General features: G+C 67.3%; 107 protein-coding genes, 3 tRNA genes and 1 riboswitch (2 of these 111 only partly in view). Of the genes, 63 read left to right on the top strand and 47 right to left on the bottom strand.

The genetic code is table 11. The features are described 5' to 3' along the window. Positions 1–552: the 3' end of a polysaccharide biosynthesis/export family protein gene (locus tag A3OK_RS0109105; RefSeq protein ID WP_019904557.1), read on the top strand. It extends 618 nt beyond the left edge of the window; the window shows 552 of its 1,170 coding nt (coding positions 619–1,170); its start codon lies beyond the left edge, outside the window; its stop codon occupies positions 550–552. 50 nt (positions 553–602) lie between these two features. Here A3OK_RS0109105 and A3OK_RS0109100 read toward each other — a convergent pair whose 3' ends face one another. Next, on the bottom strand, positions 603–1,067 hold the full coding sequence (locus A3OK_RS0109100) for an Lrp/AsnC family transcriptional regulator (protein ID WP_019904556.1): 465 nt from the start codon (positions 1,065–1,067) through the stop codon (positions 603–605). Positions 1,068–1,224: 157 nt separating this feature from the next. On the opposite strand from A3OK_RS0109100, the gene A3OK_RS0109095 reads away from it, so the two are divergent. Both A3OK_RS0109095 and A3OK_RS0109090 read left to right on the top strand, forming a co-directional pair. Next, on the top strand, positions 1,225–1,965 hold the full coding sequence (locus tag A3OK_RS0109095) for an AzlC family ABC transporter permease (RefSeq protein ID WP_019904555.1): 741 nt from the start codon (positions 1,225–1,227) through the stop codon (positions 1,963–1,965). Then, on the top strand, positions 1,962–2,261 hold the full coding sequence (locus A3OK_RS0109090) for an AzlD family protein (protein WP_026597068.1): 300 nt from the start codon (positions 1,962–1,964) through the stop codon (positions 2,259–2,261). Before A3OK_RS0109095 ends, A3OK_RS0109090 begins: the two co-directional genes overlap by 4 nt. A 93-nt stretch (positions 2,262–2,354) precedes the next feature. Here the strand turns inward: A3OK_RS0109090 and A3OK_RS0109085 are convergent, their stop codons facing one another. After that, positions 2,355–3,728 carry an aminotransferase class I/II-fold pyridoxal phosphate-dependent enzyme gene (locus A3OK_RS0109085; RefSeq protein WP_019904553.1) on the bottom strand — a complete coding sequence of 458 codons (1,374 nt, stop codon included), beginning with the start codon at positions 3,726–3,728 and terminating at the stop codon, positions 2,355–2,357. Between the two features lie 66 nt (positions 3,729–3,794). Then, positions 3,795–11,222, bottom strand: coding sequence for a type I polyketide synthase (locus A3OK_RS0109080; RefSeq protein WP_155911986.1), 7,428 nt, complete (start codon positions 11,220–11,222; stop codon positions 3,795–3,797). An 819-nt stretch (positions 11,223–12,041) separates the two neighbouring features. Between A3OK_RS0109080 and A3OK_RS0109075 the strand changes: the two genes are divergently transcribed. From A3OK_RS0109075 to A3OK_RS0109065, 3 genes are all read left to right on the top strand, one after another. Next, positions 12,042–12,116: transfer RNA gene (locus A3OK_RS0109075), tRNA-Val, on the top strand. Between the two features lie 254 nt (positions 12,117–12,370). Next, positions 12,371–13,855: a DUF1800 domain-containing protein gene (locus A3OK_RS0109070; protein ID WP_019904551.1), complete on the top strand. Its 1,485-nt coding sequence runs from the start codon at positions 12,371–12,373 to the stop codon at positions 13,853–13,855. Positions 13,856–13,877: 22 nt separating this feature from the next. Beyond that, positions 13,878–15,113 (top strand): DUF1501 domain-containing protein, encoded by a 1,236-nt coding sequence (locus A3OK_RS0109065; RefSeq protein ID WP_019904550.1) that lies wholly within the window; start codon positions 13,878–13,880, stop codon positions 15,111–15,113. Between the two features lie 69 nt (positions 15,114–15,182). Here A3OK_RS0109065 and A3OK_RS23290 read toward each other — a convergent pair whose 3' ends face one another. Beyond that, positions 15,183–15,608, bottom strand: a complete 426-nt coding sequence (locus A3OK_RS23290) for a PilZ domain-containing protein (RefSeq protein ID WP_019904549.1) — start codon at positions 15,606–15,608, stop codon at positions 15,183–15,185. 400 nt (positions 15,609–16,008) lie between these two features. On the opposite strand from A3OK_RS23290, the gene A3OK_RS0109055 reads away from it, so the two are divergent. From A3OK_RS0109055 to A3OK_RS0109035, 5 genes are all read left to right on the top strand, one after another. Beyond that, entirely contained in the window at positions 16,009–17,787 is a 1,779-nt protein-coding gene (locus tag A3OK_RS0109055; protein WP_280791122.1) for a type I secretion system permease/ATPase, read from the top strand. Further along, entirely contained in the window at positions 17,787–19,130 is a 1,344-nt protein-coding gene (locus A3OK_RS0109050) for an HlyD family type I secretion periplasmic adaptor subunit (RefSeq protein WP_019904547.1), read from the top strand. Before A3OK_RS0109055 ends, A3OK_RS0109050 begins: the two co-directional genes overlap by 1 nt. A 232-nt stretch (positions 19,131–19,362) precedes the next feature. Further along, the gene (gene ykgO, locus A3OK_RS0109045) at positions 19,363–19,488 is read left to right on the top strand and encodes a type B 50S ribosomal protein L36 (protein ID WP_003601867.1); all 126 of its coding nucleotides are present in this window, start codon (positions 19,363–19,365) and stop codon (positions 19,486–19,488) included. 81 nt (positions 19,489–19,569) lie between these two features. Further along, positions 19,570–20,226 (top strand): tetratricopeptide repeat protein, encoded by a 657-nt coding sequence (locus A3OK_RS0109040; RefSeq protein ID WP_019904546.1) that lies wholly within the window; start codon positions 19,570–19,572, stop codon positions 20,224–20,226. A 6-nt stretch (positions 20,227–20,232) separates the two neighbouring features. Further along, positions 20,233–21,246 carry an alpha/beta hydrolase gene (locus tag A3OK_RS0109035; protein ID WP_019904545.1) on the top strand — a complete coding sequence of 338 codons (1,014 nt, stop codon included), beginning with the start codon at positions 20,233–20,235 and terminating at the stop codon, positions 21,244–21,246. A 34-nt stretch (positions 21,247–21,280) separates the two neighbouring features. On the opposite strand, the gene pyk is transcribed toward A3OK_RS0109035, so the two are convergent. The 3 genes from pyk to A3OK_RS0109020 all read right to left on the bottom strand — a co-directional run bounded on the left by pyk (position 21,281) and on the right by A3OK_RS0109020 (position 25,324). Next, the gene (gene pyk / locus A3OK_RS0109030) at positions 21,281–22,717 is read right to left on the bottom strand and encodes a pyruvate kinase (protein WP_019904544.1); all 1,437 of its coding nucleotides are present in this window, start codon (positions 22,715–22,717) and stop codon (positions 21,281–21,283) included. A gap of 815 nt (positions 22,718–23,532) precedes the next feature. Continuing rightward, a complete protein-coding gene (locus A3OK_RS0109025) occupies positions 23,533–23,991 on the bottom strand; it encodes a DUF1036 domain-containing protein (RefSeq protein ID WP_280791121.1) in 459 nt (152 codons plus the stop codon). A 4-nt stretch (positions 23,992–23,995) separates the two neighbouring features. Then, positions 23,996–25,324 carry a glycerate kinase gene (locus A3OK_RS0109020; protein WP_019904542.1) on the bottom strand — a complete coding sequence of 443 codons (1,329 nt, stop codon included), beginning with the start codon at positions 25,322–25,324 and terminating at the stop codon, positions 23,996–23,998. Positions 25,325–25,531: 207 nt separating this feature from the next. Between A3OK_RS0109020 and A3OK_RS0109015 the strand changes: the two genes are divergently transcribed. Continuing rightward, on the top strand, positions 25,532–26,278 hold the full coding sequence (locus A3OK_RS0109015; RefSeq protein WP_026597066.1) for an N-formylglutamate amidohydrolase: 747 nt from the start codon (positions 25,532–25,534) through the stop codon (positions 26,276–26,278). A gap of 102 nt (positions 26,279–26,380) precedes the next feature. Here the strand turns inward: A3OK_RS0109015 and A3OK_RS0109010 are convergent, their stop codons facing one another. Next, on the bottom strand, positions 26,381–26,653 hold the full coding sequence (locus tag A3OK_RS0109010) for a hypothetical protein (protein ID WP_019904540.1): 273 nt from the start codon (positions 26,651–26,653) through the stop codon (positions 26,381–26,383). 312 nt (positions 26,654–26,965) lie between these two features. On the opposite strand from A3OK_RS0109010, the gene A3OK_RS0109005 reads away from it, so the two are divergent. The 6 genes from A3OK_RS0109005 (at position 26,966) to A3OK_RS0108980 (ending at position 31,409) form a co-directional block, all read left to right on the top strand. Further along, entirely contained in the window at positions 26,966–28,171 is a 1,206-nt protein-coding gene (locus A3OK_RS0109005) for a glycosyltransferase 61 family protein (RefSeq protein ID WP_019904539.1), read from the top strand. 86 nt (positions 28,172–28,257) lie between these two features. Further along, entirely contained in the window at positions 28,258–28,566 is a 309-nt protein-coding gene (locus tag A3OK_RS0109000) for a DUF1244 domain-containing protein (protein ID WP_026597065.1), read from the top strand. Positions 28,567–28,647: 81 nt separating this feature from the next. After that, complete coding sequence (locus A3OK_RS0108995) at positions 28,648–28,914, top strand: DUF2312 domain-containing protein (RefSeq protein ID WP_018044356.1); 267 nt, start codon at positions 28,648–28,650, stop codon at positions 28,912–28,914. 59 nt (positions 28,915–28,973) lie between these two features. Further along, positions 28,974–29,720 (top strand): response regulator transcription factor, encoded by a 747-nt coding sequence (locus A3OK_RS0108990; protein WP_019904537.1) that lies wholly within the window; start codon positions 28,974–28,976, stop codon positions 29,718–29,720. After that, on the top strand, positions 29,717–31,039 hold the full coding sequence (locus tag A3OK_RS0108985) for an ATP-binding protein (protein ID WP_019904536.1): 1,323 nt from the start codon (positions 29,717–29,719) through the stop codon (positions 31,037–31,039). The genes A3OK_RS0108990 and A3OK_RS0108985 overlap by 4 nt, the downstream gene beginning before the upstream one ends. Positions 31,040–31,154: 115 nt before the next feature. After that, entirely contained in the window at positions 31,155–31,409 is a 255-nt protein-coding gene (locus A3OK_RS0108980; protein ID WP_019904535.1) for a hypothetical protein, read from the top strand. Between the two features lie 37 nt (positions 31,410–31,446). Here the strand turns inward: A3OK_RS0108980 and A3OK_RS0108975 are convergent, their stop codons facing one another. The 4 genes from A3OK_RS0108975 to A3OK_RS0108960 all read right to left on the bottom strand — a co-directional run bounded on the left by A3OK_RS0108975 (position 31,447) and on the right by A3OK_RS0108960 (position 38,538). After that, a complete protein-coding gene (locus A3OK_RS0108975) occupies positions 31,447–32,739 on the bottom strand; it encodes a voltage-gated chloride channel family protein (protein WP_019904534.1) in 1,293 nt (430 codons plus the stop codon). A gap of 72 nt (positions 32,740–32,811) precedes the next feature. Beyond that, positions 32,812–32,883, bottom strand: a riboswitch (Fluoride riboswitch). 131 nt (positions 32,884–33,014) lie between these two features. Continuing rightward, a complete protein-coding gene (locus tag A3OK_RS0108970) occupies positions 33,015–34,418 on the bottom strand; it encodes a DUF882 domain-containing protein (protein WP_245259333.1) in 1,404 nt (467 codons plus the stop codon). A gap of 346 nt (positions 34,419–34,764) precedes the next feature. Next, a complete protein-coding gene (locus A3OK_RS22595) occupies positions 34,765–36,855 on the bottom strand; it encodes a L,D-transpeptidase family protein (protein WP_036302211.1) in 2,091 nt (696 codons plus the stop codon). A 189-nt stretch (positions 36,856–37,044) separates the two neighbouring features. Next, complete coding sequence (locus A3OK_RS0108960) at positions 37,045–38,538, bottom strand: sigma-54 dependent transcriptional regulator (RefSeq protein ID WP_026597063.1); 1,494 nt, start codon at positions 38,536–38,538, stop codon at positions 37,045–37,047. A gap of 295 nt (positions 38,539–38,833) precedes the next feature. Here A3OK_RS0108960 and A3OK_RS0108955 point away from each other — a divergent pair, with 295 nt between their 5' ends. The 11 genes from A3OK_RS0108955 (at position 38,834) to A3OK_RS23950 (ending at position 49,553) form a co-directional block, all read left to right on the top strand. Next, a complete protein-coding gene (locus A3OK_RS0108955) occupies positions 38,834–40,723 on the top strand; it encodes a M3 family oligoendopeptidase (RefSeq protein WP_019904530.1) in 1,890 nt (629 codons plus the stop codon). A 237-nt stretch (positions 40,724–40,960) separates the two neighbouring features. Next, the gene (locus A3OK_RS0108950) at positions 40,961–42,325 is read left to right on the top strand and encodes an AarF/ABC1/UbiB kinase family protein (RefSeq protein ID WP_026597062.1); all 1,365 of its coding nucleotides are present in this window, start codon (positions 40,961–40,963) and stop codon (positions 42,323–42,325) included. Between the two features lie 170 nt (positions 42,326–42,495). Then, positions 42,496–42,789, top strand: coding sequence for an aa3-type cytochrome c oxidase subunit IV (locus tag A3OK_RS0108945; RefSeq protein ID WP_019904528.1), 294 nt, complete (start codon positions 42,496–42,498; stop codon positions 42,787–42,789). Positions 42,790–42,882: 93 nt separating this feature from the next. Further along, the gene (locus tag A3OK_RS0108940; protein WP_019904527.1) at positions 42,883–44,025 is read left to right on the top strand and encodes a Re/Si-specific NAD(P)(+) transhydrogenase subunit alpha; all 1,143 of its coding nucleotides are present in this window, start codon (positions 42,883–42,885) and stop codon (positions 44,023–44,025) included. A gap of 17 nt (positions 44,026–44,042) precedes the next feature. Then, entirely contained in the window at positions 44,043–44,483 is a 441-nt protein-coding gene (locus tag A3OK_RS0108935) for a proton-translocating transhydrogenase family protein (RefSeq protein WP_019904526.1), read from the top strand. Between the two features lie 4 nt (positions 44,484–44,487). Continuing rightward, positions 44,488–45,888: an NAD(P)(+) transhydrogenase (Re/Si-specific) subunit beta gene (locus A3OK_RS0108930; protein WP_019904525.1), complete on the top strand. Its 1,401-nt coding sequence runs from the start codon at positions 44,488–44,490 to the stop codon at positions 45,886–45,888. A 268-nt stretch (positions 45,889–46,156) separates the two neighbouring features. After that, complete coding sequence (locus tag A3OK_RS0108925; RefSeq protein ID WP_036302208.1) at positions 46,157–46,948, top strand: VOC family protein; 792 nt, start codon at positions 46,157–46,159, stop codon at positions 46,946–46,948. Positions 46,949–46,990: 42 nt separating this feature from the next. Continuing rightward, positions 46,991–48,790: a single-stranded-DNA-specific exonuclease RecJ gene (gene recJ, locus A3OK_RS0108920; protein WP_026597060.1), complete on the top strand. Its 1,800-nt coding sequence runs from the start codon at positions 46,991–46,993 to the stop codon at positions 48,788–48,790. 100 nt (positions 48,791–48,890) lie between these two features. After that, positions 48,891–48,974: transfer RNA gene (locus A3OK_RS0108915), tRNA-Tyr, on the top strand. Between the two features lie 83 nt (positions 48,975–49,057). After that, positions 49,058–49,131 (top strand) — tRNA-Gly (locus tag A3OK_RS0108910). A 182-nt stretch (positions 49,132–49,313) separates the two neighbouring features. Further along, positions 49,314–49,553: a hypothetical protein gene (locus A3OK_RS23950; protein ID WP_018044339.1), complete on the top strand. Its 240-nt coding sequence runs from the start codon at positions 49,314–49,316 to the stop codon at positions 49,551–49,553. Positions 49,554–49,652: 99 nt separating this feature from the next. Here A3OK_RS23950 and A3OK_RS0108900 read toward each other — a convergent pair whose 3' ends face one another. The 5 genes from A3OK_RS0108900 to A3OK_RS0108875 form a co-directional block, all read right to left on the bottom strand. Continuing rightward, complete coding sequence (locus A3OK_RS0108900) at positions 49,653–49,847, bottom strand: hypothetical protein (protein ID WP_018044338.1); 195 nt, start codon at positions 49,845–49,847, stop codon at positions 49,653–49,655. Further along, entirely contained in the window at positions 49,844–50,134 is a 291-nt protein-coding gene (locus A3OK_RS0108895) for a hypothetical protein (RefSeq protein WP_018044337.1), read from the bottom strand. Before A3OK_RS0108895 ends, A3OK_RS0108900 begins: the two co-directional genes overlap by 4 nt. Then, a complete protein-coding gene (locus A3OK_RS0108890) occupies positions 50,131–50,649 on the bottom strand; it encodes a hypothetical protein (RefSeq protein WP_238206015.1) in 519 nt (172 codons plus the stop codon). The genes A3OK_RS0108895 and A3OK_RS0108890 overlap by 4 nt, the downstream gene beginning before the upstream one ends. Further along, complete coding sequence (locus A3OK_RS0108885) at positions 50,646–50,900, bottom strand: hypothetical protein (RefSeq protein ID WP_019904522.1); 255 nt, start codon at positions 50,898–50,900, stop codon at positions 50,646–50,648. Before A3OK_RS0108885 ends, A3OK_RS0108890 begins: the two co-directional genes overlap by 4 nt. Before the next feature lie 187 nt (positions 50,901–51,087). Continuing rightward, a complete protein-coding gene (locus A3OK_RS0108875; protein ID WP_018044333.1) occupies positions 51,088–51,555 on the bottom strand; it encodes a hypothetical protein in 468 nt (155 codons plus the stop codon). A gap of 269 nt (positions 51,556–51,824) precedes the next feature. On the opposite strand from A3OK_RS0108875, the gene A3OK_RS0108870 reads away from it, so the two are divergent. From A3OK_RS0108870 to A3OK_RS23545, 7 genes are all read left to right on the top strand, one after another. Further along, positions 51,825–52,364, top strand: a complete 540-nt coding sequence (locus tag A3OK_RS0108870; protein ID WP_018044332.1) for a hypothetical protein — start codon at positions 51,825–51,827, stop codon at positions 52,362–52,364. Then, positions 52,361–52,885: a hypothetical protein gene (locus tag A3OK_RS0108865; protein WP_018044331.1), complete on the top strand. Its 525-nt coding sequence runs from the start codon at positions 52,361–52,363 to the stop codon at positions 52,883–52,885. The genes A3OK_RS0108870 and A3OK_RS0108865 overlap by 4 nt, the downstream gene beginning before the upstream one ends. Positions 52,886–52,983: 98 nt before the next feature. Continuing rightward, positions 52,984–53,382, top strand: coding sequence for a hypothetical protein (locus A3OK_RS0108860; protein ID WP_018044330.1), 399 nt, complete (start codon positions 52,984–52,986; stop codon positions 53,380–53,382). A gap of 250 nt (positions 53,383–53,632) precedes the next feature. Next, complete coding sequence (locus tag A3OK_RS0108850; protein WP_238206017.1) at positions 53,633–54,112, top strand: hypothetical protein; 480 nt, start codon at positions 53,633–53,635, stop codon at positions 54,110–54,112. A 66-nt stretch (positions 54,113–54,178) separates the two neighbouring features. After that, positions 54,179–55,741, top strand: a complete 1,563-nt coding sequence (locus tag A3OK_RS0108845; RefSeq protein ID WP_019904521.1) for an AAA family ATPase — start codon at positions 54,179–54,181, stop codon at positions 55,739–55,741. Between the two features lie 11 nt (positions 55,742–55,752). Next, entirely contained in the window at positions 55,753–55,989 is a 237-nt protein-coding gene (locus A3OK_RS0108840) for a hypothetical protein (protein WP_238206018.1), read from the top strand. After that, the gene (locus A3OK_RS23545; protein WP_051439878.1) at positions 55,986–56,345 is read left to right on the top strand and encodes a hypothetical protein; all 360 of its coding nucleotides are present in this window, start codon (positions 55,986–55,988) and stop codon (positions 56,343–56,345) included. Before A3OK_RS0108840 ends, A3OK_RS23545 begins: the two co-directional genes overlap by 4 nt. 563 nt (positions 56,346–56,908) lie before the next feature. Here the strand turns inward: A3OK_RS23545 and A3OK_RS0108825 are convergent. From A3OK_RS0108825 to arsH, 8 genes are all read right to left on the bottom strand, one after another. Beyond that, a complete protein-coding gene (locus A3OK_RS0108825) occupies positions 56,909–57,727 on the bottom strand; it encodes a metallophosphoesterase (protein WP_018044324.1) in 819 nt (272 codons plus the stop codon). Then, complete coding sequence (locus A3OK_RS0108820) at positions 57,724–58,266, bottom strand: metallophosphoesterase (RefSeq protein ID WP_018044323.1); 543 nt, start codon at positions 58,264–58,266, stop codon at positions 57,724–57,726. The genes A3OK_RS0108825 and A3OK_RS0108820 overlap by 4 nt, the downstream gene beginning before the upstream one ends. Before the next feature lie 154 nt (positions 58,267–58,420). Continuing rightward, the gene (locus tag A3OK_RS0108815) at positions 58,421–59,710 is read right to left on the bottom strand and encodes a Y-family DNA polymerase (RefSeq protein ID WP_018044322.1); all 1,290 of its coding nucleotides are present in this window, start codon (positions 59,708–59,710) and stop codon (positions 58,421–58,423) included. After that, positions 59,707–60,135, bottom strand: a complete 429-nt coding sequence (locus tag A3OK_RS0108810) for a S24 family peptidase (protein WP_018044321.1) — start codon at positions 60,133–60,135, stop codon at positions 59,707–59,709. Before A3OK_RS0108810 ends, A3OK_RS0108815 begins: the two co-directional genes overlap by 4 nt. Positions 60,136–60,328: 193 nt before the next feature. Continuing rightward, positions 60,329–62,332, bottom strand: a complete 2,004-nt coding sequence (locus tag A3OK_RS0108805) for an AAA family ATPase (RefSeq protein WP_018044320.1) — start codon at positions 62,330–62,332, stop codon at positions 60,329–60,331. A gap of 57 nt (positions 62,333–62,389) precedes the next feature. After that, positions 62,390–63,994: a DUF2235 domain-containing protein gene (locus A3OK_RS0108800; protein ID WP_026176012.1), complete on the bottom strand. Its 1,605-nt coding sequence runs from the start codon at positions 63,992–63,994 to the stop codon at positions 62,390–62,392. A 41-nt stretch (positions 63,995–64,035) separates the two neighbouring features. Next, positions 64,036–64,614 (bottom strand): toll/interleukin-1 receptor domain-containing protein, encoded by a 579-nt coding sequence (locus A3OK_RS0108795; RefSeq protein ID WP_018044318.1) that lies wholly within the window; start codon positions 64,612–64,614, stop codon positions 64,036–64,038. 848 nt (positions 64,615–65,462) lie between these two features. After that, entirely contained in the window at positions 65,463–66,209 is a 747-nt protein-coding gene (arsH, locus tag A3OK_RS0108785) for an arsenical resistance protein ArsH (RefSeq protein WP_018044316.1), read from the bottom strand. 50 nt (positions 66,210–66,259) lie between these two features. On the opposite strand from arsH, the gene A3OK_RS0108780 reads away from it, so the two are divergent. The 9 genes from A3OK_RS0108780 (at position 66,260) to A3OK_RS0108740 (ending at position 75,648) form a co-directional block, all read left to right on the top strand. Next, entirely contained in the window at positions 66,260–66,619 is a 360-nt protein-coding gene (locus A3OK_RS0108780) for a metalloregulator ArsR/SmtB family transcription factor (RefSeq protein ID WP_026176011.1), read from the top strand. Next, on the top strand, positions 66,612–67,139 hold the full coding sequence (locus tag A3OK_RS0108775) for an arsenate reductase ArsC (protein ID WP_018044314.1): 528 nt from the start codon (positions 66,612–66,614) through the stop codon (positions 67,137–67,139). Before A3OK_RS0108780 ends, A3OK_RS0108775 begins: the two co-directional genes overlap by 8 nt. Continuing rightward, entirely contained in the window at positions 67,139–67,564 is a 426-nt protein-coding gene (arsC, locus tag A3OK_RS0108770) for an arsenate reductase (glutaredoxin) (RefSeq protein WP_018044313.1), read from the top strand. The genes A3OK_RS0108775 and arsC overlap by 1 nt, the downstream gene beginning before the upstream one ends. Before the next feature lie 36 nt (positions 67,565–67,600). Further along, positions 67,601–68,896 carry an arsenic transporter gene (locus tag A3OK_RS0108765; RefSeq protein WP_018044312.1) on the top strand — a complete coding sequence of 432 codons (1,296 nt, stop codon included), beginning with the start codon at positions 67,601–67,603 and terminating at the stop codon, positions 68,894–68,896. Positions 68,897–68,903: 7 nt separating this feature from the next. Next, a complete protein-coding gene (locus A3OK_RS0108760; RefSeq protein WP_018044311.1) occupies positions 68,904–70,067 on the top strand; it encodes an MFS transporter in 1,164 nt (387 codons plus the stop codon). 44 nt (positions 70,068–70,111) lie between these two features. Then, on the top strand, positions 70,112–70,507 hold the full coding sequence (locus A3OK_RS0108755) for a hypothetical protein (protein WP_018044310.1): 396 nt from the start codon (positions 70,112–70,114) through the stop codon (positions 70,505–70,507). Between the two features lie 82 nt (positions 70,508–70,589). Beyond that, a complete protein-coding gene (locus tag A3OK_RS0108750; RefSeq protein ID WP_018044309.1) occupies positions 70,590–70,985 on the top strand; it encodes a FixH family protein in 396 nt (131 codons plus the stop codon). Then, complete coding sequence (locus tag A3OK_RS0108745; RefSeq protein WP_018044308.1) at positions 70,982–72,484, top strand: efflux RND transporter periplasmic adaptor subunit; 1,503 nt, start codon at positions 70,982–70,984, stop codon at positions 72,482–72,484. Before A3OK_RS0108750 ends, A3OK_RS0108745 begins: the two co-directional genes overlap by 4 nt. Continuing rightward, positions 72,481–75,648: a CusA/CzcA family heavy metal efflux RND transporter gene (locus tag A3OK_RS0108740; protein WP_018044307.1), complete on the top strand. Its 3,168-nt coding sequence runs from the start codon at positions 72,481–72,483 to the stop codon at positions 75,646–75,648. Before A3OK_RS0108745 ends, A3OK_RS0108740 begins: the two co-directional genes overlap by 4 nt. A 171-nt stretch (positions 75,649–75,819) precedes the next feature. Here the strand turns inward: A3OK_RS0108740 and A3OK_RS0108735 are convergent, their stop codons facing one another. Further along, positions 75,820–76,230 (bottom strand): response regulator, encoded by a 411-nt coding sequence (locus A3OK_RS0108735; RefSeq protein ID WP_051074325.1) that lies wholly within the window; start codon positions 76,228–76,230, stop codon positions 75,820–75,822. A 339-nt stretch (positions 76,231–76,569) separates the two neighbouring features. On the opposite strand from A3OK_RS0108735, the gene A3OK_RS0108730 reads away from it, so the two are divergent. Both A3OK_RS0108730 and A3OK_RS0108725 read left to right on the top strand, forming a co-directional pair. After that, the gene (locus tag A3OK_RS0108730; protein WP_018044305.1) at positions 76,570–77,208 is read left to right on the top strand and encodes a 2,3-bisphosphoglycerate-dependent phosphoglycerate mutase; all 639 of its coding nucleotides are present in this window, start codon (positions 76,570–76,572) and stop codon (positions 77,206–77,208) included. Positions 77,209–77,391: 183 nt separating this feature from the next. Continuing rightward, positions 77,392–78,453, top strand: coding sequence for a putative sulfate exporter family transporter (locus A3OK_RS0108725; protein ID WP_018044304.1), 1,062 nt, complete (start codon positions 77,392–77,394; stop codon positions 78,451–78,453). 26 nt (positions 78,454–78,479) lie between these two features. Here the strand turns inward: A3OK_RS0108725 and A3OK_RS0108720 are convergent, their stop codons facing one another. Continuing rightward, positions 78,480–79,631, bottom strand: a complete 1,152-nt coding sequence (locus A3OK_RS0108720) for a TDT family transporter (protein ID WP_018044303.1) — start codon at positions 79,629–79,631, stop codon at positions 78,480–78,482. Between the two features lie 214 nt (positions 79,632–79,845). Between A3OK_RS0108720 and A3OK_RS0108715 the strand changes: the two genes are divergently transcribed. From A3OK_RS0108715 to A3OK_RS0108690, 6 genes are all read left to right on the top strand, one after another. Further along, a complete protein-coding gene (locus A3OK_RS0108715; RefSeq protein ID WP_018044302.1) occupies positions 79,846–80,079 on the top strand; it encodes a hypothetical protein in 234 nt (77 codons plus the stop codon). Between the two features lie 78 nt (positions 80,080–80,157). Then, entirely contained in the window at positions 80,158–80,292 is a 135-nt protein-coding gene (locus tag A3OK_RS24720; protein ID WP_018044301.1) for a hypothetical protein, read from the top strand. 278 nt (positions 80,293–80,570) lie between these two features. After that, positions 80,571–81,794 carry a molybdopterin-dependent oxidoreductase gene (locus tag A3OK_RS0108705; RefSeq protein WP_018044300.1) on the top strand — a complete coding sequence of 408 codons (1,224 nt, stop codon included), beginning with the start codon at positions 80,571–80,573 and terminating at the stop codon, positions 81,792–81,794. Between the two features lie 11 nt (positions 81,795–81,805). Then, positions 81,806–82,144: a cytochrome c gene (locus A3OK_RS0108700; RefSeq protein WP_018044299.1), complete on the top strand. Its 339-nt coding sequence runs from the start codon at positions 81,806–81,808 to the stop codon at positions 82,142–82,144. Between the two features lie 185 nt (positions 82,145–82,329). Further along, positions 82,330–83,313: a beta-propeller fold lactonase family protein gene (locus tag A3OK_RS0108695; RefSeq protein WP_018044298.1), complete on the top strand. Its 984-nt coding sequence runs from the start codon at positions 82,330–82,332 to the stop codon at positions 83,311–83,313. A gap of 79 nt (positions 83,314–83,392) precedes the next feature. Next, positions 83,393–84,478, top strand: coding sequence for a sulfite oxidase (locus tag A3OK_RS0108690; RefSeq protein WP_018044297.1), 1,086 nt, complete (start codon positions 83,393–83,395; stop codon positions 84,476–84,478). Positions 84,479–84,481: 3 nt separating this feature from the next. Here A3OK_RS0108690 and A3OK_RS0108685 read toward each other — a convergent pair whose 3' ends face one another. The 5 genes from A3OK_RS0108685 to A3OK_RS0108665 are packed head-to-tail and all read right to left on the bottom strand — an operon-like array spanning position 84,482 to position 87,449. Next, positions 84,482–84,853, bottom strand: coding sequence for a DUF202 domain-containing protein (locus tag A3OK_RS0108685; protein ID WP_018044296.1), 372 nt, complete (start codon positions 84,851–84,853; stop codon positions 84,482–84,484). After that, positions 84,850–85,740, bottom strand: coding sequence for a LysR family transcriptional regulator (locus A3OK_RS0108680; protein ID WP_018044295.1), 891 nt, complete (start codon positions 85,738–85,740; stop codon positions 84,850–84,852). Before A3OK_RS0108680 ends, A3OK_RS0108685 begins: the two co-directional genes overlap by 4 nt. Further along, positions 85,737–86,546, bottom strand: coding sequence for an anti-sigma factor (locus A3OK_RS0108675; protein WP_018044294.1), 810 nt, complete (start codon positions 86,544–86,546; stop codon positions 85,737–85,739). Before A3OK_RS0108675 ends, A3OK_RS0108680 begins: the two co-directional genes overlap by 4 nt. Beyond that, a complete protein-coding gene (locus A3OK_RS0108670; RefSeq protein ID WP_018044293.1) occupies positions 86,543–87,052 on the bottom strand; it encodes an RNA polymerase sigma factor in 510 nt (169 codons plus the stop codon). Before A3OK_RS0108670 ends, A3OK_RS0108675 begins: the two co-directional genes overlap by 4 nt. A 13-nt stretch (positions 87,053–87,065) precedes the next feature. Next, positions 87,066–87,449 carry a hypothetical protein gene (locus tag A3OK_RS0108665; RefSeq protein ID WP_018044292.1) on the bottom strand — a complete coding sequence of 128 codons (384 nt, stop codon included), beginning with the start codon at positions 87,447–87,449 and terminating at the stop codon, positions 87,066–87,068. 538 nt (positions 87,450–87,987) lie between these two features. Here A3OK_RS0108665 and A3OK_RS0108660 point away from each other — a divergent pair. Further along, entirely contained in the window at positions 87,988–88,734 is a 747-nt protein-coding gene (locus A3OK_RS0108660; protein WP_018044291.1) for a phosphatase PAP2 family protein, read from the top strand. A gap of 147 nt (positions 88,735–88,881) precedes the next feature. On the opposite strand, the gene lspA is transcribed toward A3OK_RS0108660, so the two are convergent. After that, on the bottom strand, positions 88,882–89,409 hold the full coding sequence (gene lspA, locus A3OK_RS0108655; protein ID WP_018044290.1) for a signal peptidase II: 528 nt from the start codon (positions 89,407–89,409) through the stop codon (positions 88,882–88,884). A 4-nt stretch (positions 89,410–89,413) separates the two neighbouring features. Continuing rightward, the gene (locus tag A3OK_RS0108650; RefSeq protein WP_018044289.1) at positions 89,414–91,579 is read right to left on the bottom strand and encodes a heavy metal translocating P-type ATPase; all 2,166 of its coding nucleotides are present in this window, start codon (positions 91,577–91,579) and stop codon (positions 89,414–89,416) included. A gap of 117 nt (positions 91,580–91,696) precedes the next feature. Here A3OK_RS0108650 and A3OK_RS0108645 point away from each other — a divergent pair, with 117 nt between their 5' ends. Continuing rightward, complete coding sequence (locus tag A3OK_RS0108645; protein ID WP_026176009.1) at positions 91,697–92,098, top strand: helix-turn-helix domain-containing protein; 402 nt, start codon at positions 91,697–91,699, stop codon at positions 92,096–92,098. A gap of 221 nt (positions 92,099–92,319) precedes the next feature. Here the strand turns inward: A3OK_RS0108645 and A3OK_RS0108640 are convergent, their stop codons facing one another. The 10 genes from A3OK_RS0108640 to A3OK_RS24285 form a co-directional block, all read right to left on the bottom strand. Continuing rightward, positions 92,320–95,562 carry a CusA/CzcA family heavy metal efflux RND transporter gene (locus A3OK_RS0108640; protein ID WP_018044287.1) on the bottom strand — a complete coding sequence of 1,081 codons (3,243 nt, stop codon included), beginning with the start codon at positions 95,560–95,562 and terminating at the stop codon, positions 92,320–92,322. An 11-nt stretch (positions 95,563–95,573) separates the two neighbouring features. Next, on the bottom strand, positions 95,574–96,977 hold the full coding sequence (locus A3OK_RS0108635) for an efflux RND transporter periplasmic adaptor subunit (protein WP_018044286.1): 1,404 nt from the start codon (positions 96,975–96,977) through the stop codon (positions 95,574–95,576). 144 nt (positions 96,978–97,121) lie between these two features. Then, complete coding sequence (locus tag A3OK_RS0108630) at positions 97,122–97,484, bottom strand: hypothetical protein (RefSeq protein WP_238254234.1); 363 nt, start codon at positions 97,482–97,484, stop codon at positions 97,122–97,124. 65 nt (positions 97,485–97,549) lie between these two features. Beyond that, the gene (locus tag A3OK_RS24290; protein WP_192216543.1) at positions 97,550–97,801 is read right to left on the bottom strand and encodes a hypothetical protein; all 252 of its coding nucleotides are present in this window, start codon (positions 97,799–97,801) and stop codon (positions 97,550–97,552) included. 138 nt (positions 97,802–97,939) lie between these two features. Next, positions 97,940–98,197 (bottom strand): hypothetical protein, encoded by a 258-nt coding sequence (locus A3OK_RS0108620; protein ID WP_018044283.1) that lies wholly within the window; start codon positions 98,195–98,197, stop codon positions 97,940–97,942. 429 nt (positions 98,198–98,626) lie between these two features. After that, entirely contained in the window at positions 98,627–98,884 is a 258-nt protein-coding gene (locus A3OK_RS0108615) for a hypothetical protein (protein WP_018044282.1), read from the bottom strand. 99 nt (positions 98,885–98,983) lie between these two features. Next, positions 98,984–100,312, bottom strand: a complete 1,329-nt coding sequence (locus A3OK_RS0108610; protein ID WP_026176008.1) for an ATP-binding protein — start codon at positions 100,310–100,312, stop codon at positions 98,984–98,986. Further along, on the bottom strand, positions 100,309–101,058 hold the full coding sequence (locus tag A3OK_RS0108605; RefSeq protein ID WP_018044280.1) for a response regulator transcription factor: 750 nt from the start codon (positions 101,056–101,058) through the stop codon (positions 100,309–100,311). The genes A3OK_RS0108610 and A3OK_RS0108605 overlap by 4 nt, the downstream gene beginning before the upstream one ends. Before the next feature lie 67 nt (positions 101,059–101,125). Beyond that, positions 101,126–102,094 (bottom strand): cation diffusion facilitator family transporter, encoded by a 969-nt coding sequence (locus tag A3OK_RS0108600; protein ID WP_018044279.1) that lies wholly within the window; start codon positions 102,092–102,094, stop codon positions 101,126–101,128. A gap of 46 nt (positions 102,095–102,140) precedes the next feature. Continuing rightward, positions 102,141–102,314 carry a hypothetical protein gene (locus A3OK_RS24285; protein WP_018044278.1) on the bottom strand — a complete coding sequence of 58 codons (174 nt, stop codon included), beginning with the start codon at positions 102,312–102,314 and terminating at the stop codon, positions 102,141–102,143. Positions 102,315–103,456: 1,142 nt separating this feature from the next. Between A3OK_RS24285 and A3OK_RS0108590 the strand changes: the two genes are divergently transcribed. The 3 genes from A3OK_RS0108590 to A3OK_RS0108575 all read left to right on the top strand — a co-directional run bounded on the left by A3OK_RS0108590 (position 103,457) and on the right by A3OK_RS0108575 (position 107,440). Continuing rightward, positions 103,457–103,678: a hypothetical protein gene (locus tag A3OK_RS0108590; protein WP_018044277.1), complete on the top strand. Its 222-nt coding sequence runs from the start codon at positions 103,457–103,459 to the stop codon at positions 103,676–103,678. A 591-nt stretch (positions 103,679–104,269) separates the two neighbouring features. Then, a complete protein-coding gene (locus A3OK_RS0108585) occupies positions 104,270–105,940 on the top strand; it encodes a hypothetical protein (RefSeq protein ID WP_238254266.1) in 1,671 nt (556 codons plus the stop codon). A 1,098-nt stretch (positions 105,941–107,038) separates the two neighbouring features. Further along, a complete protein-coding gene (locus tag A3OK_RS0108575; RefSeq protein ID WP_155911983.1) occupies positions 107,039–107,440 on the top strand; it encodes a hypothetical protein in 402 nt (133 codons plus the stop codon). Here the strand turns inward: A3OK_RS0108575 and A3OK_RS0108570 are convergent. Next, positions 107,437–108,033: a hypothetical protein gene (locus tag A3OK_RS0108570; RefSeq protein WP_155911982.1), complete on the bottom strand. Its 597-nt coding sequence runs from the start codon at positions 108,031–108,033 to the stop codon at positions 107,437–107,439. The two genes, A3OK_RS0108575 and A3OK_RS0108570, sit on opposite strands and share 4 nt — an antisense overlap. 247 nt (positions 108,034–108,280) lie before the next feature. On the opposite strand from A3OK_RS0108570, the gene A3OK_RS0108565 reads away from it, so the two are divergent. Continuing rightward, a complete protein-coding gene (locus tag A3OK_RS0108565) occupies positions 108,281–108,535 on the top strand; it encodes a hypothetical protein (RefSeq protein ID WP_238254267.1) in 255 nt (84 codons plus the stop codon). 132 nt (positions 108,536–108,667) lie between these two features. On the opposite strand, the gene A3OK_RS0108560 is transcribed toward A3OK_RS0108565, so the two are convergent. Next, positions 108,668–109,267, bottom strand: coding sequence for a hypothetical protein (locus A3OK_RS0108560; RefSeq protein WP_019904513.1), 600 nt, complete (start codon positions 109,265–109,267; stop codon positions 108,668–108,670). 64 nt (positions 109,268–109,331) lie between these two features. Next, positions 109,332–109,991, bottom strand: coding sequence for a hypothetical protein (locus A3OK_RS0108555; RefSeq protein WP_238254269.1), 660 nt, complete (start codon positions 109,989–109,991; stop codon positions 109,332–109,334). A gap of 938 nt (positions 109,992–110,929) precedes the next feature. Between A3OK_RS0108555 and A3OK_RS24280 the strand changes: the two genes are divergently transcribed. The 4 genes from A3OK_RS24280 to A3OK_RS0108530 all read left to right on the top strand — a co-directional run. After that, positions 110,930–111,085 (top strand): hypothetical protein, encoded by a 156-nt coding sequence (locus A3OK_RS24280; RefSeq protein ID WP_192216327.1) that lies wholly within the window; start codon positions 110,930–110,932, stop codon positions 111,083–111,085. Next, positions 111,085–111,498 (top strand): hypothetical protein, encoded by a 414-nt coding sequence (locus A3OK_RS0108540; protein WP_018044274.1) that lies wholly within the window; start codon positions 111,085–111,087, stop codon positions 111,496–111,498. Before A3OK_RS24280 ends, A3OK_RS0108540 begins: the two co-directional genes overlap by 1 nt. A 76-nt stretch (positions 111,499–111,574) precedes the next feature. Beyond that, positions 111,575–112,204, top strand: coding sequence for a hypothetical protein (locus A3OK_RS0108535; RefSeq protein WP_018044273.1), 630 nt, complete (start codon positions 111,575–111,577; stop codon positions 112,202–112,204). A gap of 562 nt (positions 112,205–112,766) precedes the next feature. After that, on the top strand, positions 112,767–113,111 hold the 5' portion of the coding sequence (locus A3OK_RS0108530; protein ID WP_018044272.1) for a hypothetical protein. Its footprint extends 120 nt past the window's final position; the window shows 345 of its 465 coding nt (coding positions 1–345); it begins with the start codon at positions 112,767–112,769; its stop codon lies off the right edge, out of view.

The raw sequence follows: 113,111 nt of genomic DNA, 5'->3' as shown, positions 1-113,111 counted from the left end.
GCCGGGGGTGTGAAGACGCCGGTCAACGAGACCTTCGTGCGCCTGTCGCGCGGCGGAACGACGGCCACGGTGCCGCTGACCACCGTCGTCTCGAACCCGAAAGAGAACATCTACCTGCGGCCCAACGACAACCTCACCCTGGTCCGCGATCCCCAGACCTTCCTCGCCATCGGCGCGCTCGGCCAGTCCAACGAAATCCCGTTCCAGGCCGAGGGCATCACCCTGGCGCAGGCGCTCGCCAAGGCGCGCGGCCAGAGCGATGCCGATGCCGATCCGACCGGCACCTTCCTGTTCCGCTTCGAGCCGGCCCCGGTGGTGCGCCGCCTCAAGCCGGGAAGCCCGATGCTCGGCACGCCGCTGGTGCCGGTGGTCTATCGGTTCGACATGCGCGATCCCAACAGCCTGTTCCTCACCCAGGCCTTCCGCATGCGCAACCGCGACATGATCTACGTCTCGAATGCGCCGTTCACCGAGATCAAGAAGGTGCTCGCCGTCTTCGCCGCCGCCGCCTCGCCGATCACGACGGGCGTCCGCGTCGGCAGCGTGTTGTGACGCGCCGCGGTTGTCCCGCCCGGCGGGCGAGACCAGGCAGCCTCGGCCCGCTATAGCGGCAGCACGAAGGACTTCTTGATGGTCTCGCTCGGAACGTCCGTCTTGACGTTCTGCACGCCCTTGATCCGACTGAGAAGCTCCGACTGGAAGCGGCGGTAGGCAGGGATATCGGCCGCCACCACCCGCAGCATCGCGTCGCAATCGCCCATCATCAGGTAGCACTCGACCACCTGCGGCAGTTTCCTCACCTCGGTCGCGAAATGGTTGATCGTGACCTCGTCCTGCGCTTTCAGCCAGATCCTGGCGAAGAAGGTCAGCGCCATGCCCACCTTGGCCTGATCGAGAACCGCGACGTACTGGGCGATGATGCCTGCCTCTTCGAGCAACCGCACCCGCCGCAGGCAGGGGGAGGGGGACAGACCCACCGCCTTCGCGAGCTCGGTGTTCTGCATCCGCCCGTCCTGCTGGAGTGCGCGCAGGATGCGACGGTCGATCTCGTCGATGATCAGTGGCATTGGATTCCATGCATCGCGGACGGATTGGCGATCCATGCCAATTCAGAGCCCAGAATCATCATCTTCGCAACCTCGTTGCGCCCCTGTTGGAATAGGATGCCGCGCATTCCGAAACACAGACGAGACGCCGCCTTTGACCGGCCGGCGAGAGTGACCGATGCGGGCCTTGCAGATCGACGGGTGCGTGAACCCGCAACGGAGCGACGCCTCCGAGTTCCGGCGCGGGGTCGTGGCCTGTGCCCCGGTCCTGGTCGGCATCCTGCCCTTTGCCCTCGTCCTGGGGGCGCAGGCCGCCCAGAAGGGCCTCAGCCCGATCGAGATGGCGCTGATGGCCGGGCTGAACTACGCCGGAGGCTCGGAATTCGCCGCGATCCGGCTGTGGAGCGCGGTGCCCGACATCCTCCTGATCGTGTCCGTCACCGCGATGGTGAACAGCCGCCACATTCTCATGAGCGCGGCGCTGGCGCCGTTCCTGAAGCGCCTGCCGCGATGGAAGGCGCTCGCCGCCCTCTTCCTCATGTGCGACGAGACCTGGGCGATGTCGCTGGCCGACACCAGAAACCGCGCCGCGCGCGGGGTGCCAGCCGCGTTCAGCCTGCTCTATTACGCCGGCGCGAGCCTGCCGATCTTCTTCGTCTGGGTGGCCTTCACAACCCTCGGCGCCGGAATCGGCCCGGTCCTCGGCCCGGTCGAGTCCTATGGGTTCGACATGGCGTTTCCGGCGGTCTTCCTCGTGCTCCTGCGCGGCATGTGGCGCGGTGTCCGGGCGGCGCAGCCCTGGCTGGTCAGCCTGGTCGTCGCCGGGGCGATCGGCCTCGTCGCACCCGGAGCCTGGTGCATCCCGGCAGGGGCGCTGTCGGGCCTCCTCTGCGCCTACCTGATGTCGGCGAAGTCATGATGCCCTCAGCCACGGTTCTCACCATCCTGCTGATGGCCGGCGCCACCTACCTGACCCGGATCGCCGGCTACGTGCTCCTGCGCAACAGGGATCTCGGTCCCCGCGCCGCCGCGGTGATGGAGGCCGCCCCCGGCTGCGTCTTCATCGCCATGATCGCGCCGAGCTTCATCTCGAGCCATCCGGCCGATCTCATCGGCCTCGCGATCACCCTCGTCGTCGCGACGCGCTGGCCGATGCTGCCGACCATTCTCACCGCCATCGTGGCGACGGGCCTGCTGCGGCACGTGCTGGGCTGAGACCGGCCATCGCGCGGCGGCCTTCGTCCGCCGGATCACACCGACCCCGCCATCATGGGTCGGTGCGGTGTGGCATCAGCCGGTGGGACAAGCTCAGGGCTTGCCGCGCTTGGCCATCAGCTGCTCGATCAGCGAGCCGCCCTTCTCGATCTCGGCGAGTTCCTCGGCCACCGCCGCCACGGTCTCGCGGATCTGTTCGGGCGTGTGCTCGGAGGTGATGAAGAAGCGCAGGCGCGACGAGCGCTCGGGCACGGCCGGGTGGATGATCGGCTGCACGTTGATGCCGCGCTTGAACAGGCGGTCCGACAGGGTGACCGATTTCAGCGAATCCCCGACGATGACGGGAATGACGGCGAGGCCGAGGCTGGTTCCGGTATCGAGCCCGTGCTTCTTGGCGCAGGACAGGAACAGGTGGCCGTTCTGGCGCAGGCGCTCCACCCGGTGCGGCTCGGCCTGCATCAGGGCGAGGGACGCCTCGGCGGCAGCGGCCAGCGGCGGGGACAGGCCGACGCTGTAGATGAAGCCGCCGGCCGTGCATTTCAGATATTCGATCAGCGCCGCCGGGCCGGCGATGTAGCCGCCGCAGGAGGACAGCGTCTTCGACAGCGTGCCCATCCAGATGTCGACGAGGCGCGGGTCGATGTCGCAATGCTCGGCGAGGCCGACGCCGGTCCGGCCGAGGACGCCGAGCCCGTGGGCGTCGTCGACCATCAGCCAGGCATCGTAGCGCTGCTTCAGCGCGACGAGTCCGGCAAGGTCCGGCGCGTCGCCGTCCATGCTGTAGAGACCCTCGACCACGATCAGCGCGCGACGGTGCTCGTGGCGGGTGGCGCCGAGCAGGGTTTCCAGGGCGTCGAGATCGTTATGGGCGAAGGAGCGGCGCTGGGCGCCCGAGAGCTGGGCTCCGGTGACGATGCTGTTGTGGCTCAGCGCGTCGTGGAAGATCACGTCGCCGGGTTCCAGCAGGGCGCCGATGGTGGTGACGTTGGTGGCGTGGCCGCTCACCATCACCACGCAGGCCTCGGTCTCGTAATGGTCGGCGAGCGCCTGTTCGAGGCGGATATGGCCAGGGCGCTCACCGGCGACGATCCGGCTCGCGGAGGCCGAGGTGCCGAACTCGTCGATGGCCCGACGCGCCGCCTCGCTCACGTCCGGATGCCCGTTGAGCCCGAGGTAATCGTAGGACGAGAAATTGATGAAGCCCTTGCCGGCGATGCGGGTGGTGGCTCCGGCCCTGGTCTCGTGGACCCGGAAGAACGGATTGCCGAGGCCGATCAGGTCGGCGGCCGAGCGCTGCAGCCGCAATTCGCGGTAGCCGGGCAGGGATTCGAATTTCTGCACCGACGCGTCCGTCGCCTTCGCCTCGGGACGTGGGGCGGCCTGCCGGTTGGCGTTGCGGCCGAGCCGGTTCGTGACGAAGCCCGCGAGCGCCGCGCGGCCGCCGTCGGGGCGGGCTGGATTACTCATGCCTGTTGAATCTTCCGATTGACCGATGCCGCCGAGCGCGGCCGGCCTTTCGGCCGGCCGGACGGATCATGGCAGAATTTCTTTGATCTGGAGACTGTTCTGCTCAACGAGCTCGTGGAACGGCTCGAGGGTGCGCACGTCGACGCCCTCGCTGGCATGGCGCTGGGCCAGGCTCATCACCGCCGCCGAGGCGTCGTCCACCGGGGCCGCCACGGATTGGATCAGAGTCTCCGCCAGTTCGACGACGGTGAGGCCCGAGGAAATGCCCGAGGGCGGCGCGTCGAGGGCGAAGCGCTCCTGCAGGCTGGCGCCGAGTTCCACGCCCATCAGCGAGTCGAGGCCGATCTCGGAGAGATGGCGCACGCGGCTGATGTCGTCCTTGGGCAGGCGCAGGATGCGGGCGATGTCCTCGACGATGGCGTCGGAGACGGTCTTGCGCACCGCGTCGAGGTCCAGATTCTTGAGCAGTCCGCCGATATCGATGGCGGTCACCGTGCCGGATTCCGCCTGCTGGTCGGAGCCGAGATCGCCATAGCTCGGCGAGCGCATGGTCGCGAGGCGCTCGCGAGCCTTGCCCCAATGCATCGAGGCGATGGCGATGACGGCGTCGTCGGGGGTCGAGCCCTGTCCTTCCAGCGCCTCGGCCATCAGGTCGAGGGAGCGGCGGGCATCCATCGGCGTCACGCCGACGCGGCCGGCCAGGGTCTCCATCACGGCGCGGTTGCGGGCGAGCACACCGACATCGCCGATCGCGCCCCAGGCCACGGCGAGGGCCGGCAGGCCCAGCGCCCGGCGACGGCGGGCAAGGCCCTCCATGAACCCGTTGGCGGCGACGTAGGCGCCCTGTCCCGGATTGCCGATGAAGGTCGTGGCCGAGGAGAACAGCACGAAGTAATCGAGCTGCCGCTCGCGGGTGGCGGCATCGAGATGCTCGGCACCGACCACCTTCGGACGGATCACGGCGTCGAGGGCGGCCGCGTCGAGATTGGCGATGAGGCCGTCCTGCAGGACCATCGCCCCGTGGATCACGCCGGCGAGCCTGCGGCCGCCGCTCTCGACCTCGTCGAGGAGATCGGCCACCGCCTTGCGGCTGGTGATGTCACAGGCCATCGCGGCGACGCTGACGCCGCGGGCCGCGAGGTCGGCCACGACCTGCTTGGCCTCCGGGCTCGACGCGCCCTTGCGTCCGACGAGAACGAGGTGACGGGCACCCCGGTCGGCGAGCCAGCGCGCAGCCTCGATGCCGAAGCCGCCGAGCCCTCCGGTGATGAGGTGGACGCCCTCGGTGGAGACCGTGAAGTCCGACCTGCGCCCGATTGTGATGCGGCCGGGCTTGGGCGGGGCGATGACGATCTTCCCCACATGCCCGGATTGCTGCATCAGCCGGAACGCGTCGGAGACCTCGTCGGAGGTGAAGGGCTGGAACGGCAGGGGCTTGAGGCCGCCTTCCGAGAACAGGGCCATCACCTCGCGGAACAGGCGCGCCCCGTCCTCGCCCTGGTGCTGGAGCACCTGATCGAGATCGACGCCGAAATACGACAGGTTCCGCCGGAACGGGCGCAGGCCGATATGGGTGTTGGCGACGTAGTCGCGCTTGCCCAATTCGATGAAGCGGCCGAACGGCTTCAGGCAGTTGAGGCTGCGCTCCATCGCCTCGCCGAACAGGCTGTTCAGCACCACGCCGACGCCGTCGCCGGTGATGCGGCGCACGTCGTCGACGAAGGCCAGCGAGCGCGAATCGAGGACGTGCTCGGCGCCCAGGGCCTTCACCAGGGCGCGCTTCTCGCGCGAGCCGGCGGTGGCGATGACGCGCGCACCCTTCAGCTTGGCGATCTGGAGCGCGGCGAGGCCGACGCCGCCGGCGCCGCCATGGACCAGCACCCACTCGCCGCGCCGCAGCTTGGCGCAGCTGACGAGGCTGTAATAGGCGGTGAGGAAGGCCACCGGCACGGTGGCCGCCGCCTGCGGATCGAGGCCGGGCGGGCTCGGCGCCACCACGAGCTCGGGCACCACGATATGGGTCGAGAAGCCCGACTGGGCGAAGGCGACGACGGGATCGCCGACCTTGAAGGCGGCGACGCCCTTGCCCACCGAGACCACGCGGCCGGCCACTTCGAGGCCGAGGCGCGGACCGGCGAAGCCGTCCTCCAGGATCTCCTCCGGGAGCATCGACAGCGCCCAGAGCACGTCGCGGAAGTTGAGGCCGGTGGCCTCCACGGCGATCTCGACCTCTCCGCGTCCGGGAGCGCGCCGCTCGGCCGGCCCCCATTGCATGTCGTTGAGACCGCCGGTGACGCTGCGCTCGAGCTGTGCGGCCGGAGCGGCCACGGCATCGGCGGCGGGCCGGCGCGAGAGCTGCCCCGGCGAGAACCGGATCACGCGGGTGGCGTCGATGTCGAGGACGATCTCGGTCTCGCTCGTGCCGGAGAGGATCACGTCGCGCAGGCGCTCGGAGGCCAGCTTCGTCGGCATCGCCTCGGTGAGGTCGATGCGGCGGATGTCGAGGGTGGCGACCTCGTTGGCGAGGGTACGGGTGAAGGCCCAGAGCCCGGCTTCCACCGCTCCGTCGGCGCTGCCGTCGTGGCGCGTCGCGCCGGGACAGACGACCCAGAGGCGGGTCTGGCGCGTCCCGAGATGCTCGACGCAGCGCTTGAGACCGAGGCAGCGCTCGCGCAGCCGGTCGGCGGCCTCACCGCCCGCGCCGAAGGCCCCGGCGAGGAACACCACCGTATCGGGGCTCTCGCGTTCGAGTTCGAGCAGCGATTGCTCGGAATCGAGGATGATCGAGACATGGACGCCGGCCGCCACCAGCAGGGTCGCCAGCGACGAGGCGGTCTCGGCCGCGAAGGAATCCTGCGAGCCGATGATGAAGGTGAAGGTTTGGCCCGTCGAGGGCTTGGCCCGTACCGGGGCTTCGGCCAGGAACAGGAGGTCGTCGCCATTGGCCGAGGCGGCCCGGTCGACGGCGACGCGGACGAGGCCGGTCTCGCTCAGCGAGCGCTGCCAGCCGGTGATGTCGTCGAGGCGCCCGAGAGGCATCTCGTCGGAACCCTCGAACCAATCCGGCATCAGGCCGAAGACGAGATCGCGGAACAGCGAGGCGCCGGGCTCCACCGCCAGCAGGAAACCGCCGGTGGCGAGGGCATCGGCGATCTTGCCGAGGAGGCCGCGCCCGGTCCGGTGCAGCACGTTGCTCGCCAGGATCGCGTCGAAGCCGCCTTCCGCCAGCTCGGCCTCGTCCTCGATCACGGCGACGCCGCGCGGCAAGGCGAGGCGGGCGCGCTCGGCGAGGCGCCGGTCGGTCTCGAACACGGTGAGCTGCGCGGCGATGCCGTCGGCGAAAGCGGCGGCCTGGGCCGAGAGCGGCCCGAACCCGAGCTGGAGCAGGCGCAGGGAGCGGTCGGTCGGCAGGTCGGCGCGGGCGCCGTCGAGGATTCCGGCGATCACGTCGGACGAGGCGCGGGCGCTGGCGCTGCGCAGGACGAAGGCGTCGAGCGCGTTCTGCGACAGGGTGGGCGGGCTCGCGAGGTCGCCGGAGAGAAGACGGGCGACCACGGCGCCGAGATCGGCCGTGAGCACCAGTTCGGCGGACAATTCCGGATGGTCGGCCGCGATCCAGCGCATGATCTCTTCGGGCGCCGGCAGGGTGACGTCCTTGCGCAGGGTCCAGCGCGTCCCGTCGAGGGTGGCGAGGCCGCTGCTCTCGAGGGCGTAGAGCGCGTTGAGGAGCCAGGGCCGCATCGGTTCCGGCACGCGCTCGTCGATGGCGACGGCGCCCGATCGCTGCAGCCCCTCGGCCATGCGGTAGGCCAGCGAGGTGGCCCAGCCTTCGAGAAGCAGGTGGCCCGGCGAGAGCGCCGCATCGGCAGGCGCGAGGGCCGCCTTGATGCCCGGACGGACGGCATCGGCGATGCGGGCCCGGCGGTCGAGGGGGATCGCGGTGGGTTCGGTGGCGAGCTCGGACCTTTGCGCGATGGCGTAGGCGGCGAGATCCTGGCCGGATTTGGCGCGCAGGGCCTGGAAGCGGCCCTCGCGCAGGGTGGCGATCACCTCGCCGGCCTCGTCGACCAGGGTGAAGTCCGCCAGGATGCTGCGCTCGTTGCAGCGCCGCGTGCGGATCATCGCCTTGGCGATGACGGCGCCGGGCCGGATCAGCCGGATTTCGCCGAAGCGCACCGGCACGTAGGCCTTGGTCGAGCCCTCGCCTAGCAGGTCGGCGAAGAGCAGGATCAGGCCGTGGAAACACGAATCGAGCCGGGCCGGCACGAGGCCGAAACGCGGGTCCGATTCCGCCGGCTTCAGCTCGGAGACGATCACCGTCTCGTCCACGCGGGCGCTGAGGGCGACCTGGCGGAAGCTCGGCCCGAAATCGAGGCCGGAGGCGGCGGCGAGCCGATAGAGCCCGGCCCCCTCGACGGCGTTCTCGGCCGGGATGTCGATGTCCTGCCGCGGACGCGCCGCGAAGGTGCCGTCCACGATCTTGGCGGAGGCGTGCAGCTGCCAGCCGGCCTGGGTCAAACGCGGACGGCTGAGGATCTGGATCTGGTTGCCGCTGCCCGAGAGCCGCACCGCGACTTCGCGCAGGGCGTCCTCGCCGAAGACCATCGGCGACTGGATCTCGAATTCGGCGAGGACCACGTCGTCGCTGCGCATGGCCTCGCGGGCGACGCCGAGCGCCATCTCGATGAAGGCGGCGCCGGGCAGGATCGCCTGGCCGTCGATGCGGTGGTCGTCGAGCTCGGGCACCGTGGCGATGTCGAGATGGCCGGTCCATTCGAGCCCGTCGGGCGAGACCCGCGATCCGTAGAGCGGGTGATAGGCGCGGGCGGTCGCCGCGCCGACGCCTTCGGAGGTCTCGGCCAGCCGGAACGGCCGGCGCTGCCAGGGATAGGTCGGAAGCGCGACATCGCCCTTCGGGTTCTCGCCGAACACCGCCGCCTCATCGACCGCGGCGCCGTTGACGAGGGCCGAGGCGAGAGCGCGGGCGAACGGGTCGCTGCCGACGGGCTTGTTGGTGAGCACGCCCACCGTGGCGTTCTCGATGCCGAGCGGCTCGATGCAATCGCCGATATGCGGCAGCAGGGTCGCCCTCGGGCCGACCTCGACGAAGATGCGGGCGCCCTTGCGGGTCGCTTCCTGAACCGCATCGCAGAAGCGCACCGGCTCGCGGATGTTGCGCCACCAGTAGCCGGCATCGAACCGCGCGCCGGGCAGCACGGCGCCGGTCACGGTGGAGACCATGGCGATCGTGCCGGGATGGGGCTTGAGCCCCGCGAGATCGCGCAGCAACGGCTTCTCGGTCGGGTTCATCAGCCGGCCGTGGAAGGGATAGGCGAGGTCGAGCTTGCGACCACGACGGCGCTTGCGCGCCAGCGCCTTCATCGCCGCGTCGATATCGGCGACGGGCCCCGCCACGGTGACGGCTTTCGGGCTGTTATAGGCGGCGATGTCGAGGCTCGGATAATCCTTGAGGAAGATCTCGATCTCCTCCACCGGCGCCAGCAGCACCGCCATGGTGCCGAGGCCCCGCGTCGTCTCCTGATGCTGGCTGCGGTGGAAGATGACCTTCACCGCCTGTTCGAGGCTCAGGATGCCGGCACCTTCCGCCGCCGCGATCTCGCCGACGCTGTGGCCGAGCACGTAGGACGGGACGAGGCCGGCGGCCTTCAGGGCCGTGGTCGAGGCGCTGGAGATCGCGAAGATCAGCGGCTGCGAGACCCGCGTGAGGACCATGCGCTCGGCGAGGTCCTCGGCGAACAGGGCCTCCTTCAGCGACCAGCCCGAAATCTCGGCGAACAGGACGTCGATCCGGTCGAAGGCCGCGCGGTAGACGGCGTTGCGGTCATAGGCCTCACGGCCCATTCCCGCCCATTGGCTGCCATTGCCGGAATAGACGAAGGCGACCTCGGCATTGCGGTCGACGGCGGTGCCGACCCGCGCGATGTCGGTCTCCTCGGCATCGGCCACGGCGCGCAGGGTGGCGGGCAGGTCCGCGTCGAGGGGCAAGGCGAGGCGGGTGGACAGGCGCTCGCGCCGATGAGCGGCGGCGGCGGCGATGCGCACGGTCTCGGCGGCACCGGCCGCTTCGAACCTGTCGGCATAATCGAGGGCGAGTTCGTTGAGCGCCGCGCGGCTCTGGGCCGAGAGCAGCAGCAGTTCCGGAGCGCGCGGAGCGTCGCTCGGTAGCGATGCTGGCTTGGCGTCGGCGGGGGTGCCGTCCGTGAGGATGATATGGGCGTTGGTGCCGCCGAAGCCGAACGAGTTGACGCCGGCGAAGCGCTCGCCCCTGCCGCGCGGGAGCGCCAGCGGCGCGGTGACCACTGCCAAGTTGAGCGTGGTGAAGGGGATGTCGGGATTGAGCTCGGCCGCATGCAGCGAGGGCGGCAGCAGGTCGTGCTCCAGGGCGAGGCTCGCCTTGAGCAGGCCGGCGAGGCCGGAGACAGGCTCGGTATGGCCGATATTGCTCTTGATCGAGCCGATCGGCAGGGGCTCCCGACGGGGCTTGCCGATCTTGCCGCCGATGGCGCCGGCCTCGATCGGGTCACCCACGGCGGTCCCGGTGCCGTGGGCCTCGACGAACGCCACCGCATCGAGATCGATCTCGGCCTCGCGATAGATCTGCTCGAGCAGCGCGCCCTGCGCGTAGCCGGACGGAAGCGAGATGCCGGTGGTGCGGCCGTCGGAATTCACGCCGCTCGCCGCGATGACGCCGCGCACGGTATCGCCGTCTCGCGCCGCGGCGCGCGCCGATTTCAGCACCAGGACGACACCGCCCTCGGAGCGGACATAGCCGTCGGCATTGGCCGAGAAGGCCTGGCAGAGCCCGGTGCGCGACAGCATCTGCGCGTTGGAGAAGCAGATGAAGTTGAACGGGCTCGCGAGCAGGTTCACACCCGCGACCACGGCGGTGTCGATCCGGCCGCTGGCGATCGCGGCCACGGCGGCATCGAGCGCCACAAGCGACGAGGAACAGGCCGTGTCGACGGTGAAGCTCGGCCCCTTGAGATCGTAGATGTAGGAGATCCGGTTGGACAGGATCGAGAGCGTGTTGCCGGTCGCGGCGTAGGCGTCGCCGGAGGACGTATCGAGGACGCGCAGGTTGCCGTAATCGAGGGACGAGGCGCCCACGAACACGCCGATCTCGGTCCCGGCCACGGCGGAGGGGCGCAAGCCCGCATCCTCCAGGGCTTCCCAGGTCAGCTCGAGCAGGAGCCGCTGCTGCGGGTCCATCTGCTCGGCCTCGCGCGGCGAGATGCCGAAGACGCCGGGGTCGAACGACCAGATGTCGTCGAGAACACCGGCCGACCAGGTGTAGCTCTTGCCGCGCTCTTGCGCGCGCGGATGGCCGAACCGCTCCAGCGACCAGCGATCGTCAGGAATGCGACCGACGGCGCAACGTCCTTCGCTCAGAAGCTGCCAGAGGCCATCGATGCTGGGCGCGCCGGGCAAACGGCACGAACGGCCGACGATCGCTATGTCTGTACGCTTGATCACGTTCGATTCGCACACGCTCTTGAACGAGGAAACCGCCATCTCGCGACGGATCGGCTGTCTTCACGATCCTTAGTATGCGCCCGAAACCGTGTCCAACCCATGGCAGCGTTGCTGCAGCACGAAGACTTTATGCGCGGCAGGCAATAGGCAGTCTCGACGACCGACATAAATCTCACAACAAATGTTAGCGCTCGCACAGCGACGCGTGCGCCGGGGCATTCAAACGCACAGAAGTCACGATTCAGGATTTTCAACTGAATTTTACTTCCGAATAATGCAAAATATCTGCATTAATCACGTTAAGTCAATTTAGTTTCATTCGAGTGCAAAATAATATCTTAATTAATCCTAATCATGGTCAAATAAAATTTGAAATGGCAATCATTTCCATGAAAGTGGCACAGCATCGCCTGATTATCGCAATTATATTTGTCGTTATTTCGATGGCATGAAAGAAAAAACTCCACCCGCCGAACAGCGACTGAGACGTCGCTTACTAAAGCTCTCCCGGCGGGGCGCCGGAAGCACGCTATCAGGGCCACTCCCGGCATCTTTTCTTCGATGCGTCGCCGCGCTGCAACATGAGTCCCCCCGATGGTTTTGGCGCTACGAGGTTCGTGCCGGTCGCGGAGGATGGCGCGGGTGACCGAACCGTCGGTTCCGGCAGGGCGCCCCTTCCTTCCCCGGTTCCAGCCGGAAGCACCTTGCCGGGCATGGCTTCATCGCAGCGACGAGCCGCTTTCCAGCGACAAGCCCCTTGACGCCCGTTCCAGCCAGAAGCTATAGGCCGCTCCTCGCTGCAGCGGAGACGCTTCAGCCGGGCGCGTAGCTCAGCGGGAGAGCACTACCTTGACATGGTAGGGGTCACAGGTTCGATCCCTGTCGCGCCCACCATTCCATCGTCCTGCGATGTCACGGCACCTGGCCGGCACGGACGATACCCTCACGATACTTCACGGACAGACGGGCGCACTCGCGTCGCGCTTCCGAGCCGTGACGGCAATCGTCACGCTTGCGTGAGACGAGAGGTGCCGCGGCGTGAGACGCGCGGCACGGCCACAGAACCGCCTCAGACCGAACCTGTATTGCCCGCGCTTACATCCGGTGCCAGGCCTCTCGGCCGGCGGCGCCGGATGCCGGAGATGACAATGAGCCGAAACCTGGCATTCGCGAATGCAGTCGGACGTTTCGGCCTCGGCTACGGTGCGAATGACGGCGCGGCCGTCGACGATCCGCACGGATATGTCCGCGCGCAGCTCGACATGCCGACGCCGGTCCCCGAGGCGAAGCTGAATTCCAGCAGCGGCCAGTTGCAGGCGATGATCGCCCGCCGTCAGGTGGCGCGTCAGCGCCGCGAGGCGATGGCCGATGCCGGGATGGACGCGGCGAAGCCCAAACAGACCGGCGGCATGAAGACCGGCGGCATGCAGGCGGGCGACATGAAGTCCGGCGGGATGGCGATGGGGTCACCCGCCGAACCGTCGATGGCCGGCGGCATGATGGAGGATGACGGCGAGGCGAAGCTCGCCGAGAACCCTCTCACCAAGAACCCGGCCGAGCTGCTCGCGTGGCTGAAACTCGCGGTGACGACGAGGGCGCCCCTGCAGGAGCGGCTGTTCCTGCATTGGAGCAACCACTTCACCGTGGCCGCAGGCAAGGGAAAGACCAGCCTCACGGCGGGCGCGTTCCAGCGCGAGGCCATACGGCCGTTCGTCCTCGGCCGGTTCCACGACATGGCCAAGGCCGCGATCCTGCACGCCTCGATGATCTACTACCTCGACAACGCCTCCTCGACGGGGCCGGATTCGAAGGTGGGCCGCATCAAGAAATCCGGGCTCAACGAGAATCTCGGGCGCGAGGTGCTGGAGCTTCACACCCTCGGCGTCGATGGCGGCTACAGCCAGGCCGACGTCACCGCGCTCGCCGCCGTCCTCACCGGCTGGACCGTGGATCTCAAGCCGAATTCCGAGACCTTCGGCGAGGTGGTATTCCGCGAGCGCCAGCATCAGCCGGGACCGAAGACGATCCTCGGCAAGCGCTATGCGGAGGCGGGCGCCGAGGAATTCCACGCCGTCCTGGCCGACCTGACCCGCCACCCCTCCACGGCGCGCTACGTGACCCGGCGGATGGCGCGCGCCTTCGTCTCGGAGAAGGTGTCCGACTCCCTGCAGAAGGGTCTCGCCAAGGTCTTCCGGGACAGCGACGGCGACCTGAAGGCGGTGACGGCGGCGCTGGTCCAGAGCGACGAGGCCTGGACGGCCCCTCCCATCAAGCTGCGTCCGCCGATGGAATTCCTCGCCGCGACCGGCCGCCTGATCGGACGGGCACCGGTCAAGCCGTCCCCGAAAGCCTCGCTCCTGGCGATGGGCCAGCCGTTCCTGGCGGCCCCGTCCCCGAAGGGCTGGGCCGAGGAGGACGATGCCTGGGTGACCTCCGACGGCATCAAGAGCCGGATCGACTGGGCGCAGCAATGCGCGATGCTCAACGCCGACCATGTCGATATCCGCAAACTCATCGACGACCGGATCGGCGGCTATTTCTCGGACGAGACGCGGCGCGTGATCAGACAGGGCGAGAGCCCGGAACAGGCATTGGCCCTGCTGATGCTCAGCCCCGAATTCCAGCGGCGATAGCCGGTCGAGAGGCGACGAGTCCATGAATCCCGACGAACACGCCCATCTTCCATCGCGCCGCAACCTGCTGCTCGGCGCCGGCGCCCTCTTCGCGTGGCCCTACGTGCCGAAGGTCTGGGCCGCATCCGGCCGCGACCCGCGCTTCCTCGTGGTGGTGCTGCGCGGCGGCCTCGACGGCCTCTCGGCGGTGATGCCTGTGGGCGACCCGCAATTCGCGGCGATCCGCTCCGACTTCAAGCTCTCGCCCTCGCATACGCCGTTCCGGCTCGATCCGCTGTTCTCGCTCAACCCCTCGATGCCGAATTTGGCCGACCTCTACGCCAAGCGCGAGGCCACGCTCTTCCACGCCGTCGCGACGCCCTACCGCGCCCGCTCGCATTTCGACGCGCAACAGGTGCTCGAGAACGGTATGACGCGCGCCGGCTCCGATCTCGATACCGGCTGGCTCAACCGGGCGCTGACCCTGATTCCGAAGGCGAAGGGCATCGAGTTGCGGCCGACCAAGGCCCTCTCCGTGAGCGCGACGACGCCGCTCATCCTGCGCGGCGCCGCCCAGGTGGAGACGTGGCAGCCGCAGACCATGCCCTACGCCGCCGCCGATACGCTGATGCGCCTCCAGGCGCTCTACGACGACAAGGACCAGGCCCTGGCCAACGCCCTGCGCGAAGGCGTGCAGGTCGACGACTTCATCGCAGCCGACCCGAGCATGGCGGCGATGGGCAAGCAGCCGCTGAAGGGGCCGAACAGCTTCGCATCGGCGGCCCGCGCCGCGGCCTCGCTGATGGCCCCGGTCACCGGCCCGCGCATCGCCGTGATGAATTTCGACGGCTGGGACACCCATGCCTCGCAAGGCCCCTACGAAGGACGCCTCGCCAAGAACCTCGCCTCGCTCGATGCCGGCATGGCGGCGATCAAGGAGGGGCTCGGCCAGTCCTGGGCGCAGACATCGGTCCTGATCGTCACCGAATTCGGCCGCACCGTGCACGTGAACGGCTCCTCCGGCACCGACCACGGCACGGCGACGGTGGCCTTCCTCGTCGGAGGCGCGGTCGCCGGCGGGCGCGTGATCGCCGATTGGCCGAGCCTGAAGGAGAACGCCCTCTACGAGGGGCGTGACCTCGCGCCGACGATGGATCTGCGTGCGGTGATGAAGGGCCTGCTGATGGACCAGTTCGGCTTCGAGGAGAAGGTCCTCTCCGAGAAGGTCTTCCCGGGCAGCGAGAAGGCACCCGGCATGAGGGATCTGCTGCGGGCCTGACGCATCCGCCTCACGCAGGCTCGGCAGCGTTTCCCCCAGGGAACCGGCGGTCTCTCTCGCCGCGGGCGTTCAGAAGGCCGACAGGCCCGACCTGCGCGGACGCACGCCGATTCCTCCCGGCTCGTCGGCATCCCGTGGCGGGTCGAAGGGCTTCGTCGCCAAATGCGGCGCTATGTCCTTGGGGCGCTCCGGCTGCACCTTGGGCGCCACCTTGCCGACGCGCTCGATCCTGACACCGACATAGTCGCCCCGCCTCCAGGCGAGCTTCACCATGCAGACGAAGTCCCGGCCGATGATGCGAAGCAGGAAGGTTTCCGGCAAAGGATGATAGGCGGGCACGCCGAGCTTGGCGCCGGATTTCGAGACATCCTTCACCGTGCACGGGATCTCGCTGCCGTCGGGAAGCCGTATATTGGCGATCCAATTCGTCGAGTTACGATCCTCGCGCCGCAGGACCGGCTCCGGGCTCGCATCGGTGATCTTATTCGCCTGCACCCGATACGCTCCGGCATCTCACCGTTTCTGACACCGGCTTAGGCCAAGAACGTTTACAGACACATACCTGATCGCGGTTTCTCGACGAGCTCTTCCGCAGATGCAGGGCAATCGGTCCGCCGCGGAGAGTCATCGGCAACGCCGAGTCCGGTGGGAATCAGGCAGCGGCATCGGCGATACCTCGATCGACGCCGCTCCGATTCCGGGACCTTCAACCCCGATGGGCGAGGGCGGGAATTCAAGACACGATTCGGAGAGACACGGACGCTCACAATCCAGCGGACGATGTGTGTTTTCGAGTTCGCGAATGCACGCGTAACTCGTAAGAGAAGACGGTGGCGGATCGCCGTTCCGGAGCGGCAACGCTCACGGTCATTCGAACTAAGCTTGACAAGCGAACTTGACGGCGGGGGCTGGAGTGGCGAAGGGGCGGGATTCGGCCGAGATCATTTCGGCATTGGCAAGTTGCCGGACCGCCTTCATCGGCGTGGCGGTGATGAGCGGGCTGGTGAACGTCCTGTATCTCACCGGCTCTTTCTTCATGCTGGAAGTCTACGACCGGGTGATCCCGAGCCGGAGCGTGCCGACCTTGATCGGCCTCGTGGTGCTCGCCCTGGTGCTCTACGTCTTCCAGGGTGTGCTGGAGACGATCCGGTCGCGCATCCTGGCCCGCGTCGGCGCGGCCCTCGACGAGGCGTTGAGCGCACGGGTGTTCGACATCGTCGTGCGCGCGCCCCTGAAGGGCGCCACCCCCGGCGACGGCCTGCTGCCCCTGCGCGATCTCGACCAGCTGCGCGCCTTCCTCGGCGGCACCGGCCCCTCGGCCTTCTTCGATCTGCCGTGGATGCCGATCTACGTCTTCATCTGCTTCCTGTTCCACCCGCTCATCGGCGCGGCGGCCCTGGTCGGCGCGGCGGTCCTGGCCGTGCTCGCGCTCACCACCGACCGCTCGACCCGCGGTCCGTCCCAGACCGCCACCGCCCACGGCATGCGCCGCAACGGTCTGGCCGAAGCCGGGCGCCGCAACGCCGAGGTCCTGGCCGCCATGGGCATGCAGGGGCGCTTCGCCGAGCGCTGGGGCGGCGCCAACCGCGACTACATGCAGTCGCAGATGAGCGTGTCGGACGTGGCCGGCGGCTTCGGCGCCGGCTCGAAGATCTTCCGCATGGCGCTGCAATCGGGCGTGCTCGCGCTCGGGGCCTGGCTCGTCATCAACAACCTCGCCTCGGCCGGCGTGATCATCGCCTCGTCGATCCTCGTCGCCCGCGCCCTGGCGCCGGCCGAACTCGCCATCGCCAACTGGAAGGGCTTCGTCCAGGCGCGCCAGAGCTGGGCCCGGCTCTCGGACCTGTTCGCGCGCCTGCCTGCCGTCGAACAGCCGCATGCCCTGCCGGCCCCGACGCAATCCCTGTCCATCGAGGGCGTCAGCCTGGCGCCGCCCGGCACCCAGCGCATCGTCGTGCAGGATGTCAGCCTGACCCTGCAGCGAGGCCAGGGCCTCGGCATCATCGGCCCGAGCGCGTCGGGCAAGTCGAGCCTGGTCCGCGCCGTCGTCGGCGTCTGGCCGCCCCAGCGCGGCAAGGTCCGGATCGACGGCGCCGCCATCGACCAATGGTCGAGCGCCGATCTCGGGCCGCATATCGGCTTCCTGCCGCAGGAGGTGGAGCTGTTCGCCGGCACCATCGCCGAGAACATCGCCCGGTTCGACCCGGCCGCCCAGTCGGGCTCCGTCATCGCAGCCGCCAAGGCGGCGGGCATCCACGACCTCGTCCTGCGGCTGGGCGAGGGCTACGACACGCGGATCGGCGAGGGCGGGGCCGGCCTCTCGGCGGGCCAGCGCCAGCGCGTCGGCCTGGCCCGCGCCCTCTACGGCGAACCCTTCCTGGTGGTGCTCGACGAGCCGAACTCGAACCTCGACGGCGAGGGCGAGAACGCCCTGACCCAGGCCATCGTCGGGGTGCGCCAGCGCGGCGGCATCTGCATCGTCGTCGCCCACCGCCCGAGCGCCCTGGCCGCCGTCGACATGATCCTGATGATGGCCGACGGACGCGCCCAGGCCTTCGGACCCAAGGACGAGGTGCTCAAACGCGTGTTGCGCCCGACGCCGGGGCCCAACGCGGAACCCGTCGCAGCGCAGCGAACCGGTGCGAATGTCGCCACCCTGCAGGAGAGAGCGTGATGGCCGTCGCCCTGTCGCCGATCGGACTCGCTCCCAACCCGACCAGACCGACCGCCATGGGGTCGATCAGCCGTCACCTCGCCGCAGCGATCGGCATCGGCATCCTCCTCGTGGTCGGAGTCGGCGGCTGGTCGACCTTCACCATGATCTCGGGCGCGGTGATCGCTCCGGGCCAGCTCATGGTCGAATCCGACGTGAAGAAGGTGCAGCACCCCACAGGCGGCGTCGTCGGTGAGCTGCGGGTGAAGGAAGGGGCGCGGGTCAAGGCCGGCGACATCCTGATCCGCCTCGACGAGACCCAGACCCGCGCCAATCTCGACATCATCCTGAAGGCGCTCGACGAGTTCGCGGCGCGCCGCGCCCGCGACGAGGCCGAGCGCGACGGCGCCTCCGCCATCGCCTTCCCGCCCGACCTTCTCGCCCGCAAGGACAAGGACGCGTCCGTCGCCCATCTCGTCGACAGCGAGAGCCGCCTGTTCCAGGCCCGCGTCGCAGGCCGTCAGGGCCAGAAGGCGCAGCTGCGCGAGCGCGTCTCCCAGCTCGGCGAGGAGATCAAGGGGCTCACCGAACAGGCCGCGGCCAAGGAGCGGGAGACCGCCCTGATCGGGACCGAGCTGAAGGGCGTGCGCGAACTCTACGCCAAGAACCTCGTTCCGCTCTCGCGCGTCACCGCCCTCGAGCGCGACGGGGCGCGGCTGCAGGGCGAGCGCGGGCAGCTCATCGCCTCCACCGCATCAGCCAAGGGCAAGATCACCGAGATCGAGCTGCAGATCTTCCAGATCGACCAGGACATGCGGACCGAGACCGGCAAGGAACTCGCCGAGATCCGCGGGCGCTGGTCGGAGTATGTCGAGAAGCGCATCGCCGCCGAGGACCAGCTCAAGCGGATCGACATGCGCGCGCCCCAGAACGGCACGGTCCACCAGCTGACGGTGCACACGATCGGCGGCCTCGTCGTTCCCAGCGAACCGGCGATGCTCATCGTTCCCGATGCCGACAAGCTGATCGTCGAGGTGCGGATCCAGCCGCAGGACATCGACAACGTGCGCGTCGACCAGCGCGCGGTCCTGCGCTTCCCGGCCTTCAACCAGCGCACGACGCCGGAGATCGACGGTGTCGTGAGCCGCGTGTCGGCGGATGTCTCCCAGGACCCGAAGACCGGCATGACCTTCTACACCGCCCGCATCCGGCTGCCGGAGGATCAGGTGGATCGGCTCGGCAAGGTCCAGCTCGTGCCCGGCATGCCCGTGGAAGCGTTCATGCAGCTCGGCGACCGCTCCGTGATCTCCTACCTGACGAAGCCCCTGACGGATCAGATCGCCAAGGCCTGGCGCGAACGCTGAGGCCTCGACGACGCCGACGAAATGCCCCCCGGCCGTGCGCCGGGGCCATACCCCGGAAAATCCGCATCCCCGACATGTCGGTTGCACCTTGCCTTCAAGCGCTCAAGCCTGATATGGCAACCGCCTTTCCGCGATGCGTGTACTGCCATCGCCGAGGACGCCTTTCCAAGGTGCCTCGTCCCCGAGACCCTATGGACAGGCGGCGGGCTCAACCCCGGCCGACGTGAGACCGATGAAGATTCGCAACTCCCTCAAGTCCCTGCGCGGCCGTCACCGGGACAACCAGCTCGTGCGCCGCAAGGGCCGCGTCTACGTCATCAACAAGACGCAGAAGCGCTTCAAGGCTCGCCAGGGCTGAGGCCACGCGGCGCTTCCGACGGAGCGCCCGCGTCAAGCACGCCTGTTGACGGCGACGTGAAGGGCGAGGAAGCTCGCCCCCATGACGCTTTCACGACCGTTCGGCATTCTCGTGAACGCTGCGCTCCTGGGCGCCGCGTTTTTTTCGTTGTCGGTGTCGTCCGTCGAAGCGCTGACTTTGGCGAATCAGGACGGAGCGCCCCAGGCAGGGCCGAACCGGGGCCGTGACGAGGGCAGGGAAGCTCCGAAGAAGGCTCAGGCGCCGAGCCTCGACGACCTCTACCTCCGCCTGAAGGCATCGGACGACGATGCCGAAGCCAAGGGCATCTCGCGGCTGATCGAGCAGCGCCTCGGCCGGTCCGGCAGCGCCACCGCCGACCTCCTCACCGAGCGCGCCCGCCAGGCGATGTCGGGCCGGGATTTTCCCCTCGCCGTCGAGTTGATGGACCGCGCCACCACCCTCGAACCGCATTGGGCCGAGGGCTGGAACCGGCGGGCCACGGTGTTCTGGCTGCTCACCGACCCGACCAATGCCATTGCCGACCTTCAGCGGACGCTGGTGCTGGAACCGCGCCATTACGAGGCCTGGGCGGCTTTGGGCCGGATCTACCTGTCCATCGACGACAAGCGCCGCGCCCTCGACGCCTTCCGCCGCGCCGCCGCCATCTATCCGCGCATGGAGAAGCTCCAGAGCGCCATCGACAAGCTGAAACCCGATATCGAGGGTCGGGATCTCTAGCCGGACATGATCCTGCTCCACTGGCTCGGCCTGATCGCGGCCGCGATCGCCGGGCTGATCGTCAGCGTGCTCGCGGCCGGCGCCCTGGTCACCCTGATCGTCACGCTGCGCGTCGCCGCGCGTTTCCCGCCGCAGGGGCCCTACGTCGAGGTGAATGGCGGGCGCCTCGCCACCATCGAAGCCGGCCCTAAAGACTCTCCCAAGGGCATCATCGTGCTCCTGCACGGAGCCTCGGCCAATGCGGCCGACCCGATGGAAGGCGTCGGCCGCCGGCTCGCCGGGGAGGGCTTTCGCGTCATCGCCTTCGACAGGCCGGGATTCGGCTGGAGTGACCGTCTCGGCGGCCGCGACATGGCGGTGCCGGCGGCGCAGGGGAATGCCATCGCGCAGGCGCTGGACCGCATGAAGACGGGGCCGGTGATCCTGCTCGGCCATTCCTGGTCCGGCGCGCTGGCCACCGCCATCGCCCTCGACCATCCGGAAGTCGTCGCCGGCCTCGTGCTGGTCGCGCCGGTGGCGATGCCGTTCCCGAGCATGGGCGCGGTGCCGTGGTACTACCGCGTCGCGCTGAAGCCGCCGGTGACCTGGCTCCTCGGCCGCACCCTGGCGACGCCGGTCGGCCTCTCCTATCTCGAGCGCGCGGGCCGCGCCGCCTTCCGGCCGCAGGACCTCCCCGAGGATTATCTCGACCGCAGCCGCTCCGCCCTTGTGCTGAGGCCGCAGACGATGATCGCCAACCTCCACGATCTCATCGGCCTCCCCGCCGCCCTCGCGGCCCAGGCTCCGCGCTACGGCACGATCACGGCCCCGACCGTGATCGTCTCCGGCGACGCGGATGCCGCCGTCCCGGCGTCGCGACAGGCGGAACCCCTCGCCAGGGCCATTCCCGGCGCCCGGCTGGTGCTCCTGCCCGGCATCGGCCACATGGTCCCCTACGTGGCGACAGAGGCGCTCGTGGATGCCGTCGAGCGCCTCGCCGAGGGGATCGCTGCACCGGGACGCGAGACCGTCGCGCCCTGATGCGGCCCCTCGACGGCGAGAGGGCGCTCGCCGATCAGGCTCTCGCGGCGTGGTCGCGGGTGACGAAGGCGATCCGCACCAGGTTGGTGGCGCCCGGCGTCCCGAACGGCACGCCGGCCACCACGATGACGCGGTCGCCGATATCGGCGAAGCGCTCGCGCACGGCGAACTTCGCCGCCCGGAAGGCCATGTCGTCGACATCGCTGGCGTCGTTGGTGACGATCGGGTGCGTTCCCCAGCACATGGCGAGCCGGCGGGCGGTCTCGCGCTTCGGGGTGAGGGCGATGATCGTGGCATTGGGCCGCGAGCGGGCGAGCCGCAGAGCGGTCGATCCCGAATGGGTCCAGGCCATGATCGCCGAGAGGCCGAGGGCGTCCACCATCTGATGGGCGGCGGCGGCGATGGCGTCCGAGGCGGTGGCGTCGGGTTCCGAGCGCTGGGCGGTGAGGATCGTCCAGTAGAGGGCGTCTCGCTCCACCTGCTCGGCGATGCGGCTCATCATCGAGATCGCCTCGATCGGGAATGCGCCGGAGGCGCTCTCGGCCGACAACATCACGGCATCCGCGCCTTCGTAGACGGCGGTCGCCACATCGGAGACCTCGGCGCGGGTGGGCACCGGCGCCGTGATCATCGATTCGAGCATCTGCGTCGCGACGACGACGGGCTTGCCGAGACGCCGGGCACCGCGCGTGATGCGCTTCTGCACGCCGGGCACCTGTTCCAGGGGCATCTCCACGCCGAGATCGCCGCGCGCGACCATGATCCCGTCGGAGATTTCGATGATCTCGTCGAGGCGGGTGAGCGCCTGCGGCTTCTCGATCTTGGCCATGACCAGGGCGCGGCCGGCGGCGACCTTCTTCACCTCGGCCACGTCCTCGGGGCGCTGGACGAAGGAGACGGCGATCCAGTCCGCCCCGGCATTCAGCCCGGCCTCGAGGTCGCCGCGGTCCTTCTCGGTCATCGCCGCCACCGGGATCACGGTGTCGGGCAGGGAGACGCCCTTGCGGTTGGAGATCCTGCCGCCGATGACGACCTTGGTGACGGCGCGGCCTTCGGAGACTTCGGTCACGATCAGCCGCAGCTTTCCGTCATCGATGATGACGACGTGGCCGGGCTCCAGCGCCGAGAGGATCTCGGGATGCGGCAGGTAGACGCGGCTCACATCGCCCGGGGTCGGGTCCGAATCGAGGACGAAGGACGTCCCGTTCTCGAGCACCGCGCTGCCCTCGGCGAAGGCCGCCACGCGCAGCTTCGGCCCCTGCAGATCGACCAGGACGGCGATGGGCCGGCGCAGCTCCCGTTCGATGGTGCGAATCACCTCGATCTTCTCGGGCAGCTTCTCGCGCGGAAGGTGGCTCATGTTGAGCCGGAAGACATCCGCACCGGCGCGGAACAGCTTCTCGATCATCTCCGGCGTGTCGGAGGCCGGACCCAGGGTGGCGATGATCTTCGTGCGGCGCGAGCGTTTCACTCCAGCCTCCAGTAATCTTGAGGACACCCGTTCGGATTCGAACGGCCGATTGCGGGCGAGGGGCCACAAGCACCGGGTAGGCATCCACGTCAAGCTTCCCTGTGGCACGCATTGGATATCGCGTGTCCTTCCGCCCGCACGCGATCCCGTCGTCGGCGTGACGGGAAGGATGTCCGTTACTTGGCGGTACCCGAATCGAGCCCTCGCAAACCTTGATGATCGGACCCATGATCGATCTTGCGATCTCGGCGAAGTGAGGCCCTCGAAATCGTAAAACCCTTTCTCGGGGAAGGCCTTGGGGTTTACATGCCGGGGATCCCTGATGTAGTCCCGCCAATGCGAGGCCGGATTTCCAGCCCGGTCTTGATCAAGATCAGACAGGAGAGAAATCAATGGACGAGCAACATTCCGCTCATCGTTCAGAGAAATCGCAGAAGAAGCGCGACGCTCGTATTGAAGCTCGCAAAGCTGGTCGTCGCAAGGCTCGGATCGACAGCAGGAAAGCCAATCCTACCTCTGCCAACGAGTCGTGATTCTCAAGATTTGAACCCTTTCGAAACACAGTCGAAGACGGCATGGCGTATCGCGGCCTCGTCTTGCGACTGAAATACGGCGCTCGTCGAGCCAAGAACCCGCGAGTGATCTTCAGCTCGGAATCATCGGCCGGGGCGGGGCCGGATGCTCGATCAGTCCCGGTTCGTCGTTTTCGGTCCTCATGACGGCAGGCCGGTCACGGACTTGTCCCGGATCCGGTGGCGTGCCTCACGGAATCGGCCGTTCCCCGGTCGTGGAGCACGCTACCGCAGCCCGTGGCCTCAAGGCGACGGCGCGACGGGCTGGCTCGGGTCGGTGAGCTGGATCGTCCAGCTCTTCTGCTCGCCGGTATCGACCTCGTAGAACCCGTTGCGGTCGAAGCCGCGGGCGAGGCAATCCTCGACGCCGCGGATCGTGAATTCGGCATCCTTGGTGCACATCAGCGAGCGGCCGTTCCACTCGCCGCCGCGCGTGTAATCCACCGCGAACACGTAGTAGAACCGCGCCGTCAGCGCCCCGCGCAGCAGGGTCTCGCAGCCCTTGGGCGCCACGTCCCACCAGCCCTCCGTCACCCAGCCCTGCGTATCGCGATATCCGAGCGCGATGCCGACCTTGCTGGCGGTCTGGTTGCACATCCGCAGATCGGCGCGGGCGGGCGAGGCGGCCAGACAGAACAGGGCGAGCGCGGCGGCGAAGGCCCCCCTCCCCAATGCGGGGAAGGGGATCGGTGCGCGGTTCACGCCCTCAACCGACGAGGATGATGCGGCAATCGTTGACATTGGTGCGCGTGGGACCCGGCTGGACGAGATCGCCGATCGTGGCGAAGAACTTCGTCGAATCATTGTCCGCCAGCATGGCAGCCGGATCGAGGCCAGCGGCGCGGGCGCGCTCCAGCGTCGTCGGATCGACCAGACCGCCGGCCGGGTCGGTGGCCTCGCCGCGCCCGCCATCGGTGCCGTCGGTATCGGCGGCGATGCCGAGGATGCCGGGCTCGCCGCCGAGGCCGAGAGCGAGGGCGAGGGCGTATTCCTGGTTGGGACCGCCATGGCCCTCGCCGACGATGGTGACGGTGAGTTCGCCGCCCGAGATGATCGCCACCTTGCGGCCGGCCGCCTTCATCTCCTTGGCGAGGCTCGCGTGCTCCGCCGCGACCTCGCGGGCCTCGCCTTCGACGTCGGGGCCGAGCATCACGACCTCGTAGCCGGCGCGCCGTGCCGCTTCGGCGGCGGCGTCCAGGGCGTCGATGGGCCGGGCGATGATGCGGTATTCGGCGCGGGCAAAGGCGGGATCGCCCGCCTTCGGCGTCTCGTTGGCCGGGTCGTTCAACAGCGCCTTGGCGGTCTCCGGCAGGGGAATGCCGCGGCGCTCGCAGATGGCGCGGGCATCGGCCAGGGTCGAGGGATCGGGCACGGTGGGGCCGGAGGCGATCACCGCCGGGTCGTCATGCGGCACATCGGAGATGGCCAGGGTCAGGATCGAGCGGGCGTTGCGGGCCATCATGGCGAGGCGGCCGCCCTTGATCCGGGAGAGGTGCTTGCGCACCGCGTTGATCTCGTTGATCGGCGCACCGGAGCGCAGCAGCGCCTTGGTGATCGCCTGCTTCTCGCCGAGGGTGAGGTCGCCGGCGGGCGCGATCCAGTTGGCGGACCCGCCGCCCGACAGCAGCACCAGCACGTCGTCCTCCGGGCCGGCATCGGCCGCGATCTTCAGGGCGTCGATGGTAGCGTCGATGCCGGCCTGGTCCGGCACCGGGTGCCCGGCCTCGACCATGCGGATCATCGGGGCTTCCTCGCCGTAGCCGTGGCGGGCCACCGCGAGGCCGACGATGCGGCTCTCGTCGACGCCGTGCTGCTCCCGGTAGAACCGGCTCGCGACCGCGGCCATGCTGCCGCCGGCCTTGCCGGCGCCGAGGATGATCAAGCGGCCTTTCCCCGGCGCGGGCAGGTGCGGCACGAGGCAGCGGGACGGATGCGCGGCGGCGATCGCTTCGTCGAGGAAGCCGAGAAGCAGGCCGCGAGCGGCATCGTGGGACGAAGGGGAGGGGGCGGGCGAGGCGTGTGAAGGCGCGGTCATGGCGTGTCCGTGTCTCATCAAGGTCCGATCGCGCGGGCCGGATTGCTTGTCCGCCGGATTGTTGCCGTGGCGGCGCGATCGCCTATACGTGCTGTGCCCGAGCCCCGCCGCCTCGGCAAGCGTGCGATGACGCCACCGGCGGCGTGTTTCCTGCCCGCCGACCGGGGATCTCCTCCCGATCCGGCCCAGAAGGACCGTGCCCGCCTCATGTTGCCGCCGCATCCCGTCGAGACGATTCCCGGCGATCCCGCCTCCGGAATCCTGCTGATCTGCGAGCATGCCTCGAATCACGTCCCGGACGATCTCGACCAGCTCGGGGTGCCGGAGCGGGAATTCGCGCGCCACATCGCCTACGATATCGGCGCCGCCGAAGTGACCCGGCGCCTCGCCGCGCATCTCGGCGCGCCGGCCATCCTCACCCGGTTCTCGCGCCTCATCATCGATCCCAACCGGGGACGCGAGGACCCGACGCTGGTCATGCGCCTTTCGGACGGCGCCGTGGTGCCGGGCAATGCCCGTATCGACGAGGCCGGCAAGGACGAGCGCATCCGCCGCTTCTATGCGCCCTTCGACGAGGCGGTGAACGCGGCCGTCGCGCAAGGCATGGCGGCGGAGGTGCCGCCCTCCATCGTCACCATGCACAGTTTCACGGCGTCCTGGCGAGGCGCCATGCGGCCCTGGCACGTGGGCATCCTGTGGGACGGGGACGACCGCATGAGCGCCCCCCTCATCGCGGGCCTGCGCGCCGACCCGGCCGGGCTGACGGTGGGCGACAACGAACCGTATGGTGGCGGCCTGCCCGGCGACACGATCGATCGCCACGCCATCGCGCGCGGCCTGCCCAACGCCCTCGTCGAGATCCGGCAGGACCTCATCGCCCTGGAGCCGGGCCAGATCGAATGGGCGGCGCGCTTTGCCAAGCTCCTTCGGCCGTTGATGCCGGAAGCCGGCTGATCCAAGCGAAAGCGAAGGGGCGATACGACCTCCCCCCACGCACGAACGAAAGCGGCGGGGCTCTCGCCCCGCCGCTTTCGTTCGTGACGTCCGAGACGGTGTTTAGCGCGGGCCGCCCGAGGTGCGGCCGTACTGCCAGACCGGGAAGCTGTTCTGCTCGGCATTGCCTTCCCGGGCGGAATCGGTGCCGCGGCGGCTGACGACGGACCCGGTGGTCAGTTCGTCATCGGCGACAACCTGTCGACCGGCATTGCCGGGAGCGGCATAGGCCGAGATGCCGGCGGGGGCATTGTAGCTCTGAGCAAGAGCAGGCGAAGCAACGGCGCCAACGCTCAGGACGACAGCAGCAACGGCAGAAGAAAGACGGGTATTCATGACACGGTCCTATCTGTTTTCGCGGTCTCCGTCAGTGGGCGGTGGGCCGTGAGTTCTTGTGTAGTCCCGATGTAGGCCTGCTCTCTCCGGAACGTCGTGCGGTATGGCACCCGCTTGCTCGGGGTGCCGCGATGCGGTCTGGACGGCCCCTGCCGAGCCGTCGGGGCGGGCCGTGATGGGCGGGAAACAGAGCCATCGTTCCGACGTCGCCGAATGGACAGGCACATCGGCTTTGATCCACCAGTACGGTATTGCGGAGGGCCGGGATTGGACGATTCGGGCCTCCCGGAAACAGGACGACAGTGAGCGCCGATGTCTCCCAACCCATCGGACCGGCTCGCCACGGATACCGGGTGGAGGCTCGAGCTTCTCGCGCAGCGGCAGACGTTCCGGGACGTGGTCGTCATGCCGACGGAATCGATCCACAAGGACAGCATGTTCACCGGCGGCCCGGTCTGGCCGTACTATCCGCTGCAGGTGCGGGCGAGATACAGCAAGGGCCTCGTCCCGCTGCCGCGCGACAGGCGGCCCCGCTGCAGCGATCCACCGACGACGACCATCGCGACGGCGACCTGGTGCGGCCCGATCATCCACCATTTCGGCCATGCCGTCGCCGATTTCGGTACTCGGCTCGCCGCCTCTGGCGCCGCCGATCCGACGCAGCCGCTGCTCTTCTCCCTCAACACGCGATCGAAGCGACGGCCGCCGTCCTATTTCTGGGATCTGCTCGATCATTTCGGCATCGACCGCAGCCGGGTGATCCTCCTGCGCGAGCCGGCTCTGGTGCGCGAACTCCACGTCTTCCCACAGGGCGAGCGACGCGGAAGCCTGCGGACGTCGGGGCGCTACCTCGACCTCCTCGACCGGATCACGGGCAGAACGGTCGACGCCGACCGATATCCCCTCGTCTACGTCTCGCGCTCGCGCCTGCGCGGCGACAATCCCTCACCGCAGAGCAATCTGATCGGCGAGATCGGCGGCGAGCGCTACCTGGAGGAGGCCCTCGCAGGCATCGGCGCCAAGATCGTCCATCCCGAATCGCTGGCTCTCCAGGAGCAGCTCGACGTCTACAGGCGTGCCGACCGTCTGGTCTTCGCCGAAGGCTCCGCCCTGCATGGGCTACAACTTCTCGGTCGGCTCGATGCCGACATCGTCGTCATCAACCGCAGACGCTTCAAGCGGGTGGCGGCGGGCGCGCTGCGGCCGCGCTCACGCTCGCTCACCTATATCGATGCCGTGCGGGGTGAGATCTACGGCCTCGACGCGACGGGCCGGCACGATCGCGTCCGCGCGATCTGCGTCCTCGACCCCGCCCGACTGACGAAGAGTCTTTCGCGGGCGGGCATCGACCTGCGCGCCACCTGGGATTCCGCCGCCTATGAGCGCCAGCGCGACGCCGACATCGCAGGCTGGAGGAAAGCGACCCTCGCGAAAGCCGACCATGCCGGCACGGATGCGACGATCGCCGCCTGCCTGCGGCGACTGTCGCTGACCCTCGGACCATGGCCGCCCGCCTGAACGCGGGACCGCACGGGAGCGATGGTGTATCCTCGACGAAAGCGATGGCGACGGCCCGCCGCGCGCCCATCGATGAGGATTGCATCATGACCGAGATCGACCCCGCCACCCGGACGGAACTGGAAGCCGCGGTGTTCCGCCGCCTCGTGGCGCATCTCCAGACGCGAGCCGACGTGCAGAATATCGACCTGATGAACATGGCCGGCTTCTGCCGCAACTGCCTGTCGAACTGGATGAAGGACGCCGCCGACGAACGCGGGCTCGGCCTCAGCAAGGACGAGAGCCGCGAGCGCGTCTACGGAATGCCCTATGAGGAGTGGAAGCGGCTCAACCAGGCCGAGGCCACGCCCGAGCAACAGGCGCGCTTCTCGAAGTCGGCAGCCGAGCCGCACTAAGCTTCCGGTAAGCGTGATCGCTTAACCAGCCCCTCCGGCGCATCCGTCACGATGCGCGCCAGATCAGGAATTGAGACGCTCATGGCCGCTTCCGCCGCACCCGCCGTCGATGCCTCCTCGGTTGCCGCCGACCAGCTCAAGAGCTTCATCGAGCGCATCGAGCGCCTGGAGGAGGAGAAGGCCGGCCTCGCCGGCGACATCAAGGACGTCTATGCCGAGGCCAAGGGCACCGGCTTCGACGTGAAGGCCCTGCGCAAGATCATCTCCCTGCGCAAGAAGGACCATGCCGAGCGCCAGGAGGAAGAGGCCATCCTCGAGCTCTACATGCAGGCCCTCGGTATGGTGTAGGCCGCCGCGCGCGGCGTGCCGGCCCATCCTTTCGAGCATAGGGCAGGGCGATAGCGACGATGCCCCAGCTCCTCGACACGCCCTCGCTGGCCGGCACGGCTCACATCCTCCTCGTTGAGGATGACGACGGCATGCGGATGCTCGTCACCCGCCTGCTGCGGGAGAACGGCTACCGCGTCACCGGTTGCCGCCACGGCGGGGAGATGTGGCGGCTGCTGCCGGAGGGCGGCATCGATCTCGTCCTCCTCGACGTGATGCTGCCCGGCGCCTCCGGCATCGATCTCCTGCGGAGCCTGCGCGCGAAGAGCACGGTTCCGGTCATCATGGTCAGCGCCCGCAACGAGGAGGCGGATCGCGTGCTCGGCCTCGAATTCGGGGCGGACGATTACGTGGCCAAGCCGTTCGGCCGGCCCGAACTGCTCGCCCGGATCCGCGCGGTTCTCCGACGCTCCGCCATCGCCGCGACCGCGCCGGACGCGTCCCGGAGCGAGAGCGTGGCTTTCGACGGCTGGCGTCTCGACCTGCGCAGCCGCTCGCTCCGCGACCCCGAGGGCGCGGGCGTCGACCTGTCCGGGGCGGAATACGACCTGCTCCAAGTGTTCCTCGACCATCCGAACCGCGTCCTCGGCCGCGAGCAGATCCTGGAACTGTCCCGCGCCCGCCTCGGCTCGCCCTCGGACCGCAGCGTCGACACCCTGGTCAGCCGACTTCGGCGAAAGCTGGAGCCGCCGGACGGCCACACCGCGATCATCAAGACGGTCCGTGGCTCCGGCTACATCTTCAGCGCGACGGTCGAGCGGACGTGAGGCGCCTGCTCGCCTTCGTGCACAGCCTCGAAGCGCGCACCATGGCCGTGCTGCTCGTGGCCATCGTGATCGTCCATGCCGGGGCATTGCTGCTCTATCGCCAATCGGCGGTCGCGGCCTCCGACGAGGCCTTCGCACAGCAGATCGCCACTCAGCTCGCTCTTGCGCAGGAAGGCCTGATCCGGCGGCCGGTGGTGGAGCGCGACACGGAGGCGAGGGCATTGTCCTCGCCGCATTTCGAGATCGGGTGGTCGAAGGCCCCTCCGATCCGCCCGCGGGAACTTGACGATCCCGTCCTCTGGTCGCTCCGGTCCCGCATCCTCGCCCTCCAGCCGAGCCTCGGCCCCGGGCTCGTCCTCGCCATGGGCGAGGGGGAGGATGCGCTGCACGCGCAGGATCTGAGCGGGACGCTCTCGCTGCCGGATGGCGGCACGCTGACCTTCCGTTCCGCCCATGCTCCGAACCTCGCCCGCCTGGGGGCCTGGGCTTTCGTCTCGACGGCGGTGGCGATCCTCGTCGGCCTCGCCGCCGTGCTGCTGGTGCATCGGATCGCCAAGCCCTTGCGCAGCCTCACCCGAGCCACGGAAGCGATCGGCAACGGCCCCGTGGTCGCCGTGCCCGAGGCGGGCCCGGATGAAACGCGCGGAATCGCCCGCGCGCTCAATGCCATGCAGCACCGCATCCACGGACTGGTCTCCGAGCGGACTCAGGCACTCGCGGCCGTCTCCCACGATCTGCGCACGCCCATCGCCCGGCTGCGCCTGCGCATCGAGCGCCTGGCCGACGCCAACGAGGGACAGGCCATGTCCGGCGATCTCGACGAGATGCAGGCCATGATCGACTCCACGCTGGCTTATCTGCGCGGCGATACGGACCCGGAGCCACGCCGGATCACCAACGTGGCGAGTCTCGCGATGAGCGTCGGCAATGCCGCCGCCGATGCCGGCCGGCCCGTGACGTATGACGGCCCCGGCAGGGCGCTGTCGGAGATTCGACCCGTCGCCCTGCGGCGGGCGCTGGAGAACCTCGTCGATAATGCCGTGCGCTACGGCGAACGAGCCGCCATGATCCTGGAAGTCGGCGAGGACGCGATCGTCCTGAGGATCGAGGATGACGGCCCCGGTATTGCGCCCGAGGAGGTGGAGAGCGCGTTCGCGCCGTTCACGCGCCTGGAGGCCTCACGCAATCGTCATACCGGCGGCATCGGTCTGGGCCTCACCATCGCCCGGCGCGCGATCCAGGCCGAGGGCGGCAGTCTCACCCTGACGAACCGGGCCGAGGGCGGGTTGCGGGCCGAGCTGATCCTGCCGCGCGTGTAGGCTCAGGGCTCACCTGACACACTTCGTCACGAAGGCGGCGCGCGGGCGTCAAACGGCTTTTCCATCTCCTGGATCGACGCGGCGGAGCAGCCGCGCAACCACGGAGACACCGACCATGACACGCTTCGCGCGCAGCCTCGCCGCCACCGGCATCCTCTTCGGCCTCGCGATTCCGGCCCTGGCCGTCGACGGGCACGGCAACGCCAGCAACCCCTCGGTCTCGGTCCCGAACACCGGGACCGTGTCGGGTGGCCCGGCCCATCGCGACGACCCGCGCGTGCAGGAATCCAAGGAGGTCGGACGTGACGGGAAGCCGCTGCATTCCGACAAGGATGGCCACGCCCACGGCCACAGCCACGACAAGAAGTGACGATCGGGCGGGAGGTGCGTGGCCGCCTCCCGCCGCTTCAACGCCGGGTGCGCGCCTCGCGCAGGGTGGAACCGAGCGCGACGGTGCCGCCCTTCGAGACGGCGATGCGCTGCGACAGGTAGATGCCGTGATGGCCCGAACAGGCATAGGCGGCAAAGCAGGCGATCGCCATGGCGACGCCGTGCGTCGCCCCGAACAGCTCGATTCCCATCAGCGTACAGGCCAGCGGCGTGTTGGCCGCCCCTGCGAACACCGCCACGAAGCCAAGAGCCGCCATCAGGTCGAGGGGCGCCCCCATCAGCCCGCCCAACGCATTGCCGAGGGCGGCACCGATGAAGAAGAGCGGCGTGACCTCGCCGCCCTTGAAGCCCGAAGCCAGGGTGACGACGGTGAACAGGATCTTCCAGGCCCAGGACCAGGGATGGACCTCGGGCCCGAAGAAGCTCGCGATGCTCAACGCTCCCGCATCCGGCGCCGTGACGCCGAGGCCGAGATAGTCGCGGGTTCCGAGCGCATAGACGAGGGCGATCACCGCCAGCCCGCCGAGGACCGGGCGCAAGGGGCCGTAGGGGATCAGCCGCTTCAGCCATCCGCCGAGGAGATGGTTGGCTTCGGAGAAGACGAGCGCCGCCAGTCCAAAGGCGATCCCGGCGACCGCCGCCTTCGCGAGCAGGATCGGATCGAGAGCGATGGGACCGCTCACATCCGCCAGATAGGCGATCCGGAAGAGCGAATGGTGGATGCCCCAGACCTGGCAGGCCCAATCGCCGACCACGGCCGCCAGCAGGCAAGGGATCAACGCGGCATATTCGACTCGGCCGATTGCAAGGACTTCGAGGGCGAAGACAGCCCCGGCGATGGGCGTGCCGAACACGGCACCGAACCCCGCTGCCACGCCCGCCATCAGCACGATGCGGGTGCCCGCCGGATCGAGGCCGGCGACCTTGCCAACGGCGCTCGCAAGGCTGCCGCCGAGTTGCACCGCCGTGCCTTCGCGACCGGCAGACCCACCGAAGAGATGGGTCACCACGGTGCCGAGAAAGATCAGCGGCGCCATGCGCAGGGGCACGCCTCCGCCGGGCTCGTGGATCTGGTCGACGATGAGATTGTTGCCGGCCTCAACGCTGCGCCCGACGCGGTGGTAGAGCAGCCCGATGGCGAAGCCGCCGACCGGCAGCAGGAACAGCAGCCAGGGATGTGCGAAACGGGCGTTCGTCGCGACGTCGAGGCTCCAGAGGAAGGCCGCGCAGAGCGAGCCGATCACGGCCGCCATCGGCATGAGGATCAATCCCCAGCGGAGGAACGCGACGGCCCAGGCCACACGGACCATGGCCGCATGTCGCAGTCTGGCGATCCAAGGTCGGAGAGAGACAGGCATGGTTCCACCGTCTTGCTGCGTGGCAAAAGGGTAGGAATCATCAGCCCTTATGGCGGTTCGGCTTTGCGCCCGGCAGAATCCATTGCCGTTCCGCTTTCCTGTCGCGGGGCGGGACGCGCGTCAAGTCCGGGATCAGGTCCGGATCGGGATCGTCTCAGGACGATCCCATCGCTGTCCGCGCAACTCCTCGTCCATCTCGGCGAATGTGGCTGCGAGCCGGAGGAGTTTCAGCGTCCCGCCACAGCGCGGGTGGCCGAACCGGTGAAACGGGCGGCGGTGAGGTCGTCGCCGGGGCTGCGAGCGGAGAAGCGGCTGCGCACGCCGCTCTCGGCCTGGGCGACGAGGCCGGCGGGAGCGGCCTCCGTCCGGGCGCGGGTCGACGAGAGGTGAACCGGAGATGCACGGCTTGCCGGCGCGGTCTCGGCGGCGGCGACCTCGAACAGAGCGCGCAATTGCGTGCGGGCGTCGGAATCGGCCGGGATCGGCCGGGCAAAGCGGGCGGGAGCGACGACGGCGGGCGTCGCGGCCATACCCGTGGGAGCGAGGCTCGCCACCTGGATCGCGGGGCGCGGCGGCGGCAACGGCATGGTCAGGGCTGCGGCGACAGCAGCGAATTCCGATGGCCGGCGCGGCGGCAACGGCACATCGATCTGGCTCGCTTCAGCGGCGGCAGCGGTGTCGGGCTTGGCGACCTCCTGAGTGAGGAGGCTCTGCGCATCGCGTCCGTCGCGGCGCAGGAGGGCACCCTTGAGGGCATCGGACGCGGCCGGAGCGGCATAGGCCAGGGCTTCACGCGCCCCGGTCTGGTCGTCGGGATCGGCGCTGGCGACGAGAACCGTGGACTTCGTGCGGACCGGAGCCGGCGCTTCGGCCTGAGCCGCGGGCGCCTTCGCACCGCCACCGAAGAGGTTGGCGAAGAAGCCCTTGATGCTCGGGCCGTCATCCTCGTCCATCATCGCGACCTGGGTCACGCCGAGCACGGTGCCGCCGCGGGCGAGCACTTCGGCGCGGGCGAGTTCGTAGCCGGGGAGGGGGCGGTTATCGGCGGGCAGGTGGACGGTCTTGCCGTCCGGGAACAGGCGGGCGAGTTGATCGTGGCTCATCCGCGGCCAGGACCGGACGGAGCCGACGTCGAGATGGATGAACGGCGAGCCGGCATGAGGATACCAGCCGACGCCGCCCCTCTGCATCCGCATGCCGATGGCACGGATCTGGTCGATGGAGACGTCCGGCAGGTAGAAGTCCATCGCCTTGCCAAGCATGTGCTGGCTGAACTCGGCCACCGCGCGTGAACGTCGGCGCAGCATGGCGTTGGTGCCCGGAGAGCGATAGGCCGAGACCACGTTGATGGGCTCCTGCGAGCCGACCGAGCGGTAGGCCTCCCACACCGTGTCGAACAGGCGCGGGTCCATCTTGGTCGGCTCATCCATACGCCAGTCGCGCAGCATCCAGTTCAGCTGGTCCAGCGCCGCCCGGTCGTAGCGCCCGTCACGCTTGAACGTGATCGTGGCGCTCTCCTTCGTATGCGTATGGTAGATCGAGAGAGTGCGGGTATCGCCGTTGGCGATCGCATCCTGTGTGCCGCGCGTCCCCGCGCCGAGCGCCAGGGCAATTCCCGATATGACAACCATCGAGCGGCGCAGCCTGGGGCGGGACAGGATGCCGCGAAAGCAGGTGCGAAGGCGGGATACGAAAGGGGCATTACGGTCGGCCGGCGCGGCCTCGTCTCGCAGCGGAATGCCCACGATCGTCCTCACCTCTGCCAGACCGCGCGTTGTCGAGCGGATCATGGTGAACGCAAGGTTACCGAAAACCGTAAACGTAAGGTTATCGGATCCTCAGCCATTCGCCGATTGCCAAAACGGCTAAGTCTCAACCGTGGCGAAATCGTGCCGGCTCGCCGTGTGAGGAAGCCCTCAGCAAGAGCGATGTCACACATTCCGCACGTGTGACATTCACGCGACACGAAGATGAGCGCTACCACCAACCACGCGAGACCGGAGCCGGCCTCGGCGCCCATGGATCGGCGCTCGCCGCTTCGGCGGACCGGGCAGCCGGAGCGCTGGCCGGCCTCGCCGGTGCGGCACCGGGGAGGCTGGGGCGAGACGCTGCCCTGCGGATCTCCGACGGAGCCGCGGCAGCGCTCGGCACCTGGCTCCTTGTCACCACCTTGGATGGTGCCTTCGCGGGTGCCTTGGCAACGAGCAGGCTGCCGGGCGCCAGGCCGAGCGCAATCTTCATGCGCGCATCGTAGCCATAGAGATCCGCATGCGTGCGCAAGGAACCATAATCGTCTGCCGCGAGCGTGAAATAGGCCAAGTGAACCGGCAATTTCTCGGGGAGACGAATCGTCCGCTCACCCTTGCCGATGAGCTTCTTGAGCCGATCGCTCGACCACGCCTCGGGCAGAACCGAATCGGCGAAGCGGAAGGGGTCGTCCACGCGCACGCAGCCATGGCTCATCGCCCGCTGGGAGGCGGAGAACAGCGAGCGGTTGGGCGTGTCGTGGAGGTAGACGGCATGATTGTTGGGGAACAGGAACTTGATGAAACCGAGCGCATTTCGCTCGCCGGGTGGCTGGCGCACCGAGATGTTGCCGTTGCGATAGACGACCTCGTAGCCGCGCCGCGCCGCGTAGTTCGGGTCGCGAGCGAGAGCGGGCAGGAATTCGTTCTTCAGGATCGAGGGAGGCACGTTCCACGACGGATTGACGACAGCGTATTCCATCATCCCCGAAAAGATCGGTGTCGGTGTCTCGGTCTTACCCACGATGACGCGGGTCTCATCGCGCTGTGTCCCGTTACGAATCACCCGCAGGCGGAATTCCGGGATGTTGACCATCACGTAATCGCGGCCGAGATCGGAGGGCAGCCAACGCCAACGCTCCATGTTGACGAGGATGGTGGATTCCTCGTCGCCGATACGCGCGGTCGGCTCATGCCGGCCGAGGGCCGCCACGGTCTGCAGAGTGAGGGTGCCGGTGGCCGGCAATCCACGGCCTCGCTGGAACTTCGCCACGGCAGCGGCCACGTCACCGTCATAGGCGTCCGGCTCACCCGATGCGGTATCGAGGGTGCCGGCAGTGCGTGTCGGCAGGCCGAAATGGCTGCGTAGCGCCGGGACCCGAGGGTCGTGCATGCCGACCTTCAGCACAGGGCCTGTCGAAATCGTCATGGGCGCCCCTGCGACGGGCGCGCTCGAAAGATCACGCAAGTTGGCGAGCCTAGCCTTGAGGGCAAGGTAGCCGGCCTGCGCAGGATTGTAGCTCTTCAGCACGGCGCCGGCTTGCGGACCAGCGCTGGCGATGCGCGTCAGAACTGCATCCGCACCCGGAATGTCGAGGGTAGGCGTGATCAACCGCGACACCGCCGGCAGGTTGATGCGCCCGCCACGTGCATCCTTGGCATAGAGCACGATGGCAGCCGAGAGCTTCAGTTCGATCTCGGCGGCCTGGGCCTCGGTTACCCCCTGCGTGCCGATGACAGGCACCGGATAAGCCTGGACGTTCAGGCCGTCCTCCGCTGCGAGTGCGAGACGGGACGCGGCAGCCTTGGCCGCCGGAGTGAAGGCGCCGTCGGCGATCCAGACCGGCTTGAACGCACCGAGCCCGTAGAAGGCCTGCATCGCCTCCCGGTCCTTGGTGGTGAGGCGAGCCAGCAGAGGGGCCGGATCGGCGAGACGGGCAGCCAGTGCCGCGCCCATAGGATCGGTCGGAACAGGAACGGCAGCCGCCGCAGCGGCGGCGTCGGGAATGGCCTGCCCGGCGGGAGCGACGCCCTCCGCGCTTTTGGGCTCATCGTTTGGAGCATCGGCAGGGCTCGATGGTGCCTGAGCGGCCACATTCGCGGCAGCCGATTTCTCCGGGTCGGACGGTGGCTGTGCCGTCGCGGAGATCGCACCGGTCGCGACAGTGTCGGCTTGCGCCGGTTCGGCCATCAACGATGGTGCCGGGGCACTCTGCACCACGGGCGTGCTTGGATCGAGCCGGGGCTCGGCTCTGGCCGCATAACCGACGCAACCAGCCATCAGGGCGGCCAGAGCGACGGAAGCGGAGCGCGAAGCGCCCATGATGCAACTCCTAGGGAACGACCGTACCGGCCGTTTCATGAGAACCAACAATCGCTGCAAGCGCAGCCGCTTGCAACGGCGTGCCGGCAACAGTGAAGTCTCGCGTTGGGCCGACAGCCCGAAACGCCGTGCCTTGACGCACATCCCAACGACATCGACCTTGGGCCAAGCCGAAGCACGTTGAGCGTTTCAGGCGGCGGCTTCTTCGCCCTTATCGTCGCCGTCGAGACCGAGATCCTTGAGCTTTCGATAGAGGGTCGACCGACCGATCCCGAGGCGTCTCGACACTTCGGACATGCGCCCGCGGTAGAATTGCAGGGCGAAACGGATGATTTCCGCCTCCAGCGCATCCATCGGCTTCATTTCGCCGGTCTCCTCGGTGACGAGGGTCATGGCATGGGGGTCACGGACTTCGACGCGGACGATCTCGCGCACCGGCTCCGGGATGCCGGCATGGACCATGGGCTGGCTCGGAGCGGCAGGGATGCGGACGTCGAAACCCTCGACCTGCGCCGCGATCTGCGGGAACTCGGCGATGGTGAGTTCATCGCAATCGGCGAGCACGACGGCGCGGAACAGGGCGTTTTCGAGCTGGCGAACGTTGCCGGGCCAGCCATAGCGGCTGAGCAGTGCCATCGCCTCCGGCGTGATCGCGCGGACGCGCTTGCCTTCTTCGGCAGCGAAGCGCGCGCAGAACGAGCGCACCAGATCCGGGATATCCTCACGACGCGCCCTAAGCGGCGGCAAGGTCATCGGGAAAACGTTGAGGCGGTAATACAGGTCCTCGCGGAAGCGTCCCTGCTTGACGAGATCGAGAAGCGAGCGGTTCGTAGCCGAGATCAGCCGGATATCGACGCGCACGCTGCGCTTGGCGCCCACCGGATCGACCTCGCCTTCCTGCAATGCACGCAGAAGCTTCACTTGGGCGTCGAGGGGCAGTTCGCCGATCTCGTCGAGGAAGAGCGTGCCACCGGACGCTTCGACGAATTTCCCGATATGGCGCTCGGTGGCACCGGTGAAGGCGCCTTTCTCGTGGCCGAACAAGGTGGATTCCACGAGATTGTCGGGAATCGCCCCGCAATTGACCGTAACGAAGGCTTTGCCGCGCCGATCTCCCGATCCCTGGATCGCACGGGCCAGCACCTCTTTGCCGACGCCGGATTCGCCCTCGATGAGCACGGGAATGTTGGATTTGGCCGAGCGCTCGGCCAACCGAATCACGCGCTCCATATCGGGGCTTCGAGAGGACAGATCCTTGAAGGTGAGCGAACCTGAGGCACGCCGGCGCATGCGGCGGACTTCCTCTTCCAGTTGATCGACCTTGAGAGCGTTCTTGATCGAGACCTGAAGACGTTCCGCGCCGGCCGGCTTGACCACGAAGTCCGTGGCACCCGCCCGCATGGCGGTGACGACGGCATCGATGGAGCCGTTGGAAGTCTGGACGATGACCGGCGTGTCGAGACCGGATTTGCGCATCTCGGCCATGACGGCGAGACCGTCGAGGCCACCCGGCATCACGAGATCGAGGAGGACCACGTCGATCGACTCACCCGACCGGAGCACGGCCAACCCGTCCTCGCCGCTCTCGGCCACCTTCGCATCGAATCCGAGGCGACGCACCATCGCTTCGGCGAGCCGGCGCTGAACGGGATCGTCGTCGACGATCAGGATCGTTGTCGACATGCGGCAAGCCTCGACCATGTGCTGTGAAAGGGAGGCGCCAACAGGATGATGTCCTGCAGCCCGACCACCAGTGTTTCGTTTCGATCCGTAGGGTGAGGGAAGAGCGTAAAGCTGCGCTTAACGACGATCCGACTTTTTCTCCGGTCGCGCTCCGGCGTCACTCGGTGACGGGGGCTAAGGAAGACGAAGCCACAGATTCGCTGCGACTGAATGCTCTCACGTGGTTGATCGTGGGGCCTGCAGCTCGATATCAGCGCGAGCGGCGCGAGAACGCCGCTTCAGGATCAATGTCGCCATGTCGAGTCGAGTCGTCGTTCATGCCAGCCTGTCGAGCGCGGTCCGGGCGCCAGGCGGCCAACGATCGGAGGGGACGCAAGTCGCGCGGGCTGCCGCTCTCGCCCTCGACCTAGGCCCGCTTCCCGAATGGGACCTGAGCGATCTCTATTCCGGGATCGACTCTCCCGACTTCCGCGCCGATCTGGAGAAGGCGGAAGGCGAGTGCCGCAGTTTTTCGAAGCGTTGGGACGGCACCATCGCCACGATCGCAGCTGGCCCGAACGCATCGTCTCGGCTGGCCGAGGCGGTCGCGGCTTATGAGGCAATCGAGGATCGGCTCGGCCGCCTGATGTCCTTCGCCGGCCTCGTCTATTCCGGCGACACAACCGACGAGGCGCGCCAAAAATTCTATGGCGATACCCAGGAGCGCCTGACCACGGCCTCGGGCCACCTTCTCTTCTTCGCCCTCGAGGTCAATCGGGTCGACGATGCCGTGATGGACGCGGCCATGGCGGACGGTCCCCTCGCGCATTACCGCCCCTGGATCGAGGATCTGCGCCGCGAGAAACCGTTTCAACTCGACGATCGCACGGAGAAGCTGTTCCTCGAGAAGTCGGTTACCGGGAGGTCCGCCTGGAACAGGCTCTTCGATGGCACGATCGCATCTCTGCGCTTCCCGCTTCAGGGTGAAATGCTGACCCTGGAGCCGACGCTCAACAAGCTTCAGGACCCTGACGGCGCAGTCCGTAAAGAGGCGGCCGGAGCGCTGGGAGACGTGTTCCGCGCAAATCTCCGCACCTTCGCCCTCATCACCAACACGCTGGCCAAGGACAAGGAGATCTCGGACCGCTGGCGCGGCTTCAAGGATGTCGCCGATGACCGGCATCTTTCCAATCGGGTAGAACCCGAGGTGGTGGCGGCACTGGTCGATGCGGTGCAGGCGGCCTACCCGCGCCTGTCGCACCGGTACTACAAGCTGAAAGCGAAGTGGTTCGGGGTCGATGCGCTTCCGTACTGGGATCGCAACGCTCCGCTACCTCGGGTCGAGCAACGCACCATCCCCTGGACCGAGGCGCGGGACATGGTTCTCGATGCCTACGGCGCGTTTTCGCCGCGCATGGCCGATATCGCCAAGACCTTTTTCGACCGACGCTGGATCGATGCGCCGACGCGGCCGGGCAAGGCTCCGGGTGCCTTCGCACATCCCACAGTTCCTTCGGCTCATCCCTACGTGCTGATCAATTACCAGGGCAAGCCGCGGGACGTGATGACCCTGGCGCACGAACTTGGCCACGGTGTGCATCAGGTTCTCGCCTCGCCGAACGGCGCACTGATGGCACCGACGCCGCTGACGCTAGCCGAAACCGCGAGCGTCTTCGGTGAGATGCTGACATTCCGTCGGCTTCTCGCCGCCACCACCGATACGGTTCAGCGCCGGGCGATGCTGGCTGCCAAGGTCGAGGACATGATCAACACGGTGGTGCGCCAGATCGCGTTCTACCTGTTCGAGCGCAAGGTCCATCTCGCTCGCGCCGAGGGGGAACTCACCGCCGAGCAGATCAATCGCCTCTGGATGTCGGTGCAGGCCGAGAGCTTCGGTCCGGCGATCTCTCTCGACGCTGGATACGAGCCATTCTGGGCCTACATCCCGCATTTCATCCACTCGCCGTTTTACGTCTATGCCTATGCGTTTGGCGACTGCCTCGTGAACTCGCTCTACGGCGTCTACGCCAAGGCTGAAGAGGGCTTCGTGGAGCGCTACTTCGCGCTCCTCTCGGCAGGCGGAGCAAAGCCCTATGGCGAGCTTCTCGCTCCCTTCGGCCTGGACGCCACCGACCCGGCCTTCTGGCAGATCGGCCTGAACATGATCGAGGGGATGATCGTCGAGCTGGAGGCGATGGAGAGCTAAACATCTCTGCCTCCCCAGCCCTTCGTATGACGCCACCACTGAGAAGTGAACGGTTCGCCATGAGCGCCGGACCGTCCACTTCAATGGCCGCGTCTACGGGATGAGAAGGCTCTCGGATCCAGTTGCACGTGCCGGCGATCGTCATCGGTCCCGCGACGCAAAAGCTCACGGCCCTGGTACGTCGGAGCGGGGAGCCTATTTCGTAGGAACTCCCTCACGCCGCGCAGAATGGACCCGATGGCCGATCACGACAGCGAAGCCAACCGCTTCTCGGCGCGGGCCAGCCGCTATGCTCGAGTCGGAGCCAATGTCGGCGGCGTCGCCGCGCGCATGGCCAGCGCAAAATTTTTTGGAAAGGGCGAGACCCCGACCAATGCGGCAGCCCTGGCCCAGGCACTCGGTGGCTTGAAGGGGCCGATCATGAAGGTGGCGCAACTCCTCGCTACCGTGCCGGACCTGCTGCCACCCGAATATGCTACCGAACTTCAGAAGCTTCAGGCCGATGCGCCGCCGATGGGGGCAGCCTTCGTCAAGCGCCGGCTGATGGCCGAACTCGGGAGCGACTGGCAGAAGCGCTTCGGAAGCTTCGATCTCAAGCCTGCGGCAGCGGCCTCTCTCGGTCAGGTTCATCGCGCAACCGGTCTGGACGGCACGTCTTTCGCCTGCAAGCTCCAGTATCCCGACATGCAGTCGGCCGTGGAAGCCGATCTGAAGCAGTTGGAGATAGCTTTCGCCCTCCACCGTCGCCTGAGTTCCTGGCTCGACACCCGTGAAATCGCCAAGGAAATTGGCGCCCGCGTGCGGGAGGAGCTCGATTACGAGCGCGAGGCGAAGCATGCCAACCTCTACGGGGCGGTGCTCCAGGACATCGCCGAAGTGAGGGTACCGGCGATCCACAAGGATCTCTCGACGAAGCGCCTCCTCACTCTCGGCTGGCTCGACGGCGACAGGATCCTCGATTTCGCGGATCAGCCGATCGAGATTCGCAATCGCCTGGCGCGGGCGATGTTCAAGGCGTGGTGGCATCCCTTCAGCCGCGCCGCCGTGATTCATGGTGATCCGCATCTCGGCAACTACACCGTCTTCTCCGAGAAAGGAGAAGCGCAGGGGATCAACCTTCTCGATTACGGCTGTGTCCGCATCTTCCACCCGCGTTTCGTCGGTGGAGTGGTCGATCTCTATCGCGGCCTCCTCGAGAACGATCATGCCCGGATCGTCCACGCTTACGAAGTCTGGGGGTTCAAGAACCTGAACAAGGACTTGATCGAAGTTCTCAATATCTGGGCGCGGTTCATCTACGGCCCAATCTTGGAGGATCGCACGAGGACCGTCGCGGACGGCGTGAAGCCCGGCGAGTACGGTCGGCGTCAAGCATTCGAAGTCCACCAAGCCCTGAAGCAGCGCGGTCCCGTGACCGTTCCCCAGGAATTTGTCTTCATGGACCGGGCGGCTGTCGGGCTCGGTGCCGTGTTCCTGCACCTGCGTTCGGAGCTGAATTATCACCGGTTGTTCGAGGCGGAGATCGAACGCTTCTCCCTTGAAAGGCTGACTGAGCGACAGAGTGTGGCGCTTGCGGCGGCGGGTCTGCCCTCTCCGGCTTGATCCGGAATTTGTCCCTCCGTCGCATGACAAGGTGAGAGGGACTGTCATTACCTGGGATAAAACCGGCTTTCTATATTTTCGCGAGTCGGTATCTCGATTGCGAGGGATCGAGGCATGCGCTAAATCCGCTTGGAACCAATCAAGATGATGACCAAGGGGACGAGCGCAAGATGGCTGATGCGAAGAGCGTGACCGGCGTGCATTACAGTCCGGCTATGGACGAGAAGACCCACGAGCAGACCTATCGCGGCTTCGTCCGGTTCGTTGAGATCGGCACGGGTGTGGTGATCTGCTGGGTGCTCGCCTTGGCTGTCGGCGGCATCCGTGAGGCTTGGCTCACTGCGATCTTCGGCGTCCTCTTGTCGGGTGTCGCCGGGACTGTCGGGGCACTCGCACCGGCCATCGGTTGGAAGGCGCCGTTCGTGGTCGGCATCCTTCTGGCGCTGTACCTCTTCTTCGCGTGACGTAGCCGCGGACCGCTGGTATACCAGTGGTCCGGGCTCTATATTCCTGCTAAGCTACGGCAATCGAGCACGATTGCCGAAGGGGGTCTTTGAATGCGCATCGCTGTACTGACAGAGTCGGATCCCGCAGAGCCGCGGGTCGCGGCGGTGCCTGACACGATCAAGAAATTCAAGGGCCTCGGCGTTGACGTCACGGTCCAATCTGGCGCTGGCCTCAAGGCCGGTGTTCCGGATGCTGAATACGAGGCCGTGGGTGCGACCGTCGCCGCGACGGCCGAAGAAGCCGCGAAGGATGCTGATCTCATCCTGAAGGTCAGGCGCCCGAATGATGCCGAGCTGAAGCTTCTGAAGAGCGGCGCTACCGTCGTCGCCATCATGGATCCCTACGGTAACGAGACCGCACTGAAGGCCATGGCGGATGCCGGCGTCAGTGCCTTCTCGATGGAACTGATGCCGCGCATCACCCGCGCTCAGGTGATGGACGTGCTCTCATCTCAGGCCAACCTCGCCGGCTACCGCGCCGTTGTCGACGGTGCCGCCGAGTATGGCCGTGCCATGCCGATGATGATGACGGCCGCCGGCACCGTGCCCGCAGCCCGCGTCTTCATCATGGGCGTCGGCGTTGCCGGTCTCCAGGCGATCGCGACAGCCCGCCGGATGGGCTCGGTAGTGACCGCGACCGACGTACGTCCGGCGACCAAGGAGCAGGTCGAATCCCTCGGCGCCAAGTTCGTGGCGGTCGAGGACGACGAGTTCAAGCAGGCTGAGACCTCTGGCGGCTACGCCAAGGAAATGTCAGCGGAATACCAGAAGAAGCAGGCCGAGCTCGTGGCGACGCACATCGCCAAGCAGGACATCGTCATCACGACCGCACTGATTCCCGGCAGACCGGCTCCGAAGCTGGTTTCGGAATCCATGGTCGCTTCGATGAAGCCCGGCTCGGTGCTCATCGATCTCGCTGTCGAGCGCGGCGGCAACGTCGCTGGTGCCAAGGCCGGTGAGATCGTCACGACGGAGAACGGCGTCAAGATCGTCGGTCACGTGAACGTGGCGGGCCGCCTCGCAGCCACTGCGTCCAGTCTCTACGCCCGCAACCTGTTCGCCTTCGTCGAGACCTTGATCGACAAGGAGGCCAAGACACTCGCCATCAAGTGGGATGACGAGCTCGTGAAGGCGACGAACCTCACCCGGGACGGACAAGTGGTCCACCCCGCCTTCCAGCCCAAAGCAGCCTGACCCCGGCGGAGAGACAGATGGCCACCCTTCCCCCCGATCAGGCCGCCGAGCAGGCGCGCGCTGCCGCCGCTGCCGCCCGTGCTTCCGCCGACCAGGCGCAAAGCATCGCCGATAGCCTCAGCCAGGGCATCAGCCATGGCATCGCCGCCGCCACCCACGGCGCGGTCGACCCCACCGTCTTCCAGCTCGCGATCTTCGTCCTCGCGATCTTCGTCGGCTATTACGTCGTGTGGTCGGTGACCCCGGCGCTCCACACCCCCCTGATGTCGGTCACCAACGCAATCTCGTCCGTCATCATCGTCGGCGCTCTCTTGGCTGCCGGCGTACCGCTGATCGAAAAGGGCACCGGTTGGGCGCGCTTCTTCGGCTTCGTGGGCATCGTGCTCGCCAGCGTCAATATCTTCGGCGGGTTCCTCGTCACACAGCGCATGCTCGCCATGTACAAGAAGAAGGCCTGAGACGATGTCCCAGAACATCTCCGCCCTTCTCTATATCGTCTCCGGCGTCCTGTTCATCATGGCGCTACGGGGGCTCTCGCACCCGACCACATCGCGGCAGGGCAACCTGTACGGCATGGTCGGCATGGGCCTCGCGGTCCTGACAACCCTGATCGGCCATCCTCCGGCCGGTTTCGGCGCCTGGATCATCGTCATCCTCGGCCTCGCCATCGGCGGTGGTGCCGGTGCGGTCATCGCCAAGCGGGTGCCGATGACGGCCATGCCGCAGCTCGTGGCGGCCTTCCACTCCCTGGTCGGCCTCGCCGCCGTGGCAGGAGCCGCGGGTACGCTCTACGCGCCGCAGGCGGTGGGCATCCTCGAGAACGGCCATATCCATAAGGAATCGCTGTTCGAGATGGCGCTGGGCGTCGCGATCGGCGCGATCACCTTCACCGGTTCGGTCATCGCCTTCGCAAAGCTCGACGGACGCATGTCCGGCAAGCCGATCATGTTGCCTCAGCGACATGCGATCAACATCGCACTGGCCATCGCTCTGGTCGGCCTGATCGCGGTCTTCATCGGCACCGAGAGCAAGGTGGTCTTCTGGCTGATCGTGATGCTGTCCTTCGTGCTCGGCGGGCTTCTCATCATCCCGATCGGTGGCGCCGACATGCCCGTCGTCGTGTCGATGCTGAACTCGTACTCGGGTTGGGCAGCGGCCGGTATCGGCTTCACTCTGGGCAACCTCGCCCTGATCATGACCGGCGCGCTGGTCGGCTCCTCGGGCGCCATCCTGTCCTACATCATGTGCAAGGCCATGAACCGATCCTTCATATCGGTCATCCTCGGCGGCTTCGGCGGTGATTCCGCAGCGGCCGCTGGTGGCGGCGCCGTCGAGACGCGCCCCGTCAAGCAGGGCTCCGCGGACGATGCCGCCTACATCATGAAGAACGCCGAACGCATCATCATCGTGCCGGGTTACGGCATGGCGGTGGCGCAGGCCCAGCATTCGCTCCGCGAGATGGTGGACATGCTCAAGAAGGAAGGCGTCGACGTGAAATACGCCATCCACCCGGTTGCCGGCCGCATGCCCGGCCACATGAACGTGCTGCTTGCGGAAGCCAACGTTCCTTACGACGAGGTGTTCGAACTCGAGGACATCAACGGCGATTTCCCGCAGGCGGATGTTGCCTTCGTCATCGGCGCCAACGACGTCACCAACCCAGCCGCCAAGACCGACAAGGCCTCGCCAATCTACGGCATGCCGATCCTTGACGTGGAGAAGGCAAAGACCGTGCTGTTCATCAAGCGCGGGATGGGTTCCGGTTATGCCGGTGTGGAGAATGAGGTCTTCTTCCGAGACAACACGATGATGCTGTTCGGCGACGCGAAGAAGGTCGTGGACTCGATCGTCAAGAACCTCTGAACCGCGTGGGGCCTGGCTCCTCACGATACCTCATGAAGAAGGGGCCGGCGCATCTCACGCCGGCCCCTTCTTCGTTCCGAAAGCGAGGACGGCCCGTCAGTCGGATCAGCCGAGCGTATCACCGCGTATAACCGCCGCGTCTGCGCCGCCCGCTCAATGTGCGGGCCCAAGCGATGATTACAGTTATGGAAGGTCATCTCGAAAGTGACCGCCTTTGGTGTAAACCAGATGCGTCCGGCAGCGTGAATCCAACAGAGGGAGTGTGACGATGACTCAGACCGGCCGTTTTATCTGGTACGAACTGATGACCACAGACCTAGCTGCCGCGCGGGAGTTCTATAGCCACGTCACCGGCTGGAGCATTGCGGATTCCGGCATGCCCGGCATCGAATACTCCCTGGCGAGTTCCGGAGCGGCGCCGGTCGGCGGGATGATGACCCTGCCCGACGAGGTCCGGGCCATGGGCGCTCGACCCTCCTGGATGGGCTATATCGCTGTGGCGGATGTCGACGCCGCCTCGGCGCAGGTGCGCGAGGGCGGGGGCACGATCCATAGGGCACCGGATGATATTCCGGGGATCGGCCGCTTCTGCGTCGCCGCCGACCCGCAGGGTGCGGTGTTCGTGCTGTTCCGTGGCGATGGCACGCCACCCCCGGCGCCCACGCCCGGGACGCCCGGACATTTCGGCTGGCACGAACTGCACGCGCGCGATTGGGAGGCGGCCTTTGCCTTCTACGCGTCCCTCTTTGGCTGGGTGAAGACCGACGCGGTGGATATGGGCCCCATGGGGACTTACCAGCTCTTCGGCGTCACTGGCCCCGATGGAGGGTGCGATGGCGTTCATACCGGTGGCATGATGACGAACACGCAGGTACCGGCACCGTTCTGGCTCTATTACGTCAATGTCGGGGATATCGACGCGGCAGGACCACGGGTCACCGCTCGCGGCGGACAGATCATCGCGGGTCCCCATCAGGTGCCCGGCGGCGCATGGATCCTCCATGCCCTCGATCCGCAAGGCGCGATGTTCGCTCTCGTCGGTCCAAGGCCTAACGCGTAACGCAGTGGCGCTCGCCGGCGCAAGGCGGGTAGACTGGCAACCGTGTCAGCAGCCTCAGCCCTCGCTCCGTCCCGCGCCTTCCTTGGCGTTACGCGTTCCATCTTAGGGCGGCCCTGGCACGACCGCGGCAACGACGCGGCGGCCCAGGCCTATGCCGCGACGATGGTCCAGGCGCACGGCCTTCCCGATCTCCTGTCTCGCGTCCTCGCCTCGCGCGGCATCCGCCCGGATGAGGCAGCGGCCTATCTCGAACCGCGCCTGCGCGACCTGATGCCGGACCCGTCCAGCCTGGTGGACATGGACGCCGCCGCCGAACGGCTCGCCCATGCCGTTGAGACCGGCGAGCGCGTGGCGGTCTTCGGCGATTACGACGTCGACGGCGCCGCGAGCGCTGCCCTGGTCGCCTGCCATCTGCGGGCTCTCGGCCTCGATGTTCAGATCCATATTCCGGACCGAATCACGGAGGGCTACGGCCCCAACGTGGCCGCGGTCACGGCTTTGGCGGAGGGGGGAGCGAGCCTGCTCGTATGCGTCGATTGCGGAACGTCCGGCCACGAGCCCCTGGCCGCCGCAGCGTCGCTCGGCCTCGATGTGATCGTCCTCGACCACCACGGCGCACCGGAGGTGCTGCCGGCCGTGAGGGCGCTGGTGAACCCCAACCGGCTCGACGATGTCTCGGGGCTCGGCCATCTCTGTGCTGCGGGAATCGTCTTCCTCACGCTCGTCGCCCTGAATCGCCGGTTGAGGCGGGAAGGGCCGAAAGATCTACCGGATCTCGCTGAAGCCCTCGATCTCGTGGCCCTGGCGACGGTCGCCGACGTGGTGCCGCTCACCGGGCTCAATCGCGCCTTCGTGGTCCAAGGACTGAAGGTGATGCGCGGTCGGGGCAGGATCGGGCTGGCCGCCCTCTTCGATGCGGCCTCCCTGAGCGAGCCGCCGGAATCCTGGCATCTCGGTTATCTGCTCGGCCCGCGGATCAATGCAGGGGGCCGGATCGGCCATGCGGGCCTCGGCGCCGCCCTGCTCACCAGCGCCGATCCAGCGGAGGCCAATCGCATCGCCACCGAACTCGACCTTCTCAACCGCGAGCGTCAGGGCATCGAAGCACAGGCGGTGGCCGAAGCCGAGGCCGAGATGGACCACGGGCTCAGTTTCGATCCGGACAGACCCGTCCTGGTGGCGGCCTCCGTCGATTGGCATCCGGGCGTGGTCGGGCTGGTGGCAGCGCGGCTGAAGGAGCGTTTCGGCCGGCCGGCCTTCGCCTTCGCACTGCGCCCGGATGGGACTGCCACCGGGTCCGGCCGCTCGGTCGCAGGGGTCGACCTCGGCCATGCGGTGCGCCAAGCGGTGACTTCCGGTCTCCTCGTGAAGGGAGGAGGGCATGCCATGGCCGCCGGCGCGACACTGCCGAGCCACGACGTGACGCACTTCGCGGACTTCCTGGCTGCGGACCTCGCCTCGGCCGTCACCGAGGCGAGAGCGGTGGAAGCGTTTCTCATCGACGGTACGGTGAGCGCGGGCGGCGCCACCGCGGACGTCGTCCGCCTCGTCCAGCGCGCCGGACCGTTCGGCGCCGGAGCTCCGGAACCGGTCTTCGCCCTACCGCATCACCGGCTGGTCGATGCGGGGATCGTGGGCAACGGCCATGTGCGTGCGCGCTTCAGAAGCCGCGATGGCCAGGCCATCGGCGCCATCGCCTTCCGGTCCGTGCAAGGGCCGCTGGGACAGGCCCTGCTCGGCGGGATCGGGCAGGAGTTCCACGTGGCGGGAACGCTCGCCATCGATACCTGGCGCGGCGGCGAACGGGTTCAGCTTCGCATCGGCGATCTCGCAATCCCCTGAACTTTGCCGTGAACTTTGCGCGGCTGCATGCGCACAGTCTGTTGACACCCGCGCGAGCCCTCACCATAAGGGCCGGCGCGCTGCCGAGAGGCGGTGGTTTGGGGGAATGTCCCGAGCGGCAAAGGGGGCGGACTGTAAATCCGCTGCGTAAGCTTCGTAGGTTCGAGTCCTACTTCCCCCACCAATCCATTCCGACCGGCAGGATCCGACGATAGAAGAAGGGTTCTTCTTCTCAATGTCGCGTCGACATGCTATCGGGCGCCTTATGCGGGTGTAGCTCAATGGTAGAGCAGCAGCCTTCCAAGCTGAATACCCGGGTTCGATTCCCGGTACCCGCTCCACTCCCCCCTTCCCGAAAAGACTAGCAACCTCAGCCCGATAGGGCAGGGGCGCGGTATCCAGTGGCTGTTTGCCTGGGCGGTGGATACCGCATGGATACCGCAGACGAATCGGTATCGGGCGCAAGTTTCCTTGTCGAACTCGGACCCGCTCGCACGAATGATGGTGATCGAAAGAGATCGCCATGCCCCGCTGCACCCACACCCCGGCCCGCCTCTACGACCGCCACCCTGATCCGGTTCACGACCTCATCGCCGTTGGCAGCCTTTCCCGGTTCGTGCGCTGCACGGATTGTGGTGCCAGGGGCATCGTCCGGCGCGGCCGCGTGGGATGGACGCCCCGTAGCGCCGGTGATCCGGTCCGCCCGGAGGTCGAGCGGTGGAACGCCCTGGTGGCCGAGGCTCGTGCAGCGCTCCTGCCTTGATCGAAGAACCCGGGCCCTTTCGCTTTGGGCCGCCCCGAACGTGTAAAACGATTCCACAAACGCGATTTGGGAATCGTTTTACACGTTCGGGGCGGGCCATCAGTTCAGGGTCCCGATCTCGCCGTCGTACCCATCGAGCACCCGGACCTCGCCCCCGGCCGGGTGGAGCGAGACGGCATCGCATCGCGGGCAGTGCAGGCCGCCCGCCGCCATCCGGACCTCCCCCCACCGGAACTTCGCGGAGCACGTGAGGCAGCACCAGGTCTGCTGCATGACTTCGTCAGACTCGGTCATCCCAGCCTCCGCGAATAGCTGCCATCGGGATGGAAGGTGACCTCCTCGGTGTAGGTGGTCACCTCCACGTCATGGCTGCCAGAGATGGAAACTTTCGCGACTGGCTCGCCAAGGTTCACGCCCCAGTCGTCATCGAGGTCCATCTCCTCGCCCAGGGTGAGGTGAACCCTGATGCCGCCGGCGAGCGTGAAGGTGCCTCCCTCGCGGATGGCGCGCTGCCAGTCCTCCTCGGTCGCGAAGTGCTTGCGGGTGAGGGTGATGGTCGGGTTCATCATGCGCTCGATCATGCCCTGTCTCCTTCCGGCGGCCGCCCGTGCCGAGTGGTGCCGTCCGGCCAGTCCCAGCGATGTTCGCAATCAGGTTCGAACTCGATACCGACGATGGTGGCCTTGAGGCGGTAGAGTTTGTCCCGGAGTTCGTTGACGCCGTTCCGTTCCAGACCGATGCACCCGGCCAGGTGGCCGGTGATGGCGTAGATCTGGCGCGCCGCCTCCTTCAGACGGTCGGCCTCGGACATGGTCGTCGGGTCCGGCTCGGGCGAGTGGACCTCCTCAAGCTTCGCCAGCCGGACTATCAGGGCGCTCATGGCGAACCCGACCGATCCCTCCTTGCCCGTGACCTTCCAGTGCCCGGCGGTCTCCCGACCGGCATCTTCCCCAACGCCCTCGGTATAGATCGTGATGACGTCGCCGACGGCGTGGCGGTCGAAAGGTGCCCTGATCAGGACGACGGTCCCCTGTCCGGGCATGCGGCGCCAGTCGGTTGCCTTGACCCGGTAGCTCTGCATGCCCCGACCGTTCACTGCGGCCTCCTCAGGCAATCGGGGCGCCCGTCCGGTCCCACGAGCGGCTGCATGCCAGTCTCGGCTTGGGTGTACCGGCACCCGGTCGCCGGGTCCGTCCAGACCCGGACGCCGCCTTGGTTGGACCACGCGGGATCCGCTGCCTGCGAGAGGGCCTGCAGGATCGTGAGCAGGACGGCCGCGGCGATGGCGATGCCGATGAACAGGAACCAGAGGTCGAACCCGTCGCGAGGCGAGGAGGACCTGATCATGAGGACCTCCTCGAAACACGGCGCCGGTCATTCCTGACCTCGCGGAGGACGGCGTGCCTGATCCAGTCCGCGAACATGACCTGCACCTTGGCCTGCCGCTGGGGGGCCCCGCCGGGGTGCTCCTCTGCGATGATCCGCTCGACCCCACGAGCAGCCCCGAGGGCGATCTCGTCGATTGTGGACCGCCTCATGACTGGGCCCCCCGAAATGGAGCGGGGTTCGGGGTGCAGCCCGAGTGGTCCTCGCCGGTCAGGAAATCGAGGACCCGATACAGGTCATGGCGGATCCCGGGGACGCCGTAGAGATGATGCCCTGCGGTCGCGAGATCGAACTCCTTGATGACGGTCTTCACACGCGAGACGGCCTCGTGGAGATCTCGCCGGCGGATGAACCCGGCATACTGCAGGACCTGCAGGGCGGGCGCCGGGTCGAAGTCGGCGTCGCTGTAAGCGTTGACGGTCTGCTCGACGACGTCGGCATCGCTCATTGCCCGGAGGGCGTCACGGCGCTCCTGTGCCGCGACCGCTCGCTGCGCAATCTCCTCGGCCATCTCCAGCCGGTACTTGGCGACCCACGTTTCATGGGCCGCCACTTGCTCGGGTGTCATGCCGGCATACAGCCGGGCAAACTCTCGGATCTCGATCTCTGTGGGCATGCTGGTCCGGGTCCCTGTCTCGCGTTCGCGAGATCGCTTCAGAGACGATCGAAGCAGCTCCCGCAGATTCGCCTAGAGGGAAACCGGACGGGCCGTCCGGATGGCCCATCGAGAACGCCATCGCGGTTTACGACGCGCGACACGGCCTCATCGGGCGTAAAGAATTCTCTCGTGGAGGCCTTGCGACTACCGCAAATTGCGGTACATTTAGATCACCGGCGCAAGCCGAGGCCTCCCGGGGCGATCCGGGCCGATGATGGAGCCACCCGATGACCACCACCAAAATCGACCGTTCCGCCCTCCTGAGGAATGCTTGGCGGATCGCCCGCGAAGCCGCGGCCTCCGCCGGCACCGCCGTCCGTGCCGCGCTCGGCGCCGCGTTCCGGCAGGCTTGGGCCGAGGCCCGCATGGTCGCCCAGCCCGTCCAGCAGCAGCAGGCCCAGGCCGTCGCGCCGGCCGACCTCACCACCACCGAGGGCCTCGCCAAGGCCCTCGTCGGCAAGACCGCCTCCCTTGCGCTTGCGGGTGGTGAGGCCCTCTACACCATCGTCTCCGTCGAGCGCTGGACCTCGCCCGACGGCGCGCAGGTCCGCGACTACATCAAGATGGAGACGAGCGGCATGTGGTCTGACGACCGCAAGGGTCCAATCAAACTCTTCATCCTGCGCAAGGGAACCGGACACGGCACGTACACCGAGACGGATGCCGGCGAGGCCTTCTGGGCGTACGGCGGGTTCTGCAACAGCGGCAACAAGCGCTGCAACGCCAACGACATGGTCAAAGACATCCTGGAGAGTATCCGCTCATGACCTGGATGGTCCGACTACGCGCACACGATGGCGGCGAGCTTCTGGAGAGGGCGAGCTACGGCTCGCCCGACGCAGCCATTGACGCCTATCGCCTCCTGCTCGGGCGCGAGGACCTCATCGGGCAACCGGTCGCCGCGGTGTTCAAGCCTCCCCGGGATGCGACCGGCGACGGGAACGCCGCGACGTGGTTCTCGCGGTTCGACAAGCCTCTCGGGGCGGGCCGCATCGGTCCCGACGACCCCCGGCTTGACCCTTGGGCTAACGCATACGATGCGAAAAGCGCAGTGTACTCCCCCGCGCCGGCGTCCAAGCCCAAGGCCGCACCGGACTGGGAAAAGGACGCCCGCCCCCTGTCGGAGTGTCTAAAGGCATGGGCCAAGACACGCGGCGGGCGCGACGCCGCGGCCGACGCCCTGCAGGTCTCACGGTCTACCTTCGACGGCTGGTGCGACGGCCGTGGCGCGGCCCAGGACAGGATGATCCGCAGACTCATGACGCTCACCGACACTACTAGCCGTTGACGACGCGCTACCCTTGAAGAGTAATGATTGTCAGTATAGATAGGACAATACCAGAAGCGGCTTGCCCACAAGCTGCCCGGTACAGCAGGGAACCCCACATGTTGATTATCGACCGAATGGTGGCGATGGTGCGCGCCGGCCCCGGCCCCTCGCCGGAGGAACGGGCTGCGGCCGCTGCCCAGTACCAGGCTGAGGAGAAAGCCAGGCAGGTCCGCCAGGCCGAGGAGCGCCAGGCATTCCTCACGGCCGCCCCCCGGTATGTCCTCCCCGACGGCTCCGCGTGGCGCTCGGCACAGATGCTCGGACGCCTGAGCAACGGCGGTGAGCGCGACCGCGGCCGCCTGTACCATATCGTCTCCGAGGACGGCTGCGGCCCGATGGGCGGGGCCGGGAGCGCGCTGTGCGGTGCCACGCCGGGCCGGCGTTCCGTCGGATGGGGCGACGTCGAAGGCGTCCCTGCGACCTGCCCGCGTTGCCTGAAGCGGGTGGCGTCATGAGGGGCACCACCATCATCATCAGGGGGTACACATGGGGGCAGCGCCTTGGCATGTGGCCCGTCGCGAATGACCATCCCGGCCGGTTCTGCGTTGACGTGATCTACCTGGCCGGCCCCACCCAGGACCTTCTCCCGTGCGCATAACGCTCTACCCCGTCCCGGCTGGGACCCCCGCCGTTGGGCACGCCGTCGGGTACGTCTCGGGCTCGCCGCTCTCCAACCTCGCGGGGGCCGCCCCCCCGGCGGGGCCTTTGCTGTCCTACGATGGCCGGCAGGCCCTGATCGATGGCCAGCCGGTGGATCATGCGGAGATCTCGGAGGCCCTCCACGCCGAGATCGAGCGAGTGGCCAAAAGGGTCTTCGGACCTGATTTCGTGGGGCCCCTGAGCCTGGCCTCGGGCCTAAACGTGCGCTCCCTGGCACGCGGCCGCCTCATCTCCCATGGTCTCCCGGCGCCCCTCCTGGACATGCTCGGCCGGGCGGCCGCAACCGCACACCCGAGGGCCACCGGGTATATGCTCCAAGCAGTCGCGTACCTTTGGGACGAGCACGTCATCTCCCATGGAATGGGCGAGACCGGCCCAGGGCCGCTCTCCGCCCAGGGTCGCGAGGCCCTCGGGCAGCGCTGTGAGGAGATCCTCGACCGTGCGCTCGGGATGGTCGCCACGATGCAGGGGGAGACGGCCGCGGCCCGGGCCCGGACGGCCGCGCTCAAGGCAACGCTCCGTTAACGATTCGTGTGTATGGCTGGCACCCTGAAGCCCTGTCTCTGACAGGGCGTCTGGAGAAACCCGGCCATGACGAAGACCCCCCCTCGGGGTGCGCGCCCCCGTGCGCCTGCCAGCGATCCGTTCGCACCCAATCATCCCCCGTCCGTAGACTGGCTCGATCAGGGCCTGGATTTCCTCGACTGCGACCCGCTCGCGGATACGATCCACTGGTCGACCGGCATCCTGCTCGACCTGCCGGACCTGCCCCCCCCCGTGCGTGCCGCGCTTGAGAAGCTGTCGTCGTGCCGCGTGTCGCTCTCGTCGCTCTCGCATGCTGAGAGCGTGTGCGACGATGCCTCGGAGGACCTCAAGCTGGGGCAGAACGACCGCGACACGTATGCCGATTGGTCGACGAGGTGCGTCTATTACCAAGCTTTTTTGGGCGACCACGTCTGTGCCCTGCGGTGTGCCGTCAGGGTCTGGCAGATCGCCATGGCGGGCGGGCATACCGACCTACGACTGGGAAATCTCCTCCGAACGCATGCCGAGATGATGAGCATCGCCGCGTACTGCGATGGAGAGCAGTGGGCACCCAGGCGCGAGCCCCGGTCGGCCCGCCGCCAGGGGGACGGTTTGACCGCCTTACAGATCATTGCCCGGTCGGTCGTGAAGGTAGAGTGGCCCAACAACGTCAAGCGCGGCCCCGTCCGGGACGACACCGGCTTCGATCCCCGCGATCAAGACGAGGACGATCTGCCGGAGGCAGCGGGCGCCGGGCTCCTCGTCGTGCGCAGCGTCGAGCACCTGCCGGGGTCCGCGAAGGACGGCGCACGTAGCAGCGGCGGGACCACGCCCCGCGCGGAGTGGGCGCCTATCGCGGGGGTGACTCTCCCGCGCCGGCCGGTGCCCGATCTCGCGGCCGCGCGTCGGGATCTCGTCGATCAGTACCCGCACGCGGCATCGCTCATCGAGCGCATCCTGAACCAACTCGTCGGTAGGTCATTCGCCCGGCTTCCACCCATCCTGCTCGTCGGGCCCCCGGGCTCCGGCAAGACGCGACTGGCCACCAGCCTGGCCACCGCGCTGGGCCTCCCAAGCACGGTCTACTCGTGCTCGGGTGTGGCGGACGCCTCGTTCATCGGGACCTCCCGGCAGTGGTCATCCGGCAGGGCCTCGGTGCCGCTTCAGACGATCCGGCAAGAGAGCCTCGCGACGGTGGCGGTGGTCCTCGACGAGATCGAGAAGGCCGGCACCAGCATGACGAACGGCAATCTCCTCGACGGGCTCCTGCCCATGCTGGATCATGCCGAGGACTACAGGGACCCCTACCTGGAGTGCGCGACCGATCTCTCGGGCATCACGTTCCTGGCGACGGCTAACGGGACTAGGGGCATGCCCCGGCCCCTGCTGGACCGCTTCCGAGTTTTCCAGATGCCCGAGCCCACGCTTGCCGACCTACCTGCCCTCGCACGGGGGATCGTGGGGGACGCCCGGCGCGAGAGGGGGACGGATGCGTCGTGGCTCCCGGACCTCGACGGCGACGAGCTCGGGCTCATCGCGGAGCACTGGAGTGGGGGTAGCGTCCGACGTCTCCAGCGTCTCGTCGACACCGTCCTCGCCGGTCGCGAGACCCTCGCGGCCCGGCATTGAAGAGGGTGACGATGACCACGCACGCCCCCGTCTGGGACTACCTCCGCTCGTCCATCCGAGCCCATCGCCTCGCCGGCACGGTCGATCACCGCGTCGGGGTCGTGCTTGATGAGTACGTCGGACATATGGCCCGCTGTGTCGCGACACGCCAGGTCACCTTGTCTGAGGGCCTCGCCGCCGCCAACGCGGCCGTCGTGGCATGCGGCCGCCTCATCCCGATCCCTGAGGATCGCCTTGAAGCGCGATGACAGACGTCTACCGGAATCTGACCCGCGGCTGCTGGTCCGTCCGTGAACGCGGCCGCGTCGTCGCCCACGCCCAAACCGTAACCCTGGCCGACGCCGTGATGGTCGTCCGGCCAGGGTCGCGGGCCCGGGTTATCCCCACCGGCAATCGCGAGGTTCACGCGTGGATCAAGGGCACCCTCGTCCCGCATGCAGGCGTCCCCGCGAGGGCCGTCAGATTCTATTACCGGCCGTTCCTTGCCGGTCATTTCACTGACGAATGCGGTCGGCCCGTCGTGGCAGCCGCCTCAATTTTCTTCGACGAGGACGGCAGGGCATGGCACAGCGAAACCGGTACCCAGGCAGCCGCTTCGACCTGACTGAGCTCGGCGACCGTCCCCTGTTTCACGACTGGATCATACAGCCCGACAACCGGTCCGCGGATGGCACCGTGCTCACCGGGACGGTCTACGGGCATGACAAGTTCCCCGACGGGACGGGCCTAACGACGTCGACCGTCCAGGCTTTCGATGCGGCGGCGGGATGGGCGTACTGCTACTCGACTGGGCTGGTCCGCCTCGGCCGGTGCCAGGACCCGGAGGGATGCGCGAACGTGGACCTTATGTAGCCCAAGCGTTAACGGCCCGGCCGGGGCGGTGGTGGCAAAACGCCTGTCGGGAGGCGGGCGGGCGGCAAAACGCCTGGGCGGACGGCAAATTACCTATTCCGAGGGTCGCTGGCGGCAAAATGCCTGGGCGCCCCCGGGTCGACAGGCCGTTTGGGTCACCTTGATACAGCCCCCCCCGCGCCTCCCGGTTAACGCAAGGCCCGTATCCCGTTCGGGAATTTTTTAGGTCCGGAATGCCGTGACCTGACCGTTATTTTGGACCGAGCCGACTGAGAGGCTACTGTGGCCTGTCCTGGGATCCGTCGAGGGGGCTGGTCAAGGAATGTAATGGGCGACCTCAACAACGAGCCCATGTCTGAACCTGGTTCGCTCATCTGAATGCCCCCTTGCGTTGCAGACCACCCGCGTCCGGCCCACCCGGTAATCGGAGGCATAATGGACATGACCGTGGACCCAGACGTCCGGTCCTTGGTCCAGGATGACGTCAGTCAGGTCGGAAGCATCGCACCACCGTAGGTCCGCGTCGCTCCGTGGAAGGCTCGCCGGGTGCGGGGCGTGATGGGTCACCACCACCGTGGGACCGGGGTGGCTGACGGCCAGGGTGTTCTCGATAAAGCCACGGGTGACCCGGTGCATCGCAAGCACCTCCTCGGGCTTGATGCGATTGCGCGACCTCGGACCCGTGCGGATCCGGCGGTAATCGACCATCCCACCACGCCCCTGGGCGGTCCGGATACCGTGGTTCAGGTTGAACGACCCCAGGCGGAAGTCCGTCCATAGGGTACCGCCGGCGAACCGAACGCCGTCGATGATGACCGCGTCGTCGAGCAGGAGATGGATGCCGAGCGCGTCCGCCCGCTCACGCCCCCGGGTCAACTGGTCGTGAATCGTGTAGCGTTCCTCACCCCGGTCCCACCAAAAATCGTGATTGCCTGGCACGTAGACCACCGGCACGCCGGACAAGTGGTCGCCGAGCCAGTCCAGCGCCCGAACCAGGGGCATGTGCACGTCACCGGCCACGACGGCCACGTCGAAACCACCCGCCGGCGCATGCGCGGCAGGGTCCCAAGCATTCTCCTTCCAGTCCTGATGCAGGTCCGAGAACACCCATAGGCGAAGGCCAGGGGCAGTCATGACCCCGCTCCGTTCGTCGCCAAGCGCGCCAGGATCCGGTCCAACGTCACCGGGGCCCAGTCCCAGCAATCCACGCCGACATCGGCACGCGTCGCCGTGCCCGGGACCGAACCATGGGAATGCCCATGCAGGTGAAGGCCACCCCGGTGGGAGCGAGGGTAGCTCACATGAGGGTAATGGCTCAGCCATATGGAGCGCATCACGCCCGCCGGGTCCGGCAGGGCGATCATCGCCACGTCCCGGACGGGCTCGGCCCAGGGGAGGCGTTCACCGATCCGCTCGTGGTTGCCACGGATCAGGAGCTTGCGACCGTTAAGGCGTAGGAAAATCGCGAGCGCATAAGTCTCGGTGCACCGGTATGCGAAGTCGCCCAGGTGCCAGACCGTGTCATCCGGGTGGACGACGGCGTTCCAACGTTCGACCAGGGTCTCGTCGTGCTCGTGAAGCGAAGCGAACGGTCGCTGGGTCTGCATCCTCGGGCTGAGGATGAGAGCTTGATGGCCAACGTGGCTGTCGGCCGTAAAATGTACCTTTGGCATTTTAGCCTCTCGCAATTGCGGAGGCTTCGCGCGCGGCATCGCTCTCCGGGATTAGTCGGTCGGGGGCGGCGCCATGCGTTTCATCGTTACTATCCTTGAAGCTTCCGCGTGATCGCCTGGCCGGTCCCCGAACGCAAGGGGCGTGAGAAGCTTGTCAGGCCGCGGCGACTATCGGAATCTCGTCGAGGCGGGTCGTGTAACGGGGCGACCGCATCTTGAACTTGGTCGACCATTCGCGGTTCGGGGCGAACCCGGCGGCGCCCGGGACGACGGCGCCTCGTCCGAAGCGGCGATTGCAGGCGTCGAGCGCCTCCATCAGGGCGGCTCCCATCTCGCGGTCGAGTTGGCCCAAGCCCGGCATCGCACGCTGCGATGCGGCCAGCGGCATCAGGTCGGTGGTGACCACCCCGGCCTTGGAATAGCGGAACCCGTCCCGCCTGGTCTTCCGGACGCCGTGGGTGGCGGCCTTCACCAGGGCGAGAGTGTCGCTGGTCGCCTCGGGGAGCGTCACGACGGTCGAGACCGAGCGTTGAGGCCGGTCGCGGTCATGCTCCGAGGTGTGGAAGAAGACCGTCACGTGGTTGGTCGCCAACCCCTCGCGGCGGAGCTTCTCGCCGAGTCTGGAGGCATGGGTGGCGACGGCCTGCTCCATGGTGGCGCGATCCTCGACGCGCTCGGAGAACGACCGGGTGACGGCGCATCCCTTACGGGTGGCGGCTACCGTCTCCAGGTCTAGGCAGGCCATACCCCGCAGCTCGTGGACGAGGCGCTCGCCCACGACTGTCATGGCCTTGCGGGCGACGCGTGGGTCGAAGTCGCGGACATCGGCGGCGCTGTCGCATCCCAGGGCTTCCAGGCGCCGGGCGTTTGCCGGCCCCACACCCCAGATGTCGCCCACCGGGATGCGGATGATCCAGTGGTCGTACTGCTCCGGGTCGGTCAGGTCGCAGACCCCTTCGAGCTCGGGTACCTTCTTGGCGATGTGGTTGGCGAGCTTGGCCAACGTCTTGGTCGACCCGATGCCGACGCAGGTGGGGATGCCCGTCCAGGCCCGTACGGTCGCCCGCATGTCCCTGCATAAGGACGCCCGGTCCTGGTTGCGCACGTCGGAGATGTCGAGAAAACTCTCGTCGATGGAGTAAATCTCGATGCGGGGCGAGAAGTCCCGGTAGACCGCGTTCACCCGGGCCGACATGTCTCCATAAAGGGCGTAGTTCGAGGAGTAGACTTGGACACCCTGCTGCCGGCACATGTCCCGGATCTTGAACCAGGGCTCGCCCATCCGGATGCCGAGCGCCTTGGCCTCGTTGGTCCGGGCAATCGCGCAGCCATCGTTGTTGGACAGCACGATCACCGGCACCTTCGCCAGCCGAGCATCGAAGACCCGCTCGCACGAGCAGTAGAACGAGTTGCCGTCGGAGAGCGCGTAGGCCCGGGCGCTCATTCGCAGCGGCGCTTCGCACAGACGGACCCGGAGACGACGCCCCAGACCTCAATGACAGCGTCGGGGGAGAGTTGGAACTCGGGGAAGCGAGGGTTGGCGAAGTGCAGCGAGATGCGCGGCCCTTGGCGCTTCCAGACCTTGAAGGATCGCTCGCCGTCGATGTCGACAACGACGATGTCGCCGTTGCGCGGGGTGAGCGAGCGGTCGACGACGGCGAGGTCGCCGTCGAACAGGCGGGCTAGGATCATGCTGTCGCCGGCGACCCGGACCAGGAAGGTGGCCGGGCGGTTGACGATCAGTAGGCGCTGGAGGTCGATCTCTTCCTCGATGAAGTCGTCGGCCGGACTCGGGAAGCCGGCCTGGACAGGCTTGGCGAGAAGGGACACCGGCATGGAAAAGCCGATGTTTATGCCAGTGATCTGCATGGTGCTCCTCCAAGAGTCCAGGAACAAAAGCAGAACACGTTTGGCCGGTTCCGTATAGCGGCTACGCTTGGGTGCGAAGCCACAATTCGATGAGGTCCCGCCGATGGTGGAGTGGGGAAAACCCGTCTCCCGCGATAGAGGCGGTTCATGCACCCGCCGTCCGCGAAGGGATGCCACGGACGGTAGGGGTGGACTACGTAGGCAGGGCGCCGTTGATCGCCCGGATCACCTTCTCCGCATTGTCCAGGGTGGCCTCGATGGCGGGGGTCTTTTCGTCCAGAACGGCGGGATTGCGAATAAGCCAGTCCGCCGGCGTGAAGTGATCGAACTCTGGCGTGTCGGGAGGCAGCAGCTTGAAGGCCGCCTCCACCCGCTTGACCAGTCGCACAATACCCCCCGCCTCCTTGTCGAGCTTGGCGGTCGTCAGCACACCGCGGCCCTTCAGGCCGTAGGCTCCGTTGACAATGGCGAGGTAGACTTCCGGGTCGAAGATGTCCTCGACATCCCCCTCTGGCAGGCCGAGCACGTCGGGGTAGTTCATGATGCGGTTCTCGGGGATCGCACCTGCGGCCCGGAGTTGCTCCAGCTTGCGCTTGTCGCCCTGAGCCCTGTCGGACATCACCGCGATGTGCAGCTTCGCGCCCTTGAACAGCGAGACGAACGACTGGATCTTGTCGAGGCCGCCGGCCGGGCAGATCGTCCAGCGCGGATCGAGCGCGATACGCTTGCGGCGCTTCAACTGGGCCGAGAGCGCATTGAGGAAGACGAGGTCGCCGGGCCCCTCGACCAGCAAGGTGTGCTTGCCGATAAACAGGGCCTGGGTCACGTCGTAGCCCAGCGCCGCCTGGAGCGGGAACAGCGTGTCCGGATCGGTCGCCAGGACGTCATCGCGCACCTTGGTGCCCTTCGTCGTCGGGAAGCCGTTCGGCCGCTGTTCGATCTGGTCCTCGACGATGCGCGAGAGCGTCAGGTCGTCGGGTGGAACCATGAACGGCGAATGGGTCGAGAACACCACCTGGTGGTGGGGCACCAGCTTGTCGCCGAAGTACCTCAACAGGTCGGCCTGGGCCTTTCCGTGAAGGGTCAGCCCTGGCTCGTCGAGCAGGAGCACCAGGCTGCCGCCCTGCTTGCTGACCTGGGCGAACTTCACCAGGAACGAGAAGAACCAGATGAAACCGGCGCTCCGCTCCGAGAAGGGGACCGAGACGCGATGCAGGATGTTTTTGACGCGGGCGCGCGCGATCACGCCCTCGTCAAACGGCGCGGGGTCGTTCGGCTCCGCCTTTGTGACCCTGACCTCGATCTCCAGGAACGGGTTCTGGGTCCAGTATTCCCGCAGTTGGTCGGTGATCGCGTTCGACGCGGATTCGCATTTCGCGTTCAGCGACTCGTAGGTCTTCGACTCGCGGATCTCCTCGACCGAGGTCCCGGCGAACTCCAGGAAATCGAGGAAAACCAGCTCGGGGACTTCGAGAGGCTCGCTCGACCTATGCGGGCGGCGACCAAATCGATGGACGCCGCCATCCTCGTCCCTCTCGATGTCGTCGACGCGGATCTGGCCGGCCATGCGGTCGTAGTGCGAGAAGTACATGAAGCTTGGGCAGGCCGAGCGAACGTGGCTCGCAATAGCGTTGAGCACCGATTTGCCTGGCAAGGCTTCCAGGGCATCCAGTAGCGCCTGTTGGGCTGCGGATATTTCCTCCAGGCCCTCCAGGGCCTTCCGGACCGCTGCCGCCGAACCGGAGGCCGCAAAGGCGCGTCGCTCATCCTCGGTTAGCCCATGCCTGTCGGTGAGGAAGGCCATGCAGGCGGCCTCGTCGAGGTGCACGGTCACTCCGATCCCGCCACCGTAGCGCCGGCTGAGGGTCACCTGGGACGACGCGAGGCAGCCGGGCCCGAAAGATGCGGCGAGGTCGTTCATCTCGGCGTCGGACAAGGTCCACCGGGTCGCGATGACCATGGCGTCGTCGTCCGCGTGACGCCTCTCGTATTCGTTCAGGTAACGCCGCGGGTAGTCCCGCTCACGGTCGAACGTGATAGGCGTCGACGCATGAGGTTTCAGGCCGGCGAGCGCGTGAAGCAGTGCCGTCTTGCCTGCCTCGTTCTTGCCGACGAGGCAGGCCATGTCGCCGAGGGTGATCTCGCCGGAATCCTCGACGCTGCGAAAATTCGTGACCCTGAAACTGTCGAGCTTCATCCGAGACCTCGTTGTCCGGTCGGCCTCGGCGGAGGCCTGCATGTGAAAGGATGATGGTTAGGGCGTGCCCGGAGCCGAAGCCTGCGCGGGTGCAGGGGCGGCCGGAGATCCGTCGTTGAAATCCCCGTGGGTGGCCAGCGCCTCCGGTCGGTAGGGGCCCCTGCCGGTGCATTGCGTCACCTCGGCCAACCGGAAGCGCCGGTAGACGGTCTCATGGACAGGCGCCCCGGGCGGCACGTAGCGTGGCTTCACCGCCCAGCCCAGCCTGCCGGCCAATGGCAGGAGCCAGCCGGGGACGATGCCCGCGATGGTGTCGCGCATCCCGGCGACCTCGCAGTGCTGCATGCCGTCGAAGGCCGGGTGCAGGTGCAATCGCCCGGTACCCGTCTTGCCCGGTTCCATCCCGTCGACCAGGAGCGGATACGGAATGGTCGTGGCCTCCTCGACCATCCAGTCCAGCGCGATGTCGGAGAGCCGGCTTTCGACCTCGGGATAACTCCCGCCCACGTCGGAATGGTTGCCTGCGAACCACATCTGGATCAGCGGATCGGGCTCGTCGCCGACCCTTTGGCGAATGGCGTCCTTCTTCGCCCATTCGACACGGGGGAAGTCGGCGCGGGTCTCGTCGATTGCCAGGGCGTGCCGACCGTAGCCGACGTGGCCGCTGAGGAACCTGTCGTAGTTCCCGGACCGCCATTGCGCGAGGTTGAAGCGCGTCTTGCCGTTGACGGGGGAGTTCACGATGAACTTGATGGTGGTAGGAAGCCAGCGCCACAGGACGAAAGCCGCGCCGAGGATCGCGACGACCGCGAACGGCTTCCAGAACCCCGTATGGAATGCAAGGTCGAGCACGACCGACGGCCCGGCGGCGAGCACGGCGGCCAGCGCGAACAGCCCTGCCGCGAGGCCCCAACGCCGTACGCCGACCGATCCGAGGGATGCGACGGTGTCGAACACGCCTACGAAATGAGGAGCCACGTTCGACCTCAGGTCGTCGCCTGACCCGTATCGGTGCCGGAACCGACGCGCCAGCTCCTGGCGCTCCCGGTCGTAGTCGCCCCGAGGGGACCCGGCGCCATACTCGTAGACTCCCATCACCGCCTCGTTGGCGATGTCGCGGGTCGTCTTCCGAAACCGTGGAAGGTAACTGCCGGGGGGTAGTGCCTCGGCCGGCGGCGGGAGCGCGTGCTTCCGGCCTGGAAGCTTCTCCTTCATCCATTGGCCAACCGCCGCCCAAAGGCTTGGGGCCTTGCACTCGCCCCCGGGCGCAATCGTCGGGACGCCACACAGGAAGAGCACGTTTGCCACGCAACGGGCCGTGTAGGCTCCTCGGCTGAAGCCCACGAGGAAGATACGGTCGCCCGGCTCGTAGTGGTCGATGATGAAGGCGTAGCAGTCGGCGATGTTCTTCGTGATGCCGAGGCCCGTCACCGAGGACAGGAGCTTCTGCAGCCTTCGGTAGGCGCTCAGCAACCCGGTGGCTGAGCCGTCGGTCCCCAACCCGGGGTCGTAGAACGCCACCTGATCCTTCGGGTCGATGCCGCTGTCCGGGCCAACCCGGCAGACGCGATAGAGTTTGTAGACGTTGCTGAGGCGCTGCTCCTCGCGCAGCCCGCCCTCCTGGCCGGTCCCGTCCGAAAAGACGACAATGTTCTTCGGCATGCCCATTCCGACCCCACGGGCCGCCCCCCGAATTATATGGTTCAACCGGAAACCCGACTTCGCGTCGGCGGACCGTCCTTGGTCCGCTTCGGGCCCGTGGCCCCCTTCATCCGTCGAGCGCCGGCGGTCTTGGCGTTCCCTGTGGATGCCTTGCTCCTGGCCGCCCTGGCAGGCCTCGCTTTGGCATCCTCGGCCAGCGAGGCGCGCACCGTCCTGACCGCCCCGCGGATGCCCTGGGTCACGTCGTGAAAAGCCTCGTCCGCGGTTCGCCAGTTGCTCACCACCCGGCCGTCTCGCGGCAACACCTTTAGCGCCGAAGCGCCGGTATCCTTCCAGTCGCAATGGCGGAGCACGACGACCACCACACGCATTGCGCCCCTGGCCCGGCGGCCCATCGCACGGCGGTACTCCAGTTGGCACCAGTGGCTGTGGATGTACTCGGGGCTCATCAACGCCACGAAGACGTGGGCCTCCCGAAGCTTACGGGAGATCTTGCTGTTCAGTGCGTCACCGGCTTCCATGTCGCCATCGAACCAGGTCTCGACCTCGTCGCGCTTCAGTTGCGCCAGGTGGACCTGCAGCTTTGCCTGCTGTGCTGAGTTCGCGTGGCTGTAGGACACGAAGATCCGAACCGTTGGCTTCTTCGTCTTCGCCTTTGGTGCGCTCGGCTTTGGCGGACTGGAGGCGCACGCGACCGCCGCCCCTTTCGTCTTGGGTGGTGTAGCCTTCCTGGCCCCTGGCCCGGATTTCGTGCGCAATGAGCCCCCCAGGCGGCGGCCAAGTTCAGGAATAATGTCGTCTGAACACGTTTTGTTCCAGTCGTCCTGCGCTCATCCTGCGCTGTGGATCTCTCCCGCTCCGAGCTTGCGGGATTTGGGCCCGCGATGCGATCACCGCCGCCTCAAGAAGCGCTCACACGATGAAAATCAGGGACCGCCACCCTCGACTCTGACCCCTGGAGCGCCGCGAAAAGCGATATCGAACGCATACTCGTCGAAACCCACCAGGAGTTCGGTACCCGCCAACTCGAAGCTAACGTGGGCTACATAGACCGGGCGATTGGCATGGTCGCCGACGCATCAGATACACCTTCGTCGAAAGCCAGGCCCAACCTCGGTCCCGAAACGCGTTCCCTCCACGTTGCACTCGCGACCGGACGGAAGGGAGGGCCGTCCCATGTCCTGTACTATCGGGTGCAGGGGGACGGGCATGGGCACGCTGAGGTCGTCATCCTCCGAGTGCTGCCCGACAGAATGGAGCCGCGTCTCAGGCTGGCCGTCGATCTCGACCTGACCGATGATGAGGACGACACACCCCAACCGGGGATGTGACGGCCGGAGGCAGCGAGATCATCCGCCGATCTTGCCTTCGGATGCCATCCTGAACCGAATATCGCTGTGACGTCGAAGGGCTGTCTAACGCAACTCGCGGCCACTCGGCTTTGATCCAACACCCCACGGGCAGTGGTTCAGCGCTTGACGAACCCGATGTCGACGGCGACGGCCTTGAGGCGCTCAGGCTCTCGCTCTTTCCGTTCGGAGTAGCGGTCAACGAGATAGGAGGAGCGCTCGCGGGTCAGGAGCGTGAACCTGACCAATTCCTCGCAGACGTCGACCACCCGATCGTAGAGCGGCCCAGGCCTCATCCGGCCGGCCTCGTCAAATTCCTTATAGGCCATCGGGACCGAAGACTGGTTCGGGATGGTGATCATCCGCATCCAGCGCCCGAGCACACGCAGGCCGTTGACCGCGTTGAAGGACTGCGAGCCGCCCGAGACCTGCATCACGGCCAGGGTCCGGCCCTGCGTCGGGCGCACCGACCCTTCCGACAGGGGGAGCCAGTCGATCTGGCTCTTGATCACCCCGGTCATGGCGCCGTGGCGCTCGGGGCTGACCCAGACGTGGCCCTCGGACCAGATCGAGAGGTTCCGGAGTTCCTCGACCTTGGGGTGATCGGCCGTGGCGTCGTCGGGCAGCGGCAGGCCGTGCGCGTCGTAGATCCGCACCTCGCCTCCCATCGCCTCCAGGAGACGCGCGGCCTCGTAGGCCAGGAAGCGGCTGAAGGAACGCTCCCGGAGCGAGCCGTACAGGATCAGGAAGCGTGGGGCGTGGGTGAACGGTGCCTGCACCTGAAGGTCGGTCGCCGCCGGGACCACGAAGTGCTCCTCGCTGAGGTTGGGCAATCCATCGGCGAAAGGCTGTTGGGGCTTGTCCAAGACGCTTCGTTCCTTTACGTTTCAACGATGGTTGAGATATTGACATCATGATGGACGAACGGCAAGCCGTCGCCGCCTTCGCGGCCCTTGGGCAGGAGCATCGCCTACGCATCGTGCGCCAGCTCGTCACCGCCGGCCCTGAAGGCATGGCGGCCGGCATGCTGGCCGAGGCGGTCGGCGTCTCGGGCACCAACCTGTCATTTCACCTGAAGGAGCTCAGCCATGCCGGGCTGGTCACCTCGCGGCGCGAGGGACGCTCGATCATCTACAGCGCCGCCTACCCGGACCTGTCCGAGCTCATCCAATTTCTGATGCGCGATTGCTGCCAAGGGCGACCCGAGGTCTGCGCCCCCGCCGTCGCCGCGCTCGCCGCCTGCTGCCTGCCCACCGGAGACACCGCTCATGCCTGACCGCGTCTACAACGTCCTGTTCCTCTGCACCGGTAACTCCGCTCGCTCGATCCTGGCGGAGGCCATGCTCAACAAGGAGGGCCAGGGTCGTTTCCGGGCCTTTTCCGCCGGCAGCCAGCCGAAGGCGGACGTGAACCCGCTCGCCGTTCAGGTTCTGCGCGAGACGGAGTACCCGACCGAGGGGCTGCGCTCGAAGTCGTGGGACGCGTTCGCCGGCCCCGACGCGCCGGTCATGGATTTCGTCTTCACGGTCTGTGACAACGCCGCCGGCGAGGCTTGCCCCTACTGGCCCGGCCAGCCGGTGACGGCGCACTGGGGCATCGAGGACCCTGCAGCCGTCGAAGGCAGCGACATGCAGCGCAAGGCGGCGTTCATCACCGCCCAACGCTACCTGAAGAACCGGATCGGAGCCTTCGTCGCTCTGCCGCTCGACAGCCTTAGTGGCGTGGCGCTCTCGTCCAAGGTGCGCGAGATCGGCCAGCGGGCCGGCGCCACCTCGCCCCGCCCGGAGGTCGCGTGATGGACGTCGTCATCTACCACAACCCGGATTGCGGCACGTCCCGCAACACCCTGGCCCTGATCCGCAACGCCGGCATCGAGCCGCATGTGGTCGAGTACCTCAAGACGCCACCGAACCGGATCCTGGTGCGCCAACTCGCCGACAGGGCTGGCGTCACCGTCCGCGCTCTGCTCCGCGAGAAGGTCACGCCCTACGCCGAACTCGGGCTCTCGGACCCGAGCCTGACGGACGACCAGCTTCTCGACGCCATCGCCGAGCACCCGATCCTGCTGAACCGCCCCCTGGTGGTGAGCCCGAAGGGCGTTGCCCTGTGCCGGCCCTCCGAGGCGGTCCTCGACCTCCTCCCGGCCCAGCAGGGCGAGTTCGTGAAGGAAGACGGCGAGCGCGTCGTCGACGAGCACGGGCGCCGCGTCGCCACCGCCTGATCCGCTCCACGTACACAAGAACAAGAAACGGTCCCGATGCTCGCCCTTGCCATCTTCGTGGTCACCCTCGTCTTCGTCATCTGGCAGCCGAAGGGGCTCGGCATCGGGTGGAGCGCCCTCATCGGGGCCGCCGTGGCGCTGGCCACCGGGGTCATCAGCCCCGGCGACATCCCGGTGGTCTGGCACATCGTCTGGGACGCGACCTTCACCTTCGTGGCGCTGATCATCATCTCGCTGCTCCTCGACGAAGCCGGCTTCTTCCATTGGGCGGCGCTCCACATCGCCCGCTGGGGCGGCGGCCGGGGACGCCTGCTCTTCCCGCTGCTCATCCTCCTGGGTGCAGCCATCGCGGCGGTGTTCGCCAATGACGGGGCGGCCCTCCTGCTCACCCCCATTGTGCTCGCCATCCTGCTCCGGCTGAACTTCAAGCCGGCGGCCGCGCTGGCCTTCATTGTTGCCTGCGGGTTCGTGGCAGACTCGACGAGCCTGCCGCTGGTGATCTCGAACCTCGTCAACATCGTCTCGGCGAACTTCTTCGACATCTCCTTTAGCCGCTACGCGGCCGTGATGGTGCCGGTGAACCTGGTCTCGTTGGCAGCGACCCTGGTGGTGCTGTGGCTGTTCTACCGGCGCGACCTTCCGGCCACGTACCCGGTAGCCGAGCTCGAAGCGCCGCGCCACGCGATCAAGGACCCGCTGGTCTTCCGGGCGGCCTTCCCGCTCCTCGGTCTGCTTCTGGTCGCCTACTTTGTGACCGCACCGTTCGGCGTGCCGGTCTCGGTGGTCACCTGTGCCGGCGCACTGATCCTCCTGGCGCTGGCCAACCGCAGCCGCGTCATCCCCATTCGCAAGGTCCTGACCGGCGCCCCCTGGCAGATCGTGCTGTTCAGCCTCGGCATGTACCTCGTGGTCTACGGCCTGAAGAATGCCGGGCTGACCGGCTACCTGGCGCAGGGGCTCGTATGGCTCTCGGGCTTTGGCCCGTTCGTCGCCACCATCGGGACCGGGTTCGCCGCCGCCATCCTGTCCTCGGTCATGAACAACATGCCGAGCGTGCTGGTGGGTGCACTCTCAATCCAGCAGGCCCCAAATCTCTCACCCCTGACGCGCGAGCTCATGATCTACGCCAACGTCATCGGCTGCGACCTCGGCCCGAAATTCACCCCCATCGGGAGCCTGGCGACCCTGCTCTGGCTCCACGTCCTCGACACCAAGGGCCAGCACATCACGTGGGGCCAGTACATGCGGGTGGGTCTGGTCATCACGCCGCCGGTGCTCCTCGTCACCCTGGCGGCCCTTACAGTGTGGCTACCCGTTCTTGGGGCGCGGTAGCGAACCGATGACCCCGGCGCGCCGCTGGCCCGTGATCTCGGCCCTGGGCGTGATCCAGATCCTGACCTGGGGCTCCTCGTTTTATCTCCTGTCGGTTCTGGCCGCGCCGATGTCGAAGGATACGGGATGGCCCCTCGGCTGGGTCATCGGAGGGCTGTCCCTCGGCCTCCTCGTCGCGGGCTTGGTCTCGCCACGGGTCGGAGCGTTCATCGGGGAGCACGGCGGTAGGCCCGTTCTGGCCTTCGCGGCCGTGGTCCTTGCCTTGGGCCTCGGCGTCCTCGGCCTCGCGCCGAACCTGCCGACCTACCTGGTGGGCTGGCTCCTCGTCGGGCTCGGCATGGGCACCGGCCTGTACGATCCGGCCTTTGCCACGCTTGGTCGGCTCTACGGCGCCGAGGCAAGACCCGCCATCACGACCCTGACCCTGTGGGGCGGCTTCGCCAGCACGGTGTGCTGGCCGCTCTCGGCCTTCCTGATCGAACGGGTAGGCTGGCGCGGCACCTGCCTCGCCTATGCCGGGCTGCACCTGGCGGTCACGCTTCCCCTCGTCCTGCTCGTCATCCCGCACCCCCCTGCCCACGGGCCAGCACGTTCCGAGGGCCCGGTCTCGGCCGTCCGGCTCGATGCACGCGAGCGGCGTGCCTTCCTCCTCATGGCGGGGGTCCTGACCCTCGGCGGCACCGTAATGGCCATGGTCTCGGTGCACCTCATTACCCTTCTCCAGGCCCGTGGCGTGGCGCTGACCTCGGCCGTCGCATACGGCGCGCTGATCGGCCCGTCACAGGTGGGGGCGCGCATCGTCGAGATGGCCGGGAAGGGCCGGCATCACCCTCTATGGACCCTCACCGCGGCGATGGTCCTCGTCGCCATCGGGGTCGCGATGCTGGCGGCTGGTCTGCCCGTGGTGGGGCTGTCGCTGGTCCTCTACGGCGCCGGCAACGGGATCTATTCCATCGCCCGCGGGACGGTGCCCCTCGCGCTGTTCGGTCCCGAGCGCTACGCCCCGCTCGTTGGCCGGCTCGCCCGTCCGGGGCTGGTGGCGCAGGCGCTTGCGCCCTCCCTCGGGGCGGTCGTGCTGACGCAGGCGGGCGCCGATGCGACCTACGCCCTCTTGACCGTGCTCGCCCTCGCGAACGTCGCGCTCGCCGTATCCCTCTGGCGCGTCCGGTAGTCACCTCCCTTCCTCACCGCTCCGCGATGTGGCATCGTCCGTCCGTGACCTTCTGGCTCGCCCTTCGGCGGCTGCTTCCGCTCCTTGCGGTCCTCAGCCTCGCCCTTGCGCCGGTGACCGCATCCGCGGCCGCCGCGGGCATGCATGCGCCGATGGCCGCTCAGGGCCACGCCATGGCGATGCCCGACGAGGCCATGGACGACATGGCCGGGATGGCCATGGACGAGATGCCGTGCTGCCCCAAGGAGCGGCCGGACATGCCCGACTGCTCGAAGGGCTGCCCCCTGATGGCACTCTGCCTGGCGAAGGTCGCCACCGGCCTGCCCGGCGCCTTAGGGTTGCCGGGACGCGTCGCCGTCGTCGAGGGGACTGCGTGGGCCGTCACCGCCTCCTTCGACAGCGTCTCGCAAGGGCCACCCTCCGAGCCTCCCCGAGCCTGAACCCGATGCCGTCGGCGCCTGCGCCGGCACGGTGACGCGCGTCCGCGCGTGGCCATCCATCGCGTTCAGGAGACCCCACATCGTGACCAAGACATCGTTTTCGCGCGCCCTCACGGTTGCGCTGCTCGGCCTCGCCCTCACCGCCGCGGCCCGGGCCGACACCAAGGACTACGAGTTCCAGCTGGTGAAGGACGAAGCCAAGCAGGGCGAGGCCATCCTCGACGTCCGCCTCGTCGACAAGCGCACGTCCAAGCCCGTGCCGAACGCCGTCATCTTCGCCAAGCGCATCGATATGGCGCCCGACAGCATGGAGGAGATGACCTCCAAGATCGAGCAACTGCCCTCGCCGGAGCCGGGCCTCTACCGGTTCAAGGCGAAGCTGACGATGGCCGGCGGCTGGCGCCTCTCGCTCGGGGCCAAGGTCCAAGGCGAGACCGGCACCGTCGAGAACAAGCTGGTGTTCAAGGCCACCAAGTGAGCCGGACGGCATGGCTGGCCGGGACCCTCGCCGCGCTCGCGGCGGGGGGGCTGGGCTATGGCGCGGGGCATGAGGGCAGCCCCGTGCCGGCGCTCGTCCAGCAGGCGCGGACCGGGTTCGCCCATTGGCTGCCGGGTGCACGGCCGGCCTCCCCGATGCCCGCGCAGGCTCCGATCAAGGCGACGGGTTCGGTGGTCTACTACCGAGACCCGGACGGGAAGCCGGACTACGCCTCCGAACCCAAACAGACGGCGGACGGTCGCGACTACCGCGCCGTCCACGCCAGCGAGGACGTGCGCTTCGACGAACCCGAAGAGGCGGAAGCCATGCCTGACGCCGGCCACGGCGACATGGCCATGGCTCAGGCCAAGACGCCCGCGAGCGCCCGCAAGGTGCGCTTCTACCGCAACCCGATGGGCCTTCCGGACACTTCGCCGATTCCGAAAAAGGACTCGATGGGGATGGACTACCTCCCCGTCTACGAGGGCGAGGACACCGACGACGGCACCGTGACCCTCTCGCCCGGCAAGGTCCAGCGAACCGGCGTCCGGACGGAGGTCGCTGCACGGCGCGTCCTATCCATGCCGGTGCGGGCTCCTGGAACCATCGAGGAGGACGAGCGCCGGATCTCGGTCATCGCGATGCGCACCGACGCCTTCATTGAGAAGGTCGAGGCCGTCACCACCGGCGACCACGTCCACAAGGGCCAGCCGCTCATGCGCCTGTTCTCGCCCGAGATGAACGCGGCCGCCGCGCAGTACCTCACCGGCATCGGCTACGAGGGCGCCCGGCGCCGACTGGAGAACCTCGGCATCCCGCCCGAGGCCATCGACGAGATCGAGCGATCCCGAAAAGTGCCGGCGACCATCACGTGGTCGGCGCCACGCGACGGCGTCGTGGTCGAGCGCAACGTCTCCGACGGCATGCGCGCCAAGTCCGGCGACACCCTGTTCAAGCTCGTCGACCATACCCGGGTATGGGTGCTCGTCGACGTGACCGAACGCGACCTGGCGTCCGTGGCGGAGGGCCAAACGGCGACCGTGCGTGCCCGGACGTTTCCCGACCGGACCTTCACTGGCACGGTGACGCGGATCTATCCGCACCTCGCCATGGGGACCCGGACGGCCCGCCTGCGCATCGAGTTGCCGAACCTCAACGGCGACCTGCGGCCCGGGATGTACGGCGACGTCGAGATCGCGACCGGGAACGCCAAGCCCGTGGTCGCCGTCCCCGACGACGCCGTCATCGACACCGGAACCAGGCAGGTCGTCCTGCTCGACAAGGGCGAGGGCCGCTTCGAGCCGCGCCCGGTCAAGCTCGGTGCCCGCGGCGACGGCTACGTCGAAGTCCGGGAGGGCATCGCGGCAGGCGACCGGGTGGTGACCGCCGCCAACTTCCTCATCGACGCCGAGAGCAACCTCAAGGCGGCGCTGCAGGGTCTCTCCGAGCCGAAGGTAGAACCAGGTCCGCAGGCGGCGGCCGATGGGAGGGCGCCATGATCGCCCGGCTCATCGGCTGGTCGGCCCGGAATCTGGTTCTGGTGTTGATCGGGACGGTGTTCGCGGTGGGGGCCGGGCTCTACGCCCTGAGGACCCTGCCGCTCGACGCGATCCCGGACCTCTCGGACGTCCAGACCATCGTCTACACCGAGTACCCCGGGCAGGCGCCACAGGTCATCGAGGACCAGGTCACCTACCCGCTGACTACCGCCATGCTGACGGTGCCCCGGTCGAAGGTCGTGCGCGGCTTCTCGTTCTTCGGGGTCTCGTTCGTCTACGTCATCTTCGAGGACGGCACCGACCCATACTGGGCCCGGAGCCGGGTGCTCGAATACCTAAACACCGTGGCCAAGCGCCTGCCGGCGGGGGTGACCCCGACGCTGGGACCGGACGCGACCGGGGTCGGCTGGGTCTACCAGTACGTCGTGGTCGCCAAAGAGCGCACGCTGGCCGAGCTCCGCTCGCTCCAGGACTGGGTCGTGCGCTTCGGGGCCTCTCGTGCCGAAGGCGTGGCCGAGGTCGCAGGCGTCGGCGGCTTCGTCAAACAGTACAACGTGGTCGTCGACCCGAGCCGGTTGCGGGCGCAGGGCATCACCCTGGCGAAGCTCCGGGACGCGATCCGGGCGAGCAACGCCGACGTAGGCGGCCGCACCGTCGAGCTCTCCGAGTTCGAGTTCGTCGTCCGTGGCCGCGGGTACCTCAAGAGCATCGCCGACATCGAGAGCATCGTCCTGAAGACAGAGGCGGGCACGCCCCTGCGGGTGAAGGACGTCGCCCGGGTCGAGCTCGGTCCCGACGAGCGCCGCGGCATCACCGAGATGAACGGGGAGGGCGAGGTCGCCGGCGGCATCATCCTCCAGCGCTTCGGGGCCAACGCCCTCGACGTTATCGCGAGTGCCAAGGCGCGCCTCGCCGAGGTCGCCGCGAGCCTGCCCAAGGGCACCGAGATCCTGCCTGTCTACGACCGGTCGCACCTCATCGAGGCGGCCATCGAGACGCTCAAGGGGACCCTGATCGAGGAGAGCGCCATCGTCGCCCTCGTCTGCGTCGTGTTCCTGCTCCACGTCCGCAGTGCGCTGGTCGCGATCCTGATGCTGCCGGTCGGCATCCTAATGGCGTTCGCGGGCATGAAGGCGCTGGGCTTGGGCGCCAACATCATGAGCCTGGGCGGCATCGCCATCGCGGTCGGCGCCATGATCGACGCCGCCATCGTCATGATCGAGAACGCCCACAAGCACCTGGAGCGGGCGGACCCTGGCAAGCCCCGGGTCCAGGTCCTGATAGAGGCCGCCTCCGAGGTCGGTCCCTCGCTGTTCTTCTCGCTCCTCATCATCACGGTCAGCTTCCTGCCCATCTTCACCCTGGAAAGCCAGGAAGGGCGTCTGTTCGGGCCGCTGGCCTTCACCAAGACGTTCGCGATGGCGGCGGCGGCGGTGCTGTCGGTGACGCTGGTTCCGGCGCTGATGGTGCTGTTCGTGCGCGGCCGCATCGTGCCCGAGCACCGCAACCCGGTGAACCGGCTCCTGATCTGGTTCTACCGTCCCATCATCGCAGGGGTCCTGCGGGCGCGGGTGCTGACCATCCTGATCGCGCTGGGCGTTCTCGGCGCCTCGGTCTGGCCGGCCCTGCAACTCGGGTCCGAGTTCATGCCCGATCTCGACGAGGGCACCCTGATGTACATGCCGACCACCCTGCCGGGCATCTCGGTGACCAAGGCCGGCGAGCTTTTAGGGAGACAGGACACCATCCTGAAGAGCTTCCCGGAAGTCCTGTCCGTCTACGGCAAGGCCGGACGGGCCGCGACCGCGACGGACCCGGCGCCCTCCGAGATGTTCGAGACCATCGTCAACCTGAAGCCGAAGGCGGAGTGGCGCCCGGGCGTGACGCTGGCGAGCCTCAAAGCCGAGATGGATGCCGCGCTCCAGTTCCCCGGTGTCTCCAATGCCTGGACCCAGCCGATCCGCGCCCGCATCGACATGCTCGCCACCGGCATCCGGACCCCCGTCGGCATCAAGGTGCTCGGAACCGACCTCGCCGAGATGGAGAAGGTCGCCCGCCGGGTCGAGGCGGTGGTGAAGGCGGTGCCGGGCACGTCGAGCGCCTATGCCGAGCGCGTCCAGGGCGGGTACTTCCTCGACATCACGCCCGACCGGGAGGTTCTGGGCCGCTACGGCCTATCGGTCGGGGACGTGCAGGACGTGATCGCCATGGCGCTCGGCGGCGAGAGCGTCACCAACACGGTCGAGGGCCGCGAGCGCTACACCGTCAACGTGCGCTACCCGCGCGCCTTCCGGTCGAGCCCACAATCCATCGCGACCGAGGTGCAGGTGCCCATCGCGGGCGGAGGCACGGTCCCCTTGGGCGAAGTCGCCAAGGTGGCACTGACCCGGGGGCCGACCCAGATCCGGACCGAGAACGGGCAACTCGCGGTCTTCATCTACGTCGATGTCTCGGGACGGGACCTTGGCGGCTACGTGGCCGATGCACGGGCGGCTGTTACCGGCGAGGTGAGCCTGCCACCCGGGACCACCCTCCAGTGGAGCGGGCAGGTCGAGTACCTCGACCGCGCCACGGCCCGGCTCAAGATCGTGGTGCCCCTGACCCTCCTGACCGTGTTCCTGCTGCTCTACCTCAACTTTCGCCGGCTGACTGAAACCCTCATCGTGATGCTGTCGCTGCCCTTCGCACTGGTGGGCGGCGTCTGGCTGATGTGGTGGTTGGGCTTCAACCTATCGGTCGCCGTGGCCGTGGGCTTCATCGCGCTCGCCGGGGTCGCCGCCGAGACCGGGGTGATCATGCTGGTCTACCTCGACCATGCGCTGGCCGAGATCCGGACGGAGTGCGAGCGGGATGGGCGCGCCCTATCGCGAAATGACCTGAGGCGGGCGATCATGGTCGGCGCGGTCGAGCGGGTGCGGCCCAAGATGATGACCGTGGTCGCCATCATAGCCGGGCTGTTGCCCATCCTGTGGAGCACCGGCTCGGGCTCCGAGGTCATGCAGCGCATCGCGGTGCCGATGATCGGCGGCATGGTGTCGTCGACCGTCCTGACCCTCGTCGTGATCCCGGCGGTATACGGGCTGGTGAAGGGATGGGGACTGCCGAGATCCGACATGCAGCCGGAACCCGTCGAGGGGCACACGATGCCCTTGGCCGCGGAATGACAACGAGGACGAGACCATGCTGGTGGTCGACGACGAGCCGACGGTTAGGCATGTTGGTCTCCGACATTCTCGAAGACCTCGCCTAACCCGACATCGAGGGTCGCTCGCATCCGGTCGATGATCGAGGAGAGCCGGTAGGAGGCATGGGGCTCCGGCCAACCGATCCCGGGCTTACCTCCGAAGGGGCCCGGGGTGCTTCTCCGACGGCATCGTCTCGCGCACGTGGTGCCGGACCAAGGAGGGGCTGAACGGCTTCCCGATGAACGTCGCCCCATCGGGCAGGTCCCCGGGTTCAGGTCGCACATTGCCGGAGGCGACCACGATGGCGATGTGGGGCCACGTCACGGCCGTCCGCCGCGCCAGGTCGAAGCCGTTGTCCGGCCCGGGCATCTGCACGTCCGTGAACAGCAGCTGCACCTTGCCATGGTGCTCGTCGAGCACCCGCGTCGCCTGGGCGACGTCCATCGCCTCAAGAACCACGAAACCGGCATCCTCCAGGATGTCGGACACATCCATCAGGATGAGGGCGTCGTCGTCGACCACGAGGACATGGGGGGCATCGGCGGGGTCAGGCAGGGGCATGGATACCAAAGGCCGGCCTGGCCGGTAGGTTGCCGCATAACATAGGTTTCTTTTGCGCCATCGGAGCATGGTTGCCTAGCGCCGTTTCCGTAGGTCCCGTGGATGCGGGCCCCTAGTGGTTGAAATCTGACGCTTGGTACCCATTCGCGAGGTCAGCTTGGGGTGGGAAGCAGCTTGGCTGCTTTCAGTCGCGAGACGTTCTTAAGCGGACCTAGGATGACCCGCCGACTCCGGATGAACGGTCCAACCCATCGCATGGTCGAAGTTCGTTGAAGTCGGATGCCGACATCATCAGAGGCGATGCGACCGGCACGAAAGTGCTCTGCCTCGGGAGACAGCGTGATTCACGATTGCAAAGCCCCGGTCACGCGACATCTCGTGCTGGTCCGGCATGGCCAGAGCGTAGCCAACCGATCCGGCCTGTTCACGGGATTGCTGGACTCGCCCTTGACCGAGCAGGGCCGGATGGAAGCCGAGGCAGCCGGGCGGCGTTTGGCCGAGCGCAGCTGGCGCTTTTCCGCAGCCTTCACCTCGACGCTGACGCGGGCGATCGTGAGCGGCCGGCTTATTCTCGATGCGCTCGGGCAACCCGGATTGGTCCCCCAACGCTTCGCCGCGCTCGACGAGCGAGACTACGGCGACCTCAGCGGGCTCGACAAGATCGCCGCCGATGCGCGCTGGGGGGCGGAGCGGATCGAGACCTGGCGCCGCTCCTACGCCGAGGCGCCGCCGAACGGTGAGAGCCTGCGCGATACCGTCGCCCGCATCGTCCCATGCTACCTCCGAACCATCCAGCCGGCGGTTATGGGCGGAGACGTGCTCGTCGTCGCCCACGGCAATTGCCTGCGGGCGCTTGTCATGGCGCTTGAAGACCTGAGCCCCGCGGAGGTCGAGCACCTTGAACTCGCGACGGGCTCCGTCAGGATCTATGAGCTTGCTGCGGACACGACGATCAAGGCCCGCTGGATCGACGGGTGAATCCGCCTGTCGGCCCTCCACAATGGGTCTCCGCAAACTCTGAAGGGGTCCTGCTTTCATCTATTTCAGTGATGGCAAGCATCTAATCATTCCGTTGGAGTGAATGAACGGGCCCTGGGATCCTCCGGCATCACATCGGAGCCATCCATGTCCGCGCCCAGACTTTTCTCCCACCCTCGATCGATGCACGCCTTGGCCGGCACGAGAGCCATCCTTCCGGGACTGGGCCTCTGCGTGGCGGTCACCGCCGCAGCGGTCGGCTTCGAGGCCGTCGAGGCGCATCTGTTCGGTCGCGCTTGGCTCGAAGCCCTGGTACTGGCGATCCTGCTCGGGAGCGCGATTCGCACCGCCTGGACCCCGTCGCAGCGTTTCTTTCCCGGCATCGCCTTCGGGGCCAAGACCGTGCTGGAGATCGCGGTCGTCCTGCTCGGGGCGTCGCTCAGCCTCGCGACGATCCTCGCCGCCGGACCGGGCCTGCTCTTCGGCATTGCGGGCGTCGTCGCGGTGGCGATCCTGTCGAGTTACGGCATCGGCCGAGCGCTCGGGCTGCATCCGCGCATGGCGATCCTCGTGGCCTGCGGGAACTCGATCTGCGGCAACTCGGCGATCGCGGCCACGGCACCGGTGATCGGCGCCGACGGCGAGGACGTCGCCGCCTCCATCGCCTTCACCGCGGTGCTGGGCGTGCTGGTGGTGCTCGGCCTACCGCTGCTGGTGCCGCTGCTCGGTCTGTCGCCGATGCAGTACGGCGTGCTCGCCGGCCTCACCGTCTACGCTGTTCCGCAAGTCCTCGCCGCCACCGCGCCGGTCGCGGCGCTCAGCGTCCAGGTCGGAACCCTGGTGAAGCTCGTCCGGGTGCTGATGCTAGGCCCGGTCGTCCTGATGCTCTCGCTCGGCGCAAGCCGGCTGCGCGAGGAGACCGACGAGGCCGCCCCCGGCGTCACCGCTGGCGACCGCCCTGCTCGCGCCGGCCTCGCGATCCACCGCTTGGTGCCGTGGTTCATCCTCGCCTTCCTGGCGCTCGCGGGCCTTCGCTCGGCCGGGCTGGTTCCGCAGGTCGCGCTCGCGCCGATGTCGGAGACCGCCAATCTGCTCACCGTGGTCTCGATGGCGGCGCTCGGCCTCGGGGTCGATGTGCGCAGCGTCGCCAAGGCCGGGGCGCGGGTGACCCTGGCGGTGGTCGCCTCGCTCGTCGCACTCGGCGCCGTCAGCCTCGGTCTGATCCGCGTGCTGGGCCTCGCTTGAACCGATCGGATGCGCCCGAGGCCCGGTCAGGCCCCGGCGAGGCAGGGCGAGACGAAGAGCTCCCCGCGATAGGCCCCGCGCAACGTGCGCACGGACACGATCAGCCAGAGTAGGGTCAGCAGGCCGACGAGGCCCGCTCCGAGCCAGGCGAACCCGCTGAGTGCCGTCACTTCGCCGATCCGCAGGGTGGCCAGGGCATAGACGCCGAGCGGGAAGATGTAGCCCCACCAGCCGAGGTTGAACGGAACGCCGGCGCGTAGGTAGCGCACGGTGACGGCGAGCGAGAGCAGAAACCACCAGGCGCCGTAGCCCCAGAGGATCAGCGCGCCGATCAGGCCCGTGATCCTGAGGATCTCGGGCGCGCCGGCAAAACCGCCTGCCGCGAGGATCGGGCCACCGGCCTGCCCCAGCACGAGCAGGCCGAGCGCCCCGGTTCCGAGCGGACCGAGGGAGAGCCAGCTCGATGCGGCCATCTCACGCGGTGGCAAGTTGTGCAGCGCCATGCGCAGCACCAGGATCGCCAGGATGCTCAGCGCCAGCGGGACCGAGACGCCCCAGAGCACGAAGCTCGTGACGATGACGGCGAGTTGTTGGCTCTCGCCGCTCAAGGCTGGAGCGAGCAGGCCACCGGAGACGGCGACGACCTCGGCTGTCACCACTGGCAGCAGCCATACGGCCGTCATCTGGTCGATGCGGTGCTCCTGACGGGTGAACATCAGGTAGGGGATCGCGACAGCACAGATCAGAGCGAGCGCCACGTCGAACCACCACAGTGGCAGTGCGATTCGGACGGTCTCTGCGCCGAGATAGGGCGGACCGAATATCAGCAGCCCGTTCAGCAGCGTCGCCAGTGCCATCGGGATCGCCCCGAAGAACATCGACACCGTCGAGTGTCCGAAGATCCGTCGGGCGCCATCGAAGTAGAAGATCCAGCGCGCGCCGTAGACTAGGCAGAAGGTGGCGAAAAGCACGACGGAGGCGAGCCAGAGCCCGAGCGGCACAGGGGCCAGCAGGGCATGCGTCTCCGGCAGACGGTCGAGGGCCAAGGCGACCACGCCAGTGCCCATCACCACGGTGAACCAGTTCGGCGTGAATTGTCGGATCACGTCCCGCGGATGCTGGAGGCGCGAGAGCGGCTTTAGGCCTGTGCTGATCGCCAGCAGACTGGATTCGGACACGGGGCGCTCTTGGGCTTCGGAGGGTCAACGCACCGGCTCTAGCACGACCCCGCATCGCGCGCCGCCGCGATAAACATCAACTCGCAAGCGGCGCTTAATCATCAAAACAATCGATTAAAACTAGCTAATCAAACCATTAGTATGAATGGTTGTCGGCCGCTACCTTCTTGTCATCACGAACCGACGTGACGACCCGACCAGAAGGATATCGACCATGACCCGTACGATCGCTGCCGTCGCCCTCGCCGCCTCCGCCCTCGTCGGCATGACGGGCCTCTCGCAGGCCCAGGGCCTCCGCGCTCCGCAGGTCCGCTTCATCACCAGCCCATCCGCACCGATCTACGGCGACGCCGATGGCGCCAACGCCAAGAACCCGGCACTCCCGGCCTACGCCCGTGGCCGCGGCCAGGAGACCGGCGGCCCGGCGCGGGAACTGATCGGTCGCTGACAGCGCCCCCTTGGCCGCCGGGCATCCGTCCGGCGGCACGTGAAGCCTTCGAACACCCGAATGACAGGGAGATCCATCATGACCCGACCCACCTTCGAGACCACTGACGAGGCCCGGCAGGGCGAGACCAGCGGTCATATGCGCTGGGTCCTGTTCTGGACGGTCGCCCTGACTGTCGCCGCCGTCGGCACCGCCTGGCTGACGATCATCTGATCCGGCCGCCCGCCATTGATCGGAGATCGGAAATCTTCGGATGATCGCAATCGGAGATCGTTCAGATCTCTAACGATCATTGGGTGGAATAATCATCTCGCTGTAGCATCTCGTTCACGGAGAGGACGCCTCTTTGCCGGGATGACATGGATCGACGACCCGAGTTTCCGGCGGCGAGACCGAACCGTCCCGACCGACGCCAATGCCGTCCGCCGACGGCGACACCGAGATCCAGCGACCGGCCGACGCGGCCCAACAAACGATTCCAGGGAGACATCATGCGCCATCTGCACGAACCGTTGAACCGCCGCCTCGTCCTGGGTGGCCTAGGGGTCGGCAGCCTCGCCGCCGCCATGCCGGCCTGGGCCGCGGGCTCGGTGAAGCTTCCGCTGCCCGGCGGCCCGGACGAGCGGGCGCTGACCACCGCCTTTCCGGGCAAGGCCGAGATGATCCTTCAACGCACCCATCCGCCGCTGCTGGAGACGCCGTTCTCGGTGTTCGACGAGGGCGTGTTCACCCCTAACGACCGCTTCTACGTCCGTTGGCACTGGGCCTCGATCCCGACCGAAGTCGATGCCGGCACCTTCCGTCTTAAGGTCCACGGCCACGTCGATAAGGAACTCTCGCTCTCGCTCGACGCCATCGCCGGCCTGCCGCGCTTCGAGATCGCCGCGGTGAACCAGTGCTCGGGCAATTCACGCGGGCTGTTCGAGCCGCGGGTGCCCGGCGCGCAATGGGCCAACGGCTCGATGGGCAACGCCCGCTGGACCGGGGTACGCCTCAAGGACGTGCTCGAACGCGCTGGGGTGAAGTCCGGCGCCGTGCAGGTGCGCTTCAACGGCCTCGACGAGCCCGTGGTCGACGACGCGCCGGACTTCAAGAAGTCGCTCGATCTCGACCACGCCAACAATGGTGAGGTGATGATCGCCTACGCGATGAACGGCGAGCAGCTCCCGCTGCTCAACGGTTTCCCGCTCCGCCTCGTGGTGCCGGGCTGGTATTCGACCTACTGGGTCAAGATGCTGTCCGACATCGAGGTGCTGGACAAGCCCGACGACGGGTACTGGATGAAGACCGCCTACCGCATCCCGGACGTGCCGGGCGCCAACATCAAGCCCGGCCAGACCGGCTTCAAGACGGTGCCGATCAACAGGATGGTGCCGCGCTCCTTCGTCACCAACCTGACCGACGGCGCCAAGGTGGCGGCCGGAACGCCGGTGGCCCTTCGCGGCATCGCTTTCGGCGGCGATTGCGGGGTAAAGGCGGTCGACTTCTCCGGAGACGGCGGGGCGACGTGGTTTCCGGCGCAACTCGGCGCGGACGAGGGCCCCTACAGCTTCCGCCGCTTCGACGGCAGCCTGCCGGCGCTGGCCGCCGGCACCCATGCGGTTAAGGTCCGCTGCACCAATACCAACGGCGTCGCCCAGGGCATGGACCAGGTCTGGAACGCCAACGGCTTCATGCAGAACGGCATAGAGACCGTGTCCTTCCAGGCCGCTTGAGGAGACCAGCCATGAACCCGATCCGCCCTGCGGCCCTCATCGCCGCGCTCGCCTTGTCTCCTCTGGTGGCGCTCGCCGCCCCGGCCCCCGAGCCGATGCGCTTCACCTCGCAATCCATTGCGATGCCGACCTCCGACCGGATCTTCCCCGACGGGCCGGGGGCCGAGGCCGTCAACAACAACTGCCTTGCCTGCCACTCGGCCGGGATGGTGCTGACCCAGCCCAAGCTCACCAAGGCGCAGTGGACCGAGACCGTGAACAAGATGGTTCACGTCTACAAGGCACCGGTCGATCAGGCCGACGTGCAGACCATCATCGATTACCTCACGGCGTTGAAGCCGACGCCCTGAACCCCCGATTCCCGAGGCCGCCGCGCTTTTTTCGCCGGCCTCGGGGAATAGACCGCGCCTTCCGGCGTCTCCTCAGGGCGATGCACGGCCGGCCCGGCCTTGCACGACGGATTTCCGATTTCGAACCAGCCCTCACGGCAGGCCCCGGCCGCCGAACGAGCGCGCATGCCCGAGAGACACGCTTCATGACCCATATCCGCACCAGCCTGCGCGCCCTCGTCGCCGGAGCCGCCTTGCTCCTCGCCCAGGGCCAGCCCGGGTTCGCCGCCGGTTTCGACGGGGCGATCAAGAACAACGCGCTGGCGCTGAACGCCGCCGGTACGGTCGCCGCTGTGTCGAACAGCGAAGAGAGCGCCGTCATCGTCTACGACGTCGCCAAGGGCACGGTGCTGCGCCGCCTCGACGGCTTCGTGACCCCGCGCAACATCGTGTTCGCGCCGGACGGCGCCCGCTTCTACGTCTCCGACAGCGGCACCGGCCGGATCACGGTCTACGAGACCGCCACCGGCAAGGAAGCCGGCGTTCTCGCCGCGGGCCCCGGCGCGTTCGGCACGGTGCTCTCGGCCGACGGGACCAAGCTCTACGTCAATAACGAGGCCGCGAGCACGCTGACCGTGTTCGACACCAGGACCATGCTCGCCGAGGCTGTGATCCCCGGCTTCGCGCAGCCGCGCCAGGGCGTGAAGTTGTCGCCGGACGGCAAGACCGTGTTCGTGACGAACTTCCTCGGCGACAAGATCACGTTGGTCGATACCGCCACCAACAAGATCACCGGCGAGATCGCCGGGTTCGACAAGCTGCGCGCCATCTCGATCACCAAGGACGGTAAGACGCTGTTTGCCGCCAACAGCGGCCGCAACACGATCGGCGTGGTCGATGTCGCCGCCCGTAAGGTCACGTCCGAGGTGGCGGTGGGCAAGGACCCCTACGGCGCCGCGCTGACCCCGGACGGGCGCTTCGTCTATTCGGGCAATCTCAAGGACAACTCCTTGTCGGTGATCGACACCGGCACCCTCAAGGTCGTCGCCACGGTGACCGGCCTGAACGAGCCGCGCCAGGCGATCGCGTTCTCGGCCGACAACGCCCACGCCTACGTCCTCAACCGCGACCTTAGCGTCGCCGTGGTGGACCGGGCGAAGAACGCGGTCATCTCGACCATGAAGCCCTGAGGCGTCGCGCGCCGGGTGCCTTCTCGGCTCCCGGCGCGTTCCCGATGTCGACACGTCACGAACGCAGGACAAAGACCCCATGCTCGGCCTGTTCCAGCGCAAGGACCGCCTCATCGTCCACGGAAAGGCGCCCTACAACGCCGAGCCGCCGCTCGATCGCCTGCGCGCGGCCTTCCTGACTGATCAGGCCGACTTCTACGTCCGCAGCCACGGTGACATCCCGGACCTCGACGCCGACAGCTACCGCCTGATTATCGACGGGATGGTCGCGACGTCGCTCGACCTCTCGCTCGCCGATCTCAAGGAACGCTTCGCGCCCGTCACCGTCACGGCGGTGATGCAATGCGCCGGCAACCGCCGGGCCGACATGCTGGCGGTGGCGCCGGTCTCCGGCGACCCGTGGGCGCCCGGCGCCATCGGCAACGCGGAATGGACCGGCGTGCGCCTCGCCGAGGTGCTGCGCGCGGCCGGCCTCGACGCGGGGGGCGCACGTCACGTCGCCTTCGAGAGCCACGACCGGATCGCCCATACGGACACGCGCTTCGGCGCCTCGATCCCGCTCGCCAAGGCTCTCGCCCCCGAGACGCTGCTCGCCTTCGCGATGAACGGCGAGCTTCTCGCCCCCGAGCACGGTCACCCGCTGCGTGTTGTGGTGCCGGGCTTTGCCGGCATCCGCAGCCCGAAATGGCTCGCCCGCATCACGGTGCAGGATCACCCCTCCAACAACCCGATGCAGGCCGACGACTACAAGCTGTTTCCGCCCGACGTGACCGCCGAGACCGCGGACCCCGCCCACGGCATCACCATCGAGGCGATGCCGCTCAACAGCGCGATCTGCGAGCCCGCCCGCGGCGCGGCGTTGAAGGCCGGCCGGCACGCGATCCGCGGCTACGCCATCGCCAGTGACCGCGCGGTCGCCCGCGTCGATGTCTCGACGGATGGCGGTCGCAGCTGGGCGCAGGCCCGGATCGACCGCGACGCCGACGCACCCTACGCCTGGACGTTCTGGGAGATCGAGCGCGAGCTGACGACCGGCGAGCACGAACTCGCGGTACGGGCCTGGGATTCCGCCGGCCAGACCCAGCCTGCGGCGCCGGACGACACCTGGAACTACAAGGGCTACCTCAGCGCCGCCTGGCACCGGGTGCGGGTAACGGTGGCCTGACCGTCACGCCCAGAGCAGGGCGGTGGCAGCGAGGCCCGAGATCGCGATGAGCAGGGCCGCAACCCCGACGGTGAGGATGCGCGGCATCATCGGGATCTCGGCATGAGCGAGTCGCGCCCGGATCGCTCGGTCCCGCCATGCGGCGCCGGCGAACGAGGCGAGCGCACAGGCGATCAGCGTGAGCGACAGCACCTTCAGTGGCCAGACCGCCAGCACCTCTCGCAGGAAGCGCTGCGCGGCCAGGCCGACGCCGAGGAAGGCGAGCCCGGTGCGAAGCCACGCCACGAAGGTGCGCTCGGCTGCCAGCACCGTGCGGTCCTCGGCGAGCCTGACCCGCGGGTCGTCGGGGGGAACGGGTTTCGCGGGCTCGCTCATTCGGCATCCGCCGTTGCGATCAAATCGAGCAGCGCGTCGGCGGCCCGGCTGCGGTAGCGCTCCTTGTGGCGCAGTACCCGGAACGGCCGGCTCGGCAGGGCGAACGCCGCCCGTACCAGGGTCCCGGCTCGAAGCGCTGCGGCGACCACGGTCTCGGACAGCACGGCGGCCCCGCCCCCGGCCTCGACGGCGGCGCGGACCGCCTCGTTCGAGGGCAATTCGAGTGTGACTTGGAGTTGAGCCGCAGCGAGGCCGGCCGCACCCAGCGCCGCCTCAAAGGCCGAGCGGGTTCCCGATCCCCCCTCGCGCAGCACCCAGTCGGCCCCGGCGAGGTCCTTGGGTTCAAGGGCGGTCGCTCCGGCGAAGGGATGGCCTGGGGCGACCACGAGGACGAGCTGGTCATGAGCAATGGTGGTGCTCGCGAGCGTCGGGTCGTCCAGCGCCCCCTCGACGAAGCCGAGTTCGGCCTGCCCGGCGCGGACCGCATCGGCAGCGTCGGTGGTGTTGCCCACCGCCAGCCGGATGGCGATCTCAGGGTAGGCCCGGCGGAAGGCGACAAGGTGGCGCGGCAGCCAGTCGCTGGCGATGGTCTGGCTGGCGTAGAGGGCCAGCGTCCCGCGTCGCATGCCGCTGAGGTCGGCGAGCACCAGCTCGGCGGCCTCGGCCCGGGCGAGCACCGCGCGGGCCTCGACGAGGAACACGCGTCCCGCCTCGGTCAGCTCGATCCCGCGGCCGACCCGATGGAACAGCTTGGTCGCGTGTCGTCCCTCGATATTGGCGATCGCCGTGCTGACCGCCGACTGCACGAGGTTCAGCGCCTCGGCAGCCCGGGTTACGTGCTGCCGCTCGGCCACCGCCACGAAGATGCGGAGTTGGTCGAGGGTCATGGTTGCCGCGGCGGAACCGGCAATCCACGGACCTGCGCGTCAACCGCCTGCGCGACGGTCAAAAGCCGCGCTTCGTCGGTGCGACCGGTGACGACGTAGGACATGCCGCCATCGACCCAGGAGAAGGCGGCGACGTCGCCCTCGCGGGCGAAGCGGAACACCGTGCGGCCATCCGCATCGCCTACGCGGCTGTAGAGCGTCAGCCGGGTGCCGTGATCGTCATCGTACATCAGCATCGCGGCGGATTCGGAACCCGCCGGCAGCAGCCGGCCCCCCATCAGGCGGAAGCCGTAGGCCGTGAGGTCGGGGGTGGTCACCGCCCGGCCGAGGCGCTTCGAGAGCCACGTCACGAGGTGTGGCTTCTCATCGGCGCGCACCTCCACTGGATGCACCGCCTCGACCACGTAGGTGCGGAAGGCCGCCACCGCGTCGTCGGTCGCCGGCTCGGTTCGCGCGAGCGTGACCGTGGGTACCTGCCGCGCGGCATGGCCGAACCAGCCGGCGGCACCGCCAACCGCGAGGCAGAGCACGGCCGCAGCCGCGACCGGAAGCCAGCGCCCGGTTATCGGGCGATGTCGCGAGCGGATGTTGGCCACCCGGAGCCGCGCCGGGATCGCCTCCTCGGCGATCGGCGCGAGGCGGGCACGCAAGCGCTCGCGCAGGGCGCGATCCGCCGAGACCTCGGCCGCCCGCGCGGGGTTTCCCCTGAGCCATGCCTCGACCAGTGCCTGCCGCTCCGGTTCGAGACGACCGTCGATCAGGCCGTGCAGGTCGTCCTCGCCGACCGGGCGTGGATCCCCGCTCATTTCACCCTCCTCAACAAGCCGGTTCGGCCCGTTTCCAGAAAACTTCGCATCCGCTCCCGGGCTCGGCTTAACCGCGACATCACCGTGCCCAGCGGTACTCCGAGCACCTGCGCCGCTTCCGCATAAGACAGATCCTCGACCGCGACGAGCAGTAGCACTGAGCGCTGCTCCTCGGGCAGGGCGTCGAGTCCGGTGAGCACGTCGCGTGCCCCCATAACGGCCTCGGGGTCGGCACCCGGATCGGGCACCTGCTCCAAAGCCTCAGCGCCGACATCGATGCCGCGCCGGCCCCGGCGTCGAACAGTGCCGAGGAACAGGTTGCGCTCGATCGTGAACAGCCAGGCTCGCAGGTCGCCGTCGCGGCGACGTCCGGACCAGCCGGACAACGCCCGCTCCAACGTGTCCTGGACGAGGTCATCCGCCGCTTCGCGGTCCCGCAACAGTGCGACTGCGTAGCGCCGCAACGCTGGGATCTGCGGTTCGATGAGGGCGGCGATCTCGTCCACGAGGCTTTACCGATCAGGGCTTGGCGATGTGCCATGCACCGTTGAGGAATCCGTCGCCGGTGATGTCGCCGGGCTTCGTATCCTTGGCGAAGGTGTAGAGCGGCTTGCCCTTGTAGGCCCACTGCATCGTGCCGTCGTCCCGCGTCACCATCGTCCAGTCGCCACTAGCAGCCGAGCCGGAGGCGGCCATCAGGGCCGGCCAGTTGGCGGCGCAGGGGCCGTTGCACATCGACTTGCCGCCCATGTCCTTGTCGAAGGTGTAGAGGGTCATGCTCTTGGCATCGACGAGCGCCGGCCCCTTGGCAGTCTCGGCCGTCATCGCAGGCGCAGCGGCCTGGGCGGCGGCGGCGGAGAAGGCGAAGGCCGCAAAGGCAGCGCGGATCAGCATGGTGTGCATGAGTGAGGTCTCCCGCGGTCGACCATGACCGCATCGGGAGAGATGCCGAACGGGCGCGTCTATTCCACTGACACACGAAAAAGATTGGTGACGTCAGCGTGACCGCCGACTCGTCCTCAACCACGGCATACGGCCGTCACCCAGGAGCAGTCAGAGGAATGATGCGGCGGCGTCACCACTCTGAAAGGCGGAGATCCGAGATCATGCCCTCGCACGGCGAGATCGACTGCAACGTCTGCTTTCGAGAGATACGTTGGCTTGCTCTTACGGCGTAGTTGGGTCGGAAGCGGACGGTATCAAGCGTCAGGTTTCGACCACTAGGCCTCGGGGTCGATATCCGACGTTTCAGGCCCTCCTCCACAGGGATCTCGGCGTGGATGCGACCATTGCGGGCAACAAAGGTGCGGGTTCTCCTTGGCTCGCCGCTCACCGCGGGGGAACGGGCGAGGATCCGAACGGGTTCTTCGGCTCTGCCGCATGAGGCGGTGAGTGTCCCGAGCCAGCAACCGTCAAGGGACCGATCCAGGAGTTCGGGCGCATGAACCAGTCCTCTCCGTCCGCCCGTGCCGGTATCATGGCGCGCCTCGGCAAGCGGGAGATCGGTCTGCCCGTGACGCTGTTTTGCGTCGCCGCCCTCATCCTCGGGTTTGGTCTCCTGGCCGACAAGGTCATGGAGGGCGGCACGATGGGGTTCGACACCCGCGTCGCCCACTTCTTCCGTCCACCCGGCGCGGCTGGTCCGATTGGACCGGATTGGCTGCACGAGATGGCCCGGGACGTGACCTCCCTGGGCAGCATGGTGGTCCTCTGCTTCCTCATCGCGGCTGTGGCAGGGTACCTGCTCCTGATCCGCAAGCAGGGGGCCGCGGTCCTGGTGGTGGGATCGATCCTGGGCGGGACGGTCATCAGCTTCGGGCTGAAACTCCTCTTCAACCGGCCCCGACCCGAGATCCCCGGCGGCATCCAGGTGTTCACCGCCAGCTTCCCTAGCAGCCACGCCATGCTCTCCGCCGTGACTTACCTGACACTCGGCGCCCTCATGACGCGCGTGGCGGCGGGCGCTCGCCTGAAGGCGTACTTCATGGGGCTGGCCGTCTTCCTCACGGTCGTCGTCGGGCTGAGCCGGGTCTATGTCGGGGTCCACTACGCGACCGACGTGCTGGCAGGCTGGTGCGTGGGGTCGGCCTGGGCGGTCCTGTGCTGGGTCGTGGCCCTCCAGCTTCAGCGACGCGGTCAAGTCGAGAAGCCCGACCATGTCGCGGGCGAGGCCGGCATCGAGGCATAGGACCCCATGCGCCGTTCTTCCTAAACGCATCCTCCGCCTGACTGAAGGGACGGACGCATCCCAGCATTCGTTCAATTAGCAGGACCGCATCGTCCATGCCTGCGGCCAGGCCGTTCGACCATTACGGGCACGACCGAAATGACGCCGTTAAGGGACCCGTAGGGCGGCCCGATCAAGCGGCGCTGGTGGTCTCGGCCCGCCCGGCTTGCCGACTGCCTCCCAAGCTATCAAGGCGGCCCCGAGGCTGATCCAGATATCGGCCATGTTGAAGGTGAACCAATGCACCTCCGCCGGGTGCAGGTCGAGGAAGTCCGTGACGCGGCCGTCCACCCATCGGTCGATGAGGTTTCCCAGTGCACCGCCGGTCATGATGGCGAAACCAACTCCTTCCGACGCTCCGGTCGCGCGGAATGCCAACCGGGCAACGTAGGCCGTCAGCATTCCCTGAAGCGCAAGAAGGACGACCAAGGACGTCGCGTCATGCGCCGGAAGCAGGCTGAAGCTGATGCCATGATTGAACGCGAGCCTGAGGTCGAGCATCGGCAGTACCGCGTGCACGGTTTCGTCGGAAAGCCTGTCGACCGCCAGCGCCTTGGTCCACAGGTCGGTGCCCGCCGCGGTCACAGCGATTACGACGAGGGCGCCGAACCCGGCCCTTTCCCGTATGAGACGCATCGGCTCAAGCCCGGAGCAGGCGAAGGGCGTTGGCCGTCACCAGGACGGTCGCCCCGGTATCCGCCAGGATGGCCGGCCATAGCCCAGTGATGCCTGCGAGCGTCGTCACCAGGAACACGGCCTTGAGCCCCAGCGAGATGGCCACGTTTTGGTGGATGTTGCCGAGCGTCGCCCGGGACAGCGCCACGAGGGCGGCCACGTCCGATACCCGGTCGTTGAGGATGGCCGCGTCAGCCGTCTCCAGTGCCGCGTCTGTGCCGCCGCCCATGGCAATGCCGACGCTGGCGGAGGCGAGCGCGGGGGCGTCGTTGATGCCGTCGCCGACCATAGCGACCGGGCCGACCTCCTTCAACGCGCCGATCTCGGCGAGCTTGTCGGCCGGCAGCAGGTCGGCCCGGACCGATAGTCCCAGGCCCTTGGCGATGGCCTCGCCGGTGCGCCGGTTGTCGCCGGTCAGCATCACGCATTCGACCCCAAGCCGGCGCAGGGCCGCGACGCCGGCGGCCGCATCCTGTCTGGGCTCGTCCCGGACCGCCACGACGCCGAGCGCCTCTCCGTCCCGAACCACGACGACGGCGGTCTTGCCGGCTTCCTCAAGGGCCTGCACCGTCGCTTCCGCTTCCGGCGAGAGGCTGGCCAGCGTCGCGGCGTGGCGCGGGGATGCCACCGCGACCGTGCGACCGGCGACCGTGGCCTGGACGGCCTTGCCGGGAACCGCACGGGCATCGCGTACGGGGCGCAGGGGGATGGCGTCGGCCTCCGTACGTTCGAGGATCGCACGAGCGATGGGGTGGCTCGATCCGGCCTCCACCGTCGCCGCGAGCCCGAGCAGGGTGCGATCCGTCATGTCCGGGGCAAATGGGAGGACGTCGGTGACCCTTGGACGCCCTGCCGTGAGCGTCCCCGTCTTGTCGAACGCGACGGTACGCACCCGTCCGATGGTCTCCAGGGCGGCGCCGCCCTTCACCAGCAGTCCCCGCCGCGCTCCGGCGGCAAGACCCGAGGCGATGGCGGCCGGGGTCGAGAGCACGAGGGCGCAGGGGCAGGCGATGAGGAGCAACGCCAGTCCGCGATAGATCCAGGTGCCCCAGTCGGCGCCGAGCAGCAGCGGCGGGCCAAGCGCCGCCAGCGCGGCGACCGCGAAGGCGACCGGGGTGTAGACGGCGCTGAAGCGGTCGATGAACCGGGCGGTCGGCGACTTCGAAGCCTGCGCCTCCTCCACCATGTGCAGAATGCGGGCGACGGTGTTGTCCGACGGCATCCGGGTGACCCTGACCTGCAGGGCCCCGTCCGCATTGACGCTGCCGGCATAGACGGCGTCCCCGACCTCCTTTGGCCGGGGCACCGATTCCCCCGTGATCGGGGACTCGTCAAGGCTCGACGTGCCGTCCGTGACCTCGCCGTCCGCAGGGACGCGGTCACCCGGGCGCACCAGCACGGTTTGGCCGATCACCAGGGAGGCGGCCGGCACCTCGCGCACGACGCCGTCCTCCTCGATCAAACGCGCCGTCTTCGGCACCAGGCCCACGAGCGCCTTGATGCCGGCGCGGGATCGGCCGGCCGCGAAGCCTTCGAGCATCTCGCCGACGGTGAACAGCAGGACCACGACCGCGGCTTCCTCGGCGGCATGGATGGCCAGAGCTCCGACGGTCGCGACCGACATCAGCATCTCGATGGAGAACGGCGAGCCGTTGCGCGCGGCGGCGATGGCCCGGCGTCCGTAGAAGGCGAGCCCAAGGAGCGCGCCGGGCCAGTAGGCGTACTCACCGGCTAGGCCCGGTTGGACCTGATCGAGGAGGAAGCCGGCAGCGAACAGGCCGGCGATGGCCAGAGCCAGCAGGCCCTTGCGACTGCGCCAGACGGACGGCTCCGCCTCCTCGTCCTCAATGGCGGGGATGTCCGCTCCGGTGACGTGCGCACGGGCGAGGTCGGCGGCCGTGGGCAGGGTGGCGACGCCGTAGCCGAGACCAGTGATCCGCTCCTCCAGGTCCGCTCGGGGTGTGGCAGCCTCGTCGAGCACAAGGTCGAGGACCTGGGCCGTGTAGTTAACCCGCACGCCCCCGACGCCGGGCAGGCGCGTCACGGCCGTCTCGATCTTGGTCGCGCAGCTCGGGCAGTCCATGCCCTTAACGCGGTAGCGCAGTGCGGTACCGGCGGGGACCGCACCCATGGTTCCTGGCCCTGACATGGCAAGCTCCGTCGACCTGGGCCTCGTGCCGACGGGTCGGAGAACCTACATGCGCCCTGTAGCAACTACAGGGTCAAGGCCATGGCGCACACATCCTCCATGACCATCGGCGATTTGGCGGCGGCGACGAACACCAGCGTTGAGACAATCCGCTGGTACGAGAAGGTCAACCTTTTGCCGGCGCCGGCGCGGTCGGCGGGCAATTACCGCCTCTACGGTACCGAGCACCTGCGTCGTCTGGGCTTCATCAGACGTGGACGGGACCTTGGCTTCACGCTGGACCAGGTCAGGGAGCTTCTCGCTTTAGCCGACGACCGCAAGCGTTCCTGCACCGAAGTCGATACCATCGCCCGCGCGCACCTGGCGGAGGTCGAGCGCAAACTCTCCGACCTAACCCGGCTTGCCCACGAACTGCGCGACGTTATTGGTCAATGCGGATGCGGGTCGGTCGCCGACTGCCGCATCATCGAGGCGTTGTCCCCCCACGGGGAGCTGTCCTAAGGATGCCTGAGGTTCGTTGGGGTCAGGTGGAAATGCGGCTCCCCACCGATGTGGCAGAGGCAGTAAAGAAGGTACACGCAGGCCGGGACGCCCAGCATCACGAGCCAGAACGTATGCCGGGCCGCTTTACGGACATGCGTCCTGACGTGGCGTCTGCGACGCCCACCCTTAGCGCCCCAGTGAGCCGTGGCTCGACCTAACTTCTTACTCATCCGGCCCTCCTACTCGGCGGCCCGGAGGTGCGGTTGGACCGGCATGGGCCGATCCTTCCTTACGACGATCTTCCCTGCGAACTTGGCGTAGAGGGCCGGCAGGACGACGAGGGTCAGCAGGGTCGCCGAGATAAGGCCGCCGATGACGACGGTCGCCAGCGGACGCTGGATCTCGGCACCGGTCTCGGTCGCCAGCGCCATCGGCACGAACCCGAGGGACGCCACTAGGGCGGTCATTGCCACCGGACGAAGCCGGGTCATGGCGCCCTCCAGGATAGCCTCACGCTGCGGACGCCCATCGGCGATGAGCTGCTTGATGTAGGTCAGCATCACGAGGCCGTTGAGCACCGCCACCCCGGACAGGGCGATAAAGCCAACGGCCGCGGGCACCGAGAACGGCATGCCCCGCAGCCATAGGGCCGCGATGCCACCGGTGAGCGCCAGGGGCACGGCGCTGAACACCAGGAGAGCGTCCCGGGCCGAGTTCAGGGCCGAGAACAGCAGCAGGAAGATCAGGAAGAAGCAGACCGGCACCACCACCATCAGGCGCTGGCGCGCCGAGGCCAGGTTCTCAAACTGGCCACCCCAAGTGACGTAGTAGCCGGCCGGGAGCGAGACCCCAGACGCCACCTTGGCCTGGGCCTCGGCCACGAGCGAGCCGATGTCGCGGCCGCGCACGTTGGCAGTGACTACGACTCGGCGCCGGCCGTTCTCGCGCGAGATCTGGTTGGGGCCCTCTGTTACCGAGAAGCTGGCGACCTGCTTCAGCAGTACGGAGGATGCTCGACCGTTGAGCCCGGGAAGCAGCGGGATCGGGATGTTCTCTAGGGCCTCACGATCCTCTCGCACCTTGTCGTTCAGGCGCACCACGATGGGGAAGCGCCGGTCGCCCTCGAACACCATTCCGGCCTCGCGGCCGCCAATAGCCGCGCCGACGACCTCCTGGATGGCCGATGTGCTCAGGCCGAGGCGTGCGGCCTCGGTCTTGTTGATCTTGATTTCTAGGAACGGCAAGCCAGCAGTCTGCTCGACCTTGACGTCGTCGGCGCCCTCGGTCCCGCGCAGGATCGTAGCGACCTGGTTTGCGGCCTTGAGCATCGGCTCGAACTCCTCGCCGAACACCTTAACCGCAAGGTCGCCGCGGGTGCCGGCCAGCAGCTCATTGAAGCGAAGCTGGATCGGCTGGGAGAACTCGTAGACGTTGCCAGCGAGCGCCCCGAGGGCCTTTTCGATCTGCTCCTGCAACTCGGCCTTGGACAGGTCCGGGTCGGGCCATTCCTCCTGCGGCTTCAGGATGACGAAGGTGTCGGACGAGCTCGGCGGCATCGGGTCAGAGGCGACCTCCGCGGTGCCGGTCTTCGAGAAGACGTAGGCGACCTGGGGGAATCGGCTGATGGCCTGCTCCACCTTCAACTGCATCGCCTGCGACTGCGTCAGGGAGGTCGACGGGATGCGTTGGGCGTTTAGCGCGATGCTCTTCTCGTCAAGTTGCGGAATGAACTCCTGCCCCAGCCCCTTGAACAGGAAGCCGGCGCCGACAAGGAGTACGAGCGCGGCCGCGACGAACAGCATGGGCACGCGTAGGGCGGCCCCGAGGACCGGACGGTAGGCAGCCTTGATCGCCCGGACGAAGAGGTTGTCGGTCTCGGTGACCCGGCCAGTGATGACGATGGCGATCATCGCCGGCACGAAGGTGAGCGACAGGACGAAGGCCGCGACCAGAGCGATGATGACGGTGAGCGCCATCGGCTCGAACATCTTGCCCTCGACCCCGGTGAAAGTCAGGAGCGGCACGTAGACGAGGATGATGATGGCCTGCCCGTAGAGGCTCGGCTTGATCATCTCCTCGGCCGAGGCCCGTACGGTAGCGAGGCGCTCCTCCAGTTCGAGCTTGCGCCCGAGCTCCGCCTGTCTCTCGGCGAGGTGGCGCAGGGCGTTCTCGGTGATGATGACGGCCCCATCGACGATGAGGCCGAAGTCGAGGGCACCGAGGCTCATCAGGTTAGCGCTGATGCGGCCCTGGACCATGCCGGTCATGGTCATCAGCATCGCCACCGGGATGACCAGCGCCGTGACGATGGCTGCGCGGATGTTGCCCAGCAATAGGAACAGGACGACGACGACGAGGGCGGCGCCCTCGGCTAGGTTCTTCGCCACCGTCCGGATGGTGGCCTCGACGAGGACGGTGCGATTGAGGACCGTCTGGACCTCGATACCCGGCGGGAGCGTGCGCCGGATCTCGGTCATGCGTGCATCGACGGCGGCGGCCACGGTGCGGCTGTTCTCGCCGATGAGCATCAGTGCGGTGCCGATGACAACTTCCTGCCCGTCCTCGCTGCCCGAGCCGGTGCGCAGGTCGCGCCCGATACGGACCTCAGCGATGTCGGAGATACGCACCGGCACGCCGCCGCGCGTGGTCACGACGACCGAACCGATGTCCTCCATGGTCTCCAGGCGGCCAGCGGCGCGCACGACGTAGCCCTCGCCGTTGTCCTCCAGGTAGCGCGCACCCTGGTTGGCGTTGTTGGCTTCCAGCGCACGGCCGATGTCGGCGAATGACAGGTCGAGGGCGGTCAGCCTCATTGGATCGGGCTGGACATGGTACTGCTTCTCGAAGCCGCCGATGCCGTCGACGCCGGCCACGCCCCGCACGGTCTTCACCTGGGGACGGATGATCCAGTCCTGGACCGTGCGCAGATAGGCTGTGCGTTCGAGCTCTGTCCTCAGCCTCTGGCCCTCGGGGGTAAGATAGCTTTCGTCCGACTGCCAGCCGGGCTTACCGACGGGCGAGACCTTGCGCTCCCCGGGCTTCGCGTAGTGCACCGACCACATGTAGATCTCGCCGAGCCCGGTCGAGATTGGCCCCATGCGCGGCTCAACCCCGGACGGCATCGCCGCCTCAGCCTCCTGAAGGCGCTCAGCAACCTGTTGGCGGGCGAAGTAGATGTCCGTCGTCTCGGAGAAGACGGCAGTGACCTGGGAGAACCCGTTTCGTGAGAGCGAGCGGGTGTATTCCAGCCCCTTGATGCCCGCGAGTGCCGTCTCGACCTGATACGTGATGATTTTTTCGATATCGACCGGCGACAACGAGGGCGCCGTGGTGTTGATCTGGACTTGGTTGTTGGTGATGTCTGGCACCGCGTCGATGGGGAGCTTGGTCAGCGAGAACACACCGAACCCTGCCGCCAGCAGCGACAGAAGCACCACGAGCCAGCGCTGGTGGACAGAGAAGTCGAGGATCTTCGAGATCATGATGGCCGCCCTCAGTGCGCGTGGTCGGCTTCGGCCTTGCCGAGCTCGGCCTTCAGGACAAAGGAGTTGGCCACAGCGACCTCTTCCCCGGGATTGAGGCCGGTAAGGATCTCGAAGGCGTCATCGTCGGCCCTGCCGAGAGTCACGTCCCGGCGCTCGAAGCCCTCCGGGGTCCGCACGAAGGCGACCTTCTCGCCGCCGATGGTCTGGATGGCGGACTTGGGCAGCCGCACCTTGACCTTGTCCTGGGCGATCTCGACCTCGGTGGTGACGAAGGTGCCGGGCCGCCAGGCCATGTCCTTGTTCGGCAGGGCGACGATGACCCGAGCCGAGCGCGTCTCCGGGTTGAGGATGGGACTGACGAACACCACCTTGCCCTCGCCGCGGGCGGCGGCGTCGCCGACGATGGTCACCTTGGCACCCTCGCGGACCTTCGAGAGTTCGGTGGTCGGAACCGCGAGCTCGATCCACACCGAGGACAGGTCGGCGACCGTGTAGACGTCGGCCGGGTCGCCTTCCTTGCCCACGGCGGTGCCGACGTCGACCTTGCGCTCGACCACCCGCCCGGCGAGGGGTGACTTCAATTCGTAGCGGCGTAGGCTCGACAGGTTCGGCGTGGTCTCGTCCTTCCTGGCGGACGTCGCCACCTCGGCGGCGTTCAGGCCAAGGGCCGACAGCTTCTGGCGCGCGAGATCGACCCTGAGCGTCGCCTCCGAGTAGGCGGCCTTCGCGTTCAGGAATGCCGATTCCGCGGAGATCCGCTTGTCCCAGAGGGCCTGCTGGCGGTCGAAGTTCGTCTTCTCCAGGTCAGCCTTGACCGTCGCGGTGAGGAAGTCGCTCTTGGCCTCGGCGACCTCGCGGCTGTCGAGTACGGCCACGACCTCGCCCTTGGCGACCTCCTCGCCGAGGCGCTTGCGCATTTCGGACACGGTGCCGACGACCCGCACGGGAACGCGTGCGATCCGGTCGGCGTCCTGCGCGATGGTGCCGGGCACCAGCAAATGGCGCGAGAGAATCCCGCCCTCGACCATCGCCAGCTCGATGTCCTGCTCGGCGGCCTGCTCGGCCGTCATCTTGATCTTGCCCTCGCCCTCCTCGTCGTGGCCGTTCGCCTCGCCCTCGGCGTGCTTGTGGCCACCGGCTTCGGGCTTGGCCTCTCCCTCGGAGTGCTTGTGCTCGCCGGAAGGCTTGGGCTCGCCGTCGGCATGCTCGTGGCCATGGTCGCCGTGACCGTGCCCATCGTCGGCTGCGGGTGTCACCGGCCTGGTAACGGCCGCATTGGTTGGGGGCGTCGCCCGGGCGTTCGTGAGGCCGGCGGCCGCGAGGGCGCCCTGCACGACCTCGGACACACGGGGGAAGGCACCGCCGATGACGATGCCGATGGCCAGGAAAGCCACGGAAAGGAATGCACGCATGGGAATGGGCCGGGTTCCGACCGGGACGTCGCACGGCCGCTTAGGCGGCGGGAAACGGTCCCGTACTGGGTATTTCGCGAATTAGAGGCAGCCGTGACCCGTGTGGGGCCGGCCGGGACGCGCCACGGACGTGGCGGCGTCGCCTCAGGCGCGAGGCGGCCTGGGTTGGCGGTCGGGCGAGACCGATCCGATGGGTGTGGTCACGGTCGCGTAGGAGGCACGCCCCGTCCCGCGGGGCGGTAGGGCCGGCGTCCCGTCGACGCTGAGTGCCTGATGGCAGCCGCAGGTGGCATGGCAGGCGGGGCAGGCATCGGAGTGATCGACGGCGGCTGCCAGGGTTGGTGCGGACACGGACAGTTCGTGACCAACGGACCGGTGGGCCTCGGCGGAATGGATCGCGCCCGGGACGACGAGCGCCAGGACCAAGACGAGCGAGAGCACTCGCACGGTGGTCGCCCACCAGCCGCGCATCGTCTCGTAGGCCCTGATCCGAGGTCCCGTGGTCATGGTCGCCTTATGAACGATTCAGGGCCACCCGTACATGCCGGATGGCCCTTTGGCAGGGTCGAACCTTAATAGTCGTCGTGGTGATGGTGGTGGTGCCGGCGCTCGCCGTAGTACCGACGTTCCCCATAGAACGCCCGGTCGCCGTAATCCCGATGCGGACGGTGGATGACGACATCATCGTGGTCGCCATGATGGTAGCGGTCGACGTGGACGTCCCCGCCGCGCCGGTCGAAGTCGCCGCCATAGTATTGGGCGGACGCGGCGGCCGGGGCCAGGATCAGGCCGACGGCGACCAAGGCTGGAATGCGAACTCGCATGGCTCGTTCCTCAAAGGGGTATGCCTCAAGATGGGCGCGCCGAGTTGAACGAAGCCTGAAACAGCCGTTCATGGAAGCGTGGATGAAGATATCCGGGACGCCGTGAAACAGGTTCACGAGATCCCGGATCGGCAGAACTCAGTGACGCTCGATGATCGTCGTGCGACGCTCGCCGCCGTGATGGTCATCGTGGTGGTCGTCATGGTGGTGATGCTCGCGCACGACCTCGCGGTGTTCATGGCGGTCCCCGTGATGCCCCTCGCCGTGGCGCTCACCATGACCGTCGCCATGGACCCTGACGCCGCCCGGGCCGACATCGATGTGCTGCGCAAGGGCCGCGACCGGCGAAAAGGCCAGGGTCACGATGGCGGCGATGGCTCCGAACTTGGTCTTCATGTTGAGGCTCCCTCTCTCGAATACTGCGCAGGAACGTACGGATCGAGAAAACCGATCCGAATGCTCCCGGTGAAATTCGGGAATATTTGGCAAGGGAGTTCGTGCGACGCGGGATCGTGTGCGCGAAACGACGATCCTGCAGGGCGGCACCCACGCGGGTTACGGCATGGAAGCGCAACAGCTCTTCGTGGTCGGGCGGAGACTGGAAGGACCACGGGAGGGGTGCCCGCCCCGGCACGAGGCCGAGGCGGGCGGTTCACGGTACCGAGGAGGGCACTACCGTACCGTGAAGCCGTCGGGCGGGAGCGGACCGGTCATCCCCCGCCAAGGGCGTAGCCTATGCCGACGGCAAGGAAGGCGAAGACGACCAGGAGGGGAAGCGTACGCATCGGTGCATCCTCCCGGCCTTCCGAGGTCAGCGTCGTCCGCTCACTTCTTGCCGTGGGAGTGACCGTGGGCGTGCCCATCCTTGTCGGAATGGACGGGCTTGCCGTCCTTGCCGACCTCGCGGGCCTCGCTCTCGCGCGGGTCGTCGCGATGGGCCGGGCCACCGGCCACGCCGCCGGTGTTCGGCACGGAGCGCTCGGGATTGTTCGCGTTCCCATGCCCGTCCTCGGCGGCGTAGGCGGGAGCCGAGAGGCCTGCTAGTAGGCCGAGGGTGAGAAGGGCGGCGATGGTACGCTTCATAATTCTGATCCCTGGGGTTCGGCAGCCGGTGCGGCCGCTTCGAGACCTGAGATAGCGACCCTGTTTTACACCCGGACGCCTGGTTCGTGACGAAGTGTGTCAGCGACCGGCGCGCGGCAGGGAGATCCGGACCCGAAGGCCGCCTCCCGACCGATTGGATAGGGCGATGCCGCCTCCCTCCGCCTCGACGATCCGGCGCGCGATGGTCAGGCCGAGGCCGGTGCCGCCGGTGTTGCGGTTCCGCGACGCTTCGAGGCGGGTGAACGGCTCGAAGGCGCGGGCGACCTCTTCAGGCGGGATGCCTGGACCATCGTCCTCGACGGTGAGCACCAGCTCTTCCGGCTCCACGTCGAGCGAAATAAAGGCGCGGGTCCCGTAACGCACGGCGTTGTCGACGACGTTGTCGAGCGCGCGTCGCAGCGCAACTGGGCGCACCGTCGCGAGTGCGCGGCCAGGGCCCGCATAGGCGACCTCGCGGCCAGCGTCCGAGGACGTGTCGGCGATGCTCATGAGGACGCTCGCGACGTTGGCAACCTGGCGCGGCTCCGGGTCCGCGTCGCCCCGAAGGTACGCCAGGGTCGAATCGACCATCGCCTGCATGTCGTCGAGGTCCGAGCCCATCGCCCGGATCTCGCCGCCCTCGGGCAGCCCGTCGAGGCGGAGGCGAAGCCGCGCGATGGGGGTGCGCAGGTCGTGGGAGACGGCCGCCAGGGCCTGGGTCCGTTCCGTCACCAGCCGATGGATGCGGTCCTGCATCGCGTTGAGGGCCCGGGCGATATCGCGGGTCTCGTCGGGGCCGGCTTCCCTCACGGGGACCACCTTTCCGTGCCCGATTTCGGCCGTAGCGCGGGTGAGGTCGCGCAACGGTCCCGCGATCCGGTGCATCAGAACGACGGCGGCGACACCGACGAGGATGGCCATCGCCGTCGCGAGGTAGGCCCACGATCCGAGCCGTGCGAGGCCGGGTGCATGGGCCGAGCGGAAGGTCAAAAAACTCCCGTCCGCCAGGGCGAGCGCACCGCCCAGGTCCTCCTGATGAAGGGCCTCGTGGCCACTGTCCATCGCGAGTGCGAGACCGGGTTCGAGGCTCGGCTCCGACGCGATCATCCGGGACCTGAGCGACCACATCGCCGGGTCGCCGGCCCTGTCAGGGAGCAGGGTCGAGGTCGGCGACCATCCCAGCTCGAAATGCGCGGACGACAGGGCCTTCGCCTCGGCGTCGCGTTCGGTCTGTGGGCGGCGGAGCACCGCCTCGCGCGCCAGGGTAAGCTGGTTGGCGACCTGCCGCGCGAACGCATCGTCCGCCGCGGCGGTCGCGGATTGCCGATAGAGAAGCAGTGCCCCGCCGTGGACGGCGAGGATGGCCAGGAGCAGGACTGCGACCGTTCGGGCTTCCAGGCTGCGGGCCAAGGGTGCCAGGCGTCTCAAGCGCGCTCAACCTTCGAGGCGAGCATGTAGCCGGCCCCGCGCACGGTCTTGATGACCGGAGGCAGGCCCTCGGGCGGTTCGAGCTTGCGCCGCAGGCGGCTCACCAGGGTGTCGACGCTGCGATCCGTGGGGGACCCGAGCCTGGCACGGGACAGTTCGAGGATCATCTCCCGGCCCAGCACGCGCCCCGGGTGTTCGAGGAAGACGAGGAGGAGGTCGTACTCGGCGCCGGAGAGGTCGACGGCCGCCCCCTCGGGATCGACGAGCGAGCGGCTGCGCATGTCGAGCCTCCAGCCTGAGAAGGAGAGCACCTCGGATACCGGGGACGAGGGCGACGAGGGTGCCATGGAGGCGCGGCGCAAGACGGCACGGACACGGGCCAGGAGCTCGGGCCGGCCGAAGGGCTTGGCCACGTAGTCGTCGGCCCCAAGTTCCAACCCAAGCACCCGGTCGGCCTCCTCGTTGCGGGCGCTGACCATGATCACCGGCACCGTGCTCCTCGCGCGCAACGCCCGGAGCAGGTCAAGGCCCGAGGCCCCGGGCAGCATCACGTCAAGCAGGACGAGGTCGACGCCACCGGCAGGCAGGAGGCGCCAGAATTCAATGGCGCTTCTGCAACCGGTGACACGATAGCCCGCCTCGCGGAGAAGGCGGGTGACCAGCAGACGCAGGCCGTCGTCATCCTCGACGAGGAGGACGTGTTCCGAACCATCGGAACCCGCGTTGCCCCCGTTTTCGTGGATCAACGATTCCTCCGTCCTGCAATGGGCGTCACCGTTCCGTCCGCGGGGGCATTCATACACCCGATGCCGGTCAAACGACGTGGGCGGGTGCGAGGATGCAGGCGGTGTCGCTGCTGGTCTCCACCTGCAGGGTGGTGTGGCCGATGCCGAACCGTTCCTTGATGCCGACGGCCGTTTTCATGAGGAACTCGTCGTCGGGCCGGCCGCCAGGCATTAGGAGATGGGCGGTAAGGCATGTCTCCGTGGTGCTCATCGCCCAGATATGCAGGTCGTGGAGTGACGCGACCCCCGGAAGTCCTTCGAGGTGGCTGCGGACGGCGTCGGGGTCGATGCCCGGCGGGACGGCGGCGAGGGATAGCGTGAGGCTGTCGCGCAGGAGGCCCCAGGTGCTCCAGACGATAATGAAGACGATGGCGAGGCTGACGACGGGATCGAGCCAGGTCCATCCGGTGTAGAGGATCACGAGGCCGGCAATGACCACCCCGGCCGAGACGGCGGCGTCGGCGACCATGTGCAGGAACGCGCCCTTGATGTTGATGTCCCCCTTGGCACCAGAGGCGAACAGCCAGGCGGTGATGCCGTTCACCAGGATGCCGACCGCCGCGACGATCATCACGGTCTTGCCGGCGACCGGGGCGGGCTCGCCGAAGCGCTGGATCGCCTCCCAGGCGATGGCGCCAACGGCCACCAGCAGGAACACCGCGTTGAACAGGGCCGCCAGGATCGAGGAGCCCTTCATCCCGTAGGTGTACCGCGCGCTCGGGGCGCGCTTGGCCAGCACCGTCGCGATCCACGCCACGACGAGACCGAGCACGTCCGAGAGGTTGTGTCCGGCATCGGCCAGCAGGGCCATCGAGTTCGCCAGCACCCCATAAGTGGCCTCGATGGCGACGAAGCCCACATTGAGGGCGATGCCAATTGCGAACGCCTTCCCGAAGCTCGCCGGGGCGTGGGAATGCCCGGGATGGTCATGGGTCGCATGGGCCTCATGGTCATGCGACCCGTGGTCGTGACCGGCGTGTGCGTCGTTCGTCGTCATGGTCGTCCTGTAGCGGTCTTCGACATTCAACGGGTTTGACCGGGGCTCACTTGGCCGGTGCGGGGAGCGTCGCGACGGCGTCTCTCTGGTGCTCGGTCCAGGCCTGCTGAAGAATTTGGATTGAGGAAGTCACGAAGATCTCGGCCATCACCGCCGCCACGATCAGGTCGGGCCACGCCATGACGGCACCCTTTAACCTTAGAGCCGCGACGACGATCATGAGTAAAGGTCCGCCCTCCGCTAGGTAGGCTTGCACTCGATTTGCGCGCCGTGAATTTTGGGGAGGCTCCTACGTGGCGGGCAGGAGGCTCGTTTTTGGAACGTCGGTCGCATCGCCGCAGCCGGCAGTTGGTGATGATGGTGAAGGGGGACGGCGACCGAGGTCTGTAAGTCGTCTGGATGTGCCCGCACGAATGGCGGAAGGGTATGGTGCTGCATCCTCGGCGGGGGCGGTTAAGGGCCAGTTTCAAAGAGCCGTGTGCCCACACTATGGAATCGTCAGAACCGCCTGTCGACGCCAACATACACCCTTTATTGACGTCGGCGGCTGACCTGGGCGCATACTGATGTAGCCAGGGTCATCGATCTCAGCCGCTTGTTCTGCCAGATCGTCCCGAGCCACTGTTTCTAGCAGCCGTCGATAAAATCAGATGTCACAGGGTTCGATCACTGGCTGGATGAAGCGCAAACCTGCGGTGTCTGCATGGCGGAGAGCGTCGCTGCCGGCATCACTTAGCACGGAGACGCCATTCTGTCCGCGCTGATACCGCTTTGGAGCAGCAGGCAGGTTGAAGGCACATCACCTTTCTCACCTGAAGGGATTCGAGATCAACCGCCCTACCGAGCAAGCCAACCGACACCGCCTATATCGAGTTGTTCAACGGCCGCCCACGGGGAGAATGTCTGAACGCCTAGTGGTTCCTGTCGTTGACGGATTAGCGCGAAAGCATCGACGAATGGTGGCGCCAATATAACAAAAATCAACCTCACACGACCTCAGATAGCTTAACGCCAAATAATTCGGTGTCAATCATTTACATCTCGATTAATTTTATCCAGATCAGAAGAGGAACAGAGCTAATCTAAAGTTATGTCGGTCTATAGTTGCACTTTTTCCACCATATTGAGACAAGCCGTTCTAACCCTTGTTTGCCAACCTAACTACGTGCCCCCACCAGGGCGCCGCCGCCTGCGACTAGATGACAAGGTTAGCACCTCATAAAGAAAACAATAGATTTTTACACGTTACCTGACATAAGCTCTTTAGATGCATCTGATACATAGGGCGAAGTTTCATCCAGGTCATGGAGGCGCCGGAAAAGCATAACTAGGCCCAAATTCGGGCCAGGAGGACCCCTGGGCATGGGAAGTGAGCCCGCAGTGCAACGGCCGCGCGACCGCTTTACCGACGACCTGTTCAACCCCGACGGGCTAAGTTACGCCAATGTCGAAGAACAGATCAAAGCCGAGAAAGAGGCAGCCCGGCAGGCCGCAAAGGCTAGGAAGCTTGAGCGTGCACGCGAAGTCTACGCGCGCAATCGTCTGATCCGCCTCGCGGCGGCGGCGGCGGCGGCGGCCGACTGAAAAGAGCAAGCCCGGCAAGCTGTAAAGCTCGCCGGGCTTTTTCCATGCCTGCAGGGCGGCGGCATCGCCTGTCTTGTCACGACTTAGCGACCATCGAACGCTTCAACGGCCGGTTTATGAGCTGTCGAAATCACCCCCCCCTTGGGGTCCCTTCCTTGGGCGGCTTGCTCGATTCGTATTTCCCCGATGGTGTTCATGGGTAAGCCGTGGAGATTGATGGACCTCCCATGGGAGCCCTCAAGGATCATGGCATCATCCCATATTTATTTGCATACCCCGCCAAGGCTCCTGGATGACCGCCAGGGCATACCCGAACACCCTGGGTCTCAGAGTGAAGGCAGACTGAAACTCATGGGCGTGTCATGGGAGAAAACGGACTTCGTATGGGCAAGACATGGGAGGAGGTAGGGTAAGTCTCGCGTTAACCTCAGGCGTTAAGGCTAGGCCCCTGTGAACACTGGTTAAATGCCTAAGCTGGGGGCACGTTTCGAATGTGCGGGCTCGCAGAGGTGCCGGGCCGCGCACGGTCGACACCATGCGGATAAAATGCCCCCCCGAACCAATCGCCCCCCCCAGGGGCATGACTTCCCCTTGGACTTCCATTGGAGGACCAAGCCTGCCTTCATCGCCGCCGCCGGCGTCAGCCTGATAGGCCACCCCCGGGCCCTTGAGGCCCGGAACTCTATAATGACGAGCCTCGTCCGCGCCGCCCTCGCGGGCCAGGGCGGCTGGGTCTCATACTCGCGGTCAAAAAGGTTCTACGAGCCCCTGTCCCGGTACGAAGGGACCGCGTACACGTACGACCGGGTCAAGGCGGCGGTGCAGGAGCTCCTGGACCTCGGCTTGATCGAAGAAGAGCGTGCGCTCCCCGGGCCCGCCTCGCACGGCTGGCAGTCACGCATGCGGGCTACCGACCGGCTCATCGCCGCCTTCAACGACTGCCCTTTCGAGCATGTCGGGCCAAGGGAGGTCATCGAGCTCCGGGACGTCGACGGCGAGCGCATGGCGTACACTGACACGGACAACACCCGGCGCCTGCGCAAGGTCATGGAAGCCCGCAACGAGGCCGCCAGCGCCATCCGCATCGAGATGCCCGAGGGCGACGGATGGCTCCACACGCCGGGGCACGTCCGCGCCCGGTCCGAGAAGACCGGCGGCTGGGTTGGCCTTCGCCCCACGCCAGCGCCCATCATGGTCCGGATCTACGGCCGCGGCCGGTGGGACATGCACGGGCGCCTGTACGGCTGGTGGCAGCAGCTCCCCCAGGCCCGACGCATCGAGCTCCTCATCAATGGCGAGGTGGCGTTCGAGGAAGACTGGAGCGCCTGTCACCCTAGGCTCCTCTACGCCATGGCCGGGAAAGTCCCCGTCGGCGAAATCTACGACGTGGACGGGTACGACCCGAGGCACGTCAAAGCGGCGCTCCTCACCGTCATGAACACGAGGACGACCTACGGCGGCATCCTGTCTCTCATGAAGCGGGAAGAGGACAGCCCAGGCGAGTGGCCGCACTCCCTCGACTACACGAAGGGCTTGATGAAAGCGGTCACGCACCGGCACGAGCCCATCGCCCATTTCCTCGGGGCCGACATGGGGGTCCGCCTGATGCACATCGAGAGCGAGATGTGCGTCGAGGTCCTCAAGAAGTCCGAGAAGGAGAACATACCGGCGCTGCCGGTGCACGATTCTTTCGTGACGCAGGCCTCGAAGGGGCCCCGAGTGACCGCCATCATGGCCGACGTCATGGATGCGACGTGCGCCGAGATAAACCCCTGTCAGACCTCAAGAAAGAGGGGATTCACCCCACATATGGGAGCGCGGGGTGCGCGGGCGGTTGGTTCCGGGTGTTGCGTGGGTTCTTCCGCCTCCGCGTCTCCTGAGGTCGTCAAGACTGAGGCGGTCTCCGTTCCTGTCTCGCCCGTGGCTTCTCCTACCCCTCGGCCCTTGCGCTGGGACCCGGCGGAGAGGCTTGAGGCGATGATCGCGTACCAGATCAAGACCGAGAGGATCTTGATGTCTGAGGAGCGGTGTGAGGGGATTTTCGAGGCATGGGAGCGGCGAGAGGCTAACGCTCGTGCAATCGCGAAATCGGTATGTGCGTACGAGAACGAAGCCGGAATTCGTGCCTTCCCGACGCACATCGTCCCCGACCGTATCGGTCCCAAGACAGCCTCCCTCAAGCGGGGGCGTAGCCCGAGGAAAGCTGGTTCCACGGTCAGGGGCCGGAGGCCTCGGGGATGCCTCAGTGAGGTCAGGGCGTAGCCTTCAGGATAGCCTCAGGGATAGGGGCCGGAGGCCTTAGGAGAGCCTCGTAGGATAGGGGCGTAGCCTCTAGGGTCACCCTATACCTTGCGGGGGCCGGAGGCCTCAGGAGAGCTTCCCAAGCTGTCAGGGGGGTAGCCAACCGAGATGACATTTTCCTTGTCAGGACCGTAGGTTACGTCGCTTCTCCCCTTGTACAATTCGTCTGAATTCGCTATCTTTTAGCTGTCTCCGCATGGGACGGGCGTTGCACCTCAACCCCCGAAACCCCGTCCCCCGCACCACGGAGGACGGGGTTTCTCGTTGTGGCTTGCCAGGGTCGAGCGCACCCTATGAGCATGTCCGCCGGCATCCCCTTGAACCCATCCCTCCCTGCCTCGAAGGCGACCCGTCGTGATGCGGACCGGGCGAGGAAACGCGCCGCCCGTCAGGCCCTTCGCGAGGCAGGCGCGCCTGACCCTCGCCAACTCGATGCGGCTATCGTCGACGCCCTTCGGGACGTTCTCCTGGCCTGCGCCAACTCGGTCGGGAACCGACCGGGGGAGCCCCTGGTGGCTAGCGTCGTGGATGCCAGGGAGGTCCTCCGCCTCGCCCTACGGGGTCTCCGGGGACGCGATAGCGGTGGCGTGCCCCTTCAGACGGAGGCGATACGTGCGGCCTTGGTGGCTCGTCTCGCGCCCCCTCAAGACGGGTCAGGGGCGTAGCCCAAGGGCATCCCTATGCCCAAGGGATGATCCGCACTCCGTCCCTCACCCCTGCACGATTTCATGCAGGGGCATGCCCGTTGGCGGTTTCGATGCCCTGCGTACCCGGAGGCCTCGGAGGGCCTGGGATCGTCCGTTGCACGGCCCCGGGGCAGGATCCCTCCCGTGCGCTGGTCCGTACTGCGTCGCCCTCCCTGACCCCTCCTAGGGGGGCGACGGGAGGGCATCCCCTTCCCGGACAGCCGGTGACAAAGGGCGAGATAGGGGGGGTGGAGTGGGTCCCTCCTGGGGGGAGGCGAAAGCAGGAGTCGCGGGTCCGTAGGCTGGCCCGGCATACACCGGAAATTTTTGGGTACGCACCCCGCATACCGCCTGGATGATCAGAGGGTTACGGGTGCGCACCGACGTCCGTCTTAGGTACGCAGAGATCCAGTCCGCACCCGTGCGTACCTTGCGCGGCTACGACCGCAACGCGCGTACGCACTCGGACAGTCAGATCTCCCAGATCGGAGCCGCAATCGAGCGCTTCGGTTTCACGCAGCCTCTCCTTGTGGACGAGCACGACGTGGTCATCCTCACTGACGGCAGCCAGGACGTCCGGACGCTCATATACCTGGCGCACGACAATCTGTTGGGCATCCCGAATTCCAACAACGCGCTCTATCTGTTCGTGGCCACGCGCGACGAGGGCGAGACGTGGTTCTCGACGTCGGTCAATAATGGGGCCGGGACAGGCCCCCCAGTCAACGTTCAGATGTCCTCTTGGGCGGGGATGCACCCCCTTTTCCCGACCTAGCTCCCCAGTCCATCGAGGCGACGCGAGACGATCCCGGGGGCCCCGGACAGGGCCTCCTCCACGAGGTCGTAGAATGGCAACCGCGGCTTGTACCGGGCCTCCTCGACTATGAGCGCCAGGATCTGCGTCTTGCCGTTGCGCCGTCGGATAAGGGCCGGGGGCTTGTCCGGCCGGAGCTTCACCCATCTCACGCCGGGCTGCTGCATGACGCGCTGGACGTATCCGCGGGGCAGGTTTCCGTACGCATTCCGGGGAGCGTCTTTCCCGGGGATCAACGGTCCGAGCTTGGTCGTCGCGTAATCGCCGGCTTTCCGGACCCCACCGAATATCTCAAGGGCGAGGTACCGCGCCTGAAGCGGGAGGACGTCAACCTCGGCCTCGACGTCCCGGCCCCCCGGGCGGGCCTTCCTCACCCCGATCGCTTTCATCGTGAATGGGGTTGGCTTGTCGAGGTGGATGGGCAGTGCTTCGGTCACGTGAAGCCGGGCGGCCTCCGCCAGGGCGTTCACGCTGTCCACGAGCGCCGCTCGGATGTCCGCCGGACCGAGCTCGTCGCGTTCTGGGGGGTCGATTTTGATGGTTACCTGCAGCATGCCGGCATGCTCGGACCGCCGCGTGAAACCGACGAGCCTGCCGCGAAACCGGGTGCCCGCGTCCACTTGGATTTTCGATGCATTGCCTAGGAGTAACGGGTACGTCGCCCCCCTATTGCCTGAGCAATCCTCGGACACGTCCCAGGCAACCAACGCCCAGGGAAACGGTAACCCTGGCGTGACGATCGTCTTGCCAGGGCGATCTGGAGCTGAATCTATGGGTTCCTGGGCGGACGGGGAGACCACGATGAGCAGGCAGACCGACAACTTCCACAACGGCATGCACAGCGGCATGATGGCGGTCGGCGTGGCTCTCGTCGCGGGCCAGCGTGCGCGTCGTGAGGCGCAGGCTTGGGCGCAGGCAGACGCAGATGCGGAGAGCGCCGTCCACCGCCTGGGCCAGGCCCTCATGGCATCCCGTCGTCGGGAAGCGGAACTCGCACGTGATCTCGCCGCGGCTCAAGCGGAAATCCGCGCCCTGCGTCTCGCCCGCCGTCAGTGAGAAATATTCCGTGGGGGGGGTTGTGCCTTTCCCCTGCGGGCCAGATTCGGCCTATTTGCGGACCATTTGCGGACCACGAAAAAAGGGCCCGCCGGGATGACCGGCGGGCCCTTCGCATTGAGGGGGCAGGGGTCAGGCCACCTTGCGGCGGCGGTCCCTCTCCATCGCGAGATTTACGAGCTCGGCGATGGCGACGTCTTCCGGGTCGTCCGAGAGCGGACGCGTCCACGTCCATTCTGCGGATGTGTCCGCAGCCGGTGCGGATGTATCCGCATTCGCGGCCGGGGCCACTTCACGGGGGGCGGGTCCCGTGAGGGACGGCAGGCCGTCGATCAGGGTGCCCGACACGTGGGCCTCAGCCTCGTGCGGCAGCGATGCCGCGAGCGTCACGAGCTCGGCATGAGACAGGCCCCGGGCCCAGGCCAGGACGGGCTCGGGGAGGGTGGACGTGTCCGCGGCCGGCCCCCCAGCGACGAGGTGCCGGGCGTAGGAAACGAGAGGCACGCCAACCTGGTGGCGGGGAGCGGGGCCCTGATAGGGAGCCGGTGCAACCGCAGGGGCAGGCGCATCGAGGTACGCCGCGGCCGCGTCCGTAGCGGGCAGGACGGGGGTCGTGACACCCGTCGCGGACCGGACCGCACGGAGGACCCAGCGGCCACTCTCGAAGATGAGGGCGAAGACGGTGGCGATGGCGGCTGCGGCGAGGGCGGCGATACGGGCGAGGAAGCTCATGGGCGGTGGTCCTGTGCTGGGGGGTGACGATCTCGATTGTCCGGGTCGCCTCGCAATCGACAAATCAGACCGTGGCGAAGATGCTCTCGACCATCGTCCGGGGCAGTTGCTTGTGGTGCACACGGAGCAGCCGGAGCGCGTGACTCGCCTGAGCGACGTCGAGCTCCGGCAGTGCGTCGAGGACGTGCCCGTCGATTGTTGTCGATTTCGACCATCCAATATCGTTGCGCGTCGTCGCCCAGTCCGCGTCCTCTCGGGTAATGAGACGGACCCCTTCAAGAGCCAGGGACCTCACTTCGGGACGCTCGGCCAGGGCCCGCTCCCCCTCGTGCACGGTTGCTAACTTGACCTCGGACCGCGCGACGTTCTTGCCCGCGCGTTCGACGAGGGACAGCAGTCGCATCGCGTCGGCGACGTCCAGGTCCGGGCGCTGGAGGAGGCCCTGAGCCTCATCGACGTCGACCCGGCGGGCCCAAGACCACCTTCGATCTTTTAGGGACCGCGTCGCCTCGTCCCGTGCCCGGTCGATAAGGTCAGCGATCCTCTGCCGTTCCGCGGCCGCCGCTGCGGCCCGGGTCGCCTCCCTGGCGGCGACCCGGGCCGGGATGCCGTCGATTGCGATTTGGACGGCGTCCAGGTCGTGATCGGGCGCCTGCCAGAACAAAAGGTCACGCCCCTCACACGTGAGGCCGAGAGCTGAGAAATCAGTCACGCCCGCGGCCATCGCCTCCTGGCACTCGGGCGTCCGGACGGCTCGGCTGCGGTACCGCATGCCGCCACGCGTGTAGTGCAGCTGCCCGGACTGCCACTCCAGTCCCCACCAAGCGGGCGGCTGCACATAGGGGTGGGGCGGCGTCGTGTGGGGCATGAGCGATCCTCGAATCTGCGGATCTGAGTAATGTAGCAATCGTATTTCGGATCGCAACAGAAACCGTCGAGGCTCTTTCGACAACACCGCACGACGATTTCGACAACGATTTGAACAACACGGTGTTGTTGAAACTGTTGTTCAAATGGCATCTAGCCTAAAGCTATCGCCCAGGTTGTATAACATCAAAGGCATAATTTACGTGGACCTGGAAATTCTCGTATGGGTTGCGATATAATGTTCTCGGCGGATTCGCGGAGGACAAAATGGATGGTGGAATTAACGGAAGCGGAGGTCAGGCTGTTGCTTCGCGGGGCATGCCGCCGGGCGGGGTCGCAGGACGCCTGGGCACGCCAGACGGGGCTGTCCCCGCAGCACGTTTCGGACGTCCTGCTCGGACGGAGGGAGCCGGCCGGTCAGGTCCTGAGAGCGCTGGGGCTCTCGCGCAGGGTCCGGTACGTCGAGACGGCCGCCGGGGACCCAAGCGCTACTGCAGGATCCCCCGAGCCCGGTGCGAGGAGTACCTCAACGACGGTCTGACCTATCGCGAGATCGCCCGCGTCGAGGGGTGGGACGAGAAGACGATTGCGGTGCACTGCAGGGGGCTCGGGCTCACATCCCAGCCACGCCAGCCAGTTGTCACGCTCTTAGACGTCGAGAGCGCGCGTGAGGGACGGGAGACTGTCCGAGAAGTCGCGGACCGCCTGGGCGTCACGATCCAGGCCGTGCACATCTGCGCGTACCGGAACGGCACCAGGATCCCGCGGCGTCCCTCACGTCTCGACTACGAGACAATGAGAAGGGTAATCCTCGCGCACGCCCCGCTCTCGCAAGCCGCCCTGGAATTGGGCGTCACTCCCGAGACGCTCTACCGGCGCGCCGGCCAACTTGGTCTGCCCGGCGACCGCCGCGGCCGGACGCTGCTCCGCCGCCGGGAGGGGGGGGTCTGATGTGCGATCTCATCGAGAACCTGCAGAACCTCGGGATCGCCCAGGTCCGGGCCCGCCTGACCCAGGCACGGGCCGCCGCGCAGGCCCTGATCGACGACCCGGCGCTCCCGGAGATCCGGCGCGAGCATCTCGCGGTTGCGCTGGATGACGCAGATGCCCGCCTGCTCGACATGGCCCGCAACATCCTGTTCCACCTCGCCGGCGAGATCGAGGCCGCGGGCGAGCCCGTCGAGGAACGCGTTGACCTGGACGCAAACAGGTCACCCGAGGAGCGTGCGGTGGTCGTGGGGATCCTCGACGATCTCCTTGCCGAGGATGGCCCGTCCCCCGATCCGGTCGCGTCCGGGATGCCTCGGCCTCTGCCGCCGCCGCCGCTTCCGCCGGGAGCCCGGGGCGCACCCACCAGAATCTAGACGCCGCATTTCGAGGCCTGGGCGCCCGGCTAGGGGCGCATTTCCCGCAGCCCTTTCACCGACAGGACCACGCATCATGCGTATCAAGACCTTCGACCACCGGCCCGTGCAGGCCATCATTCGCGGCTCGCTCGACCGCTGCTTCGACAACCGCTCGAACGAGTACCGGGCCGCCGTCATCATGGAAGGCTTGTTTGAAGCCGGCTTCGAGATCGTCCCGAAAGCCAGGCCTGCGGCCGCTGCGTTCAATTCTCTTGGGGCGATGCCCGTGAAGGTGGTCGTATTCGAGGAGCCCGACGACGTTTCTGAGGCCCCAACCCTTGCCCCCAGGGATGTCCACACCCTGCCGGGCGGCCGCAAGGCCTCTGTCATGACGCTCAACGAGAAGCGCATCCTCCAGGCTATTGCCCAGGAGAGCTGGGCAAGGCTCTCGACCCGCGAGTTCGAGACGTACAAGCAGTGCCTCAGTGATTGGTCGGAGGGCGAAGCATCGGGTCCCCGCAGCGGCTACCACGAGGCGCTCGCTCTCATCCGTGCCGGTGAGACGTCCGCGGTCGCCATCGCTGCGGCCCTGGGGGGTGACGGGCGGACGGGTGAGGAGGGGGACGTTTGGGCACTCTACGATGCCCGTCACCGCACCCGGGCACGCTACGATTACAAGGCCGACCCCGACCTGCAGCGGCCCATCAACGCCGCCCAGGGTTAGTCATCTATGACCCTGGGCGCTCGCATTTGAGCGCCCAGGGAGCCGCCTTGGTTCAGAGCTTGATCGTAAAACTGGCATGCTCTGAAGCGGAACGCAAACGCACATGCCCAAGACTAATATGTATCCGTATGTTTACGACCCGAGTTACACAAAATACATTTCCAGATATTGGACGCCACCAAGGGTTCAGAAGAAAGCGGAGTGGCAAAACGCTTGCCGAAACGCGTTCTCGGGCCTCGATATCGCGGACCGCGAGTTCGTCCGTGCATCTGCTTTTATATTATCTGATAAAGACGATTCTTGGACCAAGGGTCGCCTGAGACATCGATTCAATCGTCTGCGAGTACGTATAACTACATTGAGAAGTGAATTTGTACGTTTGTATCCTATGACATTCTACCATGGTATACAGAACTGTCCATGGCGGGAGCGGCATTCACTGACACGCCCGCTGGAAGGGCCGGAGCGGCGCCTGAATTTAATTTGCAGGCTCGCACTCCCCGGTTTGTCGAGATGGCTCGGCCGGCCTCTGCGGTACGTCATTGAAAGCGGCAGGCATCACATGCCCGGCGACGCGTGTGTGTGGCCCGACATCATTTGCATCGTCCCCGGCCCGGGGTTCCTTACCGTCATTGTCCGCCGGGGCCTGCATCACCCCCCGCCGTCGAGCACGATCTATCCGATGTCGGCCGTCGGTCCCCAGGAGGGCAGTGACGGCGTATGGCTCGCAAGGGGTTCCTGGATCTCGAAACGACATCGCGACCGGCCGCCGACGGAGGGCTGGTTTGCCTGGTCATACGTGCCCGGTCCGAGCGGTGAAATCGAATTTCTCGTGCAGGGCGGCAGTGCGAAAGTGGCGCTCCGTCGATTTTGGGCGATCTACGATGCGACTGTGGTCGTGCCCACC

The sequence above is a fragment of the Methylobacterium sp. 77 genome, from assembly GCF_000372825.1.
Classification (GTDB): domain Bacteria; phylum Pseudomonadota; class Alphaproteobacteria; order Rhizobiales; family Beijerinckiaceae; genus Methylobacterium.
This window is presented reverse-complemented; position numbering and strand designations above follow the sequence as displayed.

Excerpts from the sequence above, each read along its gene's own strand:
- A3OK_RS0109100 (WP_019904556.1), bottom strand. The coding sequence starts at position 1,067 with ATGCCACTGATCATCGACGAGATCGACCGTCGCATCCTGCGCGCACTC.
- A3OK_RS0109095 (WP_019904555.1), top strand. The coding sequence starts at position 1,225 with ATGCGGGCCTTGCAGATCGACGGGTGCGTGAACCCGCAACGGAGCGAC.
- A3OK_RS0109090 (WP_026597068.1), top strand. The coding sequence starts at position 1,962 with ATGATGCCCTCAGCCACGGTTCTCACCATCCTGCTGATGGCCGGCGCC.
- A3OK_RS0109085 (WP_019904553.1), bottom strand. The coding sequence starts at position 3,728 with ATGAGTAATCCAGCCCGCCCCGACGGCGGCCGCGCGGCGCTCGCGGGC.
- A3OK_RS0109070 (WP_019904551.1), top strand. The coding sequence starts at position 12,371 with ATGAGCCGAAACCTGGCATTCGCGAATGCAGTCGGACGTTTCGGCCTC.
- A3OK_RS0109065 (WP_019904550.1), top strand. The coding sequence starts at position 13,878 with ATGAATCCCGACGAACACGCCCATCTTCCATCGCGCCGCAACCTGCTG.
- A3OK_RS0109050 (WP_019904547.1), top strand. The coding sequence starts at position 17,787 with ATGGCCGTCGCCCTGTCGCCGATCGGACTCGCTCCCAACCCGACCAGA.
- ykgO (WP_003601867.1), top strand. The coding sequence starts at position 19,363 with ATGAAGATTCGCAACTCCCTCAAGTCCCTGCGCGGCCGTCACCGGGAC.
- A3OK_RS0109040 (WP_019904546.1), top strand. The coding sequence starts at position 19,570 with ATGACGCTTTCACGACCGTTCGGCATTCTCGTGAACGCTGCGCTCCTG.
- A3OK_RS0109035 (WP_019904545.1), top strand. The coding sequence starts at position 20,233 with ATGATCCTGCTCCACTGGCTCGGCCTGATCGCGGCCGCGATCGCCGGG.
- A3OK_RS0109020 (WP_019904542.1), bottom strand. The coding sequence starts at position 25,324 with ATGACCGCGCCTTCACACGCCTCGCCCGCCCCCTCCCCTTCGTCCCAC.
- A3OK_RS0109015 (WP_026597066.1), top strand. The coding sequence starts at position 25,532 with ATGTTGCCGCCGCATCCCGTCGAGACGATTCCCGGCGATCCCGCCTCC.
- A3OK_RS0109010 (WP_019904540.1), bottom strand. The coding sequence starts at position 26,653 with ATGAATACCCGTCTTTCTTCTGCCGTTGCTGCTGTCGTCCTGAGCGTT.
- A3OK_RS0109005 (WP_019904539.1), top strand. The coding sequence starts at position 26,966 with ATGTCTCCCAACCCATCGGACCGGCTCGCCACGGATACCGGGTGGAGG.
- A3OK_RS0109000 (WP_026597065.1), top strand. The coding sequence starts at position 28,258 with ATGACCGAGATCGACCCCGCCACCCGGACGGAACTGGAAGCCGCGGTG.
- A3OK_RS0108995 (WP_018044356.1), top strand. The coding sequence starts at position 28,648 with ATGGCCGCTTCCGCCGCACCCGCCGTCGATGCCTCCTCGGTTGCCGCC.
- A3OK_RS0108990 (WP_019904537.1), top strand. The coding sequence starts at position 28,974 with ATGCCCCAGCTCCTCGACACGCCCTCGCTGGCCGGCACGGCTCACATC.
- A3OK_RS0108980 (WP_019904535.1), top strand. The coding sequence starts at position 31,155 with ATGACACGCTTCGCGCGCAGCCTCGCCGCCACCGGCATCCTCTTCGGC.
- A3OK_RS0108975 (WP_019904534.1), bottom strand. The coding sequence starts at position 32,739 with ATGGTCCGTGTGGCCTGGGCCGTCGCGTTCCTCCGCTGGGGATTGATC.
- A3OK_RS0108970 (WP_245259333.1), bottom strand. The coding sequence starts at position 34,418 with ATGGTTGTCATATCGGGAATTGCCCTGGCGCTCGGCGCGGGGACGCGC.
- A3OK_RS22595 (WP_036302211.1), bottom strand. The coding sequence starts at position 36,855 with ATGGGCGCTTCGCGCTCCGCTTCCGTCGCTCTGGCCGCCCTGATGGCT.
- A3OK_RS0108960 (WP_026597063.1), bottom strand. The coding sequence starts at position 38,538 with ATGTCGACAACGATCCTGATCGTCGACGACGATCCCGTTCAGCGCCGG.
- A3OK_RS0108955 (WP_019904530.1), top strand. The coding sequence starts at position 38,834 with ATGTCGAGTCGAGTCGTCGTTCATGCCAGCCTGTCGAGCGCGGTCCGG.
- A3OK_RS0108950 (WP_026597062.1), top strand. The coding sequence starts at position 40,961 with ATGGCCGATCACGACAGCGAAGCCAACCGCTTCTCGGCGCGGGCCAGC.
- A3OK_RS0108945 (WP_019904528.1), top strand. The coding sequence starts at position 42,496 with ATGGCTGATGCGAAGAGCGTGACCGGCGTGCATTACAGTCCGGCTATG.
- A3OK_RS0108940 (WP_019904527.1), top strand. The coding sequence starts at position 42,883 with ATGCGCATCGCTGTACTGACAGAGTCGGATCCCGCAGAGCCGCGGGTC.
- A3OK_RS0108935 (WP_019904526.1), top strand. The coding sequence starts at position 44,043 with ATGGCCACCCTTCCCCCCGATCAGGCCGCCGAGCAGGCGCGCGCTGCC.
- A3OK_RS0108930 (WP_019904525.1), top strand. The coding sequence starts at position 44,488 with ATGTCCCAGAACATCTCCGCCCTTCTCTATATCGTCTCCGGCGTCCTG.
- A3OK_RS0108925 (WP_036302208.1), top strand. The coding sequence starts at position 46,157 with ATGACTCAGACCGGCCGTTTTATCTGGTACGAACTGATGACCACAGAC.
- A3OK_RS23950 (WP_018044339.1), top strand. The coding sequence starts at position 49,314 with ATGCCCCGCTGCACCCACACCCCGGCCCGCCTCTACGACCGCCACCCT.
- A3OK_RS0108900 (WP_018044338.1), bottom strand. The coding sequence starts at position 49,847 with ATGACCGAGTCTGACGAAGTCATGCAGCAGACCTGGTGCTGCCTCACG.
- A3OK_RS0108895 (WP_018044337.1), bottom strand. The coding sequence starts at position 50,134 with ATGATCGAGCGCATGATGAACCCGACCATCACCCTCACCCGCAAGCAC.
- A3OK_RS0108885 (WP_019904522.1), bottom strand. The coding sequence starts at position 50,900 with ATGATCAGGTCCTCCTCGCCTCGCGACGGGTTCGACCTCTGGTTCCTG.
- A3OK_RS0108875 (WP_018044333.1), bottom strand. The coding sequence starts at position 51,555 with ATGCCCACAGAGATCGAGATCCGAGAGTTTGCCCGGCTGTATGCCGGC.
- A3OK_RS0108870 (WP_018044332.1), top strand. The coding sequence starts at position 51,825 with ATGACCACCACCAAAATCGACCGTTCCGCCCTCCTGAGGAATGCTTGG.
- A3OK_RS0108865 (WP_018044331.1), top strand. The coding sequence starts at position 52,361 with ATGACCTGGATGGTCCGACTACGCGCACACGATGGCGGCGAGCTTCTG.
- A3OK_RS0108860 (WP_018044330.1), top strand. The coding sequence starts at position 52,984 with ATGTTGATTATCGACCGAATGGTGGCGATGGTGCGCGCCGGCCCCGGC.
- A3OK_RS0108845 (WP_019904521.1), top strand. The coding sequence starts at position 54,179 with ATGACGAAGACCCCCCCTCGGGGTGCGCGCCCCCGTGCGCCTGCCAGC.
- A3OK_RS0108840 (WP_238206018.1), top strand. The coding sequence starts at position 55,753 with ATGACCACGCACGCCCCCGTCTGGGACTACCTCCGCTCGTCCATCCGA.
- A3OK_RS23545 (WP_051439878.1), top strand. The coding sequence starts at position 55,986 with ATGACAGACGTCTACCGGAATCTGACCCGCGGCTGCTGGTCCGTCCGT.
- A3OK_RS0108825 (WP_018044324.1), bottom strand. The coding sequence starts at position 57,727 with ATGACTGCCCCTGGCCTTCGCCTATGGGTGTTCTCGGACCTGCATCAG.
- A3OK_RS0108820 (WP_018044323.1), bottom strand. The coding sequence starts at position 58,266 with ATGCCAAAGGTACATTTTACGGCCGACAGCCACGTTGGCCATCAAGCT.
- A3OK_RS0108815 (WP_018044322.1), bottom strand. The coding sequence starts at position 59,710 with ATGAGCGCCCGGGCCTACGCGCTCTCCGACGGCAACTCGTTCTACTGC.
- A3OK_RS0108810 (WP_018044321.1), bottom strand. The coding sequence starts at position 60,135 with ATGCAGATCACTGGCATAAACATCGGCTTTTCCATGCCGGTGTCCCTT.
- A3OK_RS0108805 (WP_018044320.1), bottom strand. The coding sequence starts at position 62,332 with ATGAAGCTCGACAGTTTCAGGGTCACGAATTTTCGCAGCGTCGAGGAT.
- A3OK_RS0108800 (WP_026176012.1), bottom strand. The coding sequence starts at position 63,994 with ATGCCGAAGAACATTGTCGTCTTTTCGGACGGGACCGGCCAGGAGGGC.
- A3OK_RS0108780 (WP_026176011.1), top strand. The coding sequence starts at position 66,260 with ATGGACGAACGGCAAGCCGTCGCCGCCTTCGCGGCCCTTGGGCAGGAG.
- A3OK_RS0108775 (WP_018044314.1), top strand. The coding sequence starts at position 66,612 with ATGCCTGACCGCGTCTACAACGTCCTGTTCCTCTGCACCGGTAACTCC.
- arsC (WP_018044313.1), top strand. The coding sequence starts at position 67,139 with ATGGACGTCGTCATCTACCACAACCCGGATTGCGGCACGTCCCGCAAC.
- A3OK_RS0108765 (WP_018044312.1), top strand. The coding sequence starts at position 67,601 with ATGCTCGCCCTTGCCATCTTCGTGGTCACCCTCGTCTTCGTCATCTGG.
- A3OK_RS0108760 (WP_018044311.1), top strand. The coding sequence starts at position 68,904 with ATGACCCCGGCGCGCCGCTGGCCCGTGATCTCGGCCCTGGGCGTGATC.
- A3OK_RS0108740 (WP_018044307.1), top strand. The coding sequence starts at position 72,481 with ATGATCGCCCGGCTCATCGGCTGGTCGGCCCGGAATCTGGTTCTGGTG.
- A3OK_RS0108735 (WP_051074325.1), bottom strand. The coding sequence starts at position 76,230 with ATGCCCCTGCCTGACCCCGCCGATGCCCCCCATGTCCTCGTGGTCGAC.
- A3OK_RS0108725 (WP_018044304.1), top strand. The coding sequence starts at position 77,392 with ATGCACGCCTTGGCCGGCACGAGAGCCATCCTTCCGGGACTGGGCCTC.
- A3OK_RS0108715 (WP_018044302.1), top strand. The coding sequence starts at position 79,846 with ATGACCCGTACGATCGCTGCCGTCGCCCTCGCCGCCTCCGCCCTCGTC.
- A3OK_RS24720 (WP_018044301.1), top strand. The coding sequence starts at position 80,158 with ATGACCCGACCCACCTTCGAGACCACTGACGAGGCCCGGCAGGGCGAG.
- A3OK_RS0108705 (WP_018044300.1), top strand. The coding sequence starts at position 80,571 with ATGCGCCATCTGCACGAACCGTTGAACCGCCGCCTCGTCCTGGGTGGC.
- A3OK_RS0108700 (WP_018044299.1), top strand. The coding sequence starts at position 81,806 with ATGAACCCGATCCGCCCTGCGGCCCTCATCGCCGCGCTCGCCTTGTCT.
- A3OK_RS0108695 (WP_018044298.1), top strand. The coding sequence starts at position 82,330 with ATGACCCATATCCGCACCAGCCTGCGCGCCCTCGTCGCCGGAGCCGCC.
- A3OK_RS0108690 (WP_018044297.1), top strand. The coding sequence starts at position 83,393 with ATGCTCGGCCTGTTCCAGCGCAAGGACCGCCTCATCGTCCACGGAAAG.
- A3OK_RS0108685 (WP_018044296.1), bottom strand. The coding sequence starts at position 84,853 with ATGAGCGAGCCCGCGAAACCCGTTCCCCCCGACGACCCGCGGGTCAGG.
- A3OK_RS0108680 (WP_018044295.1), bottom strand. The coding sequence starts at position 85,740 with ATGACCCTCGACCAACTCCGCATCTTCGTGGCGGTGGCCGAGCGGCAG.
- A3OK_RS0108675 (WP_018044294.1), bottom strand. The coding sequence starts at position 86,546 with ATGAGCGGGGATCCACGCCCGGTCGGCGAGGACGACCTGCACGGCCTG.
- A3OK_RS0108665 (WP_018044292.1), bottom strand. The coding sequence starts at position 87,449 with ATGCACACCATGCTGATCCGCGCTGCCTTTGCGGCCTTCGCCTTCTCC.
- A3OK_RS0108660 (WP_018044291.1), top strand. The coding sequence starts at position 87,988 with ATGAACCAGTCCTCTCCGTCCGCCCGTGCCGGTATCATGGCGCGCCTC.
- lspA (WP_018044290.1), bottom strand. The coding sequence starts at position 89,409 with ATGCGTCTCATACGGGAAAGGGCCGGGTTCGGCGCCCTCGTCGTAATC.
- A3OK_RS0108650 (WP_018044289.1), bottom strand. The coding sequence starts at position 91,579 with ATGGGTGCGGTCCCCGCCGGTACCGCACTGCGCTACCGCGTTAAGGGC.
- A3OK_RS0108645 (WP_026176009.1), top strand. The coding sequence starts at position 91,697 with ATGACCATCGGCGATTTGGCGGCGGCGACGAACACCAGCGTTGAGACA.
- A3OK_RS0108640 (WP_018044287.1), bottom strand. The coding sequence starts at position 95,562 with ATGATCTCGAAGATCCTCGACTTCTCTGTCCACCAGCGCTGGCTCGTG.
- A3OK_RS0108635 (WP_018044286.1), bottom strand. The coding sequence starts at position 96,977 with ATGCGTGCATTCCTTTCCGTGGCTTTCCTGGCCATCGGCATCGTCATC.
- A3OK_RS0108630 (WP_238254234.1), bottom strand. The coding sequence starts at position 97,484 with ATGACCACGGGACCTCGGATCAGGGCCTACGAGACGATGCGCGGCTGG.
- A3OK_RS24290 (WP_192216543.1), bottom strand. The coding sequence starts at position 97,801 with ATGCGAGTTCGCATTCCAGCCTTGGTCGCCGTCGGCCTGATCCTGGCC.
- A3OK_RS0108620 (WP_018044283.1), bottom strand. The coding sequence starts at position 98,197 with ATGAAGACCAAGTTCGGAGCCATCGCCGCCATCGTGACCCTGGCCTTT.
- A3OK_RS0108615 (WP_018044282.1), bottom strand. The coding sequence starts at position 98,884 with ATGAAGCGTACCATCGCCGCCCTTCTCACCCTCGGCCTACTAGCAGGC.
- A3OK_RS0108600 (WP_018044279.1), bottom strand. The coding sequence starts at position 102,094 with ATGACGACGAACGACGCACACGCCGGTCACGACCACGGGTCGCATGAC.
- A3OK_RS24285 (WP_018044278.1), bottom strand. The coding sequence starts at position 102,314 with ATGATCGTCGTCGCGGCTCTAAGGTTAAAGGGTGCCGTCATGGCGTGG.
- A3OK_RS0108590 (WP_018044277.1), top strand. The coding sequence starts at position 103,457 with ATGGGAAGTGAGCCCGCAGTGCAACGGCCGCGCGACCGCTTTACCGAC.
- A3OK_RS0108570 (WP_155911982.1), bottom strand. The coding sequence starts at position 108,033 with ATGCTGCAGGTAACCATCAAAATCGACCCCCCAGAACGCGACGAGCTC.
- A3OK_RS0108565 (WP_238254267.1), top strand. The coding sequence starts at position 108,281 with ATGAGCAGGCAGACCGACAACTTCCACAACGGCATGCACAGCGGCATG.
- A3OK_RS0108560 (WP_019904513.1), bottom strand. The coding sequence starts at position 109,267 with ATGAGCTTCCTCGCCCGTATCGCCGCCCTCGCCGCAGCCGCCATCGCC.
- A3OK_RS0108555 (WP_238254269.1), bottom strand. The coding sequence starts at position 109,991 with ATGGCCGCGGGCGTGACTGATTTCTCAGCTCTCGGCCTCACGTGTGAG.
- A3OK_RS24280 (WP_192216327.1), top strand. The coding sequence starts at position 110,930 with ATGAGAAGGGTAATCCTCGCGCACGCCCCGCTCTCGCAAGCCGCCCTG.
- A3OK_RS0108540 (WP_018044274.1), top strand. The coding sequence starts at position 111,085 with ATGTGCGATCTCATCGAGAACCTGCAGAACCTCGGGATCGCCCAGGTC.
- A3OK_RS0108535 (WP_018044273.1), top strand. The coding sequence starts at position 111,575 with ATGCGTATCAAGACCTTCGACCACCGGCCCGTGCAGGCCATCATTCGC.